The sequence below is a fragment of the Corynebacterium comes genome, assembly GCF_009734405.1.
Lineage (GTDB): Bacteria > Actinomycetota > Actinomycetes > Mycobacteriales > Mycobacteriaceae > Corynebacterium > Corynebacterium comes.
In genome coordinates this window covers 2632742-2746132 of sequence record NZ_CP046453.1, presented here as the reverse complement: position 1 = coordinate 2746132, position 113391 = coordinate 2632742, and the positions used below count along the sequence as shown (strand labels likewise).

Genomic DNA, 113391 nt, shown 5'->3' with positions numbered 1-113391 from the left:
CCAAGCTGTCTAGTTTGCGGTGAGGGGAACCCCCGTGCGGTCCCGAAGGGAGAGGGCGGCGAGGAACCCGATGGTCGTCGCAACGCAGAGATAGACGGTGACGCTGTACGTCGAGCCGGTGGACTGCACGAGGGCTGCGGCGATGGTGGGCGCGAAAGCGCCGCCGAGGATGGCGCCGATGGCGTACGTCAGCGACGTGCCCGAACCACGCACCGGCGTGGGGAAGAGCTCCGCGTACATCGCCGCCTGCTGGCCGTAGGTGAGTCCCAGCGCCACGCCCAGAAGGAGCATCGCCGCCCACAACCACCCGGTTTCCCGCATGTCCACCAGGGGGAACAGCGCTGCCGCCGCGAGGAACTGGAAGACGAAGCCGCCGAGATAGGTCTTCCTGCGCCCGATGCGGTCCGAAAGCGCGCCGGCGAAGACGGTGGACACGAGCCACGCCACCGCCGCCCCCGTCACCGCCCACAGCACCGTTCCCCGGCTCATGCCCAGCTGAGTGGATGCGTAGCTCTGGATGTAGCCACCGGCGACCATGTAACCCACCGTGCCGTTGCCGGCGAACACCAGCGCCGCGATGAGGACCTTCCGCCAGTGGTCGCGCAGCAGCGTCCGCAGCGGGCTGTGGGCCATGCCGGTCATTTCCTCGAACACGGGGGATTCTTCCACCCCACGGCGGATCCACCAGCCGACGAACATCAGCACGATCGACAGCAGGAACGGCACACGCCAGCCCCACTCGATGAACGCGTCCCCCGGCGCGATGACATTCATCAGCGCAAGCATGCCCGAACTCAACAGCAGTCCGGCAGGTGCGCCGGCCTGAGGCCCCGCCCCGAACAGGCCCCGCTTCTCGACGGGCGCGTGCTCCACCGCCAGCAGCACCGCCGAGCCCCACTCCCCTCCCGCGGAAATGCCCTGGATGATGCGGAAGAAGACCAGCAGCAGAGGTGCGGCGAGTCCGATCGAGTCGTAGGTGGGCAGGAGCCCGATGGCCGTGGTGGCCCCGCCCATGGCGATGAGCGTGACCATGAGGATGATGCGGCGCCCCAGCCGGTCCGAGAAGTGCCCCGCGAGGACTGCGCCGAGCGGGCGGAAGAGAAAGGACAGCCCGACGCTGAGGAAGGAGACGATCGTCGCCGCACCCGCATCGAGTTGTCCGAACATCACCTGGTTGAACACCAGACCCGCGACGGCGGCGTAGAGGAAGAAGTCGTACCACTCGATCGCCGTTCCGATGGTGGTGGCGGCGATGACGCGTCGGTCCTCCGCGGCTGAGTTTCGTCTGTTCATGCACCGGGAGATTACCCCCTGGTTTCTCGGCTCACCTGGTCAATGTCACGGTTGCCTCTGAGCAGTCATCGGGGTCTCATCTTCGCCACGGTCTGCGGTGCCGGCACCCTTCGGACGCAGAGTGAGGATGTGTACCGTCACGGCGGCGGCGATCAGCGGCAGGATGACGGCCGGAATGCGCATGTCGGACCAGGCCAGGAAGCCCGACGACGGCACGATGCTCACCCACAGCAGGCCGACGGTGCGGAGCTTGTGGGAACGCGTCATCGTGTTGTTGTAGTAGTTCGAGATGTACTCCCCCAGCACCCGGTGGTTGACCAGGTACGTGTGCAGGCGCTCCGAACTGCGTGCGAACAGGAACGCGGAGAGCAGGAGGAAAGGGGTCGTCGGCAGCAGCGGCAGGAAGATGCCCAGGACGCCGAGGAACAGACTGATCCCACCGATGACGATGAACAGCAGTCTGAGCATGTCATCCATCCTAGAATTAATTCATGGAATACAAAGTGGTGGAGGTCCGTGAAGGCCTCATTGGTGGCAGGCTTTCCGCGAAGAAGCTGGAGAAGATCCTCAACGACCACGGCCGGGAAGGATGGCGCTACAAGTCCATGACATCGGTGGACGTCAAAGGCCGGGTGGGGCCCGGGGGTGTGGAAGGTCTGGTGATGGTCTTCGAGAAGGGCTGATTGTCCTCCGCTTCCCTCGGATCCGATGGCCGGAACTCCGGCGGATCCATAAGTTTCTGCGTTAAGGTCAGATGAATCACTTCCCGCCGAAAACTTCAGAGGAGAGGCTTGCGTGAAGGTCGATGTACGCCGCGCCGCGCTCACGGGCTTTGCCCTCCTCCTGGTGCTGGGCATTGTTGTCGAGATTGTCGCTGCGAGACACTTCTCACCGCCCTACGACTGGGTGGGCAACACCATCAGTGATCTGGGTGCGACCACCTGCACCACGGTCAACTACTACTACCGCTCGGTCCAGGTGTGTTCACCGGCGCATCAGTTGGTCAACGCCAGCATGGCGATCAGTGGGTTGGCGATGATCGGTATGGCGACCATCCGTACCCGCACCGCCGGCTTCGACCGCTTCGCGGGTCTGCTGTGGGTGGTGGCCGGTGCGAGCACCCTCGGGATCGGTCTCATTCCCCTGGACGTCAGCCCCGATCAGCACACTTTCGTCTCGATCCCCCAGCTCCTTGCGCTGCCGATGGCCGTTTTCAGCAGTGCGATCCAGTACCGCGGCGCGATATGCCGGGCAGGTCAGGTCGTCGCCGTGGTGGGACTGGTGAGTGCTCTGTGGCTGTTCCTCGACTTCAATGCCCTGGAATACGCCGGACTGCTGGAGCGGATCATCCTCTGGCCGGCGTTCATCTGGGCCTTCTTGACGGGTATCTTCGGTCAGCGCAGGGTGCAGCAGGTCTGAGAGAGACTGGTGGAACAGAAACCGACCCCCGCCGGGTGGCGGGGGTCGGGTGGCGTGGGGTCACCGGGTGTAGGCGACGGTCACGTAGTGGAAGTTGCTGTCGGAGGTGACGTGGACGCCGTAGTTCTTCCAGTTTCCCGGTTGGTGACCGGAAGAATTGAAGTTGTTCACCATGGGGCGGTAGTTGTTCCTCTCCACCTTGTAGAAGCGGTACAGGGTGTTGTTGCCGACGTACCGTTCAGCGGTCTGTGTTCCTGAGACGCCGGAATGGTGCCAGGCGCTGGGGAGGCTGGCGGTCCGTGCCAGGTGGTTGACTGTGGCCGAGTTCTTTCCGGTGGAGCGCTTGGCCCAACTTTCTGCGGCGTTGAAGAGCTCCCGCTCTCCACGGTTCTGGTTGCCGGTCTCGTTGCCGGGGATCCAGGATGAGAGGTTTCCGAGGTTGGAGGATTGTGCGGATGCGACGCCGGTTCCTGCCAGGGTGAGGGCGGAGGCGGCTGCGATGACTGTGAGGGAGCGCGTGAACTTGTTCATGCAGATTATTTTATCTGCCATGCCCCCTCCGCGGGGTCACGATTTGACTTCTATGTCCTGATATGTTCCTGGTGTTCACGGCAGAAACTTCCGGCATCCGGCCGAAGAGTGGGAGTGTTGGCGGAACCCGCCATGAAAACCCCTTGCCCCATCCCGGGCCTCTTCCCCGTCACCGATTAGACTGATCGACCATGAGCACTCCGAATGACGGCACCGCATCGACTCCCGCGTTCCGTTACACCCCACAGCTGGCCAACGACATCGAGCGCAGCTGGCAGAAGTACTGGGTGGACAACGGCACGTTCAACGCCCCGAACCCGGTCGGCGACCTCGCCACCGATCAGCCCCTGCCGGAGGACAAGCTCTTCGTCCAGGACATGTTCCCCTACCCCTCGGGCGCCGGCCTGCACGTGGGTCACCCGCTGGGTTACATCGCCACGGACGTCTACGCCCGCTACAACCGTATGCTGGGTAAGAACGTCCTGCACACCCTGGGCTATGACTCCTTCGGTCTGCCGGCCGAGCAGTACGCCATCCAGACGGGCACGCACCCGCGGACGACGACGATGGCGAACATCAAGAACATGCGCCGCCAGCTGGATGCGTTGGGTCTGGGCCATGACCGTCGGCGCTCCGTCGCCACGACGGACCCGGAGTACTACCGCTGGACGCAGTGGATCTTCCTGCAGATCTACAACTCCTGGTTCGATGAGGAGCAGCAGAAGGCCCGCCCCATCGCTGAGCTGATCGCGCAGCTGGAGGCCGGCACCCGCACCACGAAGGACGGTTCGGACTACAACGATCTGAGCGACGTGGAGAAGCAGGAGGCCGTCGACGGGTTCCGCCTGGTCTACCGCTCGAACTCGATGGTCAACTGGTGTCCCGGCCTGGGCACCGTTCTGGCGAACGAGGAGGTCACGGGGGACGGGCGTTCGGAGCGGGGGAACTTCCCCGTCTTCCGCAAGAACCTCTCCCAGTGGATGATGCGCATCACGGCGTACTCCGACCGCCTCATCGATGACCTGGAGCTGCTCGACTGGCCCGAGAAGGTCAAGTCCATGCAGCGCAACTGGATCGGCCGTTCCCGCGGCGCCGAGGTGGATTTCCCGGCCCAGGGTCACACCATCCGCGTGTTCACCACCCGCCCGGACACCCTGTTCGGTGCCTCCTACATGGTGCTCGCGCCCGAGCACGAGCTCGTCGACGAGCTGGTGGCAGGGGGTACGGGTAGCTACGAGGGAGTCGACAGGCTCTGGACCTACGGTGCCGCAACGCCCGCGGAGGCCGTCGAAGCCTACCGCGCCGCGATCGCCGCGAAGTCCGACATCGAGCGACAGGAGAACAAGGAGAAGACCGGCGTCTTCCTGGGCGTGTACGCCACCAACCCGGTCAACGGCACGCAGATCCCGGTGTTCATCGCCGACTACGTCCTCACCGGGTACGGCACGGGCGCCATCATGGCCGTGCCGGCTCATGACGAACGCGACTACGAGTTCGCCACCGTCTTCGGCCTGCCGATCCTGGAGGTCGTCGCCGGCGGCGACATAACCGAGGCCGCCTGGACCGGTGACGGCACCCTGGTCAACTCCGCGAACACGCAGGGCCTGGACATCAACGGGCTGAACAAGGCCGAGGCCATCGAGCGCACCATCGCGTGGCTCGTCGCCGAGGGCAGGGGCACAGAGAAGATCCAGTACAAGCTGCGTGACTGGCTGTTTGCCCGTCAGCGCTACTGGGGCGAGCCCTTCCCGGTCGTCTACGACGAGCAGGGCCTGGCACACGCCCTGCCCGCGGAGATGCTCCCCGTCGAGCTGCCCGAGGTGGCGGACTACAAGCCGGTGTCCTTCGACCCGGAGGACGCGGACTCCGAGCCGCAGCCCCCGCTGGCGAAGGCCAAGGAGTGGGTCGAGGTCGAACTCGACCTGGGCGACGGCCCGAAGACCTACTTCCGCGACACCAACGTCATGCCGCAGTGGGCGGGTTCCTCCTGGTACCAGCTGCGTTACATCGACCCGAACAACTCCGAGAAGTTCGTCGACCTGGAGAACGAGCGCTACTGGACCGGACCGCAGTTCGACGGTGACTGCGGCGGCGTCGACCTGTACGTCGGCGGCGTCGAACACGCCGTGCTGCACCTGCTGTACTCCCGTTTCTGGCACAAGGTCCTCTTCGACCTGGGTCACGTCACCTCTGTCGAGCCCTACCGCCGCCTGTACAACCAGGGTTACATCCAGGCCTACGCCTACACCGACGCCCGCGGCGTCTACGTCCCGGCCGAGGAGGTCGAGGAGAAGGACGGCAGGTTCTTCTGGCAGGGCGAGGAGGTCAACCAGGAGTACGGCAAGATGGGCAAGTCCCTGAAGAACGCCGTCGCCCCGGATGACATCTGCAACAACTACGGCGCCGACACCCTGCGAGTCTATGAAATGTCCATGGGCCCGCTCGACACCTCCCGCCCCTGGGCCACGAAGGACGTCGTGGGTGCGCAGCGTTTCCTCCAGCGCCTGTGGCGCCTGGTCGTCGACGAGGAGAACGGTGACGCCCTCACCCGGGACCTCCCGTTGAGCGACGACGACAACAAGCAGCTGCACCGCACCATCGCGGGCGTGCGCGACGACTACGCCAACCTGCGCGTGAACACCGTCGTGGCCAAGCTGATCGAGTACGTCAACTACCTGACCAAGACGTACCCCGGCGCTGTTCCGGCAGCCGCCGTGGAGCCGCTGATCGTCATGGCCGCGCCCGTCGCCCCGCACATCGCGGAGGAGCTGTGGAAGCGCCTCGGCCACACCGGCACCGTCACGTTCGTGGACTTCCCCACCTTCGACGAGAAGTGGCTCGTCGACGACGAGATCGAACTGCCCGTGCAGATCAACGGCAAGGTCCGCGCCCGCGTGAACGTGCCTGCCGACGCCGACCAGGACACCATCATCGCCCGCGCGCTGGAGGAGCCGAACGTGGCCGCCCACCTGGAGGGCAGGAACCTGATCAAGCAGATCGTCGTCCCGGGCCGCATGGTCAACCTCGTGGTGAAGTAGGCCCATGACAGATACGGTGTCGGACACGGTCGCGGCAACAGTCGCCGAGTACACCGACACCGTTTTCGGCCTCATGGGCAGCGGCAACGCCTGGTTCATCCACGGGCTCGCCGAGCTCGGCGTCGACGTCATCCCGGTGCGCCACGAGGCCGCCGCCGTCGCCGCCGCGGACGCGTACCACCGCACGACCCGGCGCCTCGCCGTCGCGACGACCACCTACGGGCCGGGCTTCAGCAACCTGATCACCCCGCTCATCGACGCCGTCCTCAACCGCTCGCCGCTGCTCGTCGTCGCCGGCGCCTCGGCCGCCATCGACCATGTCGCTCTGGCAGAGACCACCGGTGCCTGTGTGCTCACCGTGGGCCCTGACCCGGCCGCTGACACCCGTCACGCACTCGATGTGGCGCTGGCGGAGTCGATGCCGGTGGTGCTGTTCCTTCCCTTCGGCGCGCCTGCAGCACCGCCCACCGCGACGACCGGAGACCCGGCGGAGGTCTCCCGTCTGCTTTCCGACGCCCGCCGGCCACTCATCCTGGCCGGTCGTGGCGCGGTGGGGGCGCGTCGGGAGGTGATCGCGCTCGCGCAGACCCTCCGGGCCGACGTCGCCACCACCGTCCCCGCCAAAGGCTTCTTCGAGGGTGCCCGCGACGTCCGTGACCTGGGGATCTGCGGGGGTTTCGCGTTCCCGGAGGCCGCCGAAGAGATCTGCCGGGCGGACGTGGTGCTGGTGGTGGGCGCCTCGCTCAACCGCTTCACCACCGACCACGGTCGGGCCTTCGGGCCGGAGGCGCACGTCATCCTGATCGACCGCCACTCCCCCACCTCCCCGCGGGTGGATGCCTTCCTGCCGGGTGACGCGGGCGAAGTGCTCGCAGGGCTCGCGGTGCGCGGCGTCGACAGGCAGCGTGCCCAGCTGCACACCGGTCACCCCTCGGGTTCCGAGTTCGCCGTGGACGGGCGTCTGGATCCCCGTGGCCTGTTCCGGAGGCTCAACGAGGTCCTGCCGCGCGGGCGTGTGGTGGTGACCGACGGTGGGCATTTCATCGCCTGGCCCTGCATGTACCTGGATGTGCCCGGGCCGGATCATCTGGTGGTGGTGGGCACCGCCTTCGAATCGATCGGCCTGGGTTTCGGCTCGGCGGTCGGCGTCATCGAGGCGGCCGGGGAACGGCTGACGGTCCTGGTCACCGGAGACGGTGGCGGGCTCATGGCGCTTGCCGACGCCGAGTCCGTCATCCGTCGCGTCCGCGCCACCGGCGGGCGGTGCGTGGTCGTCGTGGTCAACGATGCCGCCTACGGTGCGGAGATCCACCAGTACGCGACCCGAGGTGTGGCGGAGACGCCGATGCTCATCCCGGAGGTGGATTTCACCGCGCTGCTGGGGGTGTTCGGTGCGCGCGGCACGGTGGTGCACACGCTGGCGGACCTCGACCCGGTGGGCGAATGGCTCGCGGCGGGTGAAGCGGGGACCTGGGTGCTGGACTGCCGGGTCTCGCGTGAGGTGGTCGCCCCCTTCCTGAAGGGCAGGTAGCGCGGTTTTCACCCGCGACGGTCCGAGGCATCCTACATTCGAGGTGTGAAGAGCTTTCGCAGAACCATCGGTGTCCTCGCCTCCGTTGCGGCCGCCACGATCGCCTGTTCCGCCATCGCCGCTGCCGCCCCTGCCCTCCCCGACCAGTCCTCGCTGCCGCCGCAACCGGGCATCGACCCCGTCTTCAACGACCCCGGCTGCGTGCCCTCCCCCGCCCACCCGAACCCGGTCGTCTACTTCCACGGGACCGGCACGCAGTCGAATGAGTTCGCCGACTCCGCCCGATTCCTGCGTGATCAGGGCTTCTGCCTGTGGACCCGCCACTACGGAACGGACTCCGACACCATCCGCAACAACGTCCCCGGCCACAACGGACTCGGACCCGTCGACGACGCGGCGGATGAGCTCGCCGCGTTCGTCGATGAAGTGCTGGCCACCACGGGCGCCGGCCAGGTCGATCTGGTGGGCTACTCCCTGGGGGGAACGCTGACCAAGGTCTACATCCAGGGGCGGGACGGCGCAGGGAAGGTCGGCCGCTCGATCTCCTTCGGCGCGACGTACCGGGGGACTGACCTGGTCGGCGTCACCCATGTCGCAGGTTCAGCCCTGAATGCGAACCGGGGCTCCGCGGAATACCTCATCGGCGCCTCCACCTTCGACCAGTTCGAGGGATCCGAGTTCATCGCGCGTGTCAACGATCTCCCGGACACGACGCCGGGGATCATCTACACAGCCTTCTACACACCCTCCGAAACCGTGGCCACCCCGTACACCACCTCGATGTTGCAGCCCGTCGACGGGACAAGCGTAGCCAACGTCGACATGGAGGCGGCCTGCGGCAGGACCTTCACTCATCGTGACCTGCCCCGGAGTCCCGAGACACCGCACCTGGTGTACTGGGGCCTGACCCGCGCGGCGGAGAATACGGCGGCCACCAGGCAGGACTGTGGGAGTTGAGTGTCCGGATCCCGCCTATCGTTTCACCATTCCATTATGGGTAAGGACTATTATCATGCGGTGCGACCATCGTCGACTGTGGCATGTTCCTCGGCGTCGATCTTCAGCGTGCGCATCTTGCGGTAGAGGGTGGTGCGCCCGATGCCCAGGAGCTGGGCGGCCTGCGACTTGTTGCCGCCGGTCTCCCGCAGGGCGGTGGTGATCGTCTCGCGTTCGGAACGTTCATACCGGCTCAGCGACGGCTCCAGGGAGCGCCGCATGGCCAGGGGAAGGTCCCGGACCTCGATCAGCTCACCTCGGGCGATCTTGGCCTGACCGGCAATCATGTTCCGTAACTCCGGGACGTTTCTCGGCCAGGGCCAGGCCAGCAGCCGCTGCAGTGCTGCCGGTGAGAATCGGGGGGCCGGGGCACCGGGGTAGAGCTGTGCGGCCAGGGAGTTGATCAGCCCGGGGATTGCGGTGTGCTGTTCTGCCAGGCCGGGCATCTCGACGACCCGCGGACCCGAGCTGAGGACACCTGCCGGACGTTCGGTGAGAACGATCCGGGCCTTCTCCGGCAGTCGGGTGCGGGCGAGATCCTCCAGGAGGTGGCGGTTCCAGTCGCTGATGCCGGCACCTCCGGTGACGATCACCCCCCTGTCCTCATCGAGGGCCCTGATAACCAGCGCTGCGTCGATGTCGGATGCCGGAATTTCCAGAGGCTCCCTGCCGGTACGGTCGCGCAGCCACCGTTCGCTCTGGTGTCGCTTGCCCACACCGGCCGGACCCGTCACCCGGATGAGGCCGGGTTCCGACGCGGCGGCGTCCAACTCCCGGGCCACCTCCTCGTAGACGGGCCGAGGCGCAGGGTCCAGGAGCGGGATCAGGCCGACGCCGGTGTCCTGGTCTTGCCGGGACGCGTCGCGGGCGGGGAATTCGATGGCGAAGACGTCCTCTCCCCCGTCGCGTCGGATCCTGCGCACGAGGGTTTCGTGACCCAGCAGCGGAAGCGTCAGACGAAGTGCCTCGTCCTGCACCCAGCGGTGGCGGCGGAGCTCCTCCCACAGCAGGGCATGCGAACGGGCGTCGAGGTGGGCGAGGGCGGGAATGTCGGTCATGACCGTCTCGGCGTTCATCACCAGGACCGCACCCCGGGTGGACTTGAGCCGCCGGTAGGCCCGGGCCAGGTCCAGATCCCGGGACTCTGCCGCTGACTCCAGCCCGCTGGTGATCTGTTGCCCGGCCTGCCGCGCCATGGCCAGCATCAGGGACACGGAGACGTCGAGGGCGGAGGCGATGGAGACCGATCCGATGGCCCGACCGGTGATCGGGTGGATGATCGGCGCGCCGGCACAGGCCAGATCCGCCAACGCATCGTTGAAGTGCTCGCTCCCTCGGACGAAGACGGCCTGCCTGGCCTCGATCGGCGTTCCCAGGCCATTGGTGCCCAGGGTCTGTTCCGAGAAGTCGTACCCTTCGGTGGCGTTGACCCTGTCGAGCGCCCGGTTGTCGCGGGAGTCGAGGATACGGCGTGAGACGATCCGGCCGTTCCGGTCCGCGATCAGCAGGGACATCCGGGAGTCCTCGAGGTGGGTGGCCCACTGGTCGAGGACCCGTTCGGAGACGTCGAAGAGCGCCCCCTCCATGTCGGTGTGACCGGAGAATATCGGCTCGGCCGTTGTATCCACGCCCTGGGAGATGGAGCGCCGCCAGCTCTGTTCGATTTCTGGCGTCACCAGTGAGGCAGGGACCCGGGCGTACTGCAGTCCCCGGGTGATCATCTCCTCCCGCGCGGCCCTGAGCATGTCGGCCGGCGCCTGGTGCCCGGTGGTCATGTCGGTTCTCCTCAGGCAGTCAGGACGATACGCCCGGAGACGCCGCCCGCGGTCAGGTCGTCGAGCGCTCGGGCCACTTCCTCGACGGACAGGGGGCGCTCAATGATCGGGATGTGGGGAAGCTTCCCCCGGCGGGCGATGTCGACGAGTTCCCGCAGCTGCCCGAGGGTGCCCACGAAGCTGCCCTCGATGCGGATCATCCGGAGCGCGAGCAGTGCGGTCGGGATGGTGACCTCGCCGCCGAACAGACCGACCTGCACCATGACCCCGCCCTTGTTGAGGATGTCGAAGGCGGCGGTGGCCGTGGCCCCGTTGTTGACGAAGTCGATGACAGCGCTGGCGGGTCCTCCGAGGGCGTCTACGATGGCTCCGGCGACGTTGTCCCCTGACTTCACCGTGCTCGTCGCGCCCATCTCCTCGGCCAGGGTGAGGTTGCGTTCGGAGACGTCCACCGCGCAGACGTTCTGGTGGCCCCGGTAGCGCAGGATCGCGATGGCGGTCAGCCCCAGCCCGCCGGCACCGAAGAGCACGACGGGCTCATCCGCGTCCAGCGGCAGGACCCGGTCGACTGCGGCGTAGGCGGTCAGGCCGGAGCAGGCAAGGGTCGCGGCCCAGCTGGGGTCGAGGTCGGCGATGTCCACCAGGTACTTCTCATCGGGGACGAGGATGTATTCGGCGTAACCGCCGTGACGGGCGATCCCGAGGTTCTGGCCGGCAGCACAGCGGTTGTCATTGCCCTCCCGGCATTCGCGGCACTTTCCGCAGCCGATCCAGGGGTAGACGAGTCGGACGTCGCCGGCCCGGACGGTCTCGACGGCGTCGCCGACCTCGACGACCTCCCCCACCGTTTCGTGCCCCATGACGATGGGGTACTGGAAACCGCGGTCCTTCATGCTCATCTTTCCGCGGCTGCCCAGGTCATAGCCCCCCTCTCGCAGATGGGTGTCGGTGTGGCAGGCACCTACGCGGGTGACCCGCAGCAGAACCTGACGACCCTCCGGCTCGGGGGTGGGGATCTCCAGATCATGGATGGTCTGGTCGTCCGGCAGAACTCCGTATGCGTGCATGGGCACCTCTCGTTGTGGTTGGTTCAGTGATTGCCGTCACAAACTATGTCTACACGTTAAAGGTGCTGGAGGGAACAGTGATTCGAGCATCTTCCATGCTGAATGAACGTCCTATTAATGCCCTTAAGGCAATAATCCACCTGGTGGGGCACCTGTATCAAAGTGGAACAGGTGCATGTGCTGTGTGCGTTTACGGTAGTGGCAAGCGTGTGGTTCAAGTCACTGAATGGGCCGCGCTAAGTCACATAACACATAAGGCCCGCGGGATCTGACCCCGTGGGCGCAAGCAGCCGAGGAGACAGCATCATGACCACCCAGACCACCACCGGAACCCAGGACAAGCTGCGCGACCTCTACACGGAGTGGAGCCAGCTCATGGCGGACTACCCGACGATGAACATGCGCCTGTTCCGGGCCGTCTTCGACGAGTGGCACCAGCCCACCACCGAGCCGGAGAACGTCACCTACCGCGAGGACGTCGTCGGCGGCGTTCCCGGCATCTGGTGCCTGCCGGAAGGTGCGGATGAGTCCCAGGTCCTGCTCTACACCCACGGTGGCGGCTTCGCTGTCGGCTCCTCCTTCAGCCACCGCAAGCTCGCCGGCCATGTGGCCAAGGCCCTCGGCGCCGTGAGCTTCGTGCTCGACTACCGACGCGCCCCCGAGCACCCGCACCCCGCCCAGGTTGAGGACGGCGTCGCAGTCTTCGAGGCCCTTGTCGACTCCGGCATCGACCCGAAGAACATCACCACCATCGGCGACTCCGCCGGCGGCAACCTCGCCATCGCCATCGCACTGTCCCTCAAGGAGCAGGGCAAGCCCCTGCCCGGCCAGGTCATTGCCTTCTCCCCGTGGCTGAACATGGAGAACGACGGCAAGACCCTCGAGACCAACCTCGACACGGATGCCCTGATCACCCCGCAGCTGCTCGAGGGCATGATCGCCGGCGTGCTGGGCGACAAGATCGACCCCACCACTCCCCTGGCGAACCCGCTCTACGGCGACTACGAGGGCTTCCCCCGCATCTACATCAACGCCGGCTCCGTCGAGTGCCTGCGCGACAACGCAGAGCAGCTCCATGAGCGCGCCACCGCCGCCGGCGTCGACTCCACCCTCAACATCGCCGAGGGCCAGCAGCACGTCTTCACCTTCAACGCCGGGAACAGTGACGTGGCAGACGAAGAGATCGCCCGCCTCGCCGACTGGTACCGCCAGGGCCGCTGACCGTACCCCAGAACACCTCCCTACCCCCAGAAAAAGGATGTTTCTTATGTCTACGCAGAGTTCTTCCCCGAGTGTTGATGTCATCGTCATTGGTGCCGGTTTCGGTGGCCTTTATGGTGTGCACAAGTTCGCCAACGAGTTGAACATGTCCGTGCTCGCGTTCGAGAAGGCCTCGGGCCCGGCCGGCACCTGGCACTGGAACCGTTACCCCGGTGCCCTGTCGGATACCCGCAGCCATCTCTACCGCTACTCGTTTGACAAGGACCTGCTGCAGGACAGCTCCTGGGAGAACACGTATCTCACGCAGCCGGAGATCCTGGCGTATTTCGAGGATGTCGTCGAGCGGTTTGATCTGGCGCGGCACTACCGGTTCAACACCGAGGTCACCTCGTCGGTGTATCTGGAGGATGAGCAGCTGTGGGAGGTCACCGCCGGGGGGCAGATCTACCGTGCACGCTACGTGTTCAACGCGGTGGGGCTGCTCTCGGCGGTGAACATGCCCGATATTGCGGGCCTGGACACCTTCGAGGGCCTGGTGCTGCATACCGGTGCGTGGCCGGAGGGCATTGATCTGTCCGGCAAGCGCGTCGGTGTGGTCGGTTCCGGGTCGACGGGTACGCAGGTGGTCACAGCGTTGGGTCCGGTGGTGGAGCATCTGACGCATTTCATCCGGACGCCGCAGTATTCGGTGCCGGTGGGCAAGCGCCCGGTGTCGGAGGCGGAACTGGCGGAGATCAAGGCGAATTATGAGCAGATCTGGGAGCAGGCGAAGAACTCGTCGGTGGCGTTCGGGTTCGAGGAGGCCACCACTCCGGCGATGTCGGTGTCGGCGCAGGAGCGGGAGCGGGTGTTCCACCAGGCGTGGGAGGAGGGTGGCGGGTTCAACTTCATGTTCGGCACCTTCGGGGATATCGCCACGGATGTGGCGGCCAATGAGGCGGCCGCGGCGTTTATCCGGGGCAAGATCGCCGAGATCGTCACGGATCCGGAGAAGGCGCGGAAGCTGACCCCGCATGATCTCTATGCGCGTCGGCCTCTGTGTGATGACGGGTTCTACGACACGTTCAACCGGGACAATGTGGATGTCGTGGCGTTGAAGGAGACGCCGTTTCAGGAGATCACCCCTGAGGGTGTGGTCACCGCGGACGGGAAGCTCCATGAGGTGGATGTGTTGATCTTTGCCACGGGGTTTGATGCGGTGGATGGTAATTACCGTCGGATGGAGATCCGTGGTCGGGGTGGGGTGAGTATCAATGAGCATTGGGATGGTCAGCCCAGCAGTTATCTGGGTGTGACGACGTCGAAGTTTCCGAACTGGTTCATGATTTTGGGTCCCAATGGTCCGTTCACGAATCTGCCGCCGAGCATTGAGACGCAGGTGGAGTGGATTGCGGAGTTGGTGGCGTTTGCCGAGGCTAATGGCATCACGGCGGTGGAGCCGGAGGAGGCGACGGTGGAGGCGTGGACGGATACGTGTCGGGAGATTGCGGGGATGACGGTGTTCACGAAGGTGGATTCGTGGATTTTCGGTGCGAATGTGCCGGGGAAGAAGCCGTCGGTGTTGTTCTACCTCGGGGGACTGGGTAACTACCGGTCCATTCTGCGGGAAGTCGCCGACAGCGGATACAAAGGATTCCGTCTCACCCGGTCGTCCGAGCTGGCCTCGGCCTGACCTCCATCCCCCAACCAACCACAGGAGAGAAAACACCATGGGTGTCTACACCACCATCAACCCGGCCACCGGCGAAACCCTGGAAACGTACCAGGAGATCTCGGACGCTGAACTGCAGGAGCTCCTCGAACGTGCCGAGAAGGCCTACCGTTCCTGGCGCGCCACCCCTGCCGAGGAACGTAGGGCTGTCCTGCTGCGGGCGGCTGAGCTGCACCGCGAGCGGGAGGATGAGCTGGCGGGCCTGATCACCCTGGAGATGGGCAAGCCCATCGCCCAGGCACGCGGCGAGATCCAGCTGGTCGCCTCGATCTACGAGTACTACGCCAACCACCTCGAGGAGTTCATGGCAGAGGAGGAACTGGAGATCTCCGGGCCGGGCACCGCGGTGATCCGCACCGAGCCCATCGGCCCACTGGTCGGTGTCATGCCCTGGAACTACCCCTTCTACCAGGTCGCGCGCTTCGCGGCGCCGAACATCGCGCTCGGCAACACCATGATCATCAAGCACGCCCGCAACTGCCCTCAGTCCGCCATGGCCACCGAGCGCGTGCTCCGTGATGCCGGGCTGCCGGAGGGCGTGTACACCAACGCGTTCATCTCCTCGTCGCAGGTCGCCCACGCCATCGCGGACCCCCGTGTCCAGGGCGTCTCGCTGACCGGCTCCGAGAAGGCGGGTGCGGCGGTCGCCGAGGTCGCCGGCCGGAACCTGAAGAAGTGCGTGCTCGAACTCGGTGGCTCCGACCCGGTCATCGTCCTCGAGGACGCCGACATCGACGCCGCCGCCAAGGCAGCCGCCAACAACCGGCTCAGCAACGCGGGCCAGGCATGCACGGCGTCCAAGCGTTTCATCGTCCAGGACAGCGTCTACGACGAGTTCGTGGAGAAGCTGACGGAGAAGATGTCCCAGTGGGTGCCGGGCGACCCGACCGACGCGGCCACCAGGATCGGTCCGCTGTCCTCCGCCTCCGGCGCCGAGGACCTCGATGAGCTTGTCGACGACGCTGTCGCCCGGGGCGCCGAAGTCATCCTCGACGGCGGCAGTGAGGAGGGATCGGAAACCTACTACCGCCCCTCCCTGCTGGGCGGGGTCACCCCGGACATGCGGGTCTACCGGGAGGAGCTGTTCGGTCCGGTCGGCGTCGTCTACCGCTTCCACACCGTCGACGAGGCGATCGACCTGGCCAACGACTCCCCCTACGGTCTGTCCTCCAGCGTCTTCACCAATGACGATGAGAAAGCCCGGCAGCTCGCCGAGTCGCTCGAGGTCGGCATGGTGTGGATCAACAGCACCAGCAAGAGCGCCCCTGATCTGCCCTTCGGCGGCGTGAAGCTCTCGGGCTTCGGTCGGGAGCTGGGACGTTTCGGTTTCAACGAGTTCGCCAACAAGAAGCTCGTGCGCAACCCCCACGCCTGATACCGCGCAGGAGTGACACCCCGGACGGGCTCCGTCCGGGGTGTCGCCGTGTCTCCGGGTCAGCCCTCGCTGCGCTCGCGCAGGGCCAACATCACCGCGGACATGTCCAGCTGGCCGCGGCCGGAGGCGTCGAAGTCGGCGTACAACTGGGCGGCCGGTACCCCCAGCACGGAGTGTGTGCCGGTCATCTCCAGGGCCTCTCGCGCGAAGCCGAGATCCTTGGCGATGAGTGCCGCGGGTGCGCCGCCCTCATAGTCGTTGTCGGCGGGGAAGCCCTTGTCTATGCCCTTGGCCGGGGCATGCTCCTGCAGCGCCCAGGAGTTGCCCGTGGAGTGCGAAATGACGTCGTAGATCGTCTGGGCGTCCAGGCCGATGCGCTCGCCCATGAGGAATGCCTCGCACAGGGCGATCTGGTGGATGCCCAGGACCATGTTGTTGCAGATCTTCACGCCCTGGCCGGTGCCGACGGCGCCGCAGTGGGTGACGGCGTCGCCCATGGCATCGAAAAGCGGACGAGCCTCGGCGAAGGCGTCCGCGGGCCCTCCGACCATGATGGCCAGGGTGCCGTCGACGGCTCCGCCGTGGCCACCGGAGACCGGGGCGTCGAGGAACACGGAGCCGGCCGCTTCGACACGCGCGGCGTTGTCACGGGCCTCGGCGACACCGATGGTCGAGGAGTCGATGAACAGGCGGGGCTTGTTCCCCACCTTCTCGAGCAGTTCAGTGATGGTGGAGGCGACCAGGCCCGCGGTGGGGAGCATGGTGATCACGGCGTCGGCTCCCTCGGCGGCCTCGACGGAGGTGTCGATGATCTCGACGCCCGCCTCGGAGGCCATCTTCTTCGCCACGTCGGTGACGTCGAAACCGCGGACGGTGAAGCCCTCCTTGACAAGGTTGGCGGCCATGGGGCCACCCATGCTGCCGAGTCCGATGAATGCGATGTTCTTCATTTCTGCTGCCCTTCTTTCGTGCGGGATCGGGACGGAATCAACGGGGGGTCTCTCCGACGCTACGCCCGTCGGCAGGGGCCGGACGAGGAAAATACACCTCATCCGGCCCCTGCCGATGCGCGCGGGAGACTTCAGCTCCAGTCGAAGAAGCCCTTGCCTGTCTTGCGTCCGAGCTCACCGCGGGCGACCTTGTCACGCAGGATCTGCGGCGGCTCAAAACGCGGACCCAGGGTGGAGGCCAGGTACTCGGCGATGCCCAGGCGGACGTCCAGGCCGACGATGTCGGTGGTGCGCAGCGGGCCGGCTGCGTGCTTGTAGCCGAGCACCATGGCGTTGTCGATGTCCTCGGCGCCGGCCACTCCCTCCTCGACCATGCGCATCGCCTCCAGGGCGAGGACGTTGCCGAGGCGGGAAGAGGCGAAACCGGGGGCGTCGGTGACAACGACCGGGGTCTTGCCCAGTGCGCGGGTCCACTCGGCGGCTGCGTCGGCCAGCTCCGGGTCGGTGTTCTTCCCCACGACAACCTCGATGAGGTCGGAGGCCGGAACGGGGTTGAAGAAGTGCAGGCCGATGAAGTTCTCCGGACGCTTGAGTTCCTCGGCCAGCCCGTCGATGGACAGGGAGGAGGTGTTGGAGGCCAGCACGGCGGTCGCCGACAGGTGGGCCTCGACGCCGGTCAGGGAGGCGACCTTCAGGTCCCAGTCCTCCGGGACAGCCTCGACGACGAGGTCGCGGTCGGCGAAGTCGCTGTGGTTCGTGCTCACGCGGAAACGGGCGAGGATCCCGTCGCGGTCGCCGTCGAGTCCGCGGGAGAGGGACTTGTCGACGCTGCTCTCCACGCGCTCGCGGGCTGCGGTGGCTGCGGCGTGGTCACGCTCGACGATCACGACGTCGCAGCCGTTGATCAGGAAGGCGTGGGCGATGCCGGCGCCCATGCGGCCGCCGCCGAGCACACCGACGCGGGACGGGAGGGAGATGGAGGTCATGTCTCAGTTCTACTTTCGGTCGGAGAGGGTCTGGGAGGGGTCGTCTACCTGAACGCCGAGATGCCGGTGATGTCGCGGCCGATGATCAGGGCCTGCATCGAGTCGGTGCCCTCGTAGGTGGACACGACCTCCATGTCGGTGAGGTGGCGGGCGACGTGGTACTCCAGCAGCAGGCCGTTGCCGGCGAGCAGTTCCCGGGCTTCGTTGCAGATCCACTTGCCCTTCTGCGAGGTGGCCATCTTGACCATGGCGGCCTTGGCGTTGGTCAGCTTTCCGGCGTCGGCCAGGCGGACCATCTGGGTGCACATCAGCTGCATGGCCGTCAGCTCGGAGAGCATGTTGGCCAGGCGGTGCTGGACCAGCTGGTACGAGGCGATGGGGTTGCCGAACTGGATGCGCTCGAGGGCATAGTCGCGGGCGATCTCGAAGGCGGCCATGGCGTGTCCCACGGCCTCCCAGGAGGCGCCGCCGCGGGTGAACTGCAGCACCCGGTTGACGTCCTTGAAGGAGTTGCAGTCGGCCAGGCGGTTGGCGTGCGGGACGCGCAGTTCCGTGATGACGATGTCTGCCTGCAGGATGGCGCGCTTGCCGATCTTGCCCGGGATCGGGGTGGGGTCGTAGCCCTCGGGGTAGGTGCCGTCGTCCTGCTTCTCCACGACGAAGGCGTTGACCTGGCCGTCCTCGGTGTTGCGCGCGTAAAGGACGATGACGTCGGCCTCGTGGCCGTTGCCGATCCAGCGCTTGTGGCCGTTGATCACCCACTGGTCACCCTCGCGTCGGGCGCTGGTCTCCAGTGCCACGGAGTCGGAGCCGTGGTCGGGCTCGGTCAGGGCGAAGGCGCCGGTCTTCCTGATCGCCGCCAGATCCGGCAGCCAGCGCTGCTTCTGTTCCTCGTTGCCCAGGATGGCGAGCGAACCCATGCACAGGTTGGAGTGCACGCCCATGAAGGTGTTGAAGGAACCGTCGATGCGCGACATCTCCCGCGCGACCATGCCCTGGGCCATGCGCGACATGCCGGGGCAGTCGTAGCCCTCGATGATAGTGCCGACCACCCCGATCTCCGCCAGCGGTGCGAGCAGCTGCCGCGGGAACTCGGCCTTCTCCCAGTGTTCGTTGATCACCGGTTCGACGTGGGTGGTGGCGAACTGACGGACCTTGTCGCGGATGGACCTCTCCTCGGCGGTGAGGTCATCGTCGAGGTGGAAGTAGTCGGACAGGACGGTGGCTTCGGTGGTGGACATGGTGTTTCTCCTCTGTGGGTGGGGTGATTCAGGCATTGAGGGGCGGGAAGGTCAGGTGGCTTCATTCAGCCAGTCCAGGATCGCGTCGCGGTCCTCGTCGATTCCCGGCGGGATGAGGTCGTAGCTGACCGGGGTCTTCGAGAAGGTCAACGGGTTGCGGATGCCCGGCAGCGTCCTGTCTCCGTGGCCGACCTGGACGACGGGTTCCAGGCCCAGGCGCTGCGCGAACTCGATGCCGCCCTGCACGTCGTTGATGGGGGCGCACGGCAGGCCGGCGTCGGTGAGGACGTCGAACCACTCGGCCGCGGACCGCGCGGCCAGCAGCTCCTGCAGGATCGGACGCAGCTCCCCACGGTGGTGGCTGCGATCGGCGGCGGCGGCGAAACGGGGATCCTCGGGCAGGTGCTCCGCACCGAGGACCGCACACAGGCGGAGGAACTGCCGGTCGTTGCCGATGGCCAGGATGATGTCGCCCTCCGCCGTGCGAAAGGGCTCGTAGGGGTAGATACTGGGATGCTCGTTGCCCATCCGGGTGGGTACCTGACCGCTGAGGACGTATCCGGCGGTCTGGTTGACCATGCCCGACAGGGCGGAGGACATCAGGTTGGCCTCGACGTGCTGGCCCCGGCCCGAGTTGCCCCGTTCGTGCAGGGCGGAGAGGATGCCGATGGCGGTGTGCAGGCCGGTGATGACGTCGAACACCGCCACGCCTGCCCGGTAGGCAGGGGAATCGGGGGCGCCGGTCAGGCTCATCAGGCCTGACAGGGCCTGGACCAGAAGGTCGTATCCGGGCAGTGCGGCACCGCCCTTCGTGCCGAAACCGGTGACCGAGGCGTAGATGACGTCCGGGTTGGAGTGGGACACGGCGTCATAGTCCAGCCCGAAGCGTTCCAGTCCGCCCGGCTTGAAGTTCTCCACCAGGACATCCGCGCGACCCGCGATGGCCCGGGCGGTCTCCAGGTCCGTCTCGTCCCTGAAGTCCAGGGCGATGGAGCTCTTGTTGCGGTTGATCGAGAGGTAGTAGGTGGACTGATCCTCGTGGACCGGAGGCTTCCACGTGCGGGTCTCATCGCCCGCGGGGCTCTCCACCTTGATCACGGTGGCGCCCATGTCGGCCAGGAGCATCGTGCAGTAGGGGCCTGCCAGGACGCGACTGAAGTCGGCGATGACGATCCCGGCGAGCGGACCGCTGGCCTGGCGCGTGAAAAGGCCGTCCAAGGGGGAGGTGTGTTTCGACTGTGTCATGGGCTCTCTCCGATAATAGTTGCCTAACTCACATTCCCACCCCGATTGCTGCGTGTCCAATACTTAATGGATGCAAGATAATTGTAGATAATGTAATAATGGGAAAATGGACCTACAACAGCTCAGAGTGTTCCTCGCGGTGGCGGAGGAACTGCATTTCGGCCGGGCGGCTGACCGGCTCTACATGGCACAACCCCCGGTCAGCCGTACCGTCCGCCAGCTCGAGAAGGAGCTGGGCGTGGACCTCTTCGTGCGCAGCACGCGCCGGGTGAGACTCACCCCGGCCGGTGCCGCACTGGTGGAACCGGCCCGGGGGATCCTCGAGGCCGCTGAACGGGCCCGCCGGGACACGGTGGCCGCCGGAAAGGGAGAACTCGGCTCCGTCTCCCTGGCCTATGCCGGGGCGTCGACGCATCCGCTGGTGGGCATCCTCTCCCGCGAGCTTCGACGCGCCTACGACGGGATCGGGCTCAACCTGCAGAGCCAGCAGTTCGCCCAGCCCTCCCTGGGCCTGGTCCTGCGCGGTGAAGTGGACATCAGCCTGGGCAGGTGGGACTTCGTGCCCGGCGCGGTGGAGTCGCGCATCATCCTCGAGGAGCATCTCGTGCTGGCGGTACCGGGCTCGCACCGTCTGGCGGGGGAGGAGGAGGTCTCCTTCCGGCAGCTGGCGGGGGAGGCGTTCGTGTCGCTTCCGGCGCACGAGGGCTCAGTGCTGGGGGACCGGATGCGAAGACTGAGCCTCAAGGCGGGCTTCGACCCGGACATCGTGCAACGGGCGCCGGACTCGTGGACCGCCATGGCGCTCGTGGGGGCAGAGGTCGGCTGTTCGCTGACGGTCTCCTCCGTCGCGGAGAACTTCACCGACCCGCACGTGTCCTTCCTCCGGGTCGCGGACGAGACGCTGCCGGTCAACCTCCGCATGGCCTGGCAGCCGGACTCGGACAACCCGGTACTGGAGCGGGTTCTGGCGCTGGCGGAGAAGGTCTGGCCGCAGCCCGCGGGCGTGGAGGACTGAGCTGGCCTCGGTAGCCTGGCTCCGATGAAGACGAAGACTGATATTCCGCGCACCCTGTGGCCCCGGCTGGTCTATCTGCTGGCCGCGGTCCTGGTCTCCGCCACCGTGGCCTCCCTGACCATGCTCAAGAGCAGCTTCTCCGTCGGCGGCCTGTGGAACGCCCAGGCGCACAACCGGCGCAGCGTCGACCTGGTGCTCTTCAACGGATTCGTCGACGCGCCGGCCTGGTACGGACCGGTCATCAACACGGTGGGAAACCTGGCACTGTTCGTGCCCGTGGGTTTCCTGGTGGTGCTGCTCTGGCGGTCCTTCGGCCGCCAGGAGATCTCCGACCTCGGCTGGCCCCGCCGCGGGGTCCTCCGTGCGACCCTCGCCGGGGCGACCCTGAGCCTGGGGATCGAGGTGGCCCAGTTCGTGTTCGCGCGCGGGTATTCCGATGCGGACGATATCCTCCTCAACACCCTCGGGGCGGCCCTCGGCGGGTGGGTGGCGGTGCGGCTGCGGCCGGAACTGCGGCGCTACGTCCTGGGGATCGTCTGTGCCGCCAGCCTGGTGGTCCTGGTGATGATGGCCGCCGGCGCGAACGCCGGCTGACGGCTGGGGGGAAAGTGATCCATGACACGTCGTGGGTCGGTAGGCTCTGAGGCAGGCACGCAACGGATAGGAGCCACCCAGATGTCCATCGTGGATCAGAAGGCAGAGCAACTGCTTCAGGCCGCACTCGCGGCCGACAACGGCCGGCAGGCGAAGCTGCTGGTCAATGACGGGCCCCTGCGGCAGACCGTCATCGCCCTGAAGGCGGGGACCAGGCTGCAGGAACACAATTCCCCGCCGGCGGCCTCGTTGTTCCTGCTCAGTGGCCGCGTCACGGTCACGGGCCAGGAGGTCACCGAAGTGGAGGAGGGCGAGCTGGTGGCCCTGACCCACCACCGTCACTCGGTCACGGCCGACTCGGACTCGGTCTTTCTGCTGACCACCGTGACGGGCGTCGAGGGGCTCGACTCCCACAGCGAGTGACCTCGTAGCACGTCAGATCAGGCGCCGCTCCCGGGCCGCTGTGATGGCTGCGGTGCGGTTCTCCACGCCCAGCTTCTGATAGATGTGCACCAGATGGGTTTTCACCGTTGCCTCGGAGATGAACAGCCGCTTGGCCAGCTCCCGGTTGCCGGCGCCGGTCTCCAGGGCCTGCAGGATCTCGATCTCCCGGGGCGAGAGCGCCTCGGAGGGTCGGCTCACGCGTTCCGCCAGGGCGACGGCGACCTCCGGGGAGAGGGTGCGGCGACCGGCGGCGGTGGCCACGACGGCGTCGTGAAGCGCGTGCTTGGGGGCGTCCTTGAGCAGATAACCCAGTGCGCCGGCGGCGACGGCGGCGACTATGTCCGCCTGGGTGTCGTAGGTGGTGAGGATGAGCACGGGCGGCCCGCCGGCCGCACGCAGACGGCGGGTGGCGGTGATGCCGTCCATGCCGGGCATCTGGATGTCACAGATGACCACGTCGATCTCGGCGGTGGTGGCGCCGACGGCGACGGAGCCGTCCGCTCCCTCGGCGACGACCTCGATGTCCTCGAAGCTGTCCAGGATGGCGCGCAGCCCGGCGCGGACGACGGGGTGGTCGTCGACAAGCATGACTCGGATCATGGAAGGTCCTTTGCTGAGGTCAGGGGGACGGAGACGACGACGGTGGTGCCGTCCCCGGTGAGGACGTCCAGGTTCCCGTTCACCGCGGCCACGCGCGCCTCGAGTCCACGCAGCCCGTAACCGTATTCTCCGTCAAAGCTGTCGCCGTCGTCGAAAACATCGAGGGTCACACTGTCCTCCCACACCGCGAACGTGACCACCGCCATGTCGGCGTGTGCGTGCCTGAGCACGTTGGTCAATGCCTCCTGCGCTGCGCGGACGATCACGCGGGCCACCGGTTCCGGCACGCCGCGACCGGTGTCGCCGACCAGTTGCAGGGAGATCTCCACCGGATCACCCAGCGCCTCCTGACGCGCGCGGGCGCGTTCGATCACGTTGCGCAGCGCCCCGGGAACCGACTCGCCCAGCGAGGGTGAGGCCAGGTCGCGGACGAAGCGACGGGCCTCCGCCAGGTTCTCGGCCGCGACCTCCTCGATGGTGGCTAACTGCTCGGCGGCGGTGGCGGTGTCAGCACGTGCGAGGCTGGCCTGCGCGGCCCGGGAGACAAGCAGGATCGAACTCAGACCCTGGGCGACGGTGTCATGAATCTCCCGGGAGAGTCGTTCACGCTCCTCCATCCGACCGGCCTCATGCTCGGTGACCGCCAGCTCCGCCCGGGTGGAGCGCAGCTGCTGAGCCACCTCCCGGTGCCTGGCGGCCTCGGAATGGAGCGTGCGGTAGACCACGAATATCGCCACCGCCATGATTGTGCCGATCGCGGGGCCCAGTGCCGAGCCCGTGGTCCAGCCTTCCGGGTGCAGGATGCGGGGTACGAACGCCGCGATCGCCCACAGCACCACCACCGACACCAACCCGGCCCACCTCGGCAGGAGGTGCAGCGCGAGAAGTGCCAGCGGAAAAAGCACCCACACGAAGTGATCGGAGACCGCCACCAGGCCACACCACAACACCGTGACCACCGCCAGCCATCCCGGCGCGAATCTGGCCGGGGCCCAGACAGTGCCCACGGCGTAGGTTCCCGCGAGGCCAATGGCCAGGGGCAGCACGGGAGAGCCGGCCAGTCGCGCCGGGTCTGCCCCGGTGTATCGGAACAGCCCCAGCAGCAGAAGGAAGGCGAAGGTCAGGTGCAGTCCTGTGCGGAGGGAGACGAGGATGCGTGTCATCGGGTCCAGGGTGCGGGGGCTACTGAGAGGGCTCACACCTTAAGACGCTAGCGCGGGTCCCCCTGCTCTGCGGTCCCGCAGAGTGAGACCTGGCCGACGAGCTCCTCGGGAGCCCCTGCGGCGCGCAGGGTCTGCTCGTCGTAGCAGAGGTACTCCGTGACCGGTGAGCGCCCGTCGGCGGGATGAGCCCGCCACTGGCCGTCCCCGAAGCGGAAAAGCGTCACATGGTCGGTCTGTGCCTGACCGGCCCGTGCCCAGGACCCGTCGCAGAACAGCACCACGGGCTCGGTGAATTCGCTCAGGAAGTTCGTGGACCCGCAGCCGCCCGCCAGCGGCGGGGTGCTCGTGGCCGCCGGCGGGGTTGCGGCAGTTGTGGTGGTCGTGGTCGTGACCGTCGCCGGGGCCGTGGGCGCCACCGTGACCGTAACTGTCTCTGGTGGGGGAGCGGTGGTGGTCACCCCGTCCTCCCCGTTCCCGTCCGTGCAGGCGCTGAGGATGAGAGCGGCTCCGCCGGTGAACAGTGCAACCAGGTGTCGAGGGCGGTGGACGGACACGGTGTTCTCCCGGGATCGGCGGTGACGTGCATCACTGAATCTACGGTCCCGGACAGGCGGCGGCGGGAAAATGACATAACGATTGTCAACCGATCGGTTGACGGAGGTTTCAGTGCCTTCAACGATGCGTCGGTGACCTGCAGAAAGAGAGAATTGTCTGAAGAAAGAACCACTCATCGGCCAGAAAGGTCAATCCCCCACCATGTTCCTCGGAATCCGGGACATCGCCCACGCCAGGGGCAGATTCGCGCTCATCGGCACCGTCGTGGGCCTGATCACCGTGCTGCTCGTGATGCTCACCGGTCTGACCGGGGGGCTCGGCGCGCAGAACACCTCGGCACTCCGCGCACTCGACCCCGACCGCTACGTCTTCACCTCGGAGGCGCCCTCCTTCGCGGGCTCTGCCGTCACCCCCGCCGACGTCGCCGCCTGGGAACGCATCGACGCGGTCTCCGCCGTCACCCCGGTCGGCTTCCTCCAGACCCGCCTGGAGGCCGACACCGCGGCGGCGGTCGCCGTCGTCGGCCTGCCCGCGGGCACCGGCCTCCCCGGCGGGGGCACCGTTCCCGCAGGTGGGGCGTTGTTGTCGGAATCGCTTGTCGACGCCCCCCTCGACACCGTCCACCTCGGGGGCCGGGAGATCCCCCTCGCCGGCACCGCACCCGACGAGTACCACTCCCACTCGCCGGTCGTGTGGGTCGACACGGAGACCTGGCGGGCCGTCGCCAACGTCGGGGACGACGTCGTGGGCACGGTGCTGGCCGTCGACGGCGAGTTGGACGGGGCGGGATGGGAGGCGGCGTCGATAAGCACGGGCACGCTGGTGGAAACCGTCTCCGGCTCTTTCGCGGGCCTGGCGGCGTACGGGTCGGAGCAGGGTTCGCTGCGCACCATGCAGGGCTTCCTGTACGTCATATCAGCGCTGGTCACGATCTCCTTCCTCACCGTATGGACGATCCAGCGCACCCGTGACCTGGCCATCCTGCGCGCGCTCGGTGCCTCGGCCCGCTACCTGGTCACCGATGCCCTCGGGCAGGCCGCGCTCATCCTCGCCGCAGGGGTCTCCCTCGGGGCGCTGGCGGGCTGGGGCCTGGGGGTGGTGGCCGGACAGGCCGTGCCCTTCCTGCTCACGGTCGGGACGGTGCTCTACCCGGCGCTCGGTATCTGGGCGTTGGGTATCCTCGGCGCGTTTCTGGCCACTCGACGGGTCGCGCGGATCGACCCACTCAACGCACTCGGAGGAAACGGATAATGTCACTCACTCTCGATCACGTCATGCTCACCTACGCCGACGGGGAATCGACCGTCACGGCGCTCGACGACGTCTCCTTCACCGCGCCCGCGTGTGGGATGACGGCCGTCGTCGGCGAATCCGGTTCCGGGAAGTCCTCGCTGCTCTCTGTCGCGGCGGGGCTGCTCACACCGACCTCGGGTCGCGTGTGTGTCGACGGCGAGGTCGGCCTGATCTTCCAGCAGGCCAACCTGCTCGGCTCGTTGACGGTGCGCGATCAGCTGTTGATCACCGATCACATCCGCGGGCTGCGGGGCCGTGCCCTTCGTGGGCGGAACGGACATGCCGATGAGCTGCTGGAACGGGTCGGGTTGGCGGGCTTCGGCCACCGCCGGATGGGGCAGCTGTCCGGTGGTCAGCGTCAGCGGGTCAATATCGCGAGGGCGCTGATGGGCGCGCCCGCTGTCCTGCTGGCGGACGAGCCCACGTCGGCGCTGGATACCGCACTGGCGCGCGAGATCGTCGACCTGCTGGCCGGGATCACCCGGGAGACTGGTGCCGCGACGGTCATGGTCACCCACGACCGTTCACTGCTCGCCGCTTTCGACCGGGTGGTCGAGATGCGCGACGGGCGGATCCTGGAATCCCTCAGCGCCTAACGGCCGACGTAGCCGGCGTCGGCGTGGATGGTCGTGCCGGTGAGATAGGAGGATGCGTCGGAGGCGAGCCACAGGGTGGCCTCGGCGATCTCCCGCGGCTGACCGAAGCGGTTGAGCAGGGAGAGCTGCGGTGCGTAGGACTCCTCGTCCAGCCCGAACTCCTCCAGCGCACCGCGGAGCATCGGGGTGTCGATGGCCCCCGGGGCGACGGAGTTGACGCGGATGTTGTGTACGCCGTTCTCCATGGCGGCGACCTTGGTCATGCCGATCACGCCGTGCTTGGCGGCCACGTAGGCGATGTTTCCCGGCTGGGGGCGGAAACCGGACACCGACGAGATGTTGATGATGGAGCCGCCCTTGCCCTGGCTGATCATCTGCTGCAGCTCGTACTTCTGGCAGAGTGCCGCGCCCTTGAGATCGACGGACATGAGGCGGTCCCAGTAGTCCTCGTCGAACTCGGAGGCCAGACCGTTGTCCGGGGTCAGGGCGGCGTTGTTGACGGCGACGTTGAGCTCGCCGAATTCCTCGACGGTCCGGGCGACCATCGCCTGGACCTGCGCGGAGTCGGAGACGTCGACGTTGACGAAGATGACCTTCGCGCCGGTGTCGGCGGCGATGGATTCGGCGACCGCCCGACCCTTCTCCTCGTTGAAGTCGGCGACGACGACGTTGGCCCCGGCTTCCGCGAAGAGGCGTGCGGTGGCCTCGCCCATGCCCATGGCGGCACCGGTGACGATGGCGGTCTTGCCCTCGAGAACAGGGAAGGTCATGTGGAACTCCTCAAACTTGTGGGTTGGTGCAGTTCCTCCGCCAGTCTAGGTTTCCTGGCGCGCGTGCGCCCGGGGAAGCGATGATGGGGACCATGACCTCTCTGCCCGAACTGCGCGCCCGCCGGCTCATCGCCCAGGGGCTCTCATCCCCCGAACGCAGCGCCGTGGAGGCGGCCCGGTGGATGCTCGCCCTGCAGGGGCAGACGTACGCGGCGGGCATCCGGGCTCTGGCGTTGCGAGGTCCGCTTGACGACGCCGCCGTGCTCGCCGCCGTCGACGCCCACGAGATCGTGCGCGCCTGGCCGCAGCGCGGGACCTTGCACTTCCTCGCCGCGGAGGACGCCCGCTGGCTCATGCGGCTGTGCAACCCGCGGGTGGCCCGTGCGCAGGCGCAGCGCAGGCCCGGGCTGGGGCTGACGGAGGGGCAGGTCACGGCTGCGCGGGAGGCCTTCCATGCCGAGCTCCTGTCCCGGGACCTGCCTGAACCTCTCCCTCGTCCGCAGGCCTATGAGGTGTTCGCCGCCGCCGGCGTCGATCCGGGTGGCGGCCGCGGTCCGCATCTGCTGCGTGCCTTCGGCGGCGAGGGCGAGGTGGTGCAGGGGCCGAGGCTCGGTGCGGTGGAGACTTTCGTGCACGTGGCGAAGCTGCCGGTGACCCAGCGTGATCTCGAGGGTGATGAGGCGCTGGCTGAACTCGGCACCCGCTACCTCCACTCCCACGGCCCGGCCTCGATCAAGGATCTGGTGTGGTGGTCGGGCCTGACCGTCGCGCAGGTGAGGAAGGCGGTCGCCCTGGCCCGCGACGTCGTTCCGCTTCTTGTCGACGGCGAACAGTACTGGATGGGGGAATGGCAGGAGGGCGTGGGGAAGGGGGAGCTGGACGCGGCACTGGCGGCGACCCGTGAGCTCCCCGCTTTCGACGAGATCCTGCTGGGCTACGGCGACAAGTCGCTCATCCTGCCGGAGGAGATACGCCCGCAGGTGCTGACCAGGAACGGCCTGAGTTGGCCGTTCATCATGGCGGACGGGGTGGTCACGGGGCGGGCGGAGCCGTGAATCGGCGAAGCGCCGGGAACCTTCGGGTTCCCGGCGCTTCGCCCGAGGGGAACTACCTGCCCCAGTTGGCGTAGGTGGTGTTCACCTTCTCCACGAGGGTGAGCACGTCGTAGGAGGCGACGAGCTCGTCGTTCTGGTTGAACAGCTGCGCGTCCCAGCAGACCTCGCCGTAGGCGTCGGTGACGCGCGGGGTGATGCGCTTGGCGGTCAGCTCGATGCGGACGGAGTCGTCGTAGGTGACCGGGGTGATGAAGCGCAGGTTCTCCAGGCCGTAGTTGGCCAGGACGGGGCCCGGAGCGGGCTCGACGAACAGTCCCGCGGCCCAGGAGACCAGCAGGTAGCCGTGGGCGACGCGGCGCGGGAAGAAGGGGTTGGCGGTGGCGGCTTCCTCGTCGACGTGGGCGTAGAAGGTGTCACCGGTCTTCTCGGCGAACTCCAGGATCTCCTCGATGGAGACGTGGCGCAGGTCGGAGGCGAACTGGTCGCCGATCTTCAGGCTCGCGAGGTCCTTGCGGAAGGGGTGCTCGGCGGTGCCGGCCTCGACGTCTGCACGCGTGACCTTGTTGACCTTCGCGCCGCGGACCCATTCGCCGGTGATGGCCGTGAGGTGGTTCGGGGTGCCCTGGATGGCGGTGCGCTGCATGTAGTGCTTGACGCCGCGGATGCCGCCGAGTTCCTCGCCGCCGCCCGCGCGGCCGGGGCCACCGTGCACGAGGTGGGGGAGGGGGGAGCCGTGGCCGGTGGAGGTCTTGGCGTCATCCCGGTCGAGGAAGTGCAGGCGGCCGTGGAAAGAGCCGAGAGAGTGGGCGTAGGTGGCGGCGAGCTCCGGATCGTGGGTGATCACGGAGGCGACGAGGGATCCTCGGCCGCGAGCGGCCAGGCGGATGGCGTCCTCGGTGTCGGAGTAGCCGATGATGGAGACGACCGGACCGAAGGCCTCGACGTCGTGGACGGCGTCGGCATCCGCGTTCTCGAAGGTGAGGACGGTGGGGGCGAAGAATGCGCCGTCGAGCTGGTCGGCGCCGCCGGTTATGACCTTGCCGCCCGCGGCAATGAGCTTTTCGACGGCTGCGGCCACGTCGTCGCGCTGCTCCACCGAGACCAGGGGGCCCATGGTGGCTGCCGGATCGCGGGGGTCGCCCGGGACGACCTTGGTGGTGAGGCGTTCAGTGAGGGCGGTGGCGACGGCGTCGATGAGCGGTGCGGGGACGATGGCGCGACGGATGGCGGTGCACTTCTGGCCGGCCTTGGCGGTCATCTCCGAGAACACGGCCTTGATGTAGGCATCGAATTCGGGGGAGTCCTCCGTGACGTCCGCGCCGAGGATGGCCGCGTTGAGGGAGTCGGCTTCGGCCGTGAAGCGCACGCCGTTGACCAGCACGTTCTCGTGGGAACGCAGGGTGGCGGCGGTGCCGGCGGAGCCGGTGAAGGCGACGTGGTCGCGGTGGTCCAGGTGGTCGAGGAGGTCACGGGCGGAGCCGGAGATCAGCTGGATGGAACCCTCGGGCAGGATGCCGGACTCGACCATGAGTCGCACGCACGCGGCGGTGACGTAACCGGAGGGGGTCGCCGGCTTGACCAGGGTGGGCATGCCTGCGATGAAGGAGGGGGCGAACTTCTCCAGCATGCCCCAGACGGGGAAGTTGAAGGCGTTGATCTGCACGGCGACACCCGGAAGGGTGGTGTAGATGTGGGTTCCCAGGAAGCTCGAGTCGCGGGAGAGGACCTCGGTGGGGCCGTCGATGATGACGTGACCGTTGGGCAGCTCGCGGCGGCCCTTGGAGGAGTAGACGAACAGGGTGGTGATGCCGCCGTCGATGTCGATGCCGTTGTCTCGCCGGGTTGCGCCGGCGCGGGAGGCGATCTCGTAGAGCTCGTCCTTGTGCTCCCCCAGGTATGTGGCCAGCTCCTTGAGCTTGAGGGCACGCTCGTGGATGGTCAACTCCCGGAGATTGCGCTGGCCGGTGTCGCGGGCGTAGTCGATGGCGCCGGCCAGGTCGAGGCCGTCGGTGGAGACGGTGGCCACGATCTCGCCGGTGGAGGAATCGGCGACCTCTGTGACGCGGGTGGGGTTCTCGGGGGAGACCCAGGCGCCGGAGAGGTAGCTGGGGACTAGGGTGTCGATGATGGTGGACATCGGGAGCCTTTCCTGGAACATTTAGTAACCGAACGGACGGTCAGTATTTCTGGCCAGTATAATCAAGATCACAATTTCTGCCACCTGCCCTGAGGAGAAACCGTGGAAACCTGGACCATTGAACTCGGCGAACTGGATCGGAAGATGGGTGTGGAGGTGCTTGAGCAGTCGCCCGAACGGGTGGTGGCCACCATGCCGGTGGATGGAAACCGTCAGTCGCTGGGTCTCCTGCACGGCGGTGCCATGGTCGCGATCGCCGAGGCGGTGGGCTCCTGGGCCGCCGTCATCCACGCCTCGACGATGGGCAAGGTGGCCGTCGGCGTGGACATCAACGCGACCCACCACGCTTCGGGACGATCCGGGCTGGTCACCGCCACGGCCACCGCCATCCGGCTGGGCCGGACGCTGACCAGCCACGAGGTGATCATCACCGACGGGGACGGCAGGCGCCTGTGCACGGCGAGGATCACCAACGCGATCGTCGAGAAGCGTTAGCTGTAGGAGTAGAAGCCCCGGCCGGACTTACGGCCCAGCTCGCCACGCTCGACCATGTCGCGCATCAGCTGCGGGGGAGCGAAGCGCTCGCCCAGGGTGGACTCGAGGTATTCGGCGATGCCCAGGCGGACGTCCAGGCCCACAATGTCCGTGAGTGCCAGCGGGCCGACCGGGAACTTGTAGCCCAGCACCATGGCGTTGTCGATGTCCTGCGGGCTGGCGACGCCCTCCTCGACCATGCGGATCGCCTCCAGCGCGATGACCACGCCGAGGCGGGAGGAGGCGAAGCCGGGGGCGTCCTTCACCACGATCGGGGTCTTGCCCAGGCCTTCGACCCAGCCCTTGGCCTGCTCCACGAGCTCGACCGGGGTGGAGTCCGCGATGACGATCTCCACCAGCTTCGACGCCGGCACCGGGTTGAAGAAGTGCAGGCCGATGACGTCGTTGCCCACGGTGACGGCGAGGTCGGACACCGAGAGGGAGGAGGTGTTCGTGGCGATGATCGCGTCAGGGGCGTTCTCCTCGATCTTCCGGAAGGAGGCGACCTTGAGGTCCATGGACTCCGGCACAGCCTCCACCACCAGCGGCAGCCCCGCGAAAGCGGACGCGTCGGTGGTGACGGTCAGACGCCCCAGCCATTCCTCGACGGTGCCCTCTGCACCGCGTTTGATGGAGCCTTCGACGTCGTTGGCGATGCGTTCGTGGGCGGCCGCGATGGCCGCGTCATTGATGTCGACGACAGTCACCTCCGCGCCCGCGGCGAGGAAGGAATGGGCGATTCCGGCTCCCATCCGGCCACCGCCGAGGACACCGACTTTCTGGGGGACGTTCATGTGGGGTTCCTTATTTCTTCTTGCGGTCGAGGAATGCCTGCATGCGGTCGAACTTGGCGTCCGACTCGAAGAGGATGGCCTGGGCGATGTTGTCGACGGCCGGGTGGGCCGCCGTCGGCATCGCCATGACCTGCTTGCTGATGCGCACCGCCAGGGGATCGAGGGCGGCGATGCGGTCGGCGAGGGCGTGGGCGGCGTCGAGAAGCCCGGCGGGGGAGGCCAGCTCGGTGACCAGGTGCACCGCGTGGGCCTCCTCGCCGTTGAGGATGCGACCGGCGAGGAGGATCTCCTTGGCGATCGCCTCGCCCACCAGCGCCTTGATGCGCCACAGGCCGCCGGCCGCCGCGATGATGCCGAGGTTGGCCTCCGGCTGCCCGAACTTCGCGTTCGGGGTGGCGACGCGGAAATCAGCGGCCAGCGCGAGCTCCAGCCCGCCCCCGAGGGCGTAGCCGTCGACGGCCACGATGACGGGAAGGGGAAGCTGGGAGATGCGGTGGAAGATGGTGTTGTTGATGCCGCGCAGCGCGTCCTCCCGGCGCCGCTCACGCAGCTGGGCGATGTCCGCGCCGGAGACGAAGATCCCCTTGCCGTTGATCTGGCAACCGGTGATGATCAGGATCTTCGGCTCACGCTCGAGGTACGCGCACACGGCGTGCAGCTCCTCGACCATCTGATCATCGATGGCATTGCGCACCTCAGGCCGGGTGATCTCCACCAGGAGGCGGTCCTCGGTTTCGGTGACGGTCAGTGCCTGGAAATCATCGAACATGGTTCTAGACCCTCTCGATCGCGATGGCGGAACCCTGGCCGACGCCGATGCACAGCGTCGCGACGCCGCGCTGCCCGCCCTCCTGCTCCAGTCGGTTGAGCAGTGTGATGGTGATACGCGACCCGGACGAGCCCAGCGGGTGGCCGAGCGCGATCGCCCCGCCCCACGCGTTGACCTTGTTCTGGTCGAGCTGGAGTTCCCGGATGCAGGCCAGGGACTGGGTGGCGAATGCCTCGTTGAGTTCGACGGCGTCGACGCTGCCGATGTTCCAGCCCGCCCGCTCCAGGACCTTGCGCGTCGCGGGGACCGGACCCAGACCCATGATCTCGGGTGCGAGGCCGGCGTTGGCGTTGGCGATCACCCGGGCGCGGGGCTTCAGCCCGTACTTCTCGACGGCCGCCTCGGAGGCCACGATGATCGCCGAGGCCCCGTCGTTGAGGGTGGAGGAGTTGCCGGCGGTGACGACTGTGCCCCCGGCGACGACCGGGCGAAGCTTCGCCAGCACCTCCGTGGTGGTGCCCGGGCGCGGGCCCTCGTCGGTGTCGACGACGGTCACGTTGCCCTTCCGGTCGGTGATCTCCACGGGAACGATCTCGGACTCGAAGTGTCCGGCCGCAATGGCGGCGGCGGCGCGGCGCTGGGACTCTGCGGCGAAGGCGTCGGCGTCGGCACGCGAGACGTCGCACACCCGCGCGACCTCTTCCGCGGTCTCCGGCATGGAGTACGTCGTCTTCTCCTGAGCGGCGAACACCGGGTTGGTGAAACGCCAGCCGATCGACGTGTCCACGACCTCACCCGGCTTGGCGAAGGCCGATGTCGGCTTCGCCATGACCCACGGTGCCCGGGACATGGACTCCACGCCACCGGCGACGACGATGTCGGCCTGGCCGGACTCGACCATCGCGGTGGCCAGGGCGATCGCCGACATGCCGGAGGCACACAGCCGGTTGACGGTGACGCCGGGGACGGTATCGGGGTAACCCGCCAGCAGCCAGGCCATGCGGGCGACATTGCGGTTCTCCTCACCAGCGCCGTTGGCGTTGCCGAGGATCACCTCGTCGACGGCCTCCGGGTCGATGCCGGCGTCCTCGATGACCGCCTTGATGGTCAGTGCGGCGAGGTCGTCCGGACGGACGGACGACAGCGCGCCGCCGTAACGGCCGACCGGGGTGCGGCGGCCGGACACCAGGTACGCAGTGGTCACTGGCTGCTCCTTAATCTGTGGGGTGTGTGGGTTAACTGCCCTGGAAGACGGGGGTGCGCTTCTCGTTGAAGGCGGCGAAACCTTCGGCGTAGTCGGCGCTCGAGCACAGCTCTCCCTGGGCGATGTTCTCGTTCTTGACTGACTCCCAGAGGCCGTGTCGGCTGTCCCGGACGTCGTGGACCAGGGTACGGCTGGTGAGGAAGGCGCGGGTGGCACCGAGGGCGGCGCGCCGGGCCTTCTCCCTGGTGAACTCGAGCAGTTCCCCGGCGGGCAGCACCCGGGAGAAGAGCCCGGCCTGCACGGCCTCCGAGCCGCTGATCAGGTCACCGGTGACGATGAGGTCCATCGCCCGGTGCGCGCCCAGACGCTCGACGAACAGCGAGTGGCCACCGGAGTCGAGGGTCGCCCCCAGGTTGGCGAAGGGGGAACCGAACTTCGCGTCCTCTGCGACGTAGACGATGTCGGTGGCGATGACCAGACCCAGGCCCACTCCCAGGCACACACCGTGGACGGCTGCGAAGGTGGGGGCGGGGAAGCTGCTCATCTGCCTGAGCACCGGGGTGACCTTGTTGGCCAGGTAGTCGGTGGCGTCATCGTCGGCCGGGTTGAGGCCCTTGATGTTGCGGCCGGCAGAGAATCCACGGCCCTCACCACGCAGGAGGAGGGCACGGACGTCCCGGTCGGCGGCCTCGGTGTAGGCGTCGGAGAGTTCCTGCAGGTCAGATTCGGTCAGCGAGTTCATCGCCTTGGGGTTGTTGAGCACAACCTCGGCGACGTTGTCCTCGATGTGGAGATCGATCATGCCGGTTTCCTTTATGCGTCGTAGTCGACGGTGATGGATTCACCGGTGGGTCGGGTCTGGCAGGTCAGGACGTAGCCCCTGGCCACCTCGTCGGCCTCCAGCGCGTAGTTCTCGTCCATCTTGTAGTCACCCTCGACGACCTTCGCGCGGCAGGTGCCGCAGACGCCACCGGCGCAGGCGAAGGGGACGTCCGGACGTGCGCGCAGTGCGGCGTTGAGGATCGTCTCGTTCGCGGACTGCGGGGACTCGATGGAGCCGGAGAGGCCGTCGAGCTTGAACGAGATGGTGACGTTCCTGCCGTTCGGATCGGCCACGACGGCGCGACCGGTGTTGCCCTGCTGCGGGCCGTCGGAGGGCTTGCCGGTGGAGAAGAGCTCGAAGCGGACCTTGTCGCCTTCGACACCCCGCTCGGAGAGCTCGTCGCGCACCAGCTGGACCAGCTCGAAGGGTCCGCACAGGAACCACTCGTCGGTGTCCCCGGTCTGGACGACCTTGTCCAGCAGGAGGGAGAGCTTCTCGTCGTCGATGCGGCCGGAGAACAGCGGGTTGACGCGCTGCTCGCGGGAGAGCACGTGATGGACCGCGAAGCGGGTGGGGTACTTGTCCTTGAGGTCGCCGAGCTCCTCGGCGAACATCACGTCACCGCCACCCTTGTTGGCGTAGACGACCTCGAAGCTGGCCTTCGGCAGGGAGGAGAGCAGCGCCTGGGCGATGGACATGATCGGGGTGATGCCGGAACCGGCAGCGATGGCCACGAGGTGCGGGGCGTCGCCGACGTCGCCGAACCCCTCCGCGACGAGCGCCTTCGCGTCGTTGAGGGAGGTGACGTGCACGCGGGAGGTGAACGCCCCCTGGGGGTTCATCACGTCGATGACGGTGCCGGGCTGCAGGGTGTCGTTGGCCCAGGTGGAGAAGATGCCGCCGAGGTCGCGTTTGATGGCGACACGGATGACTCCGGGGCGCGGGATGTCGCAGATGGAGTAGGAGCGACGCACCTCCTGGCCCTCGATGTCGGCGCGCAGGGCGACGTACTGACCGGGGACGTAGTCGTAGTCCTCGCGCAGTTCCTCCGGAACCTCGAAGCTGACTTCGACGGCGTTGTCGGTCAGACGACGGACCTCGGAAACCTGCAGCGGGTTGAACTTGGCCTTTTGTTTGGTGGGAGCAGTCATCAGTGCACCTTGAAGTAGTCGAAGGGCTCGAGGCAGTCCTCGCAGGAGTACAGCGCCTTGCATGAGGTCGAGCCGAATTGGGCGATATTACGGGTCCGGGTCGAGCCGCAACGCGGGCACGGAACCGGGGACGGAGGGGCGAGAGTCAACGGGATCGGTCCCTGCCGGGTGGGCCGGGAGGAGTGGGTCGGCGGGGCGATGCCGTACTCGCGGAGCTGCTCGCGGCCGAGGTCGGTGATCCAGTCGGTGGTCCAGGCGGGCTGGAGGACCAGGTCGACGCGGGCGGAGTCGTAGCCCGCCGCCTCCAGGGCCTCCTTGACCTCACGGGTGATGTAGTCCATGGCCGGGCATCCGGAGTAGGTGGGGGTGATCGTCACCACTGCGGTGCCGTCGATGATGGCGGCGTCGCGGAGAATTCCCAGGTCGGCGATGGAGACCACGGGGATCTCCGGGTCGGGGACGCTGGCGGCGGTGTCCCAGACCAGGGCGTCAGCCGGGTTGATGGGACGCAGGGGATGGGTTGTCACGTCAGACCTCCTTCGGATGAACGGTCAATTACCAGGTGGCGCCGGGATGCTTGCGGGCGAGAACCTGCAGCTCGGTGAGGATGTAGCCGCGCTGCTCGGAGAAGCGGCCCGTGCGCTGGCCGGACATGGCCTGCTGGGAGTCCGGGATGTCCAGTCCGGCGGTGCTGAGCACGTGCGCGATGCGCTCGTCGAACTCGGCGCGCAGGCTCGAGGGGAGGACGGCGATCCCCTGCTCGGCGAGGCGGGTGTGGATGTCCAGGTCCTCGAAGAGCTCGCTGATGTAGGGCCACATGTAGAACAGGCCCTCGCTGATGCGGTGCTTCGACTCCTCGGTGCCCAGCCCGAGACGCAGGGTCCACTGGTTGGCGTGGTCGACGTGGTACTCGACCTCCTTGACGGCCTTCGCCGCGATGGCGGCGAGGGTGTCGTCGCTCGAGTCCATGAGGGCCGTGTACAGGCCGAGCATGTAGTAGGAGGCCAGCAGCTGGCGGGCGATGGTCTGGCCGAAGTCGCCGTTCTCCTGCTCCATGAGGCGGGCGGAGCGGAACTCCTCCTCCTCGCGGAAATAGGCGAGGTCGTCCTCGGTCTTGCCCCAGGCGGTGCCGGCGTAGGAGTAGAGGAAACGGGTGTGGCCGATCAGGTCCAGGGCGATGTTGCCGAGGGCGATGTCCTCCTCCATCTCCGGGGCGCGGGAGATCCACCAGCTGAGGCGCTGGCCGAGCATGAGGGCGTCGTCGCCGAGGATCGTGGCGTAGGTGGCGACGTCCTCGGTGGCCTGCGCGCCGGACTGCAGGATCTCTTCGGCGGTGAGGGAGTCTCCCTGGGTCTGACGGGTTGCGGAATCAACGGAGGCGAAGTTGCTCACAGGTGCGGCACCCCTTCAGACTTGTCGTAGTAGGTGGCGTGACGGTAGTTCTTGCCGGACGCCGACTCGAAGAATCCGCCCTTGGAGTCCGGGTCGGAGGCGGTGACGGCCTCGGTGGGGACGACCCACACGGAGGTGCCTTCGTTGCGGCGGGTGTACAGGTCGCGGGCGTTACGCAGCGCCAGGGTGGCGTCGGGTGCGTGGAGGGAACCGGCGTGGACGTGGGACAGTCCGCGGGAGGATCGGACAAAGACCTCCCACATCGGCCAGTGCTGCTGCTCAGACATATCTGGTGTGCTCCTTATGTATGTGGTGGGTTAGGCGATGAGCTGGGAATCCGCGGACTGGTACTTCTCCGCGTAGGCGGCGGCCGCCTCGCGGACCCAGGCGCCGTCGTCGAAGGCCTGACGACGACGCTGCATCCGCTGGGTGTTGCAGGGGCCCTCGCCGCGGACGACGGACTTGAACTCGCTCCAGTCCAGGGTGCCGAAGTCGTAGTGGCCGCGCTCCTCGTTCCACTTGAGGTCCGGATCCTCGAAGTGGAGGCCGAGGGCTTCCGCCTGGGGGACGATCATGTCGACGAAGCGCTGGCGCAGCTCGTCATTGGAGAAGCGCTTGATCTTCCAGGCCATGGACTGCTGGGAGTTCGGGGAGTCGTCGTCCGGCGGGCCGAACATCTGCAGAGCGGGGCCGTAGAAGCGGTTGATCGCTTCCTGTGCCATCTGCTTCTGTGCGGGCGTGCCGTTGGCCAGTTCGTAGAGGATCTCCCAGCCCTGGCGCTGGTGGAAGGACTCTTCCTTGCACACGCGGACCATGGCCCGGCCGTAGGGGGCGTAGGAGGCGCGGCACAGGGGCACCTGGTTGGCGATGGCGGCGCCGTCGACCAGCCAGCCGATGGCTCCGATGTCGGCCCAGGTGCGCGCCGGGTAGTTGAAGATGGAGGAGTACTTGGCGGAGCCGTCGAGAAGCTGCTCGACGAGCTTGTCGCGGCCGGTGCGCAGGGTCTCGGCTGCGGAGTAGAGGTAGAGCCCGTGGCCGGCCTCGTCCTGGACCTTGGCGATGAGGATGGCCTTGCGCTTGAGGGAAGGCGCACGGGTGATCCAGTTCGCCTCCGGCTGCATTCCGATGATCTCGGAGTGGGCGTGCTGGGAGATCTGGCGGGTCAGGGTCCTGCGGTAGGCGGCAGGCATCCAGTCCGTGGGCTCGATGCGGGAATCCTCGGCAATGAGGCGGTCGAAGTTCTCCTGCCCGACCGCGTCGGCGGGGGAGAGCGTTTCGGTCACGGTGGTCATCGGTGATCCTTCGTCTGGGTGAAGTTCGACAACTGCTGTCTCGTCGGCATTTAATAACCGATCGTTCGGTCAGTTTATGCGGACGATGTGATCCATGTCAATGGCGCACGTCACTTTTCTGGCCGGGTGTGGCTTTTCAGCCCCGGTCAGACCCCCCTCACTGTCCGGGAGGTGCCCCGGAACTCCGCGATGACCTGTCCGTTCGAGGTCAGTGTGACGTCGGTGATGCCGTTGCGGCCCCAGGTGCGGCGCTCGACGGCGTGCCCCTCGACCACGTCTCCCGGGCGGGCGGGTGCGACGTAGTGGATGCCCACCTGGGCGGCCACGGCCATGTTTCCGGTGGAGTTGCAGGCGCCGGCGAACAGCGAGTCGGCGAACGTGAAGAGGAATCCGCCCTGGGCGGTGCCGTGCCCGTTGCACATCTCGGGTCTGATGGTGAAGTGCCCGCGGGCCTCGCCGTCGCCGATGTGGGTGATGGTCATGCCGAGGCCCTGGGAGGCGAGGTCGGCCTCGAACATCGTGCGGACGTGGTCGTAGCGGGGCTCCCGGGCGACGCCGGGGGCGAGGATCTGGCTCATGGTGGTGCTCCTTGGGGAGAGGGGGGGGAGGGGGCGGCCGGTCGGGCCCCCGAAGGTAAATACCGTCCGTCCGGTCGGTATTGTGGGGAGAGTGTACGTGATCGGAGTCACCCCGGCAGGGAAACAGCTGCCACAATGAGCTCATGCGCCCGGCTTCGCCCGAGGTGCACGACGACGTCGACAACGCCAGAACATCGCCAACGCAGGGCCGGCACACCGCCGCCCGACGCAAGGAGAACCCCATGCCCCCTTCCTCCACCACCGCCGCGACGGCCACCCGCGGTCGGCCCGGCTATGCCCGCGAGGATGTCATCCAGATCGCCGTCGAAGAGTTCAATGCGAGGGGCTATGAGGCCACGTCGATGGGGACACTCGCTGAGCGTCTGGGACTGAGCAAGTCTGCGATCTACCACCACATCTCGTCCAAGGAGGAGATCCTGGTGGAGGCCACGGACAAGGCGCTGGCGGAGTTGAAGGCGGTGATGGATGCCGCGCTCGCCGAGTCGGATGATCCGCTCGAGCAGCTGCGGCTGCTCGTCGCCGGCACCACGCGTGTGCTGTGTCAGTTCCCCGCCTATGTCCGGCTCCTGCTGCGGCTGCGCGGCAATACCGAGGTGGAGCGCGAGATCATGGCCCGCCGTCGGCTGCTCACCCGCACGCTGGTCGATGTGGTCGACCGGGCTCAGGCGGAGGGCTCACTGCGTTCGGATCTGGAGGCGGGCGTGGTCGCCCGGCTCATTTTCGGCATGATCAACTCCATCGTGGAGTGGTACCGGCCGGACGGGAAGTACGCGCCGGAGGATCTCGCCCAGCTCACCCCGCAGATGATCTTCGACGGAATCGTGAAACCGGGGGTGCGGCACGGCTGACTGTCCCCACCCGCACTGACGTGCGGAAATGTGGGAAGAGGGGGTGATTGGGGCGGTGCCGCCGGGGGCGGCACAAAATTTCCCCGGGGATAGTCTTGCGCACAAAGGAAGCGCGTTGTAACCTCTGTCACATACTTCCTGACCGATTGGTCGGTTAGTAAATGGTTTTCATAACACTGCCAACCCACGGTCCCGGTTCCCCAGCCGGTCACGACCGCAGGAAAGGAACACACCCGTGGCTTCCTCAACGGACATCATCTCCACCCTCAACGGTCCGCAGACCGGGATCGAGTACGCCTCCCGCGACGAGATCACCGCGCTGCAGACCGAGCGCATGAAGAACACCCTGCGCCACGCCTACTACAACGTCCCGCACTACAAGAAGGCCTTCGACGAGCAGGGCGTGCACCCGGACGATTTCCGCGAGCTCAGCGACCTCACCCTGTTCCCCTTCACCGACAAGGCCATCCTGCGGTCGGAGTACCCCTTCGGCATGTTCGCGGTGCAGAAGCACCAGATCGCGCGCATCCACGCCTCCTCCGGCACCACCGGCCAGCCCACCGTCGTCGGCTACACGCGCAATGACATCGAGACCTGGGCCACCCTCGTCGCCCGCTCCCTGCGCGCCGGCGGCGTCCGCCCCGGCGACCGCGTCCAGGTGACCTTCGGTTACGGCCTGTTCACGGGCGGCCTCGGTCTCCACTACGGCGTCGAGAAGCTCGGTGCCACCGCCATCCCGACCTCCGGTGGCCAGACCGACCGCCAGCTGCAGATCATGCGGGACTTCCAGCCCGACGCGATCGTGGGCACCCCGTCCTACATGCTCAACGTCCTCGACCGCATGCGCGTCGAGGGAATGGACCCGCGCGACACCCCGATGCGGGTCGGCATCTTCGGCGCCGAGCCGTGGACCGAGGGAATGCGCCGTGACCTGGAGGAGGGCTTCGGCCTGGACGCCACGGACATCTACGGACTGTCCGAGGTCATGGGCCCGGGCGTCGCGCAGGAGTGCATCGAGACCAAGGACGGACTCACCCTCTGGGAGGACCACTTCTACCCGGAGATCCTCGACCCGAAGACCCTGCAGCCGGTGCCGGACGGGGAGTACGGCGAACTGGCCATCACCCCGCTGACCAAGGAGGCTTTCCCGGTCATCCGCTACCGCACCCACGACATCACCCGTCTCCTGCCGGGCACCGCCCGCTCCATGCGCCGTCTCGACCGCATCAGCGCGCGTAACGACGACATGATCATCCTCCGCGGCGTGAACTGCTTCCCCACCCAGTTCGAGGAGCTCATCGTCGAGGACAAGAACCTCCGCCCCCGCTACCAGTGCGTCCTGACCAAGCGCGGCCGCATGGACCACCTCACCCTCGTGGTCGAGCACGCCCCGGGCCGCACCCCGGACGAGATCACCAACTCCCAGCTGCACCTCCGCAAGATGATCAAGGACCGCATCGGCGTCTCCGTCGACGTTGACGTCCGCGACCACGTCGACAGCGGCGAAGGCAAGGCCAAGCGGATCGTCGACAACCGCACCTGATACTGCTCCACCCCTCCCTTTCCCCCCACAGAAAGTCCCCCGAGATGAGCAACGACACCCTGGCCCCCGGTATGGCCGTGTCCTCGACGGAACCCACGCCGATCACCCCCGAGCACCGACGGGTTCTCGCCGGCGCCATGGTCGGCACCACCATCGAGTGGTTCGACTTCTTCATCTACGCCCAGGCGGCGGCGCTGATCTTCGCCACCCAGTTCTTCAACCCCGCCTCCAACGACTCCCCGGTGGTCGCGCAGGTCATCGCCTGGGCCTCGCTGGGTATCTCCTTCCTCTTCCGTCCTCTCGGTGCGGTCATCGCGGGCCACCTCGGTGACCGACTCGGCCGCAAGCCCGTCCTGGTGATCACACTGCTCGGCATGGGCGGCGCGACCGTCGCCATGGGCCTGCTGCCCACCTACGCCGCCATCGGCGTCGCGGCACCGGTCATCCTGGTGCTCCTGCGCGTCCTCCAGGGTCTGTCCGCAGGTGGTGAGTGGGGCGGTGCCGCACTGCTGGCCGTCGAGCACGCACCGACGAGCCGACGTGGCTTCTACGGCGCATTCCCGCAGGTCGGCGTTCCGGCCGGCATGCTCCTGGCCACCCTGTTCATGCTGGTGCTCTCCGCGGCGCTGACCACCGAACAGTTCAACGACTGGGGTTGGCGTGTCCCGTTCGTCTCCTCACTCGTCCTCATCATCGTGGGTTTCTGGATCCGCCGTCTCGTCGAGGAGTCCCCGGTCTTCTCGGAGCTCGAGGATCTGAAGAAGAAGTCCTCCGCTCCCCTCTCGCTGCTGTTCAAGGGCTACTGGAAGCTGGTCCTCCTCGCCGCCCTCATCTTCGCGGGCGTCAACGCCGCCGGTTACCTCGCCATCGCCTACTTCGTGTCCTACGGCACCCAGGTCATAGGCCACGAGCGCACCACGGTCCTGGGCATCACCTCCCTGGGCGCCATCGCCTGGATCATCTCCACCCTGGTCTTCGGCGCCCTGTCCGACACGATCGGCCGTAAGCAGACCTTCGCGGTGGGCTATGTCGGTTCCATCCTGTGGGCCATCCCCACGTGGCTGCTCATCGACTCCGGCGACGCTTTCCTCTTCGCTCTCGCCGTCGTCATCCTGGGCGTCCTCCTCGGCGCCACCTACGGTCCGCAGTCCGCGCTCTACGCCGAGATGTTCCCGGCGCAGGTCCGACTGTCGGGTGTCTCCATCGGCTACGCCATCGGTTCGGTCATCGGCGGCGCCTTCGCCCCCATGATCGCGGCCCTGCTTCTCGACGCCACCGGGACCTCCATGTCCATCGGCATCTACATCGCGGTGATCTCGGTCATCTCCCTGATCGCCGTGCTCAACGTCCCGAAGGGCATCCAGGGCAAGTCCCTGCACTAACGCCCGAGAAACTCCGGATGAACCAGCCGTGCCGTGGCCTGCGGCACGGCTTCGGCGATTCTCGACGCCGACGTCGGTGCCGGTCCATCAGGGGTCTGCGCGGCCAACCACGCGGCCGTCGAATGGACCTGCACGGCGTCGCAGGCGCTGAGCAGTTCGGTGGGGAAACGCTGGGCGGGCTCCACCGGCATCCGTTCCAGCCAGGCGGCCGCCCTGGCCAGCCAGGCACCCGCAATACCGGCGAGTACGTCGCCGGAACCGGGGGTCGCGGCCCAGGAGGAGCCGGCGTCGAAGGCGTACATCCCCAGGCGCGTGCCCGGCAGGGCGATGACGGTGTGTCTGCCCTTGAGCAGTACCCCGCAGTCGAGTTCGTCCGAGAGGGCACGCACCGCGCCCAGCCGGTCGGCGGCGGGATCGGGGATCCCTGCGTCCAGAGCGTCGGCGAGCCTGCGGAATTCGCCGTCGTGCGGGGTGAGCAGCGTCGATGCGGTCCTTTCGCGCAGAATAGTGCGCAACGGCGCACTCCGGGCCAGAAGGGTGAGCGCGTCGGCGTCGATGAGCAGCGGCTCCGGACGAGCGAGCAGTCCGGCGAGCTCTGCCTCCGCGGCCGCGTCCGTGCCCCGGCCCGGGCCCACCACCCAGGCCTGTACCCGGCCCGTGTCGGCCACCGCATCGGAGATCACCACCTCCGGAACTGCACGGACGACTGCGAACTTCTGGTCGCCCACGTAGCGCACCATCGCGCTGGTCGCGCGTACCGCACCCGTTGCCGTGAGCAGTGCGGCACCGGGGTAGGTGGCGGATCCGGCGCACAGGCCGACGACTCCACCGGAGTACTTGTCGTCCCCCGCCTCCGGTTCCAGCGGTTCGTTGTTGCTGTAGGTGCTCAGCCGATGCAGGGGGGCGGGCCACTCACGGCCGGTGGGATGGACGGCACGCAGCGCCATGACGTAGCCGGCCTCCTCGAGGATGACCCTGCGCAACAGCTCTTCGCTCAGGGCCCGCCCGCGGACGGCGATGTCCGCCACGAGTACCTCTCCACACGCCGAGCTCACAGCATGCACATGGCGCAGACCGCCGAAGGTGACGGTGACGTCGGCGGTGACGTGGTGCCCCGACAGGGCACCGGTGTCGGCGTCCACTCCCGACGGGACGTCGACGGCCAGGACCGGGATGTGATGGTGCTCGCGGACCCGCTCCAACCATTCCCCCAGACCCTGGTTGAGGCCCCCCGAACCGCCGATGCCGAGGATGCCGTCGACGACCAGACGGTACGGGCGCAGATCCTCCGGCAGGCCGCCGATGACATGTCCGCCGGCGGTCCGGAAAGCGGTGAGGGCCCGCTCGTGGACCCTCCCGTCGCGGCCGAGGAGCACCGCCTCGACGGTGTGGTTCGCCGCGAGTTCCGCACCGGCGTAGAGCGCGTCGCCGCCGTTGCCGCCCGCGCCGACGAGCAGCAGAATTCGGCGGTCGGTGGCCTGCGCCCGCAGGAGTGTGGGGGCAGGGGCCGCCACGAGGACACCCGCGGCCACGGCGACGGCGTGCGCCGCCTGCCTCATGAGCTCGTCGGGGGCGGATTGGGCGTCGAGAAGCACCTGCTCACAGACGCGGATGAGATCGACCGGATATGCGTGGCTCTGCAGGCTCATGGCCTCCAGGCTAGTCGCCGTCCGGCTGGCAGGAGGGGCACCAGAAGAGGTTGCGGCCCTCCATCACACGGTGGCTGACCGGCGTGCCGCAGAGATGGCAGGGAAGACCCGCCCGCCGGTAGACGTAGACCTCGCCACCATGATCGTCCTTGCGGGGATCGCGGGCCATCGCCTCCGGTGTGTGCTCCGGGTAGACCGTGTCGATCCGCCCGGTCCGCACACCTTCCGCCATGAGACCCACCAGATCCAGCCAGATGCTGTCGAACTGGGCCCTGGTCAGCCGGTTACCGGGCAGAAACGGTGAGATACCCAGGCGGAAGAGCGTCTCCGCGCGGTAGATGTTGCCCACCCCCGCGAAGAGTCCCTGATCCATCAGCTGGGAACCGATGCTGCGTCGGCTGCGCCGGACCCGCGGCCAGAGGGCCTCCGGATCGGCGTCGTCGCGGATGGGGTCCTCGCCCGACTTCGCGCGGGTCGCCTCATACTCATCCTCGGTGATCAGCCGGCACCACTGCGGGCCCCGCAGGTGGGCGGCGGTGGTGCCGTCACTGATGCGCAGCCGGATCTGACCTTCCCTGGTGCCGGCGTCCTCGAACTTCAGCTGCCCGATCAGCCCCAGGTGGACATAGATGATGTGCGCCGGGTGCGGCGCATCGAAGTCGAGGAACAGATGTTTGCCCAGTGCCTCAGCACGCTCGATCCGGTGGCCGTCAAGAAGCGCGGCCTCCGCGGCGAAGCGGCCCTGCGGTGAGGTGACCTCGAGTTCGCGACCCGGGAAGGTGGAGTTCAGCTCGCGCGCGAGACGATGAATGACGTGACCTTCAGGCATGGGGACAGTTTAGGACACCGGGGGTCCGGTAACGGCGCGGCTGCCGGCTCCTGCTGCGCCGCGGATGCGCTGTAGAGTCGGACAGGTCAGATTCTCAGCCGTCGGAGAGAAGGGGCGCCATGCCGCACAGGATCGGTTTCGACCGCGAACGCTACATCGAGATGCAGTCGGAGCACATCCACGCACGACGTGCGGAGATCGGCGGCAAGCTCTACCTGGAGATGGGCGGCAAGCTCTTCGACGACATGCACGCCTCCCGCGTCCTGCCCGGCTTCACCCCGGACAACAAGATCGCGATGCTCGAACGCATCAAGGACGATGTTGAGATCATCGTCTGCCTCAACGCGAAGGACCTGGAGCGTCAGAAAGTCCGCGCCGACCTGGGCATCCCCTATGAGGAGGACACCCTCCGTCTCTTCGACGTGTTCCGGGAGCGGGGTTTTCTGGTCGAGCACGTGGTGATGACCCAGCTCACCGACGACAACCACATCGCCCATGCGTTCATGGACCGTCTCCAGCGCCTCGGCCTGAGCGTCTACCGGCACCGTGTCATCCCCGGGTATCCCACCGACATCCGCCGCATCGTGTCGGAGGAGGGCTTCGGCATCAACGACTATGTGGAGACCACCCGCGATCTGGTCGTGGTCACCGCGCCGGGGCCGGGTTCCGGCAAGCTGGCGACCTGCCTGTCGCAGGTCTACCACGAGTACCAGCGGGGAGTGAAGGCCGGTTACGCGAAATTCGAGACCTTCCCCATCTGGAACCTGCCGCTGGAGCACCCGGTGAATCTGGCCTACGAGGCCGCCACCGCGGACCTCGACGACATCAACGTCATCGACCCTTTCCACCTGGCGGCCTACGGTCAGCAGGTGACCAGCTACAACCGCGACGTCGAGGTGTTCCCGCTCCTGCACGCCCTGCTGGAGACCCTCGCCGGGGAGAGCCCCTACCGCTCGCCCACGGACATGGGTGTGAACATGGCGGGACACTGCATCTCCGATGACGAGGTGTGCCGGGAGGCCTCCCGCCAGGAGATCGTGCGCCGCTACTACAAGGCACTGGTCGAGGAGCGTCGCGAGGACCTCGACGACATCGTCTCCTCCCGCATCGGCATGGTCATGTCCAAGGCGCGGACCACCACGGAGGACCGCCGTGTCGTGGCCCCCGCGCTGGCCGTGGCCGCAGAGACCGGGCAGCCCGGGTCCGCGATCGAACTGGCCGACGGCACGATCATCGCCGGAAAAACCTCCGAACTGCTGGGCTGCTCCGCGGCGATGCTGCTCAACGCACTCAAGCACCTCGCGGGCATCGACAAGGAACTGCACCTGCTCTCGCCTGAGTCGATCGAGCCGATCCAGTCCCTGAAAACGGAACACCTGGGTTCCCGTAACCCGCGGCTGCACACCGACGAGGTGCTCATCGCGCTCTCAGTCTCCGCAGCCCGTTCGGAGGAGTCGCGCCGGGCTCTGGCAGAGCTGAAGAACCTGCGCGGCTGTGAGGCGCACACCACCACCATCCTCGGTTCGGTGGACGAGGACATCTTCCGCAACCTCGGCGTGCTGGTCACCTCGGAGCCGGAGTACTGGCGGAAGTCCCTGTACCGCAAGCGCTAGCCCCCACCTCACCGGCGCCGACACCTGGGTCAGGGGCGGTTGGCCGCATCGTGGTCGGCGGCATAGGCGGCGAAGGTGCTCGCCGGGTCCTCCCTGGAGCCGCTGACGAAATTACGCGCGAGTTCGGCGCTCAGTTCTTCCATGGCTCCCGACAGACGCCGGGCGCTCATCCGCAGCTCCGGCGCCTGCGAGGCCCGCGCCGCATCCCTGAGCTCGAGAACGTAGGGCAGCTGGCGGGCCAGGGAGACGGGGTCGTTTCCCTCCTGGAAGTAGTAGGTCTCCGAGTAGTGGAAGAAATCTATGCACACATGCCGCACCTGGCCGGTCACGTTATCCAGGACGCGGGCCACCTCGGACGGCTCCATGCCCGGGATGGCCCGGGCATATCCCGCGTCGTTCATCCCCTTCAGTTCCATGGCCAGAGCGCGTCGACGCGACAGCGGCGGATGCACCTGGCTGAACCAGGTCAGGGCTGCGGTGAGCAGTGCGAAACCGGTCAGCGCCTCTAAGGGGAGCACCAACCGGACCCAGGGATCCGCCGGCACGATGTCGCCGAATCCCAGGGTCGACAGAGTCACCAGGGAGATGTAGAAGGCCTCGGCGAGGGCCGGGTACTTCGCCGGATCAATTCCGGATGAGTATGAGAAACCCTCGGGGGTGTACGGAAGGTAGATCAGCGTCCAACCGATCCCCTGCAGCAGTACCCACAGCAGGATGACGATGAGCATGCTCGCCGGACCAACGGCGGAGCCGAACCGGTGCCCGATCACCTTGGAGGCCTCCCACACCCCCGAGAACACCAGCCCGCTCAGGGTCCCCTGCCCCTCGGGGCGCAGGAGACTGCGGAACATGTCCCACAGCCCCAGCGCCACCACCAGAAAGCCGGCCATCGTCAGCGCAACCGTCATTGTGGATCTCCGTTCTCGGCACCCGGTTTCCGCCCAACGGTACAGGCGCACACGGCACCCTGATCATCGACGGAGGAGCACCCGATAGACTTCTGTCCGTGGCCATCAGCAAAATTCTCCTGTACTACCGTTTCACCCCCATCGCCGATCCGCAGGCGGTGATGCTCTGGCAGCGCGACCTGTGTGAATCCCTGGGTCTCAGGGGCCGGATCCTCATCTCGGAGCACGGCATCAACGGCACGGTGGGTGGTGACATCGACGCGTGCAAGCGTTATATCCGCAAGACGCGGGACTACCCGGGTTTCCACGACATGGAATTCAAGTGGTCCGAGGGCGGTGCGGAGGACTTCCCCAAACTCTCGGTGAAGGTGCGCGATGAGATCGTGGCGTTCAACGCGGCGGGTGAGATCAAGGTCGACGAGCACGGCGTCATGGGCGGCGGTGTGCACCTCAAGCCCGAGGAGGTCAACGAGCTTGTCGACGCCCGCGGCGACGACGTCGTCTTCTTCGACGGTCGCAATGCTCTGGAGGCGCAGATCGGAAGGTTCCGTGACGCGGTCGTCCCGGACGTGGAGACCACCCACGACTTCATCGCCGAGCTGGAGTCCGGCAAGTACGACTGGATGAAGGACCGTCCGGTCGTCTCCTACTGCACCGGTGGCATCCGTTGCGAGGTACTCAGCGTGCTGATGAAGAACCGGGGTTTCAAGGAGGTCTACCAGATCGACGGCGGCATCGTCCGGTACGGCGAGAAGTACGGCAACGGGGGCCTGTGGGAGGGGTCGCTCTACGTCTTCGACAAGCGGATGCACACCGAGTTCGGCGAGGACTACAAGGAACTCGGCCACTGTATCCACTGCGGTGACCACACGAACAACTTCATCAACTGCACCAATGAGGACACCTGCCGGAAGCAGGCGCTGGTGTGCGAATCATGTGCGGCGCAGCCGACGACCGCACACTGTGGTCGAGCGGACTGCGCCGAGGTGGCGGCACGGGCGGCCACGCACTAGCTGTCTCTAGTCGCTCAAGGCGAGCACGAGGATCTGCCAGGTCTGCAGCATCCACATCATGGCGAAGGGGATGAGCACCCAGAACACGCCCATCCAGGGACGCCAGCGGGTGTAGCTGTTCAGCTTGCGCACCATGATGATGGCGCAGCCGATGATGCCCGCCGCCGGAATGATGCTGGTGGCGATGGGCCACCAGATCTGCGAGGAACGGGAACACAACCAGAGGGCATCGCCGGCGTCACAGGCCGGACCGCCCATCAGTCGGGCCACCCAGGCGAGCAGGTAGGCGACGAGGACGGTGGAGATGATGGTGCCGAAGAGCCAGGTGACGGCCTGCCGCGTCGACTGCTGGTTGCGGGTCGCCTGCACGACGGGATCAGTGGACGAGGCCAGCTCCTCCGCGGTCCGGGGTTCCGGAGGGCGGCGGTTGGCGAAGTCGGCGTCCTCGGACAGGTCGTTTTCCGGGTGCTCGAGAAAGTTGCGCCTGCGACGGCCCTCCCGATGCGGAGATTTCTTTTCCGGGTCACGTCCAGTCATGCCACCACCATAGTCTGCGCGCCATTAACGGTGGGCCGGGTGGATCAGGACGGGGACCTGGACGTGGCGGAGGAAATCAGTGGCTGTGGAGCCCACGAAGACCCGCTCCAGCGGGCCGGGTGGGGTGGAGCCCAGGATCAGCAGATCACCCTTCCTCCACTTCAGGGCGTCGATCGCTCCGGACCACCCCTTGCCTGAGCCGATCTCCGACTCGACGGCCAGATCAGGGTAGAGGTCAGCGATGACGTCATGAGAACGGTCGAGGACGGCCAGGGAGTGTTCGCGCCATTCGTCGATGAGTTCGCGGCTGAAGTCGAACTTGTCGTGGAAGGGCTGGTCCGCCAGGCCGGAGGGGGAGAAGGCGAGGACGCGCAGGTCCACGCCCCAGCTGTCGGCGAGGCGGGCGGCGAAGTGGAGGGAGGGGTCGTTCTCGTCGATGTCACTCTCGAGGAAGGCGTAGTTCACACGGTTGACCCCCCGCTTGGCCAGCTTGACTGCTCGGGGGACGAGGCCGAGCGGTTTGGGGGAGGAGTGCAGAAGGGCATCTGCGGTGGAGCCGGCGAGGAAACGACCCTTCGGGGCGGCGGCGCCGGAACCGAGGATGACCAGGTGGGCGTCGAAATCATCGGCCGCCTCGCTGATCAGCACAGCCTCCGAAGGGCCGTCGAGGAAGACGGAGATCTGCTCGTCCCAGTAGGACTTGTCGACGCCCGCGTCGGCCAGCGCCCGCTTCACCGCCGACTCGCAGGCCTCCACTTCCTTCTGGAACCACTTGTGGTATTTGCCGCCGAGACGGCCGAGGGAGGATGAGGGCCACGGTCGGAGGAAGGTGGACACGACGCGGATCCGGACGTCAATGGTGCGGCTGAGCCAGGCCGCGAGTTCGATGGCCTCGGTACCTGGGGAACCGGGTCGCCAGGCGACCAGGATGCGGGCGGGTGCCTCAGTGGCAGCGTAAATGGGGGTTGCCATTCCTTGAGAGAAGGGTCGGGAAGTGTTTACGCGCCCTATTATTCCCGTTTACCCGGTGTTCGTGTCAATCAGGTCCGAACCGTAGCTGTCGGCGAGTTTGTTGATGATGTCCGCCAGCTCGCTGGCGCGGGCCAGATCTTCTTCACCGAGAGTGCCGATCATCTCGGCGAGGTACTTCGTGCGCTCCTCGCCGACGCGCTCGAGTTCGCTCTCGCCGAGCCGGGTGATCTTCACGCGCACGCCGCGGCGGTCCTGCTCATCACGGATCCGCTCCACCAGCTCCCGCTGCTCCAGCTGGTGGAGTGCGTTGGAGGCGGTGGGCATACGGATGCCTTCTTCGCGGGCGATCTGACTGATCCGCGAGGGACCCTGCGCCTGGAGCCGTGCCATGATCGACAACTGCGGGCCGGTCAGGTCGGACTGCTCGGCAATGCGGAAGTACATGACGTACAGCTTCGTCATTGCCGGGCGGATCCGGGCGGCGATGTCCGCCGGGGTCGATGATGTCATGGACTCGATCCTAGACACTTTCCCCGGCAAACCAATTAGTCCCCGGCGCCGATGATGAACGCCTCAAGCTGAGCCCGGGCATCATCGTCGCCCATCTGGACCGGCGGGGACTTCATCAGGTAGGCGGAGGCCGGGAGCACCGGGCCCGCGATCTTGCGGTCGAGGGCGATCTTCGCTGCGCGGACGGCGTCGATGATGATGCCGGCGGAGTTGGGGGAGTCCCACACCTCGAGCTTGTACTCGAGGTTCAGCGGCACATCGCCGAAAGCGGTGCCCTCGAGGCGGACGTAGGCCCACTTGCGGTCGTCGAGCCACTCGACGTAGTCGGAGGGGCCGATGTGGACGTTGCGGTCTGAGACCTTGCCGGCCAGCGGACCCTCGTGCAGGTTCGAGGTGACGGCCTGGGTCTTGGAGATCTTCTTGGACTCCAGACGATCACGGTCGAGCATGTTCTTGAAGTCCATGTTGCCGCCCACGTTCAGCTGCATGGTGCGCTCGAGGCGGACGCCGCGGTCCTCGAAGAGCTTCGCCATGACGCGGTGGGTGATGGTGGCACCGACCTGGGACTTGATGTCGTCGCCGACGATCGGCAGGCCGGCGTCGATGAACTTCTGTGCCCAGACCGGGTCGGAGGCGATGAACACCGGCAGGGCGTTGACGAAGGCGCAGCCCGCGTCGATGGCAGCCTGTGCGTAGAACTTGTCCGCCTGCTCCGAGCCGACGGGGAGGTAGGAGACGACGACGTCAACCTCGGCGTCGCGGAGCGCCTGCACTACGTCGACCGGCGCTTCGGTCGACTCCTCGATGGTCTCCATGTAGTGCTTGCCCAGGCCGTCCAGGGTCGGACCACGCTGGACGGTGAGGCCGGTCGCCGGGACGTCGGCGATCTTGATGGTGCAGTTCATCGACGCGTCGATGGCGTCGGCGAGATCAGTGCCCACCTTGGCTGCATCGACGTCGAAAGCCGCGACGAACTCCACGTCCTTGACGTGGTAGTCGCCGAACTTGACGTGCATCAGGCCCGGTACCTTTTTATCGTCGGGGGTGTCCTTGTAAAACTCGACGCCCTGGACCAGCGATGCGGCACAGTTACCGACGCCGACAATCGCCACGCGAACCTTGCTCATTTATTCGTTCACTCCTTGAGGCAGGCCAGGTCTAAGAGGGTCGAAGAGGGTGGCCTGCAATCCCCGTGTTCAAGGATCCATCGTAAGCGGTCCCTTCTGCGAACATGTGATCGGGCGCGGGCGGGATCGATCAAGAAGCCTGATGGGGCCTCGTCGGTAGACTGGCCGTGTGCCTGCCGGAAACGTCGTCTACCGCAACGAGATCTCCCACCGATTCGCCCGACAGGAACTCCTTCGTCGCTGGCGGGCCGGTGAGGTTTCCCGCGATGAGGTGTGTGACGCAGACTTCCTGCTTGTCACCGCCGCCACCTACCACGGCGTGCCCGCCGATCACCCGTGCCCCGTGTGCGGCTCCGATGACCTGCGCATCGTGCAGTGGATCCACGGGGAGCAGCTCGGCCGCATGTCCGGCACGGCGCGTAGCGACGAGGAGATCGCCGCGATCGTCGCCACGGGCAGGGAGATGACGGTCCATATCGTGGAGGTCTGTCCCGCGTGCCGGTGGAACCACCTCCTCACGGCGGTCACCGCAACAGCCGCCTGACGTGACGTGCGCCAATTCATGGCTGAGATGTTTCCCTAACATGCGTCCGGCGCAGTAGTGTTCACGGGTGTAACAACCGTCATCAGTGATCACAACGGGGACAGCACTTGACTGAGAAGAAGAACAACTCACAACGCGGATCGACGCGGGCTGGGCGCGCGTCGGACGGGAACGGGAAGCGGGACATCAGGCAGCGGCCGGTTCTGCTCGCCGTACTCGGCGGCCTGCTCGCGCTGATCCTCATCCCCCTGGGCGTGTTCCTGGTGGCGTACTCCACGGTCGACGTCCCGGAACCGGGGGAGTTGACCTCCGCGCAGGTGTCCTCCATCTATGCGTCGGACTCGTCCACCGAGCTCGCCCGCGTCGTCCCGCCGGAGGGCAACCGTCGGCAGGTGTCACTGGAGGAAGTGCCGGAGTCGCTGCAGAATGCCGTGCTCGCCGCTGAGGACCGGGAGTTCTGGACCAACCAGGGCTTCTCCTTCACCGGCTTCGGCCGCGCCGTGCTCGGTCAGGTCACCGGAAACACCTCCGCCGGCGGCGGTTCGACGATCACCCAGCAGTACGTGAAGAACGCCCTCGTCGGCGACGATCACTCCTACGTGCGCAAGGCGCGCGAGCTGGTCTACTCCGTGAAGATGACCAACCAGTGGTCCAAGGAGGAGATCCTCTCCGCCTACCTCAACACCGTCTATCTGGGCCGTAACGCCTACGGCGTGGAGGCCGCCTCGCATGCGTACTTCAACAAGCCGGTCACGGATCTGAACGTCGAACAGAGCGCGATGCTTGCCGCCACCATCCAGCTGCCCAGCCAGCTGGATCCGTGGGCCAACCCGCAGGGCGCCGAAACCCGCTGGAACTACGTCCTCGACGGGCTGGTCGACATGGAGGTCCTCGCCGCACAGGATCGCACCGGCATGGTCTACCCCGAGACCCGTGACCCGGCCGAGTACTCCGCCTACACCGAGGCCACCGGCACCAACGGCATGATCAAGAACCACGTGATCAACGAGTTGAAGACCATCGGCATCACCGAGCAGGAGGTGACCACCCGGGGTCTGCGGATCACCACCACCATCGACCCGACGGCCCAGGCCGCCACCGTCGACGCCGTGCAGACCAACCTCGCCCAGTTGCAGGACGATGCCGCCGCGGCCGCCGTCTCCGTCGAGCCGGGCACCGGCGCCGTCCGCGCCTATTACGGCGGCGAGGACGCCGCCGGCTGGGACTACGGCAACGCCGCACTCCAGACCGGCTCCACCTTCAAGATCTTCGGTCTGGCCGCCGCCCTCCAGCAGGGCATCCCGCTGACCGCGGCCTATGATTCCTCCCCCGTGACCCTGCCCGGCAACATCGTGGTGAACAACTGGGACGGCGGAAGCGCCGGCTACACCACGCTCTCCGAGGCACTGAAGAACTCCTACAACACCAGCTTCATCCGCCTCCAGGATGACCTGAACAACACCACCCAGGACACCGCGGACATGGCCCACGCCCTGGGCATCGCGGAGTCTCTGCCGGGCGTCCCGCAGACCCTCACGGAGAACGGTGCGCAGCCCTACGAGGGGATCATTCTCGGCCAGTACCAGTCTCGCCCCCTCGACATGGCCACCGCCCTGGCCACAGTGGCCAACCGCGGTGTGTGGCACCAGACCCACTTCGTCGAGCGCGTCGAGACCGGTGACGGCGAGCTGCTCTACGAGCACGAGTCCGGTGAGGGCGAGCGTCGCATCGCCGAGGTTGTCGCCGACAATCTCCTGTACGCGATGCAGCCGATCGCCGCATACTCCAACGGCAACACCCTCGCCGGCGGCCGCCCCTCCGCAGCCAAGACCGGAACCGCCCAGCTCGGTGACACCGGCCTGAACAAGGACGCCTGGATGGTGGGCACCACTCCGCAGCTGTCCACCGCCGTATGGGTCGGCACCGCCGACAACACCTCCGCGATCTTCAACGAGTGGGGTGGCAACATGTTCGGCTCGGGCTCCCCGGCCCGAATCTGGAAGGCCGCCATGGACGGTGCCCACCAGGACAAGGAGATCCGCGAGTTCACCACCCCGGCCCCCATCACCTTCGGTTCCGGGGTCCCGTCGGGTGGCAACGGCCTGCGCTACGTTCCGGCCCCTGCCCCGGCCCCCGCCCCGGCCCGGGTTCCCGCGCCGGCCCCCGCACCGGCACCGGCGCCAGCCCCGGTCCAGCCGGAGGTTGAGGAGGCCCCGCTCGTCGAGTCGCCGCCGCCCGCCGAGTCCATCCCGGCCCCGCAGGTCCCGGCACCCACCGGGGGCGAAATCGAGATCCTCCCGGGTCTGACCCTCGAACTGCCCAACTAGCTGAAGGCGGGCAGATGCAGACCAGTCACCTCCCTGAGCGGATCTCCCCGGCGGCAACCGAACCGGTCGCCGCCGGAGTCATCTCCTTCCTCGGTGGCCCTGTCGGACGGTTCGCCGCGGTGGGACGTCAGCGATGGTGGACTCCGTTGCGGGTGATCGTTTCGGTGGCCCTGGTCTTCCTGTCCTTCGGCTTCCTGTCCAAGGCCCGCTGCCTCGAGGGGACACGCGGCGAGGACGGCCTCATCTCGTTGGACTGGTCCGGGAACCGTCATTACGTCGCCGCCTGCTACAACGACATCACCCCGCTCTACGCCGGTCGTGGCCTGGACAGGGGTGGCTTCCCCTACGCCTTCTCCTGGGTGGAGGGTGACCTCACTCGCTACCTCGAGTACCCGGTACTGGCGGGTGTGTTCCAGTGGTTCATGGCGGGACTGTCACGTCTGACGTACCCGCTGGTCGAGCTGACTCCGCTGATCATCCCGGCGGCCTCCTGGTACTTCGCCCTCACTGCTCTGGCGATGTCGGGTATGTGGGTGTTCACCATCCGGCTCGTGGCCGAGCTCGCGGGCAACCGCATCTGGGACACCGTTCTCGTCGCAGCCTCTCCGCTGGTCATCGTCCACGCATTCACCAACTGGGACATCCCGTCGGTCATGTTCGTGGTCGGCGCGCTCCACGCCGTCAGCCGCGGCCGGCCGGGTCTGGCGGGCGTGCTCATCGGCCTGGGTACCGCGTTCAAGTTGTGGCCGCTCTATCTCCTGGGCGCCTACCTCGTGCTCGCCGTCCGGGATCGTCGACCGGTTCCTTTTCTGACCATGCTCGTCACCTCCGCGTTGACCTGGCTGGCAGTCAATGTGCCCGTGATGGTCATGTATCCGGTGGCGTGGAGCGAGTTCCTCCGACTCAACAGTGAACGTGGCTTCGAGTGGACCACGATCTACGCGATCATCTCCCGCAACACTTTCCTGCCCGATCTGCCGGTGCCGGTCCTCAACACCGTCTCCTTCGCGCTGTTCGCCGCTGCCTGCCTGGCCATTGCGGTCCTGGGGCTGCGTGCCTCCCGACGCCCCCGTGTCGCCGAACTGTTCTTCCTCATCATCGTGGCCTTCCTGCTCTTCAACAAGGTGTGGTCCCCGCAGTACTCGCTGTGGCTGATCGTCCCCGCCGTGCTGGCGCTGCCCCGATGGCGGCTCCTGCTCACCTGGATGTTCGTCGACGCCCTGGTGTGGCCGATTCTCATGTGGCACATGCTCGGAACCGATGACAACGGTATCCCCGCCGAGCTTCTCGACGCCGTCCTGATCGCCCGCCTGGTCATCCTCGTGACGATGACGGTGCTCGTCGTCCGCCAGATGCTGGGCCACGAGGTGGATGAGGTCGCAGCCGCCCACCAGGGCAGGGACCCACTGGCGTTACCCGATCCCGCCCCGGGTCGACCATGATGGACGCATGATCACGACCATCATCGGCATCATCTCCATCGTCATCGGCTTCCTGTGCATCGCCGCAGCCTTCTACACCTTCATGAAGAAGAAGCCCCCCGTGTGGTCCGTCGGCTTCGGTCTCGCGGCCTTCATCTTCGTCACCGTCATTCCGGTATTCCTCGCGGTCTTCTTCGCGACGATGCCCGGCGATGTCACCCGCTGACCGTCGAAAAGCGATTAACGTATATCAGCACAATTGCGGTAGGCTGCGAGGGTTGCTTGACGCAACAGACCCTCCTGTCACGCCCACAATGGGTGTGGCCGAACCAAATTACTAGACCGTAGGAGGTGATGAGGTCGTGCGTCACTACGAAATCATGATCATTCTGGATCCTTCCCAGGATGAGCGCACCGTTGCCCCGTCCCTGGATAAGTACCTTGAAATTGTCCGTAAGGACAATGGCAAGGTCGAGAAGGTTGATGTGTGGGGCAAGCGTCGTCTTGCGTACCCGATCAACAAGAAGGAAGAGGGCGTTTACGCCGTCGTCAACCTGGAGTGCGAGTCTGCGACTGTGCTCGAGGTTGACCGCGTTCTTAACCTGAACGACTCTGTCCTGCGCACCAAGGTCCTGCGCACCGACGCTTAAGAACGGATACTGGGAGACGAGCACACGCTCGTCACCAGGCAGGCACGTCGCCGAGCATCCCACGCGAAGCAGGAAGGCTGAACAATATGGCAATTGGAGATACCCCGATCACCGTTATCGGCAACGTTGTTGCTGATCCCGAACTCCGCTTCACCCCTTCGGGTGCAGCGGTGGCCAACTTCCGCATCGCCTCCACTCCCCGTGTCAAGAACCGCGACACCGGGCAGTGGGAAGACGGCGAAGCACTCTTCCTGACCTGCAACGTGTGGCGCCAGGCCGCCGAAAATGTCGCCGAGTCCCTTTCCAAGGGAATGCGCGTGATCGTCAACGGATATCTGAAGCAGCGAAGCTATCAGACCAAAGAGGGCGAACAGCGCACGGTGTATGAGGTTGAGGTCGAAGAGGTCGGCCCGTCCCTGAAGTTCGCATCCGCACAGATCAACCGCAACCCTCGTGAGGGTGGCGGTTCTGGCGGCGGCAACTTCGGTGGCGGTCAGCCTCAGCAGCCTCAGTCCCCGCCCCAGCAGATGCAGGGCGGTTTCGGCGGTCAGCAGGGTAACCAGGCTCCGCCGCAGCAGCCCCAGCGACAGCAGGGTGGCTTCGGCGGTCAGCAGGGTGGCCAGTCCAACCAGATGCCGGCCAACGACCCGTGGGGCTCCGCTCCGCCGGCCGGTGGTTTCGGCGGTGGGACCGGCGACGAGCCTCCGTTCTGATTGAGCAGATCAACCCATCTCAACTGACTCTTCCTGACAGCACACATGCTCAACGCATGCAGCGCCGGCCAGGGACACACAACGAAAGGCAGGGATCATGAAGCTGATCCTCACCGCTGCCGTTGACAACCTCGGAGTCGCAGGCGACATCGTCGAGGTTAAGAACGGCTACGGACGCAACTACCTGCTTCCCCGCGGTATGGCCATTGTGGCCACCCGTGGTGCTGAGAAGCAGATCGAGGGCATTCAGCGTGCCCAGGAGGCCCGCGGTATCCGCGACCTCGACCATGCCCGCGAGGTTCGCCAGCAGCTCGAGCAGCTGTCCGGCGTGACCGTGCAGGTCCGCACTTCTGACTCCGGCAAGCTCTTCGGCTCCGTGAAGGCCGACGACATTGCTGACGCAGTGAAGAAGGCCGGCGGCCCGACCCTGGACAAGCGCAACATTCAGCTGCCCAAGGGACTCGTGAAGAAGACCGGTAACTACCAGGTTATCGTTCAGCTCCACGCCGAGGTCACCGGCAAGATCAACTTCGAGGTCGTCGCCGCGTAACTCGCGCCAGACGACGGTCGGGATCCCGCGTGAACGGGATTGCCGACCCAACGACAACAGCACACCGACAGCCCTGCGGATTCGTGATCCGCGGGGCTGTCGGTTTTTTCTGTCACCTGTGGACAATTGTGGAGAACCTGTTGCATTTAACCTGTCGGTAACCGTGTGGTTCCCGCCGCTTACCCCGGGGTTTGGGGCTACCTGGCATCTTGGCGGCTGTCAAACATACTGGTCGGAGGGGTTATGCACCGTTGGCGGGCAGTTGTCCACAAGGGCATAAACTTTAGTTGACCTGCATGAATCGGAGAATTCCCGCTGTCATGACGGAAGGTTGTCCACAGGTTGTCCACAGTCGTGGGCGTTCAGTGGGGATAAACTCTGCCGTTTACCTTGACTTGTCCACAGGCCCTGTGGATAACTAGGGTGACTGACATCATTTCTTAGCCTGGGAACGGTCTTCTCCACAGCGGCTGAGGAGCGGATTCTTCCCGGCACCTCCGGGGGATAGACTGCGATCAGAACAGCCGGCCACGCCCCCTCCCGGGGTGTGCACAGAGGAAAGGACGGACGCGAACACATGACCTCAGGACTCGGCGGCCCCAGTTTTGACGATGACTATGTGCCGCCGGCCGAACCGGACCTCCCGGAGGATACGGGCGGTGGGGGACTGCCCACGCAGGCCTTCAAGGACGCCGCGCCACGCCGCCAACGCGACCGGAACAAGAGGGATTCCGCCCCCACGTTCGGGGAGTACCGGCAGCCCCCGCATGACCGCGAGGCGGAGCAGGGTGTGCTCGGCGCGATGCTGCTCAGCCCCAACACCGTCGTGGAGATCATCGGTGAGCTGAGCCCGGAGGATTTCTACCATCCGGCCCACCAGCTGATCTACACCGCGATGATCGACCTGTTCGGCGAGAGCAAGGACATCGACCCGGTCATTGTCGCCGGCCGTCTGGACCGGCACAACGATCTCGAGCGGGTCGGTGGCGCCCCGTACCTGCACACCCTCATTTCCTCGGTGCCCACTGCCGCGAACGCCCGCTATTACGCGGAGATCGTCGTGGAGAAGGCGATCCTGCGGAGGCTCGTCGCCGCCGGAACGCGGGTGGTGCAGCTCGGCTACGAGGGCAACGAGGGGGCTGAGGTCGACACCGTGCTCGACATGGCCCAGCAGGAGGTCTTCGCCATCGCCCAGAAGACCGACACCGAGGATTATGCGATCCTCGGCGATATCCTCGCCCCCACCCTGGAGGAGCTTGACCAGATCGCCAACACCGGCGGTCTGGCACGGGGCGTGCCCACCGGTTTCGTGGATCTGGACAATCTGACCAACGGCCTGCACGGCGGCCAGATGATCATCATCGCCGCCCGTCCCGGCGTGGGCAAGTCGACTATTGCGCTGGACTTCATGCGCTCGGCCTCGATCAAGCACGGTAAGGCGTCCGCCATCTTCTCCCTGGAGATGAGCAAATCGGAGATCGTGATGCGCCTGTTGTCCGCGGAGACGAGCATCAAGCTCTCCGACATGCGCTCCGGCCGGATGAGCGACGAAGCCTGGACGACCCTGGCGAACCGTTCCGGTCAGATCTCGGAGGCGCCGTTGTTCATCGATGACTCCCCGAACCTCACCATGATGGAGATCCGTTCCAAGGCGCGTCGCCTCAAGCAGAAGCACGACCTCCAGCTCATTGTCCTCGACTACCTGCAGCTGATGAGCTCCGGAAAACGTGTCGAGTCACGCCAGCAGGAGGTTTCCGAGTTCTCGCGTCAGCTCAAACTACTGGCCAAGGAGCTGGACGTTCCGGTCATCGCGATTTCGCAGCTCAACCGTGGACCGGAGGCTCGCACCGACAAGAAACCCCAGCTGGCGGACCTCCGTGAGTCCGGTTCGCTGGAGCAGGATGCGGACATGGTCATGCTGCTCTACCGCCCCGACTCTCAGGACCGGGAGGACGTTCGCGCGGGCGAGGCCGACATCATCCTGGCCAAGCACCGTGGTGGTCCGATCGACACCGTCACCGTCGCCCATCAACTCCACTTCTCCCGCTTCGTGGACATGGCGCGCGGATAGTCCGCTTCTCGCCGCCCTCACCCCGGTCGGCAGAGCTGAGATCGATGCGCACCCGGAATGGGCGGGGATCCTCGACGACTACCGTAACCAGTCCGACGAGGACCCGCGGGGACGTTTCGGGGTGGCGTTCCGGGAACTGAAGTAGGCGGTGAGGGAAGCGGGTGTGGAGAAGAATGACGAGATCGCGGACATCATCACCGAAGCCGCGAAGCGGGTCCGTTCCCGCCAGCGATACGGGTGACCGGGATGATCGACACTGCAGCGATGACGGCTCCGGTGAGGAAGATCGTTTGGTAACCGGTCACCGGGCCCAGATAGGACATGATGAACGGGGCGAAGAAACCCACGTACGTCAGGGAGTAGAACACCGCCGTGGCGGCGCCGAGCTCCTCGGGTGGGGCGATCTTCTGCACCTCCCTGAGTCCGGACACCATCATCACGCCGTAGGCCGCTCCCAGCAGGACCGCAGCGAGTACCACCAGCCAGGGTGACCTGGTGAACGCCACCGCTGCGGACGCCAGCATCCCCGCGACGACCAGGCCCAGGCCGAGCACCGCAGGCGGCACCAGGTCGCGGCCGAAGCTGGTCGCCGTCGGCTGGATCAGGACGCCCGTGCCCAGCGTGACTGCGGCGATCACACCGGTGAAGGCCACCGGCCAGGAGAGCTGATCATTGACCAGGTCGGTGAGCGTGGCGAAGGAGGTGCTCACCGCCCCGAAACCCCACGGTGCCCAGGCCGCCACGGCCCACAGGAAGTGCCGCGACAGGACGCTGCGGGAGAACCAGCTGCGACGGGGGGAGTCGGCATGCGGGGCGCCACCCGGGGTGCGCCACACCAGGGGGAGGACGGCCACCAGCAGAACCAGGTGCACCAGGTAGGGCAGCAGGTCCGGCCGCGGCAGGAATTCGGCGATGAGCCCCGCCATGAGCGGCCCGCCGGCGAACCCGAGGGACAGGGACACCGTCGCGCGGCGGGCCCCGAGGTGCGAGGGGCCGGTGGACAGCTCCTGCAACCATGCCGCGCCGGCCGCCATGACCAGTCCAATGGCGGCACCGGCGATGAAGCGGCCGAGGGAGAGCGCAAGGAAGGAGCCGGAGGCTCCGGCGGCGAGAACCACTGATCCGAATCCGGAGAGCACCAGTGCGGGACGGATCAGCGCTCGCCGCCCACGGGTGTCGGAGAGGGGCCCGCCGACGAGCAGCGCGGGCATGAGCCCGAGCACGTAGATCGCGAGCAGGAAGGTCACCTGTGACTGGCTCAGGCCCGCGTGCAGCCGGTAGGCCGGCAGTAAGGGCGCGAAGAGGTTGGCGCCGAAGGCGATGGTGGCCATGCCCAGCCCGACCCGGAGCCAGGCGCGGGGGTCGGGAACCGTCATCGGGCGTCTCCTTGGGCGGGCCGGGGCGGGGGACTGTCGCTGTGATCGCCAGCACAGTCTATGTCACCGCATGGGCCGCGCCGGCCATCGATATCACCGTGACCGCCGGATGGGGACCACCCCTTGGTGGACCCCGGGATTTCCCCCTGCGCGAGGGTGCCCCCGGAATGGGGTGGGTCGAGGTGTGGTGTGGCTCCCCGCGGGGAGCCTATGGGTGAGGAAGGTCACTCCTTAAAGGGTTGCCCTCCTGCGGTTTTGCCATTCTTAGGAGAGCCTATTTAAGGGGTGCATTACTAAGGCATGGCTTACCAATGGTGCCTGACCTGCAAAAACTTCCTAGACTCAGGCGCACCAAGAACGAACCAAGGAGGGACATCATGACCTGTAGAGAGTTCAACCCCCACACCACGGCGTTCAACAACACCATCCGCGTTGAGCGCACCGAGCGTGCCACGATCCTGGCCGTCCCGCGCAGCCTCGAAGACTTCACCCACGATCGCAAGCCCAGTCTCCTGGGCAGGCTCGCGGGAATGCTCTCCCTCGCCTGAGGGAATCAGGCGTCGAGAACTTTGCCGCGCTGCTCGGGGAGGGTGAGTGCGGCAAGGGCGGCGAGCAGGAATGCGGCCGAGAAGACGCTGAACAGCGCGATGGAGTCGCCGAAGGCCAGGATCGGGGGAACGATCAGTGGGGCGATGATCGACGCGATGCGGCCGAAGCCGGCCGCAGCGCCCGTGCCCGCACCGCGGACATGGGAAGGGTAGAGCTCCGGGCCGATCGCGTACAGCGCACCCCAGGCACCCAGGTTGAAGAAGGACAACAGGCAACCGGCGAGGATGATCGTCGTCTCGGTGGACGCGGTGCCGAAAAACAGGGCGGAGGCCGCCGAACCCAGGAGGAACGTCGCCAGGGTCTTGCGGCGTCCCCAGGCTTCGATGAGCCACGCCGCCACCGCGTAACCGGGCAGCTGGGCGAGGGTGATGATGAGCGTGAACTGGAAGGACCGCACCAGGGAGAAGCCGTCGGCCACCAGCAGGGACGGGATCCAGATGAAGGCGCCGTAGTAGGCGAGGTTCACGCAGAACCACACGATCCACAGCGCGGCGGTGCGTCTGCGCAGTGACCTGTCCCAGATGGAGGTGGAGTCTTCGAGGTCCTCGCGGGGAACTTCACGGAGGCGTTGCTGTTCGGCGGCGTCGATACGCTCGAGTTCGGCTTGCCGGACCTCCGCCTCGAAGGAGGCCACGACCTTCTCCGCCTCCTCATGCCGGCCCTTGTCCTCCAGGAAGCGGACGGATTCGGGCAGGCCCTTGCGGACGTAGATGGCGTACAACGTCGGGACCATGCCGATCGCCAACGCCCAACGCCAGCCGTTGTCGTCGGCGGTGACCACGAACGTGCCGATCAGGGCTGCGGCGATCCAGCCCACCGCCCAGAAAGCTTCGAGGATGACGACCATGCGGCCACGGACCCGGCGTGGCGCGAACTCGGAGACGAGGGTGGAGGCGACGGGGAGTTCCGCGCCCAGGCCGAGTCCGACGATGAAACGCAGGGCGATGAGCATCCCCAGGCCGGTGGCCAGTGCGGAGGCGCCGGTGGCCAGGCCGTAGACGAGCAGCGTGAGGGCGAAGACCTGGCGGCGGCCGACCCTGTCGGCGAGCAGTCCGCCGAAGGTCGCGCCCAGGGCCATTCCGACGAAACCGATGGAACCGAGCCATGACGTCTCAGTGGGGGTGAGCCCCCAGTGGACGGCGAGCGCCGCCATGATGAAGGAGACGAGGCCCACGTCCATGGCGTCGAGGGCCCAGCCGATGCCTGATCCGACGACCAGTCGCCGGTGCCTGCCGGTGACCGGCAACCTGTCGAGCCGTTGATTCCTGGTCAGTTCTTGGTTCATGGATTGATCCTAAACCCTGGTACAGGCGCCCGGCCCGGGAAAGATCACCGGTGCAGCGAACGAAACCTGCGCAGGCGCAGGGAGTTCGACACCACGAAGACCGAGGAGAAGGCCATCGCGATGCCGGCCAGCATCGGGTTGAGCAGACCGAGCGCCGCGACGGGGATGAGCACGACGTTGTAGGCGAAGGCCCAGAAGAGGTTGCCCTTGATGGTGCGCAGCGTGCGGCGGGACAGGCGGATGGCGTCGACCGCGGAACGCAGGTCGTTGTTCATCAGCGTGATGTCGGAGGCTTCGATCGCCACGTCCGTGCCTGCCCCCATGGCCAGGCCGAGGTCTGCCTGGGCCAGCGCGGCGGCGTCGTTGACGCCGTCACCGACCATCGCGACGGTGCGGCCCTCCTGCTGGAGCCTCTCGACGACCGCGACCTTGTCGTCCGGCATCACCTCGGCGATGACGTCCGCGGGGTTGATGCCGACCTCGCCGGCGACCGCCCTGGCGGCGCCGGTGTTGTCGCCGGTGAGCAGCATCGGTGTCAGTCCCAGCCGGCGTAGTTCGGCGACCGCTTCCGCGGAGGTGGCCTTCACGGTGTCACGCACGGTGATCACTGCGGCCACCACTCCTCCGACCGACACGACGATCGGCGTCCCGCCCTGACTCTGCGCCTGATCGACAGCCTCCTGCAGGCGGGCCGGCAGCGAGCCCGCGGGGCGGCCCACGAGTACGGTCTGTCCGTCGACGGTGCCGGTCACACCCAGGCCGGCGAGGTTCTGGAAGTCGTTGACTTCAGGGACAGCCGTCTCCTTCTCTGCCCTGCGCACCACCGCCCGGGCGATGGGATGCTCGGAGGCGGCCTCCACGGCCGCCGCCTTCGCCAGGACGTCGAGCGGGTCGAAGCCCTCCGCCGCGTCGATGGCGGACACGGACATGACGCCCTCGGTGACGGTGCCGGTCTTGTCCATGACGATGGTGTCCACCCGTCGGGTCGACTCGAGGATCTCCGGGCCCTTGATCAGCAGGCCCAGCTGGGCTCCGCGACCTGTGCCCACCAGCAGCGCGGTGGGCGTGGCCAGGCCCAGGGCGCACGGGCAGGCGATGATGAGGACGGCGACTGCGGCCGTGAAGGCGGGTGCGAGACCGGATCCGGTGGCCAGGTGCACGGCCAGTGTGATCAGCGAGATGACGATGACCGTGGGTACGAACACCTGTGAGATCCGGTCCACCAGGCGTTGGACGGGGGCCTTCCTGGACTGTGCGTCAGTGACCAGGCGGGCCATCTGCGCCAGCGTGGTGTCGGCTCCGGTGCGGGTGACCTCCACCAGCAGGCGGCCGGAGGCGTTGATCGTCGCCCCCGTCACCGATGAGCCTGTGGTCACCTCCACCGGCACCGATTCGCCGGTGAGCATCGACTGATCCACAGCGGAAGAACCCTCGATCACCCGGCCGTCCGTCGCGATCTTCTCGCCCGGACGCACGATGAACACGTCTCCCACCCGCAGCCGGCTGGCGGGGACACGGACCTCGCGGCCGTCGCGAAGCACGGCGGCGTCCTTGGCTCCCATGTCGAGCAGCCTGTGCAGCGCCTCGGAGGACTGGCCCTTGGCCTTCGTCTCGAACCAGCGGCCGAGGAGCAGGAAGCTGATCACCACGGCCGTGGTCTCAAGGTAGATGTCGTCCATCGAGGTGCCGGACGGGAACAGGTGCATTTCCATGGTCATGCCCGGATGCCCGGCGTTTCCGATGAACAGCGCCCAGAGGCTCCACAGGTAGGCCGCGGAGGTGCCCAGCGTGATGAGGGTGTCCATGGTGAACGATCCATGACGCAGGTTGATGAAGGTCGCACGGTGGAAAGGCGCACCGCCCCAGAAGAAGACCGGCGTGGCCATAGTCAGCACCGCCCACTGCCAGTTGGTGAACTGGAGTGCCGGAATCATGCTCAGCAACGTGATGGGCACGGTGAGGAGGGCGGAGATGATCAGGCGGTGCTTCAGGTCCGCGGCCTCGCGCCGACGGGCGGCCTCGTGCGGGTCCTCGCTTATCGACGCCCCCTCGGTCGTCTCTGTCTCCGCCGCGGCCTCGTCGACCAGCCGGAAGGCGTCGTAACCTGCGCCCCGGACCACCTCGATGAGGGAATCGGCGTCCACCTTGCCGGGATCGTAGGAGATGCTCGCCGACTCCGTGGCGAAGTTGACGGTGGCCTCCACCCCTTCGACCTTGTTGAGTTTGCGCTCGACGCGCGCCGAGCATGACGTGCAGGTCATGCCCGTCACTCCGAGGTCGACCTTGATGAGGTCGACGGCTGGCTGTGTCTGTGTCATGGCGGCAGCAGTCCTTTCTCCACTCTCGAGGATATACCCCATGGGGGTATTCGGCAATGGGGCAGGGACGCGGAAGGCCCGCCACCCCTGGCGGGGTGCCGGGCCTTGAGGGCCTGCGGCTACTTGAGGGAGTAGCCGGCCTCCTCCACCGCTTCCGCGACCTGCTCGTCGGTGAATCCGGCGCCGGAGACGCTGACGGTGCCGGACTCGTGAGATGCCTGGACGTCGGTGACGCCGAAGATCTCACCGATCTCCTCCTGTACGGACTTCTCGCAGTGTCCGCAGGTCATGCCCTCGACCTGGTAGTTCTTGGTGATGTCGGCCATGTGACCGGCTCCCTTCGGGTGTCAGATGCTTCCTGAAGTCCGATCGTATGCCCCTACGGGGTATGCGACAAGGGGTCAGTGCTCGAGGCGCAGCGTGTAACCCGCGTTCTCCACCGCGAAGGCGATGTCCGCGTCGGTGAAACCTTCGCCGGTGACGGACACGGTGCCGGCCACCAGATTCACCTCCACTCCCTGGGTGCCTGGGAGATCGCTGATCTCATTCTCCACTGAGGTGCGGGAATGGTCAGAGGTCATGCCTTCAATGACGTAATGCTTGATCATGGGGATCCTTTCACCGGGCCTTGACATCCTCTATCGCAGGCGAGTGGGAATAGGGGACAGCCAGGTAGGGTTGAGCTGAACGAAGCCGCATAGGAACGCGGATCTTTATATGACCATACAAAACCACGAATCAGGAGAACCCCTTGGCAACCATCGACGTGACTGAGACCACCTTCGAAGAGACCGTCACCGGTGAGGGCATCGTCCTCGTCGACGCCTGGGCATCCTGGTGCGGTCCCTGCCGTGCCTTCGCCCCGACCTACGAGGCGGCCTCCGAGAAGCACCAGGACGCCACCTTCGCAAAGCTGGACACCGAGGCACATCAGTCCCTCGCCGCAGCGCTGCAGATCCAGTCGATTCCGACCCTGATGATCTTCCGGGACGGCATCATGGTCTACCGCGATGCCGGCGCTCTGCCCCCGGCTGCCCTGGAGGACCTGATCGGCCAGGTCAAGGGCCTGGACATGAATGATGTCCGTCGGGAGGTCGCTGAGGCCAACGCTGCTCGGGACGCCGAGGGCCAGTAGCCACCAGGTATCCCGAGGCCCGGCCGGACACCGTGACCAACTGTGCCCGGACGGGCCTTTCGCATGGGGAAATGCTTCTCGAGTGGGCGGCGGGCGGGTGGATATCGCCGTAGGCTGTGGGTTAAGACACTGAAGTTTCGTGACCATTTTCGTCAGAAAGCGAGACCCACGACATGGCTAACCCGTTCAGCAAGGGCTGGAAGTACCTGATGGCGTCCTTCGACACCAAGATCGACGAGAATGCCGACCCGAAGGTACAGATCCAACAGGCCACCGAGGCCGCCAAGCGTCAGCACCAGAAGATCACCGAGCAGGCCGCCGCGGTCATCGGCAACAAAAAGCAGCTGGAGATGAAGCTGGATCGCCTCCTGAAGTCCCAGCAGGAGCACCAGGATCAGGCGCGCACCGCCCTCCATGCTGCCGACAAGGCTGCGGCGGACGGTGATGCGGCCAAGGCGCAGGAGTACAACAACACCGCCGAGATCTTCGCCTCCCAGCTCGTGGCCGTGGAACAGCAGGTCGAGGAGACGAAGCAACTGCACGCGCAGGCCTCCCAGAATGCCGAGCAGGCACAGCGCCAGCAGAAGGAATCCGAGCTACGTCTCAAGGAGCAGCTGGCACAGATAGATCAGCTGCGCGCACAGGCGGACCAGGCCGCCATGCAGGAGACAAGCACCCGGGCGATGGATTCCATGCAGGAGCTGAGCCCCGACACGAGTGTCCCGACGCTGGACGCGGTGCGGGAGAAGATCGAGCGTCGATACGCGGACGCCCTGGGCGCCCAGGAGCTGACGCAGAACTCCGTGCATGACCGGATCTCGGAGATCGCCGCGGCCGGCACCGACATGAAGGCCTCGGCCCGGCTCGCGGAGATCCGCGCCGCCATGTCCTCCGACGGCACGAAGGAGCTGGCCGAAGGCCCAGTCGATCAGCCGGCACCGGTCGAGGCGGAGCCGGTTGATGCAGACGCTGTTGAGACGGCCGAAGAGACTGCACAGGGTGCTGACCGCGTCAGCGAGGCTGACAGCGGCAAGCAGTAGGGTCCGTTACTCAGGGGCTTCGCGGTGATAATTGATCAGAACGCCGCGAATGCCCGAGTGGAACCCGTCACGGAGTTTGACCCGCTGACCCTCGCTGAGGGTGTATTCGTGGAGGGTCTCGCATGCGAACTGCAGCAGCGGGCGATCGATCTCAGGCGGAAGGCCGCCACCAGACAGCAGATGCGCCTGATCGCGCTGCTCGGAGGTGGCGGCATTGTCGTACCACCAGGTCGCATACTGCTGGCCGATGTCGAAGGGCGTCTGGAAACCCGCTGATGACCAGACCTCATCAGGCAGCGGCACATAACGGGAACGCAGCTTGCGGCGCGGAGCCATCATCGACGGGCTGGGGGGGCCGGGCCTGGGGCCGGGCTTGGGGGGAGCTGCCTCCGTCTGAGCGGGGAAGTCCACCTCAGCCTCGACAGCGGCCTCTACCGCCGCCTCCACGGCAGAGGCGAGGGGGATCTCTGCAGGGGAGGGCACCTGCTCGGCTGACGCCAGGGGTTCCTTCTTCTCATTGACCGGGTCCGTCGATTCCGACGTCGGTTGCGGGATCCGCGGGGCGGCCGGTCCGATGTGCGGGCTGGGCACCGCAGTCATGCCGAGGTCCTCGATGGGCTCGGCATCGGCCAGCGGCCGTTCACGGACCACGGGAGGCAGCGGACCCTCGAGAACCTGCAGCTGCATCGCGTCGGCGAAGTCCTCGCGCGGGTCGAGGATGGTGGTGGAGTCGCATGCGTGGCGCAAGGCCGAGGACATGGAATCCCAGCCGAAGCCGTAGAGGTGAACCCGCAGGCCGAGGTTGGTTGCCTCCTGTACGCCGGGGATCATGTCTGCGTCGCCGGAGACGAGGACCATGTCCGAAACCTGTTGACGGCAGGCCGCGACCACCATGTCCGCGACCAGGCGTGTGTCCACCGCCTTCTGCGTTCGGCGTTCGCCCCATTCAATGAGCTGGCCGGCCCGCAGCTGCACACCATCGCAGGTGCGTAGCGCACGCTGATAACGGTGAGGGCCGGAATCCGGAATACCGTCGTACCAGAGTTGTCGATGAATCGGCTGGTGAAGCTGGTTCTGGATCATGGAGCCGAGGACGTTGACCACCTCGGGCAGATCGATCTCTAACTGGGCGCGCGCACCCGTCTCCCAGGAGTTGTAGAAGCTCGCAAGTAGATAAGAGGTGTCGACGAAGACCAGTGTGCGTTCAAGCATGGCTCCTAATTTCTTTTTTTCGTTGGTTGCTAAGTAGTGGTTTGTCCCTACCAGCATGCCTCAACCACGGGGGCTGCGTCGACGACGGGCAGAAGATTAGAGGCAGATTCGCAGCTTGAGCATGGAAGAGGAGTCCCTGCACGAACCTCGACTAGGTTGAGGGGTGAACTAATGAACCACTGAACCTGCGGGGATGAGCAATGGATGACTCCACAGCGCCACTCTTCCGGCAGATCGCCATGCTCATCGAGGACTACATCGTCCACGGCGATCTCGCAGCCGGCGACCGTGCCCCCTCCACCAACGAACTGTCGAAGTTCCATGACATCAATCCCGCCACCGCCAGGAAGGGGTTGAGTCTCCTCGTGAATAGAGGAGTGTTGGTCAAGCGTCGGGGGATCGGCATGTTTGTTACTGGAGAGGCTCACGCACTCATCCTCGATCGCCGCCGGGAGAACTTCACCGCCGGCTACCTCGTCCCGCTCGTAGACGAAGCCGTCAAACTCAACCTCACCAAGAAGGAACTGCGTGAGCTTGTCGACGCCGTCGCCGAAAGCCGTGGCCTTTATGGCTGAAAGCCTGTCCATGACGCCGCGCAGCCGTTGTTTGTGGTTGGAAGGGGTGTGTGACCTGGTGATTTAGTGTTCGGGCGGAACGTCCGTATAGTCATTCTCGTTGCCAGGAACGGTTACCGCAAGGTGGCCGGGTGGGCAACAGGAAACGAATGTTTCCGTCCGGAGTTGACACGGTCAGACCGGATCGGTAAGTTCAATCAAGCTGCTGGACAGCCGGGGCCCGTGAGGGACACGGTGATCGGTGTGCGGATGTTGTGTGAGAACTCAATAGTGTGCCAATGTACTTTTGTTTGTGACTTTGGTTGTGTCGTTCATCGGCCCTGACTCCCCGTGTTGTGGGGGTGGGGTGGGTGTGTGCCGGGTGGTACCTGTTCATAACGGGTGCCACTGTAAATAATGCGCGCGGTGGTTGTCATCGTGTGAGTTGTTGTGGCGCAGGCATGGTCATGGTCGCTGATAGGAAGTAGGTGGCCCCCGTTTCCTTCCCCGTCAGGGTGGGTGAGGGGTCACAGATTTTTTTAGGTGATCATGGTGTCCCGGACCCTTTTGTGGTTCGGGGTGGCTGTGGTTGTTTTTTGGCAATCAACTGAAACATCATCGCCTTTCGGGGTGGTGGTGTGCTGGTTGTTTGTTTTTGGTTGGGTTTGGGCTTTCTACGCCTGAGACTTTTTCTGAAGTTTTTGTGGAGAGTTTGATCCTGGCTCAGGACGAACGCTGGCGGCGTGCTTAACACATGCAAGTCGAACGGAAAGGCTCCTTCGGGAGTACTCGAGTGGCGAACGGGTGAGTAACACGTGGGTGATCTGCCCTGCACTTCGGGATAAGCCTGGGAAACTGGGTCTAATACCGGATAGGACCTCTCTTTAGTGTGGGGGGTGGAAAGGTTTTTCCGGTGCAGGATGAGCCCGCGGCCTATCAGCTTGTTGGTGGGGTAATGGCCTACCAAGGCGTCGACGGGTAGCCGGCCTGAGAGGGTGGACGGCCACATTGGGACTGAGATACGGCCCAGACTCCTACGGGAGGCAGCAGTGGGGAATATTGCACAATGGGCGGAAGCCTGATGCAGCGACGCCGCGTGGGGGATGACGGCCTTCGGGTTGTAAACCTCTTTCGACAGGGACGAAGTGAAAATGACGGTACCTGTATAAGAAGCACCGGCTAACTACGTGCCAGCAGCCGCGGTAATACGTAGGGTGCGAGCGTTGTCCGGAATTACTGGGCGTAAAGAGCTCGTAGGTGGTTTGTCACGTCGTCTGTGAAATTCCGGGGCTCAACCTCGGGCGTGCAGGCGATACGGGCAATACTTGAGTGCTGTAGGGGAGACTGGAATTCCTGGTGTAGCGGTGAAATGCGCAGATATCAGGAGGAACACCAATGGCGAAGGCAGGTCTCTGGGCAGTTACTGACGCTGAGGAGCGAAAGCATGGGTAGCGAACAGGATTAGATACCCTGGTAGTCCATGCCGTAAACGGTGGGCGCTAGGTGTAGGGGACTTCCACGTCTTCTGTGCCGTAGCTAACGCATTAAGCGCCCCGCCTGGGGAGTACGGCCGCAAGGCTAAAACTCAAAGGAATTGACGGGGGCCCGCACAAGCGGCGGAGCATGTGGATTAATTCGATGCAACGCGAAGAACCTTACCTGGGCTTGACATACACCGGACCGGCGTAGAGATACGTCTTCCCTTGTGGTCGGTGTACAGGTGGTGCATGGTTGTCGTCAGCTCGTGTCGTGAGATGTTGGGTTAAGTCCCGCAACGAGCGCAACCCTTGTCTTATGTTGCCAGCACGTCATGGTGGGGACTCATGAGAGACTGCCGGGGTCAACTCGGAGGAAGGTGGGGACGACGTCAAATCATCATGCCCCTTATGTCCAGGGCTTCACACATGCTACAATGGTCGGTACAGCAGGTCGCCAACTCGCGAGAGTGCGCTAATCCTTCAAAGCCGGCCTCAGTTCGGATTGGGGTCTGCAACTCGACCCCATGAAGTCGGAGTCGCTAGTAATCGCAGATCAGCAACGCTGCGGTGAATACGTTCCCGGGCCTTGTACACACCGCCCGTCACGTCATGAAAGTTGGTAACACCCGAAGCCAGTGGCCCAACCCCTTTGTGGGAGGGAGCTGTCGAAGGTGGGATCGGCGATTGGGACGAAGTCGTAACAAGGTAGCCGTACCGGAAGGTGCGGCTGGATCACCTCCTTTCTAAGGAGCTTGACAGTCGGCGTCGCGGTAGCGGCGTCGCATCCGCTGGTTGGGGTTGCGAATGTCAACCCGCCGGCGAACAGATAATCGGGTGGACGCACACCGTGAGGGTGGGCGAATTTCAGCCGGGGTCACAGACGTTGAAGAGGGTATGTTGGCACGCTGTTGGGTGTCTGGGACAACATTGTTGTTTCGGTGATCACCTATGTTTCGTCGGTGCCGTGGGTACCGGGGTGCTGCCGGGTCCTCCTTGTGGGGGGTCGGTGGTGTCCCGGTGCGGGTGCCGGTGGGGGTGGGTGGTGTGTTGTGTGAGAACTGTATAGTGGACGCGAGCATCTTTATTTTGTGTGTGCCGTGTGCCTTTGTCCCTGCTTTCGGGTGGGGGAGGGTGTGCGGTGAATGTTTGTGTGAGTGTTAGTTCACCCGCCGGTCGGCCTGTCCCTGTTGTGGGGGTGGGTGGGTCGGTGGAATGTGTTTGTAGTAAGGGCGCATGGTGGATGCCTTGGCATACTGGGCCGATGAAGGACGTGAGAGGCTGCGTTATGCCTCGGGGAGCTGCCAACTGAGCGTTGATCCGAGGATGTCCGAATGGGGAAACCCGGCCACCGTTATGGGTGGTCACCTCACAGTGAATTCATAGCTGTGGTGGAGGTTGACGCGGGGAAGTGAAACATCTCAGTACCCGTAGGAAGAGAAAATAAGGTAATGATTCCGTCAGTAGCGGCGAGCGAACGCGGATGAGGCTAAACCGTGTGTGTGTGATACCCGGCAGGGGTTGCACATGCGGTGTTGTGGGATGCGATGGGGGTGGCCTGCCGGCTGCCCGCACGATGTGCATGTGGTCAGCGGAAGTGGTCTGGGAAGGCCCACCGGAGCGGGTGAGAGTCCCGTACGTGAAGACTGTGTGTGCCGTGTTGTCGTATTCCCGAGTAGCAGCGGGCACGTGAAATCTGCTGTGAATCTGCCGGGACCACCCGGTAAGCCTAAATACCCAGTATGACCGATAGCGGATTAGTACCGTGAGGGAATGGTGAAAAGTACCCCGGGAGGGGAGTGAAATAGTACCTGAAACCATGTGCCTACAATCCGTCAGAGCACCTCTTGTGTGTGATGGCGTGCCTTTGGAAGAATGAGCCTGCGAGTCAGCGGCATGTCGCGAGGTTAACCCGTTGTGGGGTAGCCGTAGCGAAAGCGAATACTAACTAGTGTGATCTAGTGGCATGTCCTGGACCCGAAGCGGGGTGATCTACCCATGGCCAGTGTGAAGCGACGGTAAGACGTCGTGGAGGCGCGAACCCACTTAGGTTGAAAACTGAGGGGATGAGCTGTGGGTAGGGGTGAAAGGCCAATCAAACTCCGTGATAGCTGGTTCTCCCCGAAATGCATTTAGGTGCAGCGTTGCGTGGTGCTTGCCGGAGGTAGAGCTACTGGTTGGTTGAGCGGGACTACAATCTTAGCAATGTCAGCCAAACTCCGAATGCCGGTTAAGTTAGCGCAGCAGTGAGACTGTGGGGGATAAGCTTCATAGTCGAGAGGGAAACAGCCCAGATCGCCGGCTAAGGCCCCTAAGGGTGTACTAAGTGGAAAAGGATGTGGGATCGCGAAGACAGCCAGGAGGTTGGCTTAGAAGCAGCCATCCTTGAAAGAGTGCGTAATAGCTCACTGGTCGAGTGGTCCTGCGCCGACAATGTAATGGGGCTCAAGTACACCGCCGAAGCCGCGGCAACAATCCACATTGGTGGATGTTGGGTAGGGGAGCGTCGTGCACGCGGTGAAGCAGTACCGTGAGGGGCTGTGGAGTGTGTGCGAGTGAGAATGCAGGCATGAGTAACGAATTGGCAAGTGAGAATCTTGCCCGCCGGATGACTAAGGGTTCCTGGGTCAAGTTCGTCTTCCCAGGGTGAGTCGGGACCTAAGGCGAGGCCGACAGGCGTAGTCGATGGACAACGGGTTGATATTCCCGTACCCGTGTATGTGCGCCCATGGTGAATCAGTGATACTAACCACCCATAATCCGTCACCTGTCAGGCTTTGCCTGACGGGGGCGGGGCGTGCGTGGAGCCTGATCTGGTAGTAGCCAAGCGATGGGGTGACGCAGTGGGGTAGCCGTGCCACTTATTGGATTGTGGTGTAAGCGTGTAGCACGAGGGGACAGGCAAATCCGCCCCTCATCAAGGTGTGAGACGTGATGCGTAGCCCTTCGGGGTGATGTCGGTGATCCCGTGCTGTCGAGAAAAGCCTCTAGCGATGGACATACATGGCCCGTACCCCAAACCGACACAGGTAGTCAGGTAGAGAATACTAAGGCGTTCGGGTGAACTGTGGTTAAGGAACTCGGCAAAATGCCCCCGTAACTTCGGGAGAAGGGGGGCCAGCACCGGTGACCGTTCTTGCAACGTGAGCTGGTGGTGGTCGCAGAGAATAGAGGGAAGCGACTGTTTATTAAAAACACAGGTCCGTGCGAAAACGTTTAAGTTGAGGTATACGGACTGACGCCTGCCCGGTGCTGGAAGGTTAAGAGGACCGGTTAGTGACCCTTGCGGTTGCGAAGCTGAGAATTTAAGCCCCAGTAAACGGCGGTGGTAACTATAACCATCCTAAGGTAGCGAAATTCCTTGTCGGGTAAGTTCCGACCTGCACGAATGGCGTAACGACTTCCCTGCTGTCTCAACCACAGGCCCGGTGAAATTGCAGTACGAGTAAAGATGCTCGTTACGCGCGGCAGGACGAAAAGACCCCGGGACCTTCACTATAGCTTGGTATTGGTGTTCGGTTCGGTTTGTGTAGGATAGGTGGGAGACGTTGATCACATGACGCCAGTTGTGTGGGAGTCGTTGTTGAAATACCACTCTGATCGGATTGGATACCTCAACCTTGGCCCATGATCTGGGTCGGGGACAGTGCCTGGTGGGTAGTTTAACTGGGGCGGTTGCCTCCTAAATAGTAACGGAGGCGCCCAAAGGTTCCCTCAGCCTGGTTGGCAATCAGGTGGTGAGTGTAAGTGCACAAGGGAGCTTGACTGTGAGAGTGACAACTCGAGCAGGGACGAAAGTCGGGACTAGTGATCCGGCACCAACTTGTGGATGTGGTGTCGCTCAACGGATAAAAGGTACCCCGGGGATAACAGGCTGATCTTCCCCAAGAGTCCATATCGACGGGATGGTTTGGCACCTCGATGTCGGCTCGTCGCATCCTGGGGCTGGAGTAGGTCCCAAGGGTTGGGCTGTTCGCCCATTAAAGCGGTACGCGAGCTGGGTTTAGAACGTCGTGAGACAGTTCGGTCTCTATCCGCCGCGCGCGTTGAAACTTAAGGAAGGCTGTCCCTAGTACGAGAGGACCGGGACGGACGTACCTCTGGTGTGCCAGTTGTTCCGCCAGGAGCAGGGCTGGTTGGCTACGTACGGAAGGGATAACCGCTGAAAGCATCTAAGCGGGAAGCCTGTTTCGAGATGAGGTTTCTTTTGAGGTTCCCCATAGATGATGGGGTTGATAGGCCGGATCTGGACGCACCGTAAGGTGTGGAGGTGACCGGTACTAATACACCGACAAAAACACATACCATCCCACCTCGTGGGGTGTGTGCAACGCACGTAACACATCAGCAGCACAATATGTAAGTGTTGCCCGCGTCCACTATGCAGTGTCTGACACAGCACACCCGTATCACCGGGACACCACCCCCTCTTGTGGGGGGTTGTTCCGTGGGATGTGTCGGTGGTTGATAGCGGCAGGGAAACGCCCGGTCCCATTCCGAACCCGGAAGCTAAGCCTGCCCGCGCCGATGGTACTGCACCCGGGAGGGTGTGGGAGAGTAGGTTACCGCCGACACTAATAATTGAACACAACTACATAGCCCCAGCACCCGTCCTCGTGATGGTCGCACCCCCCACCCGTGTGGTGGGGTGTGACGGTCACCGGGGACGGGTGCTTCGGCATCCCCACCCCCCGGCAGGGGGAACGAAAGACACTCCGCCCGTGCGGACGTGGAGGATCATGCAGCCACCACGCAGGGGTCCACCGTGCTCGCTGACCGATGATGGTTGGTGAGTGTGGGTGGTCTGACTCATGGACCCGACCCCCGTGTCCACTATCCGGGGGTCGGGCCCCTCTTCGTAACGTGGGTGTCAGCATCGGATGTCGAGACACCAGCGACGAACAGCTCTACCCGTCACTTTTGCTCCGACACACGAGCAGGCCGGCCATGACCACCGTCACCATCGATGTCACCATCGGACTGGACGTCGGCAAAACCAACCACCACGCTTGCGCAATGCTCGTATCAGGCGACATCATCTACGATAAGTCCCTGCCCCAGGATGAAGACCAGTTGAGGAAGATATTCACCGACCTGCAGGAACTCGCTGGTGGAACCGGTGATCAGGATGGTGCGTGGTGGGGTGGTCATGGAACGAACCCTAGCGGGGAGGCGGTGTTGGTGAGAACAATTCAGTCTCATTCCCGCCGACCTGTTGACGCTGCTACGCAGGCAAATCTACGTTGAAACTATGCCGTCACCCGGCCGGCTGGAAGGACCCATCCATGAACCAGACCCTCACCACCGACACGGTGGAACGTGTCATTCACGCCTCGCCCGAGGACATCTACGCCATCGTCTCGGACATCACCCGGACACCCGAGCTGTCCCCCGAGGTCATCCGGACCCGATGGATCCGCGGCGCCACCGGGCCTGAGGTCGGGGCGCGCTTCCTCGCGGTCAACTCGCTCGGGGGGATCTGGACGTGGCCGAATTTCCCGGTCGTGATCGCCGCGGAGCCCGGCCGCGAGTTCGCGATCAGTCGGACAGAACCGTTCTTCGGCACCCTGGAGTGGCGGTACGAGTTCCTCCCGCAGGGGGCGGGCGCGACGTTGGTCCGGGAGTCCTACACCGTCACCCGACCACTGACGCGCGCGGCCTGGTTCATGATCGAAAAACTGATCGGTAGCACGGACCGGGCCGGGGAACTCCGCTCGGGCATGACGACGACGCTGGGACGGCTTGCTGAGCTCGCCGAACACCCGGTGCCTCCGCCGCAGAGCTGAGGTCCCAATCCGGCCCAGAGCACCCGCCTGGACCTGGCGGATTCGGGTCGGCGGTGGGCCGGTGTCCTCGCCTGGTACTCGCTCATCCACCTGGGACCTGAACAGTTGCCGGATGCCCTGGATGACCTCCGGGCGATCACGCAGCACCACGGCTCACTGCTGATCTCCTTCTTCGCCGGAAGCGAGATTGAGCAGGTGCCGCACCCGGTGGCGCCTGCCTGGTGCTGGCCGCTGTCGGAGATGACCCTGGCACTGGAGCGGGCCGGTTTCGAGGTCACCGACAGCCGATGGGAACCGGGTTCGTTGTACGCGTATGTGGAGGCGCGGGCCACGGTGGAACCGATCTCGCGTTGATCACTCCGGTGCGTTCCCCGACTCCCGCCCCATGAGGAACGGGGTGGTCACTCCCGCATAGGACAGGTGTGTCATCAGGCCCTCGACGGCGTGAGGGAGGTTGTGACGGTGGTGCTGCAAACTCCGGGCGGAGAGCAGCGACGACCCAGTTTCTCATTCCCTGATGGCCGCTGCGTGCCGGCGTTGTCAGGCCGTCTCGAAGACCCGGTTGACGATCACCGCATCCGGGTTCGGTTGCCCGTAAGCAAACATCGTGCCCTGGCCTTTCCACAAGGAGTGCATCGCGTCCATCCCTTTCAGCGTCCGGTAGGCAGACGTCCGGTTTTTGAACGCCCCCTTCGGCCCCAGGATTCGTTTCAACCGGCCATGATCTCCCTCGAGAACGTTGTTGAAGGTATTTCACCTGACGGTGCTCCACTGTCGGTGGGCAGATGCCTTCTTCCTTGAGCTCGGAGATCGCTTTGGCCAGGGAGGGTGCCTTATCTGTATTAATCACCCGCGGGAACCCAGCCGACGCGTTCGACCGCAGGGTCTTGGCCAGGAAACGCTTCGCTGCCGCTACGTTGCGCTTCGGGGAGAGATAGAAGTCCAGGGTATGCCGGCTCTTCACGATCTAGAGTGCGTAGCGGACCGCAGAGCCTGGTTCGGGGTGGCACAACATGTAGGGGTCCTGGCCGGTACAAGATGAGAGTTACGACGCTTTCATCTGACCGAACCAGGACCCTACTGTGCATTCTAGTGGCAACCTCGTGGCCGACACCATCTGCCGAACCGCGGAAATCGGACTGACGATCACCGGTGCTGCCGATGCCGGCACCCTGACCATCATCGACGCCGCACCTGTGGCCGTGGACGATCAGTGCCCGGGCTGCCAGCAGCCCGGGAAGCTACGCGATCACGTCACCCGCCGGCTCGTTGATTTGCCTGTCGTGGGGTTCCCCACCCGCCTGCATGTCCGTGTCCCAAGGTTCACCTGCAGCAATCCAGCGTGCGGCAGGAAGCTCTTCCAGACCTCCTTGAGCTGTGCCGATGACGGTGCGAAGCTCACCCACCGCGTGACCCGCTGGATCCTCCAACGCCTGGCGATTGATCGGATGAGCGTGTCCGCGACCGCCAAGGCCCTCGGTGTGGGCTGGGAGCTGGTTAACCAGATCGCCGTGGACGCCTGCCGCCAGCTTGTCTACGACAACCCCGACCATCTGGATGGCGTCCGGATCCTCGGGGTCGACGAGCACGTCTGGAAACACACCCGACGCCCCGGACAGCCGTCCTCGTTCGTGACGGTCCTGGTGGACCTGACACCGCTGGTGGACGGTCGTGGGCCTGCCCGGCTGCTGGACATGCGGCCGGGGCGCAGCGCCGACGTGCTGCGCACGTGGTTGCAAGAGCGTGAGCCTGAGTTCAGGAGACAAGTGCAGGTAGTGACCATGGACGGCTTCGCCGGCTACGCCACCGCGGTGGATCAGGTGTTGCCCCAGGCAAGGAAGGTGATGGATCCGTTCCACGTCGTGCACCTGGCCGCGGACAAACTCACCGGCTGCCGGCAACGACTCCAACGAGAGACCACCGGCAGACGCGGGCGTAAGGACGATCCGCTGTACAAGTACCGGCGCACCCTGCTGACCAGGACGAACTATCTCACGGAGCGGCAGAAGCAACGGCTGGATCTGTTGTGGGCCACCGACGATGAGTACGTCGCCCTCGAGGTCACGTGGATGTTCTACCAGGACATGATCCAGGCGTACGGGCATCCGCAAAAGTCAGAGGGCAAGAAACTGATGACCAGGGTGATCAATACGTTGCGCAAGGGGCTTCCGCCAGGGTTGGAGGAGCTCGCCCAACTGGGGCGCACATTGTGGCGTCGGCGCGAGGACATCCTGGCCTACTTCGACATCGGGGCATCGAACGGTCCGGTCGAGGCGATCAACGGCAGGCTCGAGCATCTACGCGGAATCGCCCTGGGGTTCAGGAACCTCAACCACTACATCTTGCGGTCACTGATCCACTCCGGACAGCTGCAGGCCAGGATCAACGCACTCTAAATCGTGAAGAGCCGGTATGCCCACCGGCGGTGATCGCACGGTAGAGGTAACACCACTTCCCACCGACCCGGATGTAGGTCTCATCCACCCGCCAGGAACTGGCCTGCCAGTCAGGCACCTGCCCGTACCACCGGGTGTGCTTATCCAGCTCAGGGCCGTATTTCTGGACCCAGCGGTAGATGGTGGTGTGATCGACCGGCACGCCCCGCTGAAGTCATCATCTCTTCGAGGTCGCGATAGCTCACCCCGTAGCGGCAGTACCACCGCACTGCCCACAGAATGATGTCACGGGGGAAGTGACGACCGGAGAAGATACCCATGGTCCTGACTATTTCACGTCGATCTTCCTACTGCCCCCACTGTGCAACAGCACCGTCTTCTTTCACTTGTAGTACGAGGACCGGTTGAGTTTCAGAACCTCGCATAACCGTGTGAGCCGAATGGCTGTTCTTGGCGTCATCAACGAACTGGAAGCGGATCACCAGTTCGTCTCTTCCGCAAAATACTTCGCGGCCTTGCGCAGGATGTCGCGTTCCTCCCGTAGACGGGCGTCTTCCCGTTCCAGCTGGCGGATGCGTTCCGCATCCGCCAGCGATGTGAGTGTCTGCGAGGCGGAATCGGCGCTGGTGTTGGTGATGTTGGTGCGGGCTCCGGTGCCGTATTTGCGGACCCAGATCTGGAGGGTGTTGCGGTTGACGCCGAGTTCTGTGGCGAGGGCGTTGATCGATACGCCAGGTGAGTTCTCGTAGAGGGTGACCGCATCGCGGCGGAACTCCTCGGAGTAGGTCTTGATCGGCATGGTGGCAGGTTACCTTTCTTCCCCGGCAGGAAGCCGGGTTGTCGGGTGTCTACCAAACAGGGGTCAGGTCCGAAGGGTTCCGCGAAGGCATTGGGGTGGAAGACGGTCACCGCAAATCCATGTGGTCATGCCAGGCATGCTTGCGGGCTCTCGACGCTCGGGACCTGCCTTGGTCGGGTTTGGCCAGGGATGGCAGCTCTCGTCTTTCAGCACGTCATCGGAAATAAGTTCCGGACGCTGCCTGGAAGCGCCGTCTAATCCACGACATGCGAAGAACCTCTCCGGGATCGTGTCAGGGAGAGATAGGAGGTGAGCGTGCACGATGGTCGAAGTCGACCTTCGATCAGGACACCCCAGACAAGCTCTTCTCCGAGGCGAGGATGGTCGTCGGCATGCTCGCCCGGGTCCTGCCGAGGACGGCTGCTGATCTGGAGGAGGTGTTGAAGGAGATCCTGGCGGTCACCAATTTCGCGACGGCCGGGTGGATCGTGAGTTGCGGTCGGACAACACGGATGGGCGATTGAACAAGGAGATCGGCCGACGTGACAACGGCTTCGGGTATTCCCAGATCGCGACCGGGGTGATCCGCACCGTGGGGCGGTGCTCGCAGAACAGCTTGAGGACTGGACGCAGCAGCACTGCTACATGTCGGGGTGCGGGAGGACGCCGCAGCGATGAAGACTACCGCTGTTCCCGGGGGCGAGGATGTCAACATTCCAGCCTCGTCTCGGGTGGCTCGCCAGCAGCAACGACAGACTTACTTGCGGGCAGACTGGCAGGAGTGCGTCGCCTGGAGGTGAAGTGGATGCTCGCGCGGTATCTCATCCGTGCGCACGAGCACCCCAAGAAGTCCGAGAGCAAGAAGCTGATAACAACGGGCATCAACACTGTCCGCAAGGGGCTGCCGGCAGGGCAGAGGACGTTGCCCGGTTGGGCCGGACTCTGTAACGACGGCGCGGAGATGTCCGCGCATCCTTCGGGATCTGGACGTACAACGGGCAGCCTGACACCTGCACAGTTTCGCACCGGGTTCCACGATCTGAATCCTGGTCGACTCGCAGTCGCTGATTCGCTCAGGACCGCTGCCGAGCAGGATCAACACAACCTAGATCGCAGAGTGCCGTTGTTTGTGTGTGGAAGGGGTGTGTGACCTGGGGATTTAGTGTTCGGGCGGAACGTCCGTATAGTCATTCTCGTTGCCAGGAACGGTTACCGCAAGGTGGCCGGGTGGGCAACAGGAAACGAATGTTTCCGTCCGGAGTTGACACGGTCAGACCGGATCGGTAAGTTCAATCAAGCTGCTGGACAGCCGGGGCCCGTGAGGGACACGGTGATCGGTGTGCGGATGTTGTGTGAGAACTCAATAGTGTGCCAATGTACTTTTGTTTGTGACTTTGGTTGTGTCGTTCATCGGCCCTTGCTCCCCGTGTTGTGGGGGTGGGGTGGGTGTGTGCCGGGTGGTACCTGTTCATAACGGGTGCCACTGTAAATAATGCGCGCGGTGGTTGTCATCGTGTGAGTTGTTGTGGCGCAGGCATGGTCATGGTCGCTGATAGGAAGTAGGTGGCCCCCGTTTCCTTCCCCGTCAGGGTGGGTGAGGGGTCACAGATTTTTTTAGGTGATCATGGTGTCCCGGACCCTTTTGTGGTTCGGGGTGGCTGTGGTTGTTTTTTGGCAATCAACTGAAACATCATCGCCTTTCGGGGTGGTGGTGTGCTGGTTGTTTGTTTTTGGTTGGGTTTGGGCTTTCTACGCCTGAGACTTTTTCTGAAGTTTTTGTGGAGAGTTTGATCCTGGCTCAGGACGAACGCTGGCGGCGTGCTTAACACATGCAAGTCGAACGGAAAGGCTCCTTCGGGAGTACTCGAGTGGCGAACGGGTGAGTAACACGTGGGTGATCTGCCCTGCACTTCGGGATAAGCCTGGGAAACTGGGTCTAATACCGGATAGGACCTCTCTTTAGTGTGGGGGGTGGAAAGGTTTTTCCGGTGCAGGATGAGCCCGCGGCCTATCAGCTTGTTGGTGGGGTAATGGCCTACCAAGGCGTCGACGGGTAGCCGGCCTGAGAGGGTGGACGGCCACATTGGGACTGAGATACGGCCCAGACTCCTACGGGAGGCAGCAGTGGGGAATATTGCACAATGGGCGGAAGCCTGATGCAGCGACGCCGCGTGGGGGATGACGGCCTTCGGGTTGTAAACCTCTTTCGACAGGGACGAAGTGAAAATGACGGTACCTGTATAAGAAGCACCGGCTAACTACGTGCCAGCAGCCGCGGTAATACGTAGGGTGCGAGCGTTGTCCGGAATTACTGGGCGTAAAGAGCTCGTAGGTGGTTTGTCACGTCGTCTGTGAAATTCCGGGGCTCAACCTCGGGCGTGCAGGCGATACGGGCAATACTTGAGTGCTGTAGGGGAGACTGGAATTCCTGGTGTAGCGGTGAAATGCGCAGATATCAGGAGGAACACCAATGGCGAAGGCAGGTCTCTGGGCAGTTACTGACGCTGAGGAGCGAAAGCATGGGTAGCGAACAGGATTAGATACCCTGGTAGTCCATGCCGTAAACGGTGGGCGCTAGGTGTAGGGGACTTCCACGTCTTCTGTGCCGTAGCTAACGCATTAAGCGCCCCGCCTGGGGAGTACGGCCGCAAGGCTAAAACTCAAAGGAATTGACGGGGGCCCGCACAAGCGGCGGAGCATGTGGATTAATTCGATGCAACGCGAAGAACCTTACCTGGGCTTGACATACACCGGACCGGCGTAGAGATACGTCTTCCCTTGTGGTCGGTGTACAGGTGGTGCATGGTTGTCGTCAGCTCGTGTCGTGAGATGTTGGGTTAAGTCCCGCAACGAGCGCAACCCTTGTCTTATGTTGCCAGCACGTCATGGTGGGGACTCATGAGAGACTGCCGGGGTCAACTCGGAGGAAGGTGGGGACGACGTCAAATCATCATGCCCCTTATGTCCAGGGCTTCACACATGCTACAATGGTCGGTACAGCAGGTCGCCAACTCGCGAGAGTGCGCTAATCCTTCAAAGCCGGCCTCAGTTCGGATTGGGGTCTGCAACTCGACCCCATGAAGTCGGAGTCGCTAGTAATCGCAGATCAGCAACGCTGCGGTGAATACGTTCCCGGGCCTTGTACACACCGCCCGTCACGTCATGAAAGTTGGTAACACCCGAAGCCAGTGGCCCAACCCCTTTGTGGGAGGGAGCTGTCGAAGGTGGGATCGGCGATTGGGACGAAGTCGTAACAAGGTAGCCGTACCGGAAGGTGCGGCTGGATCACCTCCTTTCTAAGGAGCTTGACAGTCGGCGTCGCGGTAGCGGCGTCGCATCCGCTGGTTGGGGTTGCGAATGTCAACCCGCCGGCGAACAGATAATCGGGTGGACGCACACCGTGAGGGTGGGCGAATTTCAGCCGGGGTCACAGACGTTGAAGAGGGTATGTTGGCACGCTGTTGGGTGTCTGGGACAACATTGTTGTTTCGGTGATCATCCATGTTTTCGTCGGTGCCGTGGGTACCGGGGTGCTGCCGGGTCCTCCTTGTGGGGGGTCGGTGGTGTCCCGGTGCGGGTGCCGGTGGGGGTGGGTGGTGTGTTGTGTGAGAACTGTATAGTGGACGCGAGCATCTTTATTTTGTGTGTGCCGTGTGCCTTTGTCCCTGCTTTCGGGTGGGGGAGGGTGTGCGGTGAATGTTTGTGTGAGTGTTAGTTCACCCGCCGGTCGGCCTGTCCCTGTTGTGGGGGTGGGTGGGTCGGTGGAATGTGTTTGTAGTAAGGGCGCATGGTGGATGCCTTGGCATACTGGGCCGATGAAGGACGTGAGAGGCTGCGTTATGCCTCGGGGAGCTGCCAACTGAGCGTTGATCCGAGGATGTCCGAATGGGGAAACCCGGCCACCGTTATGGGTGGTCACCTCACAGTGAATTCATAGCTGTGGTGGAGGTTGACGCGGGGAAGTGAAACATCTCAGTACCCGTAGGAAGAGAAAATAAGGTAATGATTCCGTCAGTAGCGGCGAGCGAACGCGGATGAGGCTAAACCGTGTGTGTGTGATACCCGGCAGGGGTTGCACATGCGGTGTTGTGGGATGCGATGGGGGTGGCCTGCCGGCTGCCCGCACGATGTGCATGTGGTCAGCGGAAGTGGTCTGGGAAGGCCCACCGGAGCGGGTGAGAGTCCCGTACGTGAAGACTGTGTGTGCCGTGTTGTCGTATTCCCGAGTAGCAGCGGGCACGTGAAATCTGCTGTGAATCTGCCGGGACCACCCGGTAAGCCTAAATACCCAGTATGACCGATAGCGGATTAGTACCGTGAGGGAATGGTGAAAAGTACCCCGGGAGGGGAGTGAAATAGTACCTGAAACCATGTGCCTACAATCCGTCAGAGCACCTCTTGTGTGTGATGGCGTGCCTTTGGAAGAATGAGCCTGCGAGTCAGCGGCATGTCGCGAGGTTAACCCGTTGTGGGGTAGCCGTAGCGAAAGCGAATACTAACTAGTGTGATCTAGTGGCATGTCCTGGACCCGAAGCGGGGTGATCTACCCATGGCCAGTGTGAAGCGACGGTAAGACGTCGTGGAGGCGCGAACCCACTTAGGTTGAAAACTGAGGGGATGAGCTGTGGGTAGGGGTGAAAGGCCAATCAAACTCCGTGATAGCTGGTTCTCCCCGAAATGCATTTAGGTGCAGCGTTGCGTGGTGCTTGCCGGAGGTAGAGCTACTGGTTGGTTGAGCGGGACTACAATCTTAGCAATGTCAGCCAAACTCCGAATGCCGGTTAAGTTAGCGCAGCAGTGAGACTGTGGGGGATAAGCTTCATAGTCGAGAGGGAAACAGCCCAGATCGCCGGCTAAGGCCCCTAAGGGTGTACTAAGTGGAAAAGGATGTGGGATCGCGAAGACAGCCAGGAGGTTGGCTTAGAAGCAGCCATCCTTGAAAGAGTGCGTAATAGCTCACTGGTCGAGTGGTCCTGCGCCGACAATGTAATGGGGCTCAAGTACACCGCCGAAGCCGCGGCAACAATCCACATTGGTGGATGTTGGGTAGGGGAGCGTCGTGCACGCGGTGAAGCAGTACCGTGAGGGGCTGTGGAGTGTGTGCGAGTGAGAATGCAGGCATGAGTAACGAATTGGCAAGTGAGAATCTTGCCCGCCGGATGACTAAGGGTTCCTGGGTCAAGTTCGTCTTCCCAGGGTGAGTCGGGACCTAAGGCGAGGCCGACAGGCGTAGTCGATGGACAACGGGTTGATATTCCCGTACCCGTGTATGTGCGCCCATGGTGAATCAGTGATACTAACCACCCATAATCCGTCACCTGTCAGGCTTTGCCTGACGGGGGCGGGGCGTGCGTGGAGCCTGATCTGGTAGTAGCCAAGCGATGGGGTGACGCAGTGGGGTAGCCGTGCCACTTATTGGATTGTGGTGTAAGCGTGTAGCACGAGGGGACAGGCAAATCCGCCCCTCATCAAGGTGTGAGACGTGATGCGTAGCCCTTCGGGGTGATGTCGGTGATCCCGTGCTGTCGAGAAAAGCCTCTAGCGATGGACATACATGGCCCGTACCCCAAACCGACACAGGTAGTCAGGTAGAGAATACTAAGGCGTTCGGGTGAACTGTGGTTAAGGAACTCGGCAAAATGCCCCCGTAACTTCGGGAGAAGGGGGGCCAGCACCGGTGACCGTTCTTGCAACGTGAGCTGGTGGTGGTCGCAGAGAATAGAGGGAAGCGACTGTTTATTAAAAACACAGGTCCGTGCGAAAACGTTTAAGTTGAGGTATACGGACTGACGCCTGCCCGGTGCTGGAAGGTTAAGAGGACCGGTTAGTGACCCTTGCGGTTGCGAAGCTGAGAATTTAAGCCCCAGTAAACGGCGGTGGTAACTATAACCATCCTAAGGTAGCGAAATTCCTTGTCGGGTAAGTTCCGACCTGCACGAATGGCGTAACGACTTCCCTGCTGTCTCAACCACAGGCCCGGTGAAATTGCAGTACGAGTAAAGATGCTCGTTACGCGCGGCAGGACGAAAAGACCCCGGGACCTTCACTATAGCTTGGTATTGGTGTTCGGTTCGGTTTGTGTAGGATAGGTGGGAGACGTTGATCACATGACGCCAGTTGTGTGGGAGTCGTTGTTGAAATACCACTCTGATCGGATTGGATACCTCAACCTTGGCCCATGATCTGGGTCGGGGACAGTGCCTGGTGGGTAGTTTAACTGGGGCGGTTGCCTCCTAAATAGTAACGGAGGCGCCCAAAGGTTCCCTCAGCCTGGTTGGCAATCAGGTGGTGAGTGTAAGTGCACAAGGGAGCTTGACTGTGAGAGTGACAACTCGAGCAGGGACGAAAGTCGGGACTAGTGATCCGGCACCAACTTGTGGATGTGGTGTCGCTCAACGGATAAAAGGTACCCCGGGGATAACAGGCTGATCTTCCCCAAGAGTCCATATCGACGGGATGGTTTGGCACCTCGATGTCGGCTCGTCGCATCCTGGGGCTGGAGTAGGTCCCAAGGGTTGGGCTGTTCGCCCATTAAAGCGGTACGCGAGCTGGGTTTAGAACGTCGTGAGACAGTTCGGTCTCTATCCGCCGCGCGCGTTGAAACTTAAGGAAGGCTGTCCCTAGTACGAGAGGACCGGGACGGACGTACCTCTGGTGTGCCAGTTGTTCCGCCAGGAGCAGGGCTGGTTGGCTACGTACGGAAGGGATAACCGCTGAAAGCATCTAAGCGGGAAGCCTGTTTCGAGATGAGGTTTCTTTTGAGGTTCCCCATAGATGATGGGGTTGATAGGCCGGATCTGGACGCACCGTAAGGTGTGGAGGTGACCGGTACTAATACACCGACAAAAACACATACCATCCCACCTCGTGGGGTGTGTGCAACGCACGTAACACATCAGCAGCACGAAAGACAAAGTGTTGCCCGCGTCCACTATGCAGTGTCTGACACAGCACACCCGTATCACCGGGACACCACCCCCTCTTGTGGGGGGGTTGTTCCGTGGGATGTGTCGGTGGTTGATAGCGGCAGGGAAACGCCCGGTCCCATTCCGAACCCGGAAGCTAAGCCTGCCCGCGCCGATGGTACTGCACCCGGGAGGGTGTGGGAGAGTAGGTTGCCGCCGACACTAATAATTGAACACAACTACATAGCCCCAGCACCCGTCCTCGTGATGGTCGCACCCCCCACCCGTGTGGTGGGGTGTGACGGTCACCGGGGGCGGGTGCTTCGGCATCCCCACCCCCCGGCAGGAGGTCGGGACGCGGCCGGCAGGTTGGCAGTGGGGTGTGTCGTCGGCCCGGCGGACCTGCTGCTGCTGCTGCGTCCGGCTCCGGTGGTGCTGGGACTGTGGTGGGCCGGGTGGCTTGAGGCCGGGGGCCTGGCCGACACCCCCGACACCGGGGCCGGCTTAGCTGTGGGGTGACTCGCTCGGGCATGGTCCACAGCCGACGGCGTGGGGATCGGGCCCGGTACTCGTCGAGACCAGGGTCAGAAGCTCCCGTGGAACAGGCGCCGGGGAACGGTGAATTCTCGGCGCTCGCCCGTGAGGGGGTCATCGAAGGCGAGACCGGTGGACACGAGGTGGAGGGGGCGGGTCATGTCCTCCTCTTCCTCGGTGTGGATGCGGGGATAGATGTTGTCGCCGAGGATGGGTACGCCTGCGGCCCACATGTGCAGCCGGAGTTGGTGGGTGCGGCCGGTCTCCGGCTGCAGAACGTACCGGGCCTGTCGCGGCAGGGGACCGTGGACGGACTCGAGGGCGGAGTGCTCGGCGGGGGTGAGGGGGACGACCTCGAGAAGAAGGGTGCTTGCGTTGGGTTCACCCTCGACGATGCGCCCCTGGATCTCCCCGGGCACCTTCTCCATGCGCGAACGCCAGAGGGTGCCCGGACGCAATGACGGGTCATGGGCAGCGATGGCCTCGTAGGTCTTCTCGACGAGGCGTTCAGCGAAGAGCTGCTGGTAGGCGCCGCGGACCTCGCGACGCAGGGTGCACAGCAGTACGCCGGAGGTGATGCGGTCAAGGCGGTGGGCGGGGACGAGCTCCGGGGCATCGAGCGCGCGCCGGAGACGGACGGTCAGGGTCTCGGTGATGTGCTTGCCCCGCGGCATGGTCGCCAGGAATGGTGGTTTGTCCGCGACCAGGAGATCGTCATCGCGGTGCAGGATGCCGATCTCGTAGGGTACGGGTGTCTCCGGCGCCGGCATGCGGTAGAAGAAGACGTCCTCGCCGGGCGAGACCGGCGAAGTGAAGGAGAAGGGGCGACCGCGTCGGTCGACGACCTGCTGGGCGGCGAAACGGGCGTGGAGGGCGGCGGCGTCGTCAAGCGGATGGCGGTGACGTTGCGTGGCGATGAGGTGGCCCACGAACTCGCCGACGGAGATCTCCGCGAAGTCCTCCGGCAGGCGCGCGCGGGTGGCGGTCAGCCCGTCCCGGACGGGCAGGGGCGATCGCTGACCCCGGGAGTTCTGTACTAATCTGTCATTCATGAACTTTGACGCTCTCCTCAACCAGGCCATCTCTTTCTCCTCCGAAGGAATCGGCGCGTTTCTGCGTAATATCGCGGAGAACCTGTACGCCCTGCTGTACCCGGCGAACTCGGACCCGGCGAGCCCGGTCGAGATCCCCGCCTAGCTGCCGGTCCGCCGACCTTCGGAAAGTGGGTGAGACCAGCCTATCCTGTCCTGCGCGGTGTTCTGGGACTGGTTGTAACAACCCACGGAAGCCGGTCATGAACCGCTACAATCGATGGTGACCGCAAAATCTTATCCGCATGAAGGAAAGGCGCACGAGATGACTCAGGAAGATATCGTCGTCGTAGCAGTTGACGGCTCCCCGGCCTCCCATAACGCAGTTCGTTGGGCAGCCAACACCGCGAACAAGCGTGGCATCCCGCTGCGACTGGCATCCTCGTACACGATGCCGCAGTTCCTCTACGCGGAGGGCATGGTCCCGCCGCAGGAGCTTTTCGATGACCTGCAGGCAGAGACCATGGAGAAGATCGACGAGGCCCGTGCCGTCGCGCATGAGGTCGCTCCTGAGATCAAAATCGGCCACACCATCGCTGAAGGCTCCCCGATTGACATGCTGCTGGACATGTCTCACGACGTCACCATGATTGTCATGGGCTCCCGCGGTCTCGGCGGTCTGTCCGGCATGGTGATGGGTTCGGTCTCCGCTGCAGTCGTCTCCCACGCTTCCTGCCCGGTTGTCGTCGTCCGCGAGGACAACCAGCTCGATGAGGCCGCCAAGTACGGTCCGGTTGTCGTCGGTGTCGATGGTTCCGATGTCTCCGAGAAGGCCACGGAGATCGCCTTCGCCGAGGCAGACGCCCGCGGTGCCGAACTTGTCGCGGTCCACACCTGGATGGACATGCAGGTCCAGGCCTCCCTGGCCGGCCTTTCCGCTGCGCAGCAGCAGTGGGAGGTCGTCGAGCGTGAGCAGATCGACATGCTCGCTGAGCGCCTCGCCCCGATGGTGGAGAAGTATCCCAACGTGGAGGTCCGCAAGGTGATCACCCGTGATCGCCCGGTCCGCGCCTTGGTGGAGAACTCCGAGGGCGCCCAGCTGCTCATCGTCGGCTCCCACGGCCGGGGCGGCTTCAAGGGGATGCTCCTGGGCTCCACGTCCCGCGCCCTCCTGCAGTCCGCTCCCTGTCCGATGATGGTGGTTCGCCCGGATACCGTGTAGCTGCTGAGGATATTCTGAGCGAAAAACGCCCCGCACCGAGTCAACCGGTGCGGGGTGTTCGTTGTTTTGTGTGGTTTTCTGTTGCGAATATTTGAGTTCTTACCTGCAACGATCCCGTTACGGTCCGCCTTCCGGGATGCATGCGGGCGCATCGCATGGCAGACTAGACATGTATGCGGTTGCGTGAATCACATTAACGATAATCGTTTCCGCATGAAAATAGCTGCAATTCATCAACAAACTTAAGGAGAACACAATGCTTGGACTCGGAATTCTCGGTTGGGTCATCATCGGTGGTCTCGCAGGTTGGATCGCCTCGAAGATCAAGGGCCGCGATGGGCAGATGGGTATCCTGATGAATATCGTCGTGGGTATCGTCGGCGGCCTGCTGGGCGGTTTCCTGCTCAGCCTCTTTGGCGTCGACACCGCAGGTGCGGGCATCATCTTCAGCTTCCTGACCTGTCTGGTGGGTGCTGTCATTCTGTTGACCATCGTCAACGCGGTCACCAGCCGCCGCAGTTAGTTTCTCCCGGACCACGCCCGCCGCTCCCAGATCGGGAGGGCGGGTTATTTTCATGCCCTGACCCTGGGGGACTGTTAAAAGACGTACCGGTTTGTCTATATTGTGTAGGAGACATTGTTTAGGAGAGATCGTCTCCTAGTTGCAGACAACCTCTGGAAGGATCGGGTACGTCAGTGGCCGCAGGCACCGTGAGGAAAAAGACGACAACCACCCGTCGTCGTAATCGGCCGAGTCCACGGCAGCGTCTGCTGGATTCGGCAACAAATCTGTTCACCACAGAAGGCATCAGGGTCATCGGCATCGACCGCATTCTGCGGGAGGCGGACGTGGCCAAGGCGTCCCTCTATTCCCTGTTCGGTTCCAAGGATGCCCTCGTCATCGCCTACCTGGAGAACCTTGATGAGCAGTACCGTTCCCAGTGGGTGGAGTACACGAAGGATATGACGGACGCGGAGGACAAGATCCTCGCCTTCTTCGATATCGCCATCGCCGAGGAGCCGGGCAAGGACTTCCGGGGATCGCACTTCCAGAACGCCTCCAACGAGTATCCGCGCCCCGAAACCGAGTCCGAGCTGGGCATCGTCGCCGCCTGTCAGGAGCACCGCCACTGGATGCACAGGACCATGACGGACCTGCTCACCGCCAAGAACGGCTATCCTTCGGCCACGCAGGCCAATCAGCTGCTCATCTTCCTCGACGGCGGCCTGGCCGGCGCCCGGTTTGTCCGGGACGTCACCCCTCTGCAGACCGCCCGGGATCTGGCGCGCCAGATGCTGTCGGCTCCGCCTGCGGACTACTCGATTTAGCCTGCTTCCGCGCCGCCCGCTCCGCGCGGCGCTTCGCCAGGCGTTCCTTCTGCAACGCTGAGGACGCCGCACGCCTTTCCTTCGAGAGGGCCTTCCTCTCGGCCTTCGCGGCGGCAGCTGCGGCCTGGCGGGCGGCCTTCTCCGCGTTCAGATCGCGCCGGATCTCCGGGATCCGCCACGGCTTCAGGGCGCCGACTGCTTTTCGACGCCGCACGTCCCACTTCCGCATCCTCTTCTCCCTGTCCGTGGCCAGGGCGACGGCGCGGCGTTCGCGGGAGAACTCCTCGAAGGACTCGTGCAGGGGGACCTTCCGGTAGACGAGCGGGTAGAGGATGAGCGTCTGGACCAGAGTCCACAGGTTGTTTGCGAACCAGTAGAGAATGATGGCCACCGGCAGCGGGCCGTTCAAGGCGAGCGTGACCAGCAGGATGGGGATGAGCACGGTCATGAGGATGAGGAACCTGTTGACGGCCCGAGCCGCCCCGGAGTCCCAGTCCATGGTCTTCGCGTTCCGGGTAATCGAGGCGATCATGTTGCCGGTGGTGAACACGACCGCGCCGATGAGGAACGGCAGGATGAAGCTGCGGACGTCGGCACTGGTGGTGCCGAGTTGGCTGAGCATCTCCTCCGGCATCGCCACATACGCCGGCAGGGGGATGCCGTTGACCGAGGAACGCAGGAATGCCTGGATCTCGTCCGCGTTGAGGAGTCCGATCCGTGTCTCCGGCGCCACCTCGAGCCCCGTTGAGGGGCGGGCCATGCGCAGGAGCACCTGGTAGAGGCCCAGGAACACCGGGATCTGGATCAGTGTGGGGAGGCAACCCGCCGAGACCTTGTATCCGTAGCTTTCCCGCAGGTCCTTCGACTTCCGCTCGAACTCGGCGACGGATTCCCTGTCGGTCCGGGTGGCGTACTCCTCCTTGAGGGCCGCCTGCTCGGGGCGCATGGCCACACCGATGCGGGCGGACTTCGCCTGCGCCCAGAAGAGTGGGATGAGCAGCAGGCGCACGGTGAGCACCAGGCCGAAGATGGAGATCAGCCATGCGGCCGAGTCGTCCATCCCGAACACCGAGCGCATCAGGATGTGCCAGAGCTTCAGGACTCCGGAAACCGGATAAATGAATGGTTCGAGCACGGCGGGATCCACCAACCTTTAAGAGACGTGCGATCAAGGCTAGACTGATTCAGCCCTAGTCGATCCTAGCGTTTCCAGGAGTTTTTCCCGCATGAGTCATCAGGAAGCAACAGGGCGCGGACGTATCAGTGTCACTCAGGTGCTCGGTGAGCTCCTGCTCACGGTGGGCGTGGTCATCCTGCTGTTCGCCTTCTACGAGTCCTACTGGACCAACATCGCCGCCGGCCGGCTCCAGGACGAGAAGGCCAGCGCGTTGGAGGACAGCTGGGGTGAGTCGACGAATTCCGGGCGGGTCAATCCGCGTCAGCGACTGACCCCGGAGCTTGGTGAGGCTTTCGCCCGGATGTACATCCCGTCCTTCGGTTCGGACTTCCGCTTCGCCATCGTCGAGGGCACCGACGACAGTGATCTCGTCGCGGGGCCGGGCCGCTACGTGGAGTCGCAGCTGCCGGGCCAGGCGGGAAACTTCGCCGTCGCCGGCCACCGCGTAGGCAAGGGCGCACCCTTCAATGACCTGGGCAATCTGCAGGTATGCGACGCTATCGTCGTCGAGACGCAGGCAGAGTGGATCACCTACCGGGTCCTGCCCATCGACGCCGAGGGTGACGCCCGCCGCGCCGAGGCCGCCGGGTGCCTCACCCCGGAGCAGGTTGAACGGGTCTCCACCGGTGAGTACGCCGGGGTCCGGGGACGGCACATCACGCTGCCGGGCGACATCCAGGTGATCAACCCGGTGCCGGGCCAGCCCACCGTGGGGGCGGATCCCGGGCTGGAGGGCATCATCACACTCACGACCTGCCATCCGCAGTTCTCGAATGCGGAGCGCATGATCGTCCACGCCATGGAGGTCGAGTCGACCCCGAAGATCGCCGGTACACGTCCGGCAGTACTGGAGGAGAGCTAGATGTACGGACCGTTGTGGCGGGCCCTTCCGGGGCCCTGGCCGGTGAAGCTCATCCTGCTCCTGGTCCTCCTGGCTGCGGTGTTCCTGCTGCTCATGGAGGTCGTCTTCCCCTGGGTGTCCACGATGATGCCCTACAACGACGTGGCGGTCTAGAGCTCCAGTCGGCCGATGACCTCCTTGGCCACCTGCTCGGCCTTGAGGGACTGATCCTGGTTGCTGAACACCACGACCGCCCGGTCATCCTTCTGCACGGCGTAGAGCGCACCGTTGCGCCCGGGCACCATGCCGGCGCCTGCGCGGCCTCCGGACCAGCCTTCGGGTTCCTCGGCGGGTTCGGTCGTGTCGATGGGGGCGGCCCAGTCGACGACCGCGATCGCTGACTCCGCGTCCGGCATGTCCCGGACGATGACCGTCAGGTGCGGCTCCTCGGGGTAGGACCAGAAGACGCAGGCAGGGGTGTCGAAGCGGGGGTCCACACCCACCCCCAGGGTGCGCTGTCCGTTGGTGTCGGACACCCAGTCGGTGTCCAGATAGGGGCACTCATCCCAGCTCTCCCGACCACCGGGAACTTCGGGCAGGGCATCGTGTGGCAGGCCGGAGTCGGCGACGATGACCTCCGGCGCCGTGGGTTCACCGGCCGGGGTTGCGGGTTCCTCTGTGGAGGTCGAGCAACCGACGAGCAGTGTGGCGGTGACAACGGAGACGGCGAGAACGCTCGGTAGGCTCAGACGCATGGAGACCAGCTTAGATCCCCGGGCGGGCGTCGATAAGCTCCGGCGCACCCGGGCACCTGATGAGGACGCGCTCGCCGACGGCGTCCACATCCTCACCACCATCCTGCTCATTGCCGCGCTGGTGTCCTCGGTGAACCTGCCGTTCGGGGAGGCGGCGCTCAACCTCCTGCTCTGCTCCGGCTTCGCGGTGCTCTACTTCTACGGCACCACCCTGCAGCCGGAATGGCGGGAGGGCACCAGCCTGGCCTGGCTGGCCGGCCTGACCCTGCTGTGGGCGCTGGCGATGATCATCTCGCCGGTGAGCATCTACCTCCTGTTCCCCCTGTTCTTCCTCTACCTGCGGGTGATGGATGACGCCCGCGGGGTCGTCGCGGTCCTGGCGGCGATGGCGGCCTCCGTGCTCACCCAGGTTCCCCAGGGCCTCACGATCGGCGGGGTGATGGGCCCGGCCGTGTCCGCGGCGGTGGTGCTCGCCATCCACTATGCGTTCCGTGCGCTGGTCCGTATCAGCCGGGAACGTGAGGAACTCATCGTCCAGCTCATCGCCACCCGTACCCAGCTCGCGGAGACGGAACGTGCGGCCGGTGTCGCGGAGGAGCGTCAACGCCTGGCCCACGAGATCCACGACACGGTGGCGCAGGGGCTGTCGAGCATCCAGATGCTCCTTCATTCGGCTGAACGGGACCTGGGGAATCTCGGGCTGACGGAGGAACAGCTGGCCGGGCCGATCCGCTTCATCGGGCTCGCACGCACCACGGCCAAGGACAATCTCGGGGAGGCCCGCGCGATGATCGCCGCCCTCCAGCCGGCGTCGTTGTCGGAGACCTCGCTGGAGAGTGCGCTCGAGCGCATGGCGTCCGGCTTCGCCGCGGCCGGCGAACTGGACATCGGGGTCAGCGTTGAGGGGCACGGGCATCAGCTGCCCATGCGCACCGAGGCGGCGCTGCTGCGGATTGCGCAGGGGGCGGTCGGTAACGTCGCGAAGCACGCCCGGGCCACGCGCTGCCGCGTGACGGTGACCTACGAACCCGACGAGGTGCGTCTCGACGTCGTGGACAACGGGAGCGGATTCGACCCCTCGGAGGTCAACGAACGGCCGGCAGGGCTCGGCCACATCGGCCTGGACGCGATGCGCCGACGCGCTGCGGAACAGGGGGGAAGCCTCGAGGTGGAGTCCACGCCCGGGTACGGTACGGCCGTGTCCGTGGCAATCCCGCTGCCGGAGGACACCACCCCGGGGGTTACACTCGATCCAGCCCCAACTTCAGGGATCTGACCGGGAAGGGATCTGATGCCGTCATGATTCGAGTGCTGCTCGCCGATGATCATGAGATCGTCCGCATGGGACTGCGTGCCGTCCTGGAGGAAGCCGAAGACATCGAGGTCGTCGGCGAGGTCGCGACCGCCGAAGCCGCCATCTCCGCCGCCCAGGCCGGTGGTATCGACGTCCTGCTCATGGACCTGCGCTTCGGTCCCGGCGTCGAAGGCACCCGCGTGACCACCGGTGCGGAGGCCACTGCCCGGATCAAGGCGTCCATGACCAACCCGCCGAAGGTGCTCGTGGTGACCAACTATGACACTGACGCGGACATCCTCGGTGCGATCGAGGCCGGCGCGGTCGGTTACATGCTCAAGGACGCCCCACCCGTGGAGCTGCTTGCCGCCGTACGTTCCGCCGCGGAGGGCGACTCGGCGCTGTCGCCGGTCGTCGCCGACCGGCTGATGACCCGCGTGCGCACCCCACGAACCTCGTTGACCCCCCGTGAACTGGAGGTGCTCACCCTCGTCGCCGCCGGTTCCTCGAACCGTGAGATCGGGCATGAGCTCATGCTCTCGGAGGCGACCGTGAAGTCCCACCTGGTCCACATCTACGACAAGCTGGGGGTGCGCTCGCGGACCTCTGCAGTGGCGGCCGCCCGCGAGCAGGGCGTGCTCTAAACGCAGGGCCGGGGTTCGCTGACTGTCAGCGACGAACCTCGGCGCGGGGAGCGTTCTCCGGGCGGGAGGCGTCGACGGTCGCCGATTTCTTCTCCCGGACGGGCCCGGGATCCATGAGCCACGCGATCAGGCAGCCGAAGACGATGCCCCAGAAGGGCGCGGTGATGCCCAGCAGTGTGATCTCGGAGAGGGTCACCAGGAAACACACCAGCGCGCCGGTGGAGAAGGCGCCGGAGAACCCCGCGACGAAGGCGTTCTTGAGCGGGGTGAGCATGGCGATGCCCGCGAGCGCCGCGACGAAGGACCCGGGCATGGCGAGCATGAATCCCACGAAGGCGGGGGAGAACAGCCCGACGGCGACGGCGCCGAGGGCGGTGACCATGGCCGCCGCGTAGTGGCGTTCCCTGCGTGGCCCGGAGGTGATGAGCGCGTTCGTCGGGCCGGTGAGGCAGGTGGTGACGTTGCCGATGAGGGCCATCGGGATGGAGACCAGTCCGCTGGCCGCCGCGGCGAGGTTGACGCCCGGCTTGTGGCCGGCCGCCTGCAGCACCGCCACCCCCTGCCCGTTCTGGACGATCACGACTGTGATCGCCAGCGGGATCACCAGCTCGATCATGGCGCCGAGGGAGAACTCGGGGGCGGTGAACACCGGGGTGGCGATGAGTCCGTCATCGAGGATGCCGGAGCCGAGACGGCCGAAGGCCAGTGCGGTTGCCGTACCGACGAGCGCGGCGACAGCGACCGGCGGGGCAACCGCCGCCACTTTCGGGACCATGCTCAGCGCGACGAAGATGATGATCATGGGTAAGGCGATGAGGGGATCACCCGTGGCGGCCGTGACCAGGTCCAGGCCGAAGCGGAGGAAGATGCCGGCGACCATCGCCATGACGATCGTGGGCGGGAGGACTGCCATGATCCGGCCGATCAGGCCGGTCCAACCCAGGAGGAACACCAGGACACCGGTCGCCAGATACGCCCCGATGACCTCGCCGAAGCTCAGGTGGGTCAGTGCGTCACCGGCGAGGACGGTGCCCGGGATGGTCCAGAAGTAGGCCTGCGGGCTGCGGTAGAGCCAGGTCAGGAACAGGGTGAGAAGACCGTTGCCCAGGAAGGCGCCGAAGATCCAGGAGGAGGTCTGGCCGGGATCAAGGTTCCCGGCGGCGGCGGCCGCGAGGATCACGGCGATGGGGCCGGAGGCGGAGAAGATCAGGGCCACCAGACCGTTACCCACCTCCTGGGGGCCGAGATCGCGGGCGATCTCCCGGAGCGAGGGGCGGGGCAGGTGTGGTCTCTCGATCGCGAGCAGAGGTGACAGAGCCATGGAGGACAGTGTGGCATGTGACACTTTCGATGGCCACGCCCCCACCCCCTCACTGCCGAGGGCAGGAGGGGTCAGGAGATCATCCGGATGCCATCAGTGCAGCTCGGGAGAGCGGGCGAATGTTCGCATTGCGCACTTTGGTACCCCCAGTGAATGGTGGACATGGCGGAAGGCGTGGCATGAGAGTTCCCCTCTCGTGCCACGCCTTCCGGGTCGGGACTATTTCCCCTGCGCCTTGTCGTAGGCGTCCATGATGCGCGCCGGGATCTTTCCGCGGTCGGACACCTCGAGGCCTTCCTTGCGCGCCCACTCGCGAACGGCGCGGGAACGCTTCATCGACGAGGTCTGTCGGGTCGTCGAACGTTGCGGGGTGGAGGTGGGTGCCGGCTGTGCCGCTGCGATCCACGGTTCCAGAGCGGAGCGGAAGGCCGCGGCATTCTCATCTGAGAGATCGAGAATGTAGTGGCTGCCGTCAACACTGAAGCGAATGGAGTTCACTTCGCTGTCTTCCAGGGCGGAATTGTCAAGGTCGTCGAAGTACTGGGTGATATCACGGCGGGCCATGATGGAGTTCTCCTTTATGCATGCGGGGGATTAGTTACTTAATTGGCAGTCCCTGAATTACGGTCTAATGCTAGCGCCAATGTACTCCATCAGTCACTATCCATCCCTTAATTAACATGGAAATAAAATGCCCGCCGAATTGTCCACTCCGGAAACAATTCGGCGGTTAATGCCGCGCCCTATTCCAATGGTGAATCAGGGACGGCGAAGACGGTCCTGAATCTCGGCGGTCACTGCATCAATATCCCGGGAAATGGTGTTATGGGCCCGGCGGCGCTGCTCGGGAGTCATGAATTCGGCGTTGTCAGTGGCGGTCATGAGCTCGGAGAGACGTTCCCGTACGTCCTGGACGAAACCGGTGGGCAGCTGACGATCATCGAGGTTCTCGCGGACCCCGTCGATACGTGCCTTGAGATCGGCGCCATGACCGGAGAAACGGGCCAATTGATCCGCGGAGACACCGACTCGGCGTGCCTTCGCGTCAACGAACTGCTCCCGGCCGGTGGTGATGGCCCGGTATATCAGCGGCAGCGTCACCGGAAGGGCGACACGGGCCAGGCTGGAGTAACGCTTGAAGGCGTCTGCGTTGAGACGGCCGGCGCGTAGCTGCTGGAGCGTGTTCTCGGCCATCTTCTGCTCGTGCTTTCGCTTGGCCTTCAGTCCCTTCTGCTCATCCTTGAGAAGGTCCTTCTCGAACTTGCTCAGCAGCCGTTCCCTCTTGAGCTGCAGCTTGGCCTCCTGTTTGGCTTCATGCTTGGCGCGCACCTTGGCAGCCTGCACCTCTGCCTTTGTCTTCGCACGGCTCTTACGGATGGCCTCGAAAATGCCCATGTCTTTTCAGCCCTTAACTTCCGGAGTGAATGGTCTGGTTCAACATTACCTGTGGCGGTGCGATATGCTCGCGCCATTGTGATTGCCCAGCACGTGAGCGCCGCCGATCTGGTGGGCTGCCGGTACCGACAGATCCAGCGGCTGAATCATCCGGAGGTTCCGCGCACCCGTGCGGCCGCGATGCGCCAGGCGCGTTCGACCGCCGCCCGCGCCGCCGTCCACGCCCGCCTGCCCGTCCGGGCTGCCCTGGGGGACAGACGCCGATTCCTGCGTATTGACCTCCCGCCGGTCCAGTTCGACGAGGACCCTTTCCATGTGGAGCTCGCGACTCTGGAGGCATTGGCGGCACAGGCCGACCTCATCACCGGCGCGGTGTTCACCGGGGTGTCGGAGGGGACCGCCTGGCGGGTCGACGTCGATCTGCTGGTGCGCCGTCCGGACGACACCTACATGCCGGTGATGATCAGCAACCACCGTGTCGCGCGTGCCGACGATCGTTCCACCACCCCTGTCATCGCCACCGGTCGACTCGGCCTGGGTGTGCCCGTGGAGGGCGCCTTCCGGTTGCGCCACCATGTCGCTGACGGCTACCGCCTGGCCTTCGCGGCGCGCGCACTCGCGGACATCGGGCTGGATTCCGGAATGGGCGGCGCCATCGGACAGGACCGGAGCCGTGCCTTCCTCGCTCCGACCGCACCGCTGCAGCCGGCGCTCGACGCCGCTCTGAACGCCGAACCGCCGACCGGCCCGCGCCGCGTGAAGGAGTGCGCCACCTGCCGTTTTCGGCCGTTGTGTGAAGCGGACCTGCGCGCTTCCGACGACATTTCCCTCTACCTGTCCGGTGATCGGGCGCGTGACTTCCGGACCCGGGGCATCAACACCGTGGCCGGGCTCATCGACGCCGACCTCGGGCAGGCCAGTGAACTCGCCGCCGCCTGGCGGGAAGGAACTGTCCTTCTGCGTAGAGGGGACACGGTGACCGCGCCTGCGACCGACGTGGAGATCGACGTCGACATGGAGGCATACCTCGACCAGGGCGCCTACCTGTGGGGGGCCTACGACGGCGAGAGCTACCACCCCTTCGTCACCTGGATCCCGCTCGGCGGGGACGCCGAGGCCGAGAACTTTGCCCGCTTCTGGCACTGGCTGATGGACAGACGCGCCCGGGCGTACGCCGAGGGCCGGACCTTTGCCGCCTACTGCTGGTCCAACAACGGCGAGAACCACTGGTTGAAGATGTCCGCCCGACGCTTCGGCGGTCGGGTGTTCGGCGACGTCACGGTGCCCGGCGAGGCAGAGGTGCAGGCGTTCATCGGCGGCGACGAGTGGATCGACGTGTTCAAGCTGGTGCGCGCGCAGTTGGTGGGCCCCTCGGGCCTGGGACTGAAGGTCGTGGCCCCCGAGGCCGGTTACACCTGGAGCGACGGGGATTTCGACGGCGAGGAGTCCGTCAACGCGCGCCGCATCTCCCGGGGTTCGGATGCCGCAGCGATGCAGGCACGTGAGCAGCTGCTGCGCTACAACGAGGATGACTGCCGCGCCACCGCCGCCGTACGGCACTGGCTCCGAGCGGGCGCGCCGGGGACTCCGCGACTGGGTGGATAGCGGGTCAGGCAGGCCGGCGGCGTCTGAGCACGACGGCGATCACGACCACGAGGGCCAGCATCGCCGCCAGAACGAGGACGAATCCGGTCCAGCTGACACTCATGAACACCGCACCCGTCGCCGCGCCCACCAGGGAGGACCCGGCGTAGTAGCTGAACAGGTACATGCTCGAGGCCTCCGCGCGGTGGTCGGTGGCGGCCAGGCCGATCCAGCTGGAGGCGGTGGAGTGCATGGCGAAGAACGCCGCCGTGAACAGGAACAGGCCCAGCAGTGCCAGGGGGAGCCGGCCGGACGCCGTCGACAGGAGGCCCACCAGCATGAGGGCGGCCCCGCCCGCCAGGACGGTGCCCTGTCCGTACCTGTCGGCCATCGCGCCCGCCCGGGAGGAGCTCCAGGTGCCCGACAGGTACATGAGGAACACCACGCCCACCAGCGCGGGGGAGAGTCCGAAGTGGTCGATCATCCGGAAGCCGAGGTAGTTGTACAGCGACACGAACACGCCCATCCCCACGAAGGCGATCAGGAAAAGACCCAGCAGCTGCGGGTTACGCAGGTGCCCGACCATGGCGGTGACCTCGGAGCGCAGGCCGATCTGTTTGGGGGTGAAGTTCTTCTGCCGGGGCAGCAGGACCGTCATGACGATGGCGGTGAGCAGCGCGATCGTGGAGGCGATGAACAGGGCGGTACGCCAGCCCATGAGTTCGAGCAGTCCCGCCGGGATGAGTCGGCCGGTGAGCCCCCCGACGGTGGTGCCGGCGATGTAGATGCCCATGGCGCGACCCAGGTCAAGGGGTGCCACCTCCTCGGAAAGCCAGGTCATGGCCACGGCAGGTACGCCCGCGACGGCGATGCCCTGCAGTCCGCGAAGCGCGATGAGGGCCGCGGCGTTGGGGGCCAGCGGGATGAACAGGCCGAGTGCGGTGGCGGCAAGTGCCGAGATGACCAGGATCCGGCCCCGGCCGAAGCGCTCGGAGAGGATCGACATGGGCACGATGCACACCGCCAGCATGCCCGTGGTCGCGGAGACGGTCAGTGCCGCCTCGGTGGGGGTGATGTCCAGGTCCTCGACGAGGATGGGCAGCAGGGCCTGCGTCGCGTAGAGGGCGTTGAATGTCGCCAGTCCGGCGGCGAGCATGGCGAGGACGGCGCGTGGGTACTCGCGGTCGCCGCGCCGCAGACCGGTGATGGGGGGCATCTCACCATGGTCGCCCACCGGGTCTGATGTGTAAAATGCGGCAGACAGCGGATGTCGATACGATCTGTGCATGATTAACGTGTCGGCCGTTGACCTGCAGGGTTTCATCGCCGTCGCCGAGTCCGGACACCTCACCGGGGCCGCGGCCGGCGCCGGCGTATCCCAGCCGACCTTCACCCGCCGGATCCGACGCGTGGAGAACGCCGTCGGCGCAGACCTCTTCGACCGCGTCGGACGCCAGATGGTGATCAACGCCCGGGGTCGCGCCTACCTGCCGCACGCCCGCGCCGTGCTCGCGGAGCTCGAGGTGGGCCGGACGAAGGTGGCCCGCCTCATGGACCCCGAACGCGGCACCGTCCGTCTCGACTTCATGCACTCGCTGGGCACCTGGCTGGTCCCCGACCTGCTCCGCGACTACCTCGCCCTGCATCCGGGAGTGGACTTCCGTCTCCATCAGGGGGCGGCGCGTGTCCTGGTCGACCGGGTGCTTGCCGACGCCGCCGACATCGCCCTGGTCGGTCCCCGCCCGCCCGAGGCGGGAGGCGCCCTCGGCTGGCACCAGCTGGAACTCCAGCGCCTGGCACTGGCAGTGCCGGAGGGGCACCGGCTGGCCCGGGAAGGTCCCGTTGACCTGCGTGAGGCGGCGGGGGAACCCTTCGTGGGCATGCTCCCGGGTTATGGCACCCGCATGCTGCTCGACCGCATCGCCGGGGAGCTGGGATTCAGCCCTGAGCTGGTCTTCGAGTCGATGGAACTGACCACCGTGGCGGGACTCGTGTCTGCGGGCCTGGGGGTGGCACTCCTGCCGCTGGATGATCCGTACCTGGCGCCCGTCGGCATCGTCCTGCGCCCCCTGGAGCCGCCCCGGCACCGGGAACTCGGGCTGGTGTGGCGGGCCGGCGCCGGGGAGGCGCCGCCGGTGGATCAGTTCCGGCGCTTCGTCCTCACCCGCTGAGGCCGAGATGGAACGGCGAACGCCGCCGGTCCCCGGAGGGACGGGCGGCGTCGATGAGCAGAAGAGGTCTACTTCGCGGAAGCGTAACGCTGCGCGACGTCCTCCCAGTTGAAGATGTTCCAGACTGCCTTGACGTAGTCAGCCTTGACGTTCTTGTACTGCAGGTAGAAGGCGTGCTCCCACATGTCCAGCATCAGCAGCGGGGTCAGGTTGATGGAGATGTTGCCCTGCTGATCGGTCATCTGCTCGATGACGAGGCGGCCTGCGATGTGGTCATAACCCAGGACGGCCCAGCCGGAGCCCTGCAGGCCCAGCGCGGCAGCATTGAAGTGCGCCTGAAACTTCTCGAAGGAACCGAAGTCGCGGTCGATGGCCTCGGCCAGCTCGCCGGCGGGAGCGCCGCCACCGTTCGGGGAGAGGTTCTTCCAGAAGATGGAGTGGTTGGTGTGGCCACCCAGGTTGAAGGCCAGGTTCTTGGACAGTGCGCGGACGCGGTCCGGGTTGGCCTCGCCGTTGCGCTCTGCCTCGAGTGCCTCCAGGGCAGCGTTTGCGCCGCCGACGTAGGTGGCGTGGTGCTTGGAGTGGTGCAGCTCCATGATCTCGGCGGAGATGTGCGGCTCCAGGGCATCGTAGGCGTAATCGAGCTCCGGAAGTTCGTAGACTGCCATGTTGTTCTCTTTCTTTTCGTCTAAACAAGGGGCGCCCCCGACTGTACCGCCGGGACGCGCTGTATCTCCATGATAAGTCAAAACATCAATTTCGCAACGTTATTGTTGCCGAATTGGATCAGTGCAGGTGGCGGCCCGGGAAAGGGCGGGCGTAGAGTGGGCACCATGTCGTGGATGTTTGCTCGCACCCCTGAACTCGTACCCGCCGAGAAGGCCCTGCCCGGTCGGGAAACCCCCGTCCTGGGCAACCCGCGCCCGCACGCCGTCCTGGGCACCCCGATCACCGGCCCATGGCTTCCGGGCCAGCGCTCCCTGCTCGTGGGCATCGGCTGCTTCTGGGGCGTGGAGAAGATGTACTGGCAGATGCCCGGCGTCGAAGCAACCTCCGCGGGTTACGCCGGCGGGGCGACGAAGAATCCCACCTACCGCGAGGTGTGCTCCGGCCAGACGAACCATGCCGAGGTGGTCGAGGTCGTGTACGACCCCGCGAAGGTGTCCCTGCGGGAACTGGTCGCTGCCGCGCTGGAGAACCACGACCCGACCCAGGGCATGCGGCAGGGCAACGACGTGGGCACCCAGTACCGTTCCGCGTTCTACACCGTGGGGGAGCAGGCGGAGGCGGAGCGGGACGAGATCCAGGCGATCGTCGACGCCTATGCCGCCCAGCTCGAGGGGCACGGTTTCGGGAAGGTGACCACCGAGGTCAGGACCCTCGCCGACACCGACTCAGGCGCCTACTACCTCGCCGAGGACGAGCACCAGCAGTACCTGCACAAGGTGCCCCACGGTTATTGCCCGCACCACTCCACCGGGGTGGCCTGCCGCCTGCCGGACTGAGGCCAGACGATCTCGGCGAGGGAGCGGACGGAGCCTGTCGACGCAGCCCCCTCCCTCACCAGGTGGATCGCCGCCAGCCCGGCGCGTCGTGCGCCTTCGACGTCATTGGCCCAGGAGTCGCCGATCATGACGGTGTCCGCCGCCTGAACCCCCAGCCTTTCGAGCGCCCCCAGGTAGGCCTCCGGCCGGGGTTTCGGGGCGCCGATCTCCACGGTGGCGCACATGACCATCCCCTCCCGCCACAGCCCGGTGCTCTCCAGCTTGGCCCGCTGCATGACCTCCGCGCCATTGGTGAGGATCCCCACCTTCAGGCCCACAGCCAATGCGCTGTTCAGGGACGCCGCGGCGTCGGGGTACGCCCGCCAGTTCTCCCGGTACACGCTCAGGTAGTACCCGTAGAGTCCGAGGGCCTCGGTGTCACTCAGCTCCGGCCGGTCGAGGAATTCCCGGCACCGTTCGATGCGTTGGCCCAGGTGGCTGACCTCGCCGTTCTCGAAGCGGGTGAACCACCGACGTTCGATGTCCGACCACCGGTCCCACTGGTTTTCCGGCATCCCGAGGGAGCGGCACCAGGCGTCGACGCCCGCGCGTGCTGCGTGATCGTGGTCGACGAGGGTGCCGTCCAGGTCAAAGAGGACGGCCGTCGTGTGTGCGGGAAGGTGCATGGCCGTGATTCTATGCGGGCGGTGGGCGGGGCCGACGGGGAAGCGGAAGAGACACTCCAGGTCAGCCACGGGTAATGCAGGTTACGTCGACATGAAATGTTGAACGCCTGGTTGGCATCTTTTCGCTCCGGGGGAGACAATGAGCGCCGTGAGGAAGACAGGGCAGTACCGCATCGGTCCCCGGTTCACGCGACGGGGTCTTCTTCAGGGCACTCTCGTGGCAGGCGCGGCTGCGGCCGCACCAAGTTCGCTGACGCGGGTCCGGGCGTCCGACGTCCAGGCCTACGCTGACGCGGACCTCGCCGTCCTGCACGCCCCCCGCCCCTATGTCGATCCGGAACATCATGTGTTCATGCACGGTGTCGCCTCGGGCGATCCGCTGCCGAATTCCGTGATCCTGTGGACGAGGGTGACTCCGACGCCGGATGCGGTGCCCGGCTCCGGTATCGGCCCCGCCGTGCAGTTGCGCTGGGAGATGGCGGAGGACCCCGAGTTCACCCAGGTGACCCGTTCGGGCACCGCCACCGCCAGCGCGATGAACGACCACACCGTGCACGTCGACCCCTTCGGCCTGCGCCCCGGCACCGTGTACCACTACCGCTTCTCCGTGCTGGACGGCGAGCACGCGGGCCGGACGTCACCGGTCGGCCGCACGCTGACGGCGCCGGGGGATGAGGAGGACGTCGAGAAGCTGCGGCTCGCGGTGTGCTCGTGCGCGAACTTCGAGGCGGGCTACTTCTCCGCGTACTCCGACATCGCGCGTCGGGCATACGCCGGGGAGATCGACATCGTGGTGCACATGGGCGACTACCTCTACGAATTCGCCTCCGGCGAGTACGCCGGAAAATACGGTGTCGTCCGCCCGCACGTGCCCACCTGGGAGATCCGCACCCTGGCGGACTACCGCTCCCGCCACGGCCACTACCGCCGCGACGTCGAGCTGCAGCAGGCGCACGCCGCCGCACCCTGGGTGGTCACCTGGGATGACCACGAGATCGCCAACGACTCCTGGGCCGACGGTGCGAAAGGGCACGACCCGTTCCACGGCGACTGGGGGACGCGCCGCGACGCCGCGATGCAGGCCTACCTCGAATGGCTCCCCGTCCGGGGCACCTCGCCTTCCCGCGGCGGGCGCATCTACCGGACCCTGCGTTACGGGCGTCTGGCGGAGGTGCACATGCTGGACCTGCGCTCCTACCGCAGCGCGCCGGGCATGCTGCACCCGGTGCAGCGCAACAGCATCGACCGCACGATCATGGGTTCCGAGCAGTTCGACTGGCTGGCCGGCCGACTGGGCACCGGCAGCGCCCGGTGGAACCTCATCGGGACATCCGTGATGATGGCCCCCCTCAACCTGATCCACATCGACCAGGTCGTGCGTTCGCAGCTCACGGACATGGTGGGACTCGACGTCGCCGGCACACCCGTCAACGTCGACCAGTGGGACGGGTACGTCGCTGACCGCGACCGCCTGCTCGACCTGCTGGCGAAGGACCACGGCCACGGCCGCAACGTCTTTCTCACCGGGGACATCCACTCCGAGTGGGCCAGCCACATCCGCCACCGCAATCGTGTCGTCGCGGCTGAACTGGTCTGCTCCTCGGTGACCGCGGCCAATGTCGACGAGCGCCTCGGCCTCGCGGAGAACAGCCCGCTCTCCCAGACCGCCGAGCGCCACGTGCTGGCGCACAACCCGCACATCCGGCACGTGGACCTGGACGCCCACGGCTACGCCACCCTCACCGTCCACCCGACCCACGTCGAGATGGCGTGGCACCGGGTCCTCGACGTCACCGTCGCCGGTTCGCCGGTGGTGGCGGGCCCCGGTCTGCGTTACGACGGCACCGTGCTCACCGCTTGACGGCGTCGCGCCGGATGAACACCTCCGCGCGTCGGGCGATGCGACGGTCCAGCCGGAGCGTGGCGTGCTCACCGAGGACCGCGTCCCAGTACCAGAGCATCTCGGCGTGGTACTGGTGTCCGTGCCCCCCGGGCACCAGCAACGAGGTCAGCTGATCCAGTCCGATCTGCCACCCCGTGATGAACGGCACCCAGCGCATCCCGTGGAACACGTCCAGACGCTGGGGGCGGGGAGCGGGCACGCCGCGGGAACCGGGTTCGCTGAGCCACGCGGGGCGTCGCCAGAACAGGTCCGCCTCCCACCACACGATGGGGTCGGAGGCGTGCTGCGCCACCACCACCCGGGGATAGGCCCACTCGTTGGCGTAGGCCATGCCGGTGAACTCCTGGTGCAGGTGCTCGGGGTGGGAGACGAAGCGGATGTGCCGGCCGCCGTCGATGACCGGGAGGCGTTCAGGGGAGCCGGGGTCGCGGGCGTCGGTCAGCTCACGAAGCATCCGGGTGAATCGGGGGGAGCCGGACAGGACGGCGCCGTCGGTACGCGCGAGGAGGTCATCGAGGCTGTCGAAGGAGTTGGCGACGCCGTAGCCGCCGAGGGATTCCCCGGCGACGTAGAACTTCGGCCGGTCGGCCGGAGCCATCCTGTCGAGGCGGTCGAGGAGCGCGGCCAGGAGGATCCGGGAGGCACGGACCGGGGTGTCGCGGTCCACCAGATATGACACGGCCGAGGGCAGGAAAGAATACTGCATGGCCACGGTGGCGCAGTCACCGCCGGTGAGGAACTCCACCGCGTCCACCGACCAGTCCGTGATCCAACCGGTGCCGGCAGAGGTCTGCATGACCAGGGTGCTCCTGCGGAAGGCGCCGGTACGGTCCATCTCCGCCAGGATCAGCCGGGCAGCGGCCTCCAGAGAACGGCCAGGCACCAGACCGACGAAGATCCGGATCGGTTCACGGGTCACGGCCAGACCCGTGACCTCGGCGATGTCCCTGGCACGCGGCCCCAACGAGAGTACGGCCCGCCCCTGCGAACCCACCGCCGACCACCGCTCCAGGGAGCAGGGGGAGCCGGAACGTTCCGGCTCCCCCGGCATGCTGGTGCCGGGGAAGATGGACTGGTTGACGTTTTCTGCCCGACGGGAGAGGCCCGCCAGGATCCGTCGCACGAGCACCCTGTCGCTGAGGACGAGAACCAGCCCGGTTACGCCACCGGCGGCGAGCGACCACGCGACGCCCAGCGGCATCCAGCGGGACAGGCGCCTGCCGAGATGGTCGACGGACACCTGGGCGGCGTCGCCAAGCAGAAGCAGGACGCCGTACCCCGCGGTGCCCACGAGGCCGCCGAGCAGCGCGTGCGTGCCACCGCGTTCCCGTTCCACCCGCACCAGGCGGGCCTGCTGCTCCTGTCGGCGCAGGCTCAGGAGCACGGCCACCGCGGTCACCGTCGCCATCGTCGAATGGCCGGTCTCCAGCCAGAATCTGCGCACCCTGGCCGGCGGCTGCAGATCGTGGCGTGTCAGCCACCGGTTCACGGAGAAGGAGAGGCCGGTGCCCACGAGATGGCCCGCACCCTGGCAGATCGCGACGTTCGCCGCGGTGACCCACCATGGGCGGGGAAGCAGGGACGGGGAGATCGCCCACCAGGTGCTCACCTCCGCCCCCAGGATCCCGGCGCCGAGGTTCTCCGGGAGGCGACGGCGCCGGGTCATCCGGAAACCGGGTATGAGATCCGCGGTGACCTCCAGGGCAAACGCCGCTCCCTTGAGGCCGTGCACGGCCACGGGGGCCGTGGCGGCCAGGAGTTGCTGGCGCAGGCGGCTGGAGACCCTCATGAGGGCTGATTCTGGCAGAGCGACGACGGTTTCGCAGGGTATGCGGCGGGGCTCCTCCCCTCAGGAGCGTCCACCTGTTCGAGGTGCCGAACTGCTCCCCGAGGGGCACAATGGGGGGAAGTAACACCCATCATCGCGCGCGTACGGAGGCTGGCAGTGGACAGCAGGCTGCAGGAACTGATCAACGAGGTCGACGACCTCATCAAGGCGCTCGAGAAATCGGAAGAGGACAAGGCCGGGGCCATCGCCAAGGTCGCCGCCAACCACCGCCTCGGTGCCGTCAACCTGGTGCACTACGCGGAGCTCCGCAGGCATGACATCCGCAAGATGCAGAACGAACTCGCCTCCGTGGGCGCCACCCGTCTGACCACGACCGAGCCGGCCGTCATCGCTCGCCTGCAGGCGGCGCGCAACGTCCTCTCCGCCTACGCCGGGGAGGAACTGAAGTACCGGGGCACCGAGGTCAGTGACGCCTTCGCGCTGGCGGACGACATCCTCGAGGAGCACGCCACCACCCTCTTCGGTGAGTCCTCCGAGGAAACCCACTCCCGCATCATGGTGACCCTGCCGAGCGAGGCCGGCGAGGACCTTGACCTGGTCCGCGGCTTCGCCGATGCCGGCATGGAGCTCGCCCGCATCAACTGCGCCCACGACGGCCCGGCGGTGTGGGAACGCATGATCGCCAACGTCCACACCGCCGCCGAAGAGGCCGGCCGCGAGATCAAGGTGGCCATGGACCTGGCCGGACCCAAGGTCCGCACCGGTGAGATTGCGCCCGGCCCCGCCGTCGGCCGCGCCCGGGTCACCCGCACCGACACCGGCCAGGTGATCACCCCGGCCAAGCTGTGGCTGACACCGGACGACCTGCCCGGGGACCAGACCCCGCCGGTCCCCGCAGACCTGCCGGGCCGTCCGGCCCTGGCGCTCAGAGTCAACCGCGAGTGGCTGGGCAAACTGACGGAGGGCGCCGAGATCTCCCTCCACGACACCCGTGACGCCAAGCGCAGGTTCACCGTCGCCCGCATCGAGGGCGGCGGGGTACTCGCCGAGGGGCAGCGCAACGCCTACATCTCCGACTCCACCCTCCTGGAGCACGACTGGGAGAAGACCCGCGTCTCCGGCGTGCCCGCCACCGAGCAGCGCCTGCGGCTGTTCGTCGGCGACCGCCTCATCCTCACCGACGACCAGGCCCCTGCGGAACCCGCGCCGGGCTGGAACCCGCGGATCAGCTGCACCCTGCCCGAGGCGGTCGCGGCCATCCAGGTCGGCCATCCCGTGCTCTTCGACGACGGTTCCATCGCCGCCCGCGCCACCTGCAGGCAGACCACCCCGGAGGGCCACACGGAGATCGGACTGGAGGTCACCCGCGCCCGGCCGGAGGGCGTGAACCTCGCCGCCTACAAGGGCATCAACCTGCCGCAGACGTTCCTGCCGCTGCCCAGCCTCACCGAGGAGGACATCGAGGCATTCCGTTTCGTCGCCGCACACGGCGACATCGCCGACATATCTTTCATCCGTGACGAGCAGGACGTCGCCTTCGTCCTGGACACCCTGGAGAAGATCGCGCAGGAATCCGATGACCCGGAGCGCGTGCGCAACCTGGGCATCGTGCTCAAGATCGAGACCATCCCCGCCTACGAGGGCCTCTGCAGCGTGCTGCTCGAGGGCATGCGCCACCCGAACCTCGGTGTGATGATCGCCCGCGGGGACCTGGCCGTCGAGCTCGGTTTCCACCGCATGGCCGAGGTGCCGCGACTGATCTCCCAGATGGCGGAGGCCGCGCACGTGCCCACCGTCATGGCGACCCAGATCCTGGAGAACCTGGCCAAGTCCGGCCTGCCCTCGCGCGCAGAGATCACCGACGCCGGCTACGCCCTGCGCTCCGAGGCGGTCATGCTCAACAAGGGTCCGCACATCACTGACGCCATCCGTATCCTGCACACCCTCTCCACCAGCCTGGGCCGTTCGCAGCGCAAGAATCGTCAGCTGCTGCGTCGTATCGGCAGCTGGGTTCCCAACGGCAACGAGTGACCCGTGAAAATCATCGCCCACCGCGGTTACTCCGCCAAGTACCCGGAGCTCACGCAGCTCGCCTTCGACAAGGCCCTTGAACTGCCGGTCCACGGCGTGGAATGCGACGTTCGCCTCACGCTCGACGGTGAGGTGGTGCTCATCCACGATCCCATCATCGATCGCGTCGCCGATGGTCACGGCCGGGTGTCCAACGCCACCCTGGCACGCCTGCGCGACCACAACTTCGGCGACGAGAAACATCCCCAGCAGGTCCTCACCCTGGCGGAGGCGCTGGAAATGGTGAAGGCGCACGACGGCAAACACCTCTACATCGAGACCAAACATCCGATGCGCTACGGCCGCATCCTGGAGGAACAGGTCGTGCGCCAGCTCCGGCATGCCTCGCTTCTCGACGACCCCCGCATCCACCTCATCTCCTTCTCCGCCGCCGCGATCGCCCGGATGCGCCATATCGCCCCCGACGTCGACCGCATCCATCTGCGCCGCAAGATCGAACGCTGGCTGAACCCCGTCGACACCCACCCCGGGAAGCCCACCGGACTCGGCATTTCCCTGTGGCGTGCCCGCAGGAGGCCCGATCTCATCGGCAGCCACGGCCTGCCCACCTACCTGTGGACGGTCAACGATCCCGCGGACATGCTGTGGGCCCGTGCGCAGGGCGTCGACATGATGGCCACCGATGATCCCGAACTGGCACTCCGTACCCTCGGGAACTGACCCGTGCAGGTATCTTTGACCCATGGCCAAGAAGATCAAGAAGAACGAGAACCTGCCCGAGGGCATGAGCCGCCGTGAAGCGAAGCTCGCCGCCCGCGCCGCCGAAAGAGCCTCCCTCGAGAAGGAGGCCCGCCCCTACGGCGGCATCGGCGGCGAGGCGGACCTCATCGCCCTGCAGGAGTTCGTCCCCTCCGCGGTGGCCAAAGTCGCCGTCAACGGTATCGACCGCGACGTCTACATCGCCACCGTCCTGCCCGGCGGTTCCGCGGCGCTCATCCGTGAGGAAGCCGACGGCGGCGACGCCTACGTCGCCCTGCAGACCGCGTCCCCGAGCCAGAACCCCGGCCGCGACCTCGCCTACGCCCTCAACTGGGTGAAGAGCGCCCAGCCCGGTCAGAACCTGGATTCCGGTATCGCCGACGGTTCCCAGCCGGCTCTGAGCGAGCTCATCTCCGCTGACGCAGAGCTGGAGGTCACCGAGCACCAGGACTTCAACTGGTGGCTCCCGGAGGGTTTCGAGCTCGATCAGGTCACCGGTCAGGCCCTCCAGAGCGCCAATGATTCCGTCGTGGAATCCCACCGCGTGGACACCGGGATCCCCGGCGCAGTCTGGTGGGTCAACCCCGGCGGCGGCAAGGCGCACATCCGCTGGATCCGCCCCGACGACAACGAGGACGCCCTGCTCAACGCGCTTGCACGTGTCGCCGCCCGTGGTGAATTCAACCTGGGTGAAGGCACCAGGTTTGCCGGCGTCTTCCGTACCCACGGCATCATCGTCCCGGTCTTCGACCTCGACCCGTCGGTCCCCTTCGACTCCTACGGCGATGAGCTGGAGCGCGTGTCCTCGGCCGTTGACGCCGAGATCGCCAACGACGCCCAGCTCAGCAGCGAGGAGCGCAAGCAGCTGCAGAACATCAAGTCCCGCCAGGTGACCATCCGCTAGGGCGTGTCTCCTAAATAGGTTGGTCGGTGGGGCGATACTGGATCGGTGAGTGACACCAAAAGTCGGTTTCGCGTCCTGACCGACCACCAGTGGGAGACGGTTGAGCGCCTTCTGCCCAGCAGTGATGGGCAGCGGGGTCGTCCCTTTCACAACAGTCGGCTGGTCGTTGAGGGCATCATCTACCGCTACCGCACCGGAATCCCGTGGCGGGACCTGCCCCGCGATGAATACGGCCCCTGGCAGACCGTCTGGAAACGGCACCGCCGCTACTGCGCCGACGGCACGTGGGATGCCGTCCTGACCTACCTGCTGACGGTGGCCGATGCGGAAGGAAAGATCGACTGGAACGTCTCCGTCGACGCCTCGATCGCGCGTGCCCACCAGCACGCGACGAACACGACCCGGCCCGAGCAGGACACAGGGGGCTCGATCGAATCACAAGAATCTGCCGCTGGCGTTGACTGAACCAGCAGGTCATGGAATTGGCCGGTCGCGCGGTGGGCTGTCGAGCAAGATTCACGCCGGCGTCGACGGACACGGCCGTCCCCTGTCTGTGGTGGTCACCGGCGGGCAGCGCAACGACGGTGCGATGCTTCAGGCTGTGCTCGACGACATCCACGTCCCGCGCATGGGTCCCGGGCGGGCGCGGTCGCGTCCGGATGCGGTCCTGGCTGACCGTGGCTACGCGACGACGGTGATTCGGCGTGACCTGCGTAAGCGGGGGATCGTGGCGGTCATTCCTGAAAAGCGTGACAGTATCGCGGCCCGTAAACGTAGAGGCAGCAAAGGTGGGCGCCCGCCCGCCTTTGACCCTCATGCCTACAAGGGCCGCAATGTTGTCGAGCGGGCGTTTGCCCTGGCCAAGCAGTGGCGGGGCCTGGCCACCCGCTATGACAAACTCGCCGTGGTTTATCGTGGAGCCGTCGTGCTCTGTGCTGTGCTCACCTGGCTCAGAGCTTTAGGAGACACGCCCTAGCTCCCCTCACACGGCCGGGCCATTCACCCTCCGGGGTGAGGGGCCCGGTTTTTCTGTGCCGGCAGAAATCTTCGGCGGCTACTTCATCGAGTCCCAGAGCGTCTGCGCGCCGACCTGATCCCAGAGGACGACGTTGCCCACGGCGTAGTCGGCGAAGCCCGCCACCGGCACGGTCTCGGTCTGGACTCCGCCTCGCATGGCCAGGCCGACGCGGGCGAGATGCCAGACGTGGTCGCTTCTGCCCACGGTGAAGGAGCTGGCGGTGCTGTTGACCAGCGGCACGAACCGGAAGGGGTTGAGCAGGG

At 65.4% G+C, this 113391-nt stretch carries 103 protein-coding genes, 6 rRNA genes and 3 pseudogenes (1 of these 112 running past the window's edge); 61 read left to right on the top strand and 51 right to left on the bottom strand.

Translation table 11 applies throughout. From position 1 onward, the window contains the following. Positions 1-9: 9 nt before the first annotated feature. Both CETAM_RS13025 and CETAM_RS13020 read right to left on the bottom strand, forming a co-directional pair. A complete protein-coding gene (locus CETAM_RS13025; protein WP_156229241.1) occupies positions 10-1293 on the bottom strand; it encodes an MFS transporter in 1284 nt (427 codons plus the stop codon). 45 nt (positions 1294-1338) lie between these two features. Next, a complete protein-coding gene (locus tag CETAM_RS13020) occupies positions 1339-1761 on the bottom strand; it encodes a YbaN family protein (protein ID WP_156229240.1) in 423 nt (140 codons plus the stop codon). A gap of 23 nt (positions 1762-1784) precedes the next feature. Between CETAM_RS13020 and CETAM_RS13015 the strand changes: the two genes are divergently transcribed. Then, on the top strand, positions 1785-1976 hold the full coding sequence (locus CETAM_RS13015; RefSeq protein WP_156229239.1) for a DUF4177 domain-containing protein: 192 nt from the start codon (positions 1785-1787) through the stop codon (positions 1974-1976). 112 nt (positions 1977-2088) lie between these two features. Then, the gene (locus tag CETAM_RS13010; protein WP_156229238.1) at positions 2089-2712 is read left to right on the top strand and encodes a DUF998 domain-containing protein; all 624 of its coding nucleotides are present in this window, start codon (positions 2089-2091) and stop codon (positions 2710-2712) included. 60 nt (positions 2713-2772) lie between these two features. Here the strand turns inward: CETAM_RS13010 and CETAM_RS13005 are convergent, their stop codons facing one another. Continuing rightward, complete coding sequence (locus tag CETAM_RS13005; protein WP_156229237.1) at positions 2773-3243, bottom strand: hypothetical protein; 471 nt, start codon at positions 3241-3243, stop codon at positions 2773-2775. A 191-nt stretch (positions 3244-3434) separates the two neighbouring features. Between CETAM_RS13005 and leuS the strand changes: the two genes are divergently transcribed. From leuS to CETAM_RS12990, 3 genes are read left to right on the top strand one after another with little or no spacing between them, the layout of a single operon-like run. Further along, entirely contained in the window at positions 3435-6281 is a 2847-nt protein-coding gene (leuS, locus tag CETAM_RS13000) for a leucine--tRNA ligase (RefSeq protein WP_156229236.1), read from the top strand. 4 nt (positions 6282-6285) lie between these two features. After that, positions 6286-7812, top strand: coding sequence for a thiamine pyrophosphate-binding protein (locus CETAM_RS12995; RefSeq protein WP_156229235.1), 1527 nt, complete (start codon positions 6286-6288; stop codon positions 7810-7812). A 45-nt stretch (positions 7813-7857) separates the two neighbouring features. Beyond that, positions 7858-8769, top strand: coding sequence for an esterase/lipase family protein (locus tag CETAM_RS12990; protein WP_197085754.1), 912 nt, complete (start codon positions 7858-7860; stop codon positions 8767-8769). A gap of 53 nt (positions 8770-8822) precedes the next feature. On the opposite strand, the gene CETAM_RS12985 is transcribed toward CETAM_RS12990, so the two are convergent. Further along, entirely contained in the window at positions 8823-10583 is a 1761-nt protein-coding gene (locus CETAM_RS12985; RefSeq protein ID WP_156229233.1) for a sigma-54-dependent Fis family transcriptional regulator, read from the bottom strand. Between the two features lie 11 nt (positions 10584-10594). Further along, positions 10595-11650 (bottom strand): alcohol dehydrogenase, encoded by a 1056-nt coding sequence (locus CETAM_RS12980; protein WP_156229232.1) that lies wholly within the window; start codon positions 11648-11650, stop codon positions 10595-10597. Positions 11651-11956: 306 nt separating this feature from the next. Between CETAM_RS12980 and CETAM_RS12975 the strand changes: the two genes are divergently transcribed. Genes CETAM_RS12975 through CETAM_RS12965 form a run of 3 tightly spaced genes read left to right on the top strand, consistent with a single transcriptional unit; the run spans position 11957 to position 15957 of the window. Beyond that, positions 11957-12871, top strand: a complete 915-nt coding sequence (locus CETAM_RS12975; RefSeq protein ID WP_156229231.1) for an alpha/beta hydrolase — start codon at positions 11957-11959, stop codon at positions 12869-12871. Positions 12872-12917: 46 nt separating this feature from the next. Beyond that, positions 12918-14543 (top strand): flavin-containing monooxygenase, encoded by a 1626-nt coding sequence (locus CETAM_RS12970; RefSeq protein WP_197085753.1) that lies wholly within the window; start codon positions 12918-12920, stop codon positions 14541-14543. A gap of 37 nt (positions 14544-14580) precedes the next feature. After that, a complete protein-coding gene (locus CETAM_RS12965) occupies positions 14581-15957 on the top strand; it encodes an NAD-dependent succinate-semialdehyde dehydrogenase (RefSeq protein ID WP_156229229.1) in 1377 nt (458 codons plus the stop codon). 59 nt (positions 15958-16016) lie between these two features. On the opposite strand, the gene mmsB is transcribed toward CETAM_RS12965, so the two are convergent. The 4 genes from mmsB to CETAM_RS12945 form a co-directional block, all read right to left on the bottom strand. After that, positions 16017-16907 (bottom strand): 3-hydroxyisobutyrate dehydrogenase, encoded by an 891-nt coding sequence (gene mmsB, locus CETAM_RS12960; RefSeq protein ID WP_156229228.1) that lies wholly within the window; start codon positions 16905-16907, stop codon positions 16017-16019. A 131-nt stretch (positions 16908-17038) separates the two neighbouring features. Continuing rightward, positions 17039-17893, bottom strand: coding sequence for a 3-hydroxyacyl-CoA dehydrogenase family protein (locus tag CETAM_RS12955; RefSeq protein ID WP_156229227.1), 855 nt, complete (start codon positions 17891-17893; stop codon positions 17039-17041). Between the two features lie 44 nt (positions 17894-17937). Further along, entirely contained in the window at positions 17938-19134 is a 1197-nt protein-coding gene (locus CETAM_RS12950; RefSeq protein ID WP_231587516.1) for an acyl-CoA dehydrogenase family protein, read from the bottom strand. 51 nt (positions 19135-19185) lie between these two features. Then, positions 19186-20379, bottom strand: a complete 1194-nt coding sequence (locus CETAM_RS12945) for a CaiB/BaiF CoA transferase family protein (RefSeq protein ID WP_156229225.1) — start codon at positions 20377-20379, stop codon at positions 19186-19188. A gap of 106 nt (positions 20380-20485) precedes the next feature. Between CETAM_RS12945 and CETAM_RS12940 the strand changes: the two genes are divergently transcribed. The 3 genes from CETAM_RS12940 to CETAM_RS12930 all read left to right on the top strand — a co-directional run bounded on the left by CETAM_RS12940 (position 20486) and on the right by CETAM_RS12930 (position 22411). Beyond that, on the top strand, positions 20486-21394 hold the full coding sequence (locus CETAM_RS12940) for a LysR substrate-binding domain-containing protein (protein WP_156229224.1): 909 nt from the start codon (positions 20486-20488) through the stop codon (positions 21392-21394). A 24-nt stretch (positions 21395-21418) separates the two neighbouring features. Continuing rightward, positions 21419-21988: a VanZ family protein gene (locus CETAM_RS12935; protein ID WP_156229223.1), complete on the top strand. Its 570-nt coding sequence runs from the start codon at positions 21419-21421 to the stop codon at positions 21986-21988. An 81-nt stretch (positions 21989-22069) separates the two neighbouring features. Further along, positions 22070-22411, top strand: a complete 342-nt coding sequence (locus tag CETAM_RS12930; RefSeq protein ID WP_156229222.1) for a cupin domain-containing protein — start codon at positions 22070-22072, stop codon at positions 22409-22411. Positions 22412-22423: 12 nt separating this feature from the next. Here CETAM_RS12930 and CETAM_RS12925 read toward each other — a convergent pair whose 3' ends face one another. The 3 genes from CETAM_RS12925 to CETAM_RS12915 are packed head-to-tail and all read right to left on the bottom strand — an operon-like array spanning position 22424 to position 24749. Next, the gene (locus CETAM_RS12925; RefSeq protein WP_156229221.1) at positions 22424-23032 is read right to left on the bottom strand and encodes a response regulator transcription factor; all 609 of its coding nucleotides are present in this window, start codon (positions 23030-23032) and stop codon (positions 22424-22426) included. After that, entirely contained in the window at positions 23029-24231 is a 1203-nt protein-coding gene (locus CETAM_RS12920; RefSeq protein ID WP_231587515.1) for a sensor histidine kinase, read from the bottom strand. Before CETAM_RS12920 ends, CETAM_RS12925 begins: the two co-directional genes overlap by 4 nt. A gap of 11 nt (positions 24232-24242) precedes the next feature. Continuing rightward, positions 24243-24749 (bottom strand): hypothetical protein, encoded by a 507-nt coding sequence (locus tag CETAM_RS12915; RefSeq protein WP_156229220.1) that lies wholly within the window; start codon positions 24747-24749, stop codon positions 24243-24245. A 202-nt stretch (positions 24750-24951) separates the two neighbouring features. On the opposite strand from CETAM_RS12915, the gene CETAM_RS12910 reads away from it, so the two are divergent. Further along, the gene (locus tag CETAM_RS12910; RefSeq protein ID WP_156229219.1) at positions 24952-26001 is read left to right on the top strand and encodes an ABC transporter permease; all 1050 of its coding nucleotides are present in this window, start codon (positions 24952-24954) and stop codon (positions 25999-26001) included. Next, positions 26001-26639 carry an ABC transporter ATP-binding protein gene (locus CETAM_RS12905; RefSeq protein ID WP_156229218.1) on the top strand — a complete coding sequence of 213 codons (639 nt, stop codon included), beginning with the start codon at positions 26001-26003 and terminating at the stop codon, positions 26637-26639. The genes CETAM_RS12910 and CETAM_RS12905 overlap by 1 nt, the downstream gene beginning before the upstream one ends. On the opposite strand, the gene CETAM_RS12900 is transcribed toward CETAM_RS12905, so the two are convergent. Continuing rightward, entirely contained in the window at positions 26636-27409 is a 774-nt protein-coding gene (locus CETAM_RS12900; protein ID WP_156229217.1) for an SDR family NAD(P)-dependent oxidoreductase, read from the bottom strand. The two genes, CETAM_RS12905 and CETAM_RS12900, sit on opposite strands and share 4 nt — an antisense overlap. Positions 27410-27501: 92 nt before the next feature. Between CETAM_RS12900 and CETAM_RS12895 the strand changes: the two genes are divergently transcribed. After that, complete coding sequence (locus CETAM_RS12895; RefSeq protein ID WP_231587514.1) at positions 27502-28464, top strand: winged helix DNA-binding domain-containing protein; 963 nt, start codon at positions 27502-27504, stop codon at positions 28462-28464. Positions 28465-28516: 52 nt separating this feature from the next. Here CETAM_RS12895 and paaZ read toward each other — a convergent pair whose 3' ends face one another. Beyond that, entirely contained in the window at positions 28517-30601 is a 2085-nt protein-coding gene (paaZ, locus tag CETAM_RS12890; RefSeq protein WP_156229216.1) for a phenylacetic acid degradation bifunctional protein PaaZ, read from the bottom strand. A gap of 144 nt (positions 30602-30745) precedes the next feature. Here paaZ and CETAM_RS12885 point away from each other — a divergent pair, with 144 nt between their 5' ends. Continuing rightward, positions 30746-31096 (top strand): PaaI family thioesterase, encoded by a 351-nt coding sequence (locus CETAM_RS12885; RefSeq protein ID WP_156229523.1) that lies wholly within the window; start codon positions 30746-30748, stop codon positions 31094-31096. On the opposite strand, the gene CETAM_RS12880 is transcribed toward CETAM_RS12885, so the two are convergent. The 10 genes from CETAM_RS12880 to paaI form a co-directional block, all read right to left on the bottom strand. Then, positions 31093-31929 carry a 3-hydroxyacyl-CoA dehydrogenase family protein gene (locus CETAM_RS12880; RefSeq protein ID WP_156229215.1) on the bottom strand — a complete coding sequence of 279 codons (837 nt, stop codon included), beginning with the start codon at positions 31927-31929 and terminating at the stop codon, positions 31093-31095. The two genes, CETAM_RS12885 and CETAM_RS12880, sit on opposite strands and share 4 nt — an antisense overlap. A gap of 10 nt (positions 31930-31939) precedes the next feature. Further along, entirely contained in the window at positions 31940-32698 is a 759-nt protein-coding gene (locus CETAM_RS12875; protein WP_156229214.1) for an enoyl-CoA hydratase/isomerase family protein, read from the bottom strand. Positions 32699-32702: 4 nt separating this feature from the next. Next, the gene (locus CETAM_RS12870; protein ID WP_156229213.1) at positions 32703-33902 is read right to left on the bottom strand and encodes an acetyl-CoA C-acyltransferase; all 1200 of its coding nucleotides are present in this window, start codon (positions 33900-33902) and stop codon (positions 32703-32705) included. A gap of 31 nt (positions 33903-33933) precedes the next feature. Next, positions 33934-34704: an enoyl-CoA hydratase/isomerase family protein gene (locus CETAM_RS12865; RefSeq protein ID WP_156229212.1), complete on the bottom strand. Its 771-nt coding sequence runs from the start codon at positions 34702-34704 to the stop codon at positions 33934-33936. A gap of 11 nt (positions 34705-34715) precedes the next feature. After that, complete coding sequence (paaE, locus tag CETAM_RS12860; protein ID WP_156229211.1) at positions 34716-35876, bottom strand: 1,2-phenylacetyl-CoA epoxidase subunit PaaE; 1161 nt, start codon at positions 35874-35876, stop codon at positions 34716-34718. Beyond that, positions 35876-36403 (bottom strand): 1,2-phenylacetyl-CoA epoxidase subunit PaaD, encoded by a 528-nt coding sequence (gene paaD, locus CETAM_RS12855; RefSeq protein WP_156229210.1) that lies wholly within the window; start codon positions 36401-36403, stop codon positions 35876-35878. The genes paaE and paaD overlap by 1 nt, the downstream gene beginning before the upstream one ends. Before the next feature lie 28 nt (positions 36404-36431). After that, positions 36432-37268, bottom strand: a complete 837-nt coding sequence (gene paaC, locus CETAM_RS12850; protein ID WP_156229209.1) for a 1,2-phenylacetyl-CoA epoxidase subunit PaaC — start codon at positions 37266-37268, stop codon at positions 36432-36434. Continuing rightward, positions 37265-37555, bottom strand: coding sequence for a 1,2-phenylacetyl-CoA epoxidase subunit PaaB (paaB, locus tag CETAM_RS12845; RefSeq protein WP_156229208.1), 291 nt, complete (start codon positions 37553-37555; stop codon positions 37265-37267). The genes paaC and paaB overlap by 4 nt, the downstream gene beginning before the upstream one ends. 30 nt (positions 37556-37585) lie before the next feature. After that, positions 37586-38560, bottom strand: a complete 975-nt coding sequence (gene paaA / locus CETAM_RS12840; RefSeq protein WP_156229207.1) for a 1,2-phenylacetyl-CoA epoxidase subunit PaaA — start codon at positions 38558-38560, stop codon at positions 37586-37588. A gap of 146 nt (positions 38561-38706) precedes the next feature. Beyond that, the gene (gene paaI / locus CETAM_RS12835) at positions 38707-39138 is read right to left on the bottom strand and encodes a hydroxyphenylacetyl-CoA thioesterase PaaI (protein ID WP_156229206.1); all 432 of its coding nucleotides are present in this window, start codon (positions 39136-39138) and stop codon (positions 38707-38709) included. A 242-nt stretch (positions 39139-39380) separates the two neighbouring features. Here paaI and CETAM_RS12830 point away from each other — a divergent pair, with 242 nt between their 5' ends. The 3 genes from CETAM_RS12830 (at position 39381) to CETAM_RS12820 (ending at position 42932) form a co-directional block, all read left to right on the top strand. Further along, entirely contained in the window at positions 39381-40007 is a 627-nt protein-coding gene (locus CETAM_RS12830) for a TetR/AcrR family transcriptional regulator (RefSeq protein ID WP_156229522.1), read from the top strand. 235 nt (positions 40008-40242) lie between these two features. Continuing rightward, entirely contained in the window at positions 40243-41550 is a 1308-nt protein-coding gene (locus tag CETAM_RS12825; RefSeq protein WP_156229205.1) for an AMP-binding protein, read from the top strand. Positions 41551-41594: 44 nt separating this feature from the next. Beyond that, on the top strand, positions 41595-42932 hold the full coding sequence (locus CETAM_RS12820; protein ID WP_156229204.1) for an MFS transporter: 1338 nt from the start codon (positions 41595-41597) through the stop codon (positions 42930-42932). On the opposite strand, the gene CETAM_RS12815 is transcribed toward CETAM_RS12820, so the two are convergent. Beyond that, positions 42929-44581: a bifunctional ADP-dependent NAD(P)H-hydrate dehydratase/NAD(P)H-hydrate epimerase gene (locus CETAM_RS12815; protein WP_156229203.1), complete on the bottom strand. Its 1653-nt coding sequence runs from the start codon at positions 44579-44581 to the stop codon at positions 42929-42931. The genes CETAM_RS12820 and CETAM_RS12815 overlap by 4 nt on opposite strands. 10 nt (positions 44582-44591) lie before the next feature. Next, positions 44592-45410 (bottom strand): Fpg/Nei family DNA glycosylase, encoded by an 819-nt coding sequence (locus tag CETAM_RS12810; RefSeq protein ID WP_156229202.1) that lies wholly within the window; start codon positions 45408-45410, stop codon positions 44592-44594. Between the two features lie 119 nt (positions 45411-45529). Here CETAM_RS12810 and CETAM_RS12805 point away from each other — a divergent pair, with 119 nt between their 5' ends. Next, a complete protein-coding gene (locus CETAM_RS12805) occupies positions 45530-47023 on the top strand; it encodes a DUF1846 domain-containing protein (protein ID WP_156229201.1) in 1494 nt (497 codons plus the stop codon). A 29-nt stretch (positions 47024-47052) separates the two neighbouring features. On the opposite strand, the gene CETAM_RS12800 is transcribed toward CETAM_RS12805, so the two are convergent. Then, entirely contained in the window at positions 47053-47931 is an 879-nt protein-coding gene (locus CETAM_RS12800; protein ID WP_156229200.1) for a potassium channel family protein, read from the bottom strand. A gap of 98 nt (positions 47932-48029) precedes the next feature. Between CETAM_RS12800 and trhO the strand changes: the two genes are divergently transcribed. Continuing rightward, the gene (gene trhO, locus CETAM_RS12795) at positions 48030-48944 is read left to right on the top strand and encodes an oxygen-dependent tRNA uridine(34) hydroxylase TrhO (RefSeq protein ID WP_156229199.1); all 915 of its coding nucleotides are present in this window, start codon (positions 48030-48032) and stop codon (positions 48942-48944) included. A gap of 6 nt (positions 48945-48950) precedes the next feature. Here the strand turns inward: trhO and CETAM_RS12790 are convergent, their stop codons facing one another. From CETAM_RS12790 to CETAM_RS12775, 4 genes are read right to left on the bottom strand one after another with little or no spacing between them, the layout of a single operon-like run. After that, a complete protein-coding gene (locus CETAM_RS12790) occupies positions 48951-49481 on the bottom strand; it encodes a hypothetical protein (RefSeq protein ID WP_231587513.1) in 531 nt (176 codons plus the stop codon). A 24-nt stretch (positions 49482-49505) separates the two neighbouring features. Then, entirely contained in the window at positions 49506-50453 is a 948-nt protein-coding gene (locus CETAM_RS12785; RefSeq protein ID WP_156229198.1) for a universal stress protein, read from the bottom strand. Between the two features lie 48 nt (positions 50454-50501). After that, on the bottom strand, positions 50502-50963 hold the full coding sequence (locus CETAM_RS12780) for a MarR family winged helix-turn-helix transcriptional regulator (protein WP_156229197.1): 462 nt from the start codon (positions 50961-50963) through the stop codon (positions 50502-50504). A 35-nt stretch (positions 50964-50998) separates the two neighbouring features. Continuing rightward, the gene (locus CETAM_RS12775) at positions 50999-52090 is read right to left on the bottom strand and encodes an inositol-3-phosphate synthase (RefSeq protein WP_156229196.1); all 1092 of its coding nucleotides are present in this window, start codon (positions 52088-52090) and stop codon (positions 50999-51001) included. Positions 52091-52259: 169 nt separating this feature from the next. Here CETAM_RS12775 and CETAM_RS12770 point away from each other — a divergent pair, with 169 nt between their 5' ends. The 8 genes from CETAM_RS12770 to dnaB all read left to right on the top strand — a co-directional run bounded on the left by CETAM_RS12770 (position 52260) and on the right by dnaB (position 60366). After that, the gene (locus CETAM_RS12770; RefSeq protein WP_156229195.1) at positions 52260-52634 is read left to right on the top strand and encodes a DUF5318 family protein; all 375 of its coding nucleotides are present in this window, start codon (positions 52260-52262) and stop codon (positions 52632-52634) included. A gap of 107 nt (positions 52635-52741) precedes the next feature. Beyond that, positions 52742-54961, top strand: coding sequence for a transglycosylase domain-containing protein (locus tag CETAM_RS12765; protein ID WP_156229194.1), 2220 nt, complete (start codon positions 52742-52744; stop codon positions 54959-54961). A 14-nt stretch (positions 54962-54975) separates the two neighbouring features. Next, positions 54976-56403, top strand: a complete 1428-nt coding sequence (locus CETAM_RS12760; RefSeq protein WP_156229193.1) for a glycosyltransferase family 87 protein — start codon at positions 54976-54978, stop codon at positions 56401-56403. 7 nt (positions 56404-56410) lie between these two features. Next, on the top strand, positions 56411-56608 hold the full coding sequence (locus CETAM_RS12755) for a hypothetical protein (protein WP_156229192.1): 198 nt from the start codon (positions 56411-56413) through the stop codon (positions 56606-56608). 136 nt (positions 56609-56744) lie between these two features. Continuing rightward, positions 56745-57032, top strand: coding sequence for a 30S ribosomal protein S6 (rpsF, locus tag CETAM_RS12750; protein ID WP_156229191.1), 288 nt, complete (start codon positions 56745-56747; stop codon positions 57030-57032). An 86-nt stretch (positions 57033-57118) separates the two neighbouring features. Further along, entirely contained in the window at positions 57119-57745 is a 627-nt protein-coding gene (locus CETAM_RS12745; protein WP_156229190.1) for a single-stranded DNA-binding protein, read from the top strand. Positions 57746-57842: 97 nt separating this feature from the next. Then, positions 57843-58295 (top strand): 50S ribosomal protein L9, encoded by a 453-nt coding sequence (gene rplI, locus CETAM_RS12740; RefSeq protein WP_156229189.1) that lies wholly within the window; start codon positions 57843-57845, stop codon positions 58293-58295. A 577-nt stretch (positions 58296-58872) separates the two neighbouring features. Further along, on the top strand, positions 58873-60366 hold the full coding sequence (dnaB, locus tag CETAM_RS12735) for a replicative DNA helicase (RefSeq protein WP_156229188.1): 1494 nt from the start codon (positions 58873-58875) through the stop codon (positions 60364-60366). A 194-nt stretch (positions 60367-60560) separates the two neighbouring features. On the opposite strand, the gene CETAM_RS12730 is transcribed toward dnaB, so the two are convergent. Continuing rightward, the gene (locus CETAM_RS12730; protein WP_156229187.1) at positions 60561-61742 is read right to left on the bottom strand and encodes an MFS transporter; all 1182 of its coding nucleotides are present in this window, start codon (positions 61740-61742) and stop codon (positions 60561-60563) included. Between the two features lie 377 nt (positions 61743-62119). Here CETAM_RS12730 and CETAM_RS12725 point away from each other — a divergent pair, with 377 nt between their 5' ends. After that, complete coding sequence (locus CETAM_RS12725; RefSeq protein WP_156229186.1) at positions 62120-62290, top strand: hypothetical protein; 171 nt, start codon at positions 62120-62122, stop codon at positions 62288-62290. Positions 62291-62295: 5 nt separating this feature from the next. Here CETAM_RS12725 and CETAM_RS12720 read toward each other — a convergent pair whose 3' ends face one another. The 4 genes from CETAM_RS12720 to CETAM_RS12705 all read right to left on the bottom strand — a co-directional run bounded on the left by CETAM_RS12720 (position 62296) and on the right by CETAM_RS12705 (position 66562). Then, on the bottom strand, positions 62296-63636 hold the full coding sequence (locus CETAM_RS12720; protein WP_156229185.1) for an MFS transporter: 1341 nt from the start codon (positions 63634-63636) through the stop codon (positions 62296-62298). A gap of 44 nt (positions 63637-63680) precedes the next feature. Then, the gene (locus tag CETAM_RS12715) at positions 63681-65954 is read right to left on the bottom strand and encodes a heavy metal translocating P-type ATPase (RefSeq protein WP_156229184.1); all 2274 of its coding nucleotides are present in this window, start codon (positions 65952-65954) and stop codon (positions 63681-63683) included. A gap of 119 nt (positions 65955-66073) precedes the next feature. Further along, on the bottom strand, positions 66074-66280 hold the full coding sequence (locus tag CETAM_RS12710) for a heavy-metal-associated domain-containing protein (RefSeq protein WP_156229183.1): 207 nt from the start codon (positions 66278-66280) through the stop codon (positions 66074-66076). A 75-nt stretch (positions 66281-66355) separates the two neighbouring features. Beyond that, entirely contained in the window at positions 66356-66562 is a 207-nt protein-coding gene (locus tag CETAM_RS12705) for a heavy-metal-associated domain-containing protein (protein ID WP_156229182.1), read from the bottom strand. A gap of 143 nt (positions 66563-66705) precedes the next feature. Here CETAM_RS12705 and trxA point away from each other — a divergent pair, with 143 nt between their 5' ends. Next, positions 66706-67089 (top strand): thioredoxin, encoded by a 384-nt coding sequence (gene trxA, locus CETAM_RS12700; protein WP_156229181.1) that lies wholly within the window; start codon positions 66706-66708, stop codon positions 67087-67089. Positions 67090-67262: 173 nt separating this feature from the next. Then, the gene (locus CETAM_RS12695) at positions 67263-68129 is read left to right on the top strand and encodes a PspA/IM30 family protein (RefSeq protein ID WP_156229180.1); all 867 of its coding nucleotides are present in this window, start codon (positions 67263-67265) and stop codon (positions 68127-68129) included. A gap of 6 nt (positions 68130-68135) precedes the next feature. Here CETAM_RS12695 and CETAM_RS12690 read toward each other — a convergent pair whose 3' ends face one another. Next, positions 68136-69341 carry an NYN domain-containing protein gene (locus CETAM_RS12690; RefSeq protein ID WP_156229179.1) on the bottom strand — a complete coding sequence of 402 codons (1206 nt, stop codon included), beginning with the start codon at positions 69339-69341 and terminating at the stop codon, positions 68136-68138. A gap of 200 nt (positions 69342-69541) precedes the next feature. On the opposite strand from CETAM_RS12690, the gene CETAM_RS12685 reads away from it, so the two are divergent. The 7 genes from CETAM_RS12685 to CETAM_RS12655 all read left to right on the top strand — a co-directional run bounded on the left by CETAM_RS12685 (position 69542) and on the right by CETAM_RS12655 (position 77510). Then, positions 69542-69916 carry a GntR family transcriptional regulator gene (locus CETAM_RS12685; RefSeq protein WP_156229178.1) on the top strand — a complete coding sequence of 125 codons (375 nt, stop codon included), beginning with the start codon at positions 69542-69544 and terminating at the stop codon, positions 69914-69916. A gap of 679 nt (positions 69917-70595) precedes the next feature. Continuing rightward, a 16S ribosomal RNA gene (locus CETAM_RS12680) occupies positions 70596-72116 on the top strand. A gap of 470 nt (positions 72117-72586) precedes the next feature. Further along, positions 72587-75674, top strand: a 23S ribosomal RNA gene (locus tag CETAM_RS12675). Between the two features lie 152 nt (positions 75675-75826). Then, positions 75827-75944 (top strand): 5S ribosomal RNA (gene rrf / locus CETAM_RS12670). The 16S, 23S and 5S rRNA genes sit together here, the layout of an rRNA operon. 205 nt (positions 75945-76149) lie before the next feature. Then, a complete protein-coding gene (locus CETAM_RS14000) occupies positions 76150-76617 on the top strand; it encodes an IS110 family transposase (protein ID WP_330221204.1) in 468 nt (155 codons plus the stop codon). A 38-nt stretch (positions 76618-76655) separates the two neighbouring features. Continuing rightward, entirely contained in the window at positions 76656-77156 is a 501-nt protein-coding gene (locus CETAM_RS12660) for an SRPBCC family protein (RefSeq protein ID WP_156229177.1), read from the top strand. A 105-nt stretch (positions 77157-77261) separates the two neighbouring features. Then, positions 77262-77510, top strand: coding sequence for a hypothetical protein (locus CETAM_RS12655; protein WP_156229176.1), 249 nt, complete (start codon positions 77262-77264; stop codon positions 77508-77510). Between the two features lie 186 nt (positions 77511-77696). Here the strand turns inward: CETAM_RS12655 and CETAM_RS12650 are convergent. Next, positions 77697-78123 (bottom strand): annotated as a pseudogene (locus tag CETAM_RS12650) (DDE-type integrase/transposase/recombinase); the annotation flags it as partial. A gap of 115 nt (positions 78124-78238) precedes the next feature. Here CETAM_RS12650 and CETAM_RS12645 point away from each other — a divergent pair. Further along, positions 78239-79552 carry an ISL3 family transposase gene (locus CETAM_RS12645; RefSeq protein ID WP_156228636.1) on the top strand — a complete coding sequence of 438 codons (1314 nt, stop codon included), beginning with the start codon at positions 78239-78241 and terminating at the stop codon, positions 79550-79552. Positions 79553-79565: 13 nt separating this feature from the next. Here the strand turns inward: CETAM_RS12645 and CETAM_RS12640 are convergent. Both CETAM_RS12640 and CETAM_RS12635 read right to left on the bottom strand, forming a co-directional pair. Then, positions 79566-79872 (bottom strand): annotated as a pseudogene (locus CETAM_RS12640) (IS6 family transposase); the annotation flags it as partial. 65 nt (positions 79873-79937) lie between these two features. Continuing rightward, positions 79938-80351, bottom strand: a pseudogene (locus CETAM_RS12635) (transposase); the annotation flags it as partial. Positions 80352-80617: 266 nt separating this feature from the next. On the opposite strand from CETAM_RS12635, the gene CETAM_RS12630 reads away from it, so the two are divergent. The 5 genes from CETAM_RS12630 to CETAM_RS12610 all read left to right on the top strand — a co-directional run bounded on the left by CETAM_RS12630 (position 80618) and on the right by CETAM_RS12610 (position 87775). Next, positions 80618-80875 carry a hypothetical protein gene (locus tag CETAM_RS12630; RefSeq protein ID WP_156229175.1) on the top strand — a complete coding sequence of 86 codons (258 nt, stop codon included), beginning with the start codon at positions 80618-80620 and terminating at the stop codon, positions 80873-80875. Positions 80876-82126: 1251 nt separating this feature from the next. Then, positions 82127-83647 (top strand): 16S ribosomal RNA (locus CETAM_RS12625). 471 nt (positions 83648-84118) lie between these two features. Beyond that, positions 84119-87206 (top strand): 23S ribosomal RNA (locus CETAM_RS12620). A gap of 154 nt (positions 87207-87360) precedes the next feature. Beyond that, positions 87361-87478: ribosomal RNA gene (gene rrf, locus CETAM_RS12615) — 5S ribosomal RNA — on the top strand. Between the two features lie 153 nt (positions 87479-87631). Further along, positions 87632-87775 carry a hypothetical protein gene (locus CETAM_RS12610; protein WP_156229174.1) on the top strand — a complete coding sequence of 48 codons (144 nt, stop codon included), beginning with the start codon at positions 87632-87634 and terminating at the stop codon, positions 87773-87775. Between the two features lie 65 nt (positions 87776-87840). Here the strand turns inward: CETAM_RS12610 and CETAM_RS12605 are convergent, their stop codons facing one another. Beyond that, entirely contained in the window at positions 87841-88872 is a 1032-nt protein-coding gene (locus CETAM_RS12605) for a pseudouridine synthase (protein ID WP_407923935.1), read from the bottom strand. On the opposite strand from CETAM_RS12605, the gene CETAM_RS13760 reads away from it, so the two are divergent. From CETAM_RS13760 to CETAM_RS12590, 4 genes are all read left to right on the top strand, one after another. Continuing rightward, on the top strand, positions 88841-88987 hold the full coding sequence (locus tag CETAM_RS13760; protein WP_197085752.1) for a hypothetical protein: 147 nt from the start codon (positions 88841-88843) through the stop codon (positions 88985-88987). The genes CETAM_RS12605 and CETAM_RS13760 overlap by 32 nt on opposite strands. 159 nt (positions 88988-89146) lie before the next feature. Then, positions 89147-90043: a universal stress protein gene (locus tag CETAM_RS12600; protein ID WP_156229172.1), complete on the top strand. Its 897-nt coding sequence runs from the start codon at positions 89147-89149 to the stop codon at positions 90041-90043. Positions 90044-90299: 256 nt separating this feature from the next. Next, the gene (locus CETAM_RS12595; RefSeq protein WP_156229171.1) at positions 90300-90566 is read left to right on the top strand and encodes a GlsB/YeaQ/YmgE family stress response membrane protein; all 267 of its coding nucleotides are present in this window, start codon (positions 90300-90302) and stop codon (positions 90564-90566) included. Positions 90567-90739: 173 nt separating this feature from the next. Beyond that, complete coding sequence (locus tag CETAM_RS12590) at positions 90740-91372, top strand: TetR/AcrR family transcriptional regulator (protein ID WP_156229170.1); 633 nt, start codon at positions 90740-90742, stop codon at positions 91370-91372. On the opposite strand, the gene yidC is transcribed toward CETAM_RS12590, so the two are convergent. After that, a complete protein-coding gene (yidC, locus tag CETAM_RS12585; RefSeq protein ID WP_197085751.1) occupies positions 91299-92507 on the bottom strand; it encodes a membrane protein insertase YidC in 1209 nt (402 codons plus the stop codon). The two genes, CETAM_RS12590 and yidC, sit on opposite strands and share 74 nt — an antisense overlap. A 91-nt stretch (positions 92508-92598) precedes the next feature. Between yidC and CETAM_RS12580 the strand changes: the two genes are divergently transcribed. Beyond that, positions 92599-93411 carry a class E sortase gene (locus CETAM_RS12580; RefSeq protein WP_156229168.1) on the top strand — a complete coding sequence of 271 codons (813 nt, stop codon included), beginning with the start codon at positions 92599-92601 and terminating at the stop codon, positions 93409-93411. Then, positions 93412-93564: a hypothetical protein gene (locus CETAM_RS13755; RefSeq protein WP_197085750.1), complete on the top strand. Its 153-nt coding sequence runs from the start codon at positions 93412-93414 to the stop codon at positions 93562-93564. It abuts the gene before it with no gap. On the opposite strand, the gene CETAM_RS12575 is transcribed toward CETAM_RS13755, so the two are convergent. Beyond that, positions 93561-94145, bottom strand: a complete 585-nt coding sequence (locus CETAM_RS12575) for a DUF2020 domain-containing protein (protein WP_156229167.1) — start codon at positions 94143-94145, stop codon at positions 93561-93563. The two genes, CETAM_RS13755 and CETAM_RS12575, sit on opposite strands and share 4 nt — an antisense overlap. Between CETAM_RS12575 and CETAM_RS12570 the strand changes: the two genes are divergently transcribed. Then, complete coding sequence (locus CETAM_RS12570; protein ID WP_156229166.1) at positions 94144-95421, top strand: sensor histidine kinase; 1278 nt, start codon at positions 94144-94146, stop codon at positions 95419-95421. The two genes, CETAM_RS12575 and CETAM_RS12570, sit on opposite strands and share 2 nt — an antisense overlap. Before the next feature lie 23 nt (positions 95422-95444). After that, entirely contained in the window at positions 95445-96083 is a 639-nt protein-coding gene (locus CETAM_RS12565) for a LuxR C-terminal-related transcriptional regulator (protein WP_156229165.1), read from the top strand. A 25-nt stretch (positions 96084-96108) separates the two neighbouring features. Here CETAM_RS12565 and CETAM_RS12560 read toward each other — a convergent pair whose 3' ends face one another. The 3 genes from CETAM_RS12560 to CETAM_RS12550 form a co-directional block, all read right to left on the bottom strand. Beyond that, entirely contained in the window at positions 96109-97404 is a 1296-nt protein-coding gene (locus CETAM_RS12560) for a benzoate/H(+) symporter BenE family transporter (RefSeq protein WP_156229164.1), read from the bottom strand. Between the two features lie 219 nt (positions 97405-97623). Continuing rightward, the gene (locus CETAM_RS12555) at positions 97624-97968 is read right to left on the bottom strand and encodes a histone-like nucleoid-structuring protein Lsr2 (RefSeq protein WP_156229163.1); all 345 of its coding nucleotides are present in this window, start codon (positions 97966-97968) and stop codon (positions 97624-97626) included. Positions 97969-98163: 195 nt separating this feature from the next. Next, on the bottom strand, positions 98164-98799 hold the full coding sequence (locus tag CETAM_RS12550) for a DUF6474 family protein (protein ID WP_156229162.1): 636 nt from the start codon (positions 98797-98799) through the stop codon (positions 98164-98166). 78 nt (positions 98800-98877) lie between these two features. On the opposite strand from CETAM_RS12550, the gene CETAM_RS12545 reads away from it, so the two are divergent. After that, the gene (locus CETAM_RS12545) at positions 98878-100404 is read left to right on the top strand and encodes a TM0106 family RecB-like putative nuclease (protein ID WP_231587512.1); all 1527 of its coding nucleotides are present in this window, start codon (positions 98878-98880) and stop codon (positions 100402-100404) included. A gap of 4 nt (positions 100405-100408) precedes the next feature. Here CETAM_RS12545 and CETAM_RS12540 read toward each other — a convergent pair whose 3' ends face one another. After that, positions 100409-101599 (bottom strand): MFS transporter, encoded by a 1191-nt coding sequence (locus CETAM_RS12540; protein ID WP_231587511.1) that lies wholly within the window; start codon positions 101597-101599, stop codon positions 100409-100411. Between the two features lie 70 nt (positions 101600-101669). Here CETAM_RS12540 and CETAM_RS12535 point away from each other — a divergent pair, with 70 nt between their 5' ends. Next, the gene (locus CETAM_RS12535) at positions 101670-102554 is read left to right on the top strand and encodes a LysR family transcriptional regulator (protein WP_156229159.1); all 885 of its coding nucleotides are present in this window, start codon (positions 101670-101672) and stop codon (positions 102552-102554) included. A gap of 68 nt (positions 102555-102622) precedes the next feature. Here CETAM_RS12535 and CETAM_RS12530 read toward each other — a convergent pair whose 3' ends face one another. After that, positions 102623-103222, bottom strand: coding sequence for a superoxide dismutase (locus CETAM_RS12530; RefSeq protein WP_156229158.1), 600 nt, complete (start codon positions 103220-103222; stop codon positions 102623-102625). Between the two features lie 165 nt (positions 103223-103387). Here CETAM_RS12530 and msrA point away from each other — a divergent pair, with 165 nt between their 5' ends. Next, positions 103388-104059, top strand: a complete 672-nt coding sequence (gene msrA / locus CETAM_RS12525) for a peptide-methionine (S)-S-oxide reductase MsrA (protein ID WP_156229157.1) — start codon at positions 103388-103390, stop codon at positions 104057-104059. Here the strand turns inward: msrA and CETAM_RS12520 are convergent. Beyond that, the gene (locus tag CETAM_RS12520) at positions 104011-104724 is read right to left on the bottom strand and encodes an HAD family hydrolase (RefSeq protein WP_156229156.1); all 714 of its coding nucleotides are present in this window, start codon (positions 104722-104724) and stop codon (positions 104011-104013) included. The two genes, msrA and CETAM_RS12520, sit on opposite strands and share 49 nt — an antisense overlap. A gap of 352 nt (positions 104725-105076) precedes the next feature. Here CETAM_RS12520 and CETAM_RS12515 point away from each other — a divergent pair, with 352 nt between their 5' ends. Next, complete coding sequence (locus tag CETAM_RS12515) at positions 105077-106585, top strand: alkaline phosphatase D family protein (protein ID WP_231587673.1); 1509 nt, start codon at positions 105077-105079, stop codon at positions 106583-106585. Here CETAM_RS12515 and CETAM_RS12510 read toward each other — a convergent pair. Further along, on the bottom strand, positions 106575-108416 hold the full coding sequence (locus CETAM_RS12510; RefSeq protein WP_156229154.1) for an alpha/beta-hydrolase family protein: 1842 nt from the start codon (positions 108414-108416) through the stop codon (positions 106575-106577). The two genes, CETAM_RS12515 and CETAM_RS12510, sit on opposite strands and share 11 nt — an antisense overlap. A 156-nt stretch (positions 108417-108572) precedes the next feature. On the opposite strand from CETAM_RS12510, the gene CETAM_RS12505 reads away from it, so the two are divergent. The 5 genes from CETAM_RS12505 to CETAM_RS13975 are packed head-to-tail and all read left to right on the top strand — an operon-like array spanning position 108573 to position 113086. After that, positions 108573-110447, top strand: a complete 1875-nt coding sequence (locus tag CETAM_RS12505; protein WP_156229153.1) for a pyruvate kinase — start codon at positions 108573-108575, stop codon at positions 110445-110447. 3 nt (positions 110448-110450) lie between these two features. Next, positions 110451-111167 carry a glycerophosphodiester phosphodiesterase family protein gene (locus CETAM_RS12500; protein ID WP_156229152.1) on the top strand — a complete coding sequence of 239 codons (717 nt, stop codon included), beginning with the start codon at positions 110451-110453 and terminating at the stop codon, positions 111165-111167. Positions 111168-111189: 22 nt separating this feature from the next. Continuing rightward, positions 111190-112110 (top strand): DUF5926 family protein, encoded by a 921-nt coding sequence (locus CETAM_RS12495; RefSeq protein ID WP_156229151.1) that lies wholly within the window; start codon positions 111190-111192, stop codon positions 112108-112110. A gap of 45 nt (positions 112111-112155) precedes the next feature. Beyond that, the gene (locus CETAM_RS13980; RefSeq protein WP_197085748.1) at positions 112156-112575 is read left to right on the top strand and encodes an IS5 family transposase; all 420 of its coding nucleotides are present in this window, start codon (positions 112156-112158) and stop codon (positions 112573-112575) included. Further along, on the top strand, positions 112568-113086 hold the full coding sequence (locus CETAM_RS13975; protein ID WP_197085747.1) for an IS5 family transposase: 519 nt from the start codon (positions 112568-112570) through the stop codon (positions 113084-113086). The genes CETAM_RS13980 and CETAM_RS13975 overlap by 8 nt, the downstream gene beginning before the upstream one ends. Positions 113087-113164: 78 nt before the next feature. Here CETAM_RS13975 and CETAM_RS12485 read toward each other — a convergent pair whose 3' ends face one another. Continuing rightward, positions 113165-113391 carry the final stretch of an LCP family protein gene (locus CETAM_RS12485; RefSeq protein ID WP_156229150.1) on the bottom strand. The gene runs 1015 nt beyond the window's last position, so the window shows 227 of its 1242 coding nt (coding positions 1016-1242); its start codon lies beyond the right edge, outside the window; the stop codon is at positions 113165-113167.

Bases quoted from the DNA above. Each gene is read 5' to 3' on its own strand.
- CETAM_RS12930 (WP_156229222.1), top strand. From the start codon at position 22,070: ATGTCCATCGTGGATCAGAAGGCAGAGCAACTGCTTCAGGCCGCACTC.
- CETAM_RS12660 (WP_156229177.1), top strand. From the start codon at position 76,656: ATGAACCAGACCCTCACCACCGACACGGTGGAACGTGTCATTCACGCC.
- CETAM_RS12940 (WP_156229224.1), top strand. From the start codon at position 20,486: ATGGACCTACAACAGCTCAGAGTGTTCCTCGCGGTGGCGGAGGAACTG.
- CETAM_RS12580 (WP_156229168.1), top strand. From the start codon at position 92,599: ATGAGTCATCAGGAAGCAACAGGGCGCGGACGTATCAGTGTCACTCAG.
- CETAM_RS12710 (WP_156229183.1), bottom strand. From the start codon at position 66,280: ATGGCCGACATCACCAAGAACTACCAGGTCGAGGGCATGACCTGCGGA.
- CETAM_RS13005 (WP_156229237.1), bottom strand. From the start codon at position 3,243: ATGAACAAGTTCACGCGCTCCCTCACAGTCATCGCAGCCGCCTCCGCC.
- CETAM_RS12730 (WP_156229187.1), bottom strand. From the start codon at position 61,742: ATGACGGTTCCCGACCCCCGCGCCTGGCTCCGGGTCGGGCTGGGCATG.
- leuS (WP_156229236.1), top strand. From the start codon at position 3,435: ATGAGCACTCCGAATGACGGCACCGCATCGACTCCCGCGTTCCGTTAC.
- CETAM_RS12720 (WP_156229185.1), bottom strand. From the start codon at position 63,636: ATGAACCAAGAACTGACCAGGAATCAACGGCTCGACAGGTTGCCGGTC.
- rplI (WP_156229189.1), top strand. From the start codon at position 57,843: ATGAAGCTGATCCTCACCGCTGCCGTTGACAACCTCGGAGTCGCAGGC.
- CETAM_RS12595 (WP_156229171.1), top strand. From the start codon at position 90,300: ATGCTTGGACTCGGAATTCTCGGTTGGGTCATCATCGGTGGTCTCGCA.
- CETAM_RS12575 (WP_156229167.1), bottom strand. From the start codon at position 94,145: ATGCGTCTGAGCCTACCGAGCGTTCTCGCCGTCTCCGTTGTCACCGCC.
- CETAM_RS12540 (WP_231587511.1), bottom strand. From the start codon at position 101,599: ATGCCCCCCATCACCGGTCTGCGGCGCGGCGACCGCGAGTACCCACGC.
- CETAM_RS12780 (WP_156229197.1), bottom strand. From the start codon at position 50,963: ATGACATCATCGACCCCGGCGGACATCGCCGCCCGGATCCGCCCGGCA.
- CETAM_RS12630 (WP_156229175.1), top strand. From the start codon at position 80,618: ATGCGAAGAACCTCTCCGGGATCGTGTCAGGGAGAGATAGGAGGTGAG.
- paaB (WP_156229208.1), bottom strand. From the start codon at position 37,555: ATGTCTGAGCAGCAGCACTGGCCGATGTGGGAGGTCTTTGTCCGATCC.
- CETAM_RS12560 (WP_156229164.1), bottom strand. From the start codon at position 97,404: ATGGCTCTGTCACCTCTGCTCGCGATCGAGAGACCACACCTGCCCCGC.
- CETAM_RS12510 (WP_156229154.1), bottom strand. From the start codon at position 108,416: ATGAGGGTCTCCAGCCGCCTGCGCCAGCAACTCCTGGCCGCCACGGCC.
- CETAM_RS12725 (WP_156229186.1), top strand. From the start codon at position 62,120: ATGACCTGTAGAGAGTTCAACCCCCACACCACGGCGTTCAACAACACC.
- CETAM_RS12600 (WP_156229172.1), top strand. From the start codon at position 89,147: ATGACTCAGGAAGATATCGTCGTCGTAGCAGTTGACGGCTCCCCGGCC.
- CETAM_RS13755 (WP_197085750.1), top strand. From the start codon at position 93,412: ATGTACGGACCGTTGTGGCGGGCCCTTCCGGGGCCCTGGCCGGTGAAG.
- CETAM_RS12790 (WP_231587513.1), bottom strand. From the start codon at position 49,481: ATGACTGGACGTGACCCGGAAAAGAAATCTCCGCATCGGGAGGGCCGT.
- paaZ (WP_156229216.1), bottom strand. From the start codon at position 30,601: ATGTCCACCATCATCGACACCCTAGTCCCCAGCTACCTCTCCGGCGCC.
- CETAM_RS12975 (WP_156229231.1), top strand. From the start codon at position 11,957: ATGACCACCCAGACCACCACCGGAACCCAGGACAAGCTGCGCGACCTC.
- CETAM_RS12995 (WP_156229235.1), top strand. From the start codon at position 6,286: ATGACAGATACGGTGTCGGACACGGTCGCGGCAACAGTCGCCGAGTAC.
- CETAM_RS14000 (WP_330221204.1), top strand. From the start codon at position 76,150: ATGATGGTTGGTGAGTGTGGGTGGTCTGACTCATGGACCCGACCCCCG.
- CETAM_RS12935 (WP_156229223.1), top strand. From the start codon at position 21,419: ATGAAGACGAAGACTGATATTCCGCGCACCCTGTGGCCCCGGCTGGTC.
- CETAM_RS12685 (WP_156229178.1), top strand. From the start codon at position 69,542: ATGGATGACTCCACAGCGCCACTCTTCCGGCAGATCGCCATGCTCATC.
- CETAM_RS12535 (WP_156229159.1), top strand. From the start codon at position 101,670: ATGATTAACGTGTCGGCCGTTGACCTGCAGGGTTTCATCGCCGTCGCC.
- CETAM_RS12925 (WP_156229221.1), bottom strand. From the start codon at position 23,032: ATGATCCGAGTCATGCTTGTCGACGACCACCCCGTCGTCCGCGCCGGG.
- CETAM_RS12900 (WP_156229217.1), bottom strand. From the start codon at position 27,409: ATGACCTTCCCTGTTCTCGAGGGCAAGACCGCCATCGTCACCGGTGCC.
- CETAM_RS12745 (WP_156229190.1), top strand. From the start codon at position 57,119: ATGGCAATTGGAGATACCCCGATCACCGTTATCGGCAACGTTGTTGCT.
- CETAM_RS12550 (WP_156229162.1), bottom strand. From the start codon at position 98,799: ATGGGCATTTTCGAGGCCATCCGTAAGAGCCGTGCGAAGACAAAGGCA.
- CETAM_RS12955 (WP_156229227.1), bottom strand. From the start codon at position 17,893: ATGACCTCCATCTCCCTCCCGTCCCGCGTCGGTGTGCTCGGCGGCGGC.
- paaE (WP_156229211.1), bottom strand. From the start codon at position 35,876: ATGACTGCTCCCACCAAACAAAAGGCCAAGTTCAACCCGCTGCAGGTT.
- CETAM_RS12820 (WP_156229204.1), top strand. From the start codon at position 41,595: ATGAGCAACGACACCCTGGCCCCCGGTATGGCCGTGTCCTCGACGGAA.
- CETAM_RS12495 (WP_156229151.1), top strand. From the start codon at position 111,190: ATGGCCAAGAAGATCAAGAAGAACGAGAACCTGCCCGAGGGCATGAGC.
- CETAM_RS12530 (WP_156229158.1), bottom strand. From the start codon at position 103,222: ATGGCAGTCTACGAACTTCCGGAGCTCGATTACGCCTACGATGCCCTG.
- CETAM_RS12775 (WP_156229196.1), bottom strand. From the start codon at position 52,090: ATGAGCAAGGTTCGCGTGGCGATTGTCGGCGTCGGTAACTGTGCCGCA.
- CETAM_RS13020 (WP_156229240.1), bottom strand. From the start codon at position 1,761: ATGCTCAGACTGCTGTTCATCGTCATCGGTGGGATCAGTCTGTTCCTC.
- CETAM_RS13025 (WP_156229241.1), bottom strand. From the start codon at position 1,293: ATGAACAGACGAAACTCAGCCGCGGAGGACCGACGCGTCATCGCCGCC.
- CETAM_RS12985 (WP_156229233.1), bottom strand. From the start codon at position 10,583: ATGACCACCGGGCACCAGGCGCCGGCCGACATGCTCAGGGCCGCGCGG.
- CETAM_RS12950 (WP_231587516.1), bottom strand. From the start codon at position 19,134: ATGTCCACCACCGAAGCCACCGTCCTGTCCGACTACTTCCACCTCGAC.
- CETAM_RS12695 (WP_156229180.1), top strand. From the start codon at position 67,263: ATGGCTAACCCGTTCAGCAAGGGCTGGAAGTACCTGATGGCGTCCTTC.
- CETAM_RS13760 (WP_197085752.1), top strand. From the start codon at position 88,841: ATGAACTTTGACGCTCTCCTCAACCAGGCCATCTCTTTCTCCTCCGAA.
- CETAM_RS12570 (WP_156229166.1), top strand. From the start codon at position 94,144: ATGGAGACCAGCTTAGATCCCCGGGCGGGCGTCGATAAGCTCCGGCGC.
- paaA (WP_156229207.1), bottom strand. From the start codon at position 38,560: ATGACCACCGTGACCGAAACGCTCTCCCCCGCCGACGCGGTCGGGCAG.
- CETAM_RS12965 (WP_156229229.1), top strand. From the start codon at position 14,581: ATGGGTGTCTACACCACCATCAACCCGGCCACCGGCGAAACCCTGGAA.
- CETAM_RS12810 (WP_156229202.1), bottom strand. From the start codon at position 45,410: ATGCCTGAAGGTCACGTCATTCATCGTCTCGCGCGCGAGCTGAACTCC.
- CETAM_RS12715 (WP_156229184.1), bottom strand. From the start codon at position 65,954: ATGACACAGACACAGCCAGCCGTCGACCTCATCAAGGTCGACCTCGGA.
- CETAM_RS13015 (WP_156229239.1), top strand. From the start codon at position 1,785: ATGGAATACAAAGTGGTGGAGGTCCGTGAAGGCCTCATTGGTGGCAGG.
- CETAM_RS12755 (WP_156229192.1), top strand. From the start codon at position 56,411: ATGATCACGACCATCATCGGCATCATCTCCATCGTCATCGGCTTCCTG.
- paaI (WP_156229206.1), bottom strand. From the start codon at position 39,138: ATGAGCCAGATCCTCGCCCCCGGCGTCGCCCGGGAGCCCCGCTACGAC.
- msrA (WP_156229157.1), top strand. From the start codon at position 103,388: ATGTCGTGGATGTTTGCTCGCACCCCTGAACTCGTACCCGCCGAGAAG.
- CETAM_RS12605 (WP_407923935.1), bottom strand. From the start codon at position 88,872: ATGGCCTGGTTGAGGAGAGCGTCAAAGTTCATGAATGACAGATTAGTA.
- CETAM_RS12805 (WP_156229201.1), top strand. From the start codon at position 45,530: ATGCCGCACAGGATCGGTTTCGACCGCGAACGCTACATCGAGATGCAG.
- CETAM_RS12865 (WP_156229212.1), bottom strand. From the start codon at position 34,704: ATGATCGATCTCCACATCGAGGACAACGTCGCCGAGGTTGTGCTCAAC.
- dnaB (WP_156229188.1), top strand. From the start codon at position 58,873: ATGACCTCAGGACTCGGCGGCCCCAGTTTTGACGATGACTATGTGCCG.
- CETAM_RS12815 (WP_156229203.1), bottom strand. From the start codon at position 44,581: ATGAGCCTGCAGAGCCACGCATATCCGGTCGATCTCATCCGCGTCTGT.
- CETAM_RS12565 (WP_156229165.1), top strand. From the start codon at position 95,445: ATGATTCGAGTGCTGCTCGCCGATGATCATGAGATCGTCCGCATGGGA.
- CETAM_RS12520 (WP_156229156.1), bottom strand. From the start codon at position 104,724: ATGCACCTTCCCGCACACACGACGGCCGTCCTCTTTGACCTGGACGGC.
- CETAM_RS12875 (WP_156229214.1), bottom strand. From the start codon at position 32,698: ATGTTCGATGATTTCCAGGCACTGACCGTCACCGAAACCGAGGACCGC.
- CETAM_RS12970 (WP_197085753.1), top strand. From the start codon at position 12,918: ATGTCTACGCAGAGTTCTTCCCCGAGTGTTGATGTCATCGTCATTGGT.
- CETAM_RS12705 (WP_156229182.1), bottom strand. From the start codon at position 66,562: ATGATCAAGCATTACGTCATTGAAGGCATGACCTCTGACCATTCCCGC.
- CETAM_RS12880 (WP_156229215.1), bottom strand. From the start codon at position 31,929: ATGAACGTCCCCCAGAAAGTCGGTGTCCTCGGCGGTGGCCGGATGGGA.
- CETAM_RS12760 (WP_156229193.1), top strand. From the start codon at position 54,976: ATGCAGACCAGTCACCTCCCTGAGCGGATCTCCCCGGCGGCAACCGAA.
- CETAM_RS12690 (WP_156229179.1), bottom strand. From the start codon at position 69,341: ATGCTTGAACGCACACTGGTCTTCGTCGACACCTCTTATCTACTTGCG.
- CETAM_RS12555 (WP_156229163.1), bottom strand. From the start codon at position 97,968: ATGGCCCGCCGTGATATCACCCAGTACTTCGACGACCTTGACAATTCC.
- CETAM_RS12515 (WP_231587673.1), top strand. From the start codon at position 105,077: ATGCACGGTGTCGCCTCGGGCGATCCGCTGCCGAATTCCGTGATCCTG.
- CETAM_RS12895 (WP_231587514.1), top strand. From the start codon at position 27,502: ATGACCTCTCTGCCCGAACTGCGCGCCCGCCGGCTCATCGCCCAGGGG.
- CETAM_RS12905 (WP_156229218.1), top strand. From the start codon at position 26,001: ATGTCACTCACTCTCGATCACGTCATGCTCACCTACGCCGACGGGGAA.
- CETAM_RS12800 (WP_156229200.1), bottom strand. From the start codon at position 47,931: ATGACGGTTGCGCTGACGATGGCCGGCTTTCTGGTGGTGGCGCTGGGG.
- CETAM_RS12785 (WP_156229198.1), bottom strand. From the start codon at position 50,453: ATGGCAACCCCCATTTACGCTGCCACTGAGGCACCCGCCCGCATCCTG.
- CETAM_RS12885 (WP_156229523.1), top strand. From the start codon at position 30,746: ATGGGTGTGGAGGTGCTTGAGCAGTCGCCCGAACGGGTGGTGGCCACC.
- CETAM_RS12945 (WP_156229225.1), bottom strand. From the start codon at position 20,379: ATGACACAGTCGAAACACACCTCCCCCTTGGACGGCCTTTTCACGCGC.
- mmsB (WP_156229228.1), bottom strand. From the start codon at position 16,907: ATGAAGAACATCGCATTCATCGGACTCGGCAGCATGGGTGGCCCCATG.
- CETAM_RS12980 (WP_156229232.1), bottom strand. From the start codon at position 11,650: ATGCACGCATACGGAGTTCTGCCGGACGACCAGACCATCCATGATCTG.
- CETAM_RS12910 (WP_156229219.1), top strand. From the start codon at position 24,952: ATGTTCCTCGGAATCCGGGACATCGCCCACGCCAGGGGCAGATTCGCG.
- CETAM_RS12830 (WP_156229522.1), top strand. From the start codon at position 39,381: ATGCCCCCTTCCTCCACCACCGCCGCGACGGCCACCCGCGGTCGGCCC.